This is a genomic window from Compostimonas suwonensis, from assembly GCF_002797855.1.
Taxonomy (GTDB): domain Bacteria; phylum Actinomycetota; class Actinomycetes; order Actinomycetales; family Microbacteriaceae; genus Compostimonas; species Compostimonas suwonensis.
The window spans coordinates 1-110,485 of sequence record NZ_PGFB01000004.1; the positions used below are offsets into that span (position 1 = coordinate 1).

The 110,485-nt window shown below is 69.2% G+C and carries 115 protein-coding genes (1 of these 115 cut by a window edge); 32 read left to right on the top strand and 83 right to left on the bottom strand.

The window, feature by feature from the left end:
• Window positions 1-426 precede the first annotated feature (426 nt).
• Entirely contained in the window at window positions 427-1,731 is a 1,305-nt protein-coding gene (tyrS, locus tag CLV54_RS11090) for a tyrosine--tRNA ligase (RefSeq protein WP_100345065.1), read from the bottom strand.
• 179 nt (window positions 1,732-1,910) lie between these two features.
• Between tyrS and CLV54_RS11095 the strand changes: the two genes are divergently transcribed.
• Window positions 1,911-2,597 (top strand): DNA-binding protein, encoded by a 687-nt coding sequence (locus tag CLV54_RS11095; protein WP_100345066.1) that lies wholly within the window; start codon window positions 1,911-1,913, stop codon window positions 2,595-2,597.
• On the top strand, window positions 2,594-3,181 hold the full coding sequence (locus tag CLV54_RS11100) for a hypothetical protein (protein WP_100345067.1): 588 nt from the start codon (window positions 2,594-2,596) through the stop codon (window positions 3,179-3,181). Before CLV54_RS11095 ends, CLV54_RS11100 begins: the two co-directional genes overlap by 4 nt.
• Window positions 3,182-3,228: 47 nt before the next feature.
• Here the strand turns inward: CLV54_RS11100 and CLV54_RS11105 are convergent, their stop codons facing one another.
• The 18 genes from CLV54_RS11105 to infC form a co-directional block, all read right to left on the bottom strand.
• The gene (locus tag CLV54_RS11105) at window positions 3,229-3,840 is read right to left on the bottom strand and encodes a DNA-3-methyladenine glycosylase (RefSeq protein ID WP_100345068.1); all 612 of its coding nucleotides are present in this window, start codon (window positions 3,838-3,840) and stop codon (window positions 3,229-3,231) included.
• A 3-nt stretch (window positions 3,841-3,843) separates the two neighbouring features.
• Window positions 3,844-3,990 carry a hypothetical protein gene (locus CLV54_RS17530; RefSeq protein WP_157802934.1) on the bottom strand — a complete coding sequence of 49 codons (147 nt, stop codon included), beginning with the start codon at window positions 3,988-3,990 and terminating at the stop codon, window positions 3,844-3,846.
• Window positions 3,990-5,435, bottom strand: coding sequence for an argininosuccinate lyase (gene argH / locus CLV54_RS11110; RefSeq protein ID WP_100345069.1), 1,446 nt, complete (start codon window positions 5,433-5,435; stop codon window positions 3,990-3,992). The genes CLV54_RS17530 and argH overlap by 1 nt, the downstream gene beginning before the upstream one ends.
• A gap of 178 nt (window positions 5,436-5,613) precedes the next feature.
• Complete coding sequence (gene argF, locus CLV54_RS11115; RefSeq protein ID WP_100345070.1) at window positions 5,614-6,543, bottom strand: ornithine carbamoyltransferase; 930 nt, start codon at window positions 6,541-6,543, stop codon at window positions 5,614-5,616.
• A gap of 31 nt (window positions 6,544-6,574) precedes the next feature.
• Window positions 6,575-7,774, bottom strand: a complete 1,200-nt coding sequence (locus CLV54_RS11120; RefSeq protein WP_100345071.1) for an acetylornithine transaminase — start codon at window positions 7,772-7,774, stop codon at window positions 6,575-6,577.
• Window positions 7,771-8,739: an acetylglutamate kinase gene (gene argB / locus CLV54_RS11125; RefSeq protein ID WP_100345072.1), complete on the bottom strand. Its 969-nt coding sequence runs from the start codon at window positions 8,737-8,739 to the stop codon at window positions 7,771-7,773. Before argB ends, CLV54_RS11120 begins: the two co-directional genes overlap by 4 nt.
• A gap of 2 nt (window positions 8,740-8,741) precedes the next feature.
• A complete protein-coding gene (gene argJ / locus CLV54_RS11130) occupies window positions 8,742-9,893 on the bottom strand; it encodes a bifunctional glutamate N-acetyltransferase/amino-acid acetyltransferase ArgJ (protein WP_100345073.1) in 1,152 nt (383 codons plus the stop codon).
• The gene (argC, locus tag CLV54_RS11135) at window positions 9,890-10,945 is read right to left on the bottom strand and encodes an N-acetyl-gamma-glutamyl-phosphate reductase (RefSeq protein ID WP_100345074.1); all 1,056 of its coding nucleotides are present in this window, start codon (window positions 10,943-10,945) and stop codon (window positions 9,890-9,892) included. The genes argJ and argC overlap by 4 nt, the downstream gene beginning before the upstream one ends.
• A gap of 64 nt (window positions 10,946-11,009) precedes the next feature.
• Window positions 11,010-13,541, bottom strand: a complete 2,532-nt coding sequence (pheT, locus tag CLV54_RS11140; protein WP_100345075.1) for a phenylalanine--tRNA ligase subunit beta — start codon at window positions 13,539-13,541, stop codon at window positions 11,010-11,012.
• 2 nt (window positions 13,542-13,543) lie between these two features.
• Window positions 13,544-14,584: a phenylalanine--tRNA ligase subunit alpha gene (gene pheS, locus CLV54_RS11145; RefSeq protein ID WP_100345076.1), complete on the bottom strand. Its 1,041-nt coding sequence runs from the start codon at window positions 14,582-14,584 to the stop codon at window positions 13,544-13,546.
• 90 nt (window positions 14,585-14,674) lie between these two features.
• Complete coding sequence (locus tag CLV54_RS11150) at window positions 14,675-15,520, bottom strand: amino acid ABC transporter permease (RefSeq protein WP_100345077.1); 846 nt, start codon at window positions 15,518-15,520, stop codon at window positions 14,675-14,677.
• Entirely contained in the window at window positions 15,517-16,164 is a 648-nt protein-coding gene (locus CLV54_RS11155) for an amino acid ABC transporter permease (RefSeq protein WP_100345078.1), read from the bottom strand. The genes CLV54_RS11150 and CLV54_RS11155 overlap by 4 nt, the downstream gene beginning before the upstream one ends.
• A 79-nt stretch (window positions 16,165-16,243) precedes the next feature.
• Complete coding sequence (locus tag CLV54_RS11160) at window positions 16,244-17,164, bottom strand: glutamate ABC transporter substrate-binding protein (protein ID WP_100345079.1); 921 nt, start codon at window positions 17,162-17,164, stop codon at window positions 16,244-16,246.
• Between the two features lie 65 nt (window positions 17,165-17,229).
• Window positions 17,230-18,012, bottom strand: coding sequence for an amino acid ABC transporter ATP-binding protein (locus CLV54_RS11165; protein WP_100345080.1), 783 nt, complete (start codon window positions 18,010-18,012; stop codon window positions 17,230-17,232).
• A gap of 105 nt (window positions 18,013-18,117) precedes the next feature.
• Window positions 18,118-18,918, bottom strand: coding sequence for a TrmH family RNA methyltransferase (locus tag CLV54_RS11170; protein ID WP_100345081.1), 801 nt, complete (start codon window positions 18,916-18,918; stop codon window positions 18,118-18,120).
• A gap of 124 nt (window positions 18,919-19,042) precedes the next feature.
• Complete coding sequence (gene rplT, locus CLV54_RS11175; RefSeq protein WP_100345082.1) at window positions 19,043-19,432, bottom strand: 50S ribosomal protein L20; 390 nt, start codon at window positions 19,430-19,432, stop codon at window positions 19,043-19,045.
• 40 nt (window positions 19,433-19,472) lie between these two features.
• On the bottom strand, window positions 19,473-19,667 hold the full coding sequence (rpmI, locus tag CLV54_RS11180; protein ID WP_100345083.1) for a 50S ribosomal protein L35: 195 nt from the start codon (window positions 19,665-19,667) through the stop codon (window positions 19,473-19,475).
• A gap of 58 nt (window positions 19,668-19,725) precedes the next feature.
• A complete protein-coding gene (infC, locus tag CLV54_RS11185) occupies window positions 19,726-20,805 on the bottom strand; it encodes a translation initiation factor IF-3 (protein WP_342745281.1) in 1,080 nt (359 codons plus the stop codon).
• A 245-nt stretch (window positions 20,806-21,050) separates the two neighbouring features.
• Here infC and CLV54_RS11190 point away from each other — a divergent pair, with 245 nt between their 5' ends.
• The gene (locus CLV54_RS11190; RefSeq protein ID WP_100345084.1) at window positions 21,051-21,389 is read left to right on the top strand and encodes a DUF1844 domain-containing protein; all 339 of its coding nucleotides are present in this window, start codon (window positions 21,051-21,053) and stop codon (window positions 21,387-21,389) included.
• A 47-nt stretch (window positions 21,390-21,436) separates the two neighbouring features.
• On the opposite strand, the gene CLV54_RS11195 is transcribed toward CLV54_RS11190, so the two are convergent.
• From CLV54_RS11195 to CLV54_RS11220, 6 genes are all read right to left on the bottom strand, one after another.
• Window positions 21,437-22,207: an SseB family protein gene (locus tag CLV54_RS11195; protein ID WP_100345085.1), complete on the bottom strand. Its 771-nt coding sequence runs from the start codon at window positions 22,205-22,207 to the stop codon at window positions 21,437-21,439.
• Window positions 22,191-22,937 carry a bifunctional 1-(5-phosphoribosyl)-5-((5-phosphoribosylamino)methylideneamino)imidazole-4-carboxamide isomerase/phosphoribosylanthranilate isomerase PriA gene (gene priA, locus CLV54_RS11200; protein ID WP_100345086.1) on the bottom strand — a complete coding sequence of 249 codons (747 nt, stop codon included), beginning with the start codon at window positions 22,935-22,937 and terminating at the stop codon, window positions 22,191-22,193. The genes CLV54_RS11195 and priA overlap by 17 nt, the downstream gene beginning before the upstream one ends.
• Before the next feature lie 51 nt (window positions 22,938-22,988).
• Window positions 22,989-23,624 carry an imidazole glycerol phosphate synthase subunit HisH gene (gene hisH, locus CLV54_RS11205; RefSeq protein WP_100345087.1) on the bottom strand — a complete coding sequence of 212 codons (636 nt, stop codon included), beginning with the start codon at window positions 23,622-23,624 and terminating at the stop codon, window positions 22,989-22,991.
• Window positions 23,621-24,229 (bottom strand): imidazoleglycerol-phosphate dehydratase HisB, encoded by a 609-nt coding sequence (hisB, locus tag CLV54_RS11210; RefSeq protein WP_100345088.1) that lies wholly within the window; start codon window positions 24,227-24,229, stop codon window positions 23,621-23,623. Before hisB ends, hisH begins: the two co-directional genes overlap by 4 nt.
• Complete coding sequence (locus CLV54_RS11215) at window positions 24,226-25,308, bottom strand: histidinol-phosphate transaminase (protein WP_100345089.1); 1,083 nt, start codon at window positions 25,306-25,308, stop codon at window positions 24,226-24,228. The genes hisB and CLV54_RS11215 overlap by 4 nt, the downstream gene beginning before the upstream one ends.
• 66 nt (window positions 25,309-25,374) lie before the next feature.
• Entirely contained in the window at window positions 25,375-25,755 is a 381-nt protein-coding gene (locus CLV54_RS11220) for a LysM peptidoglycan-binding domain-containing protein (RefSeq protein WP_100345090.1), read from the bottom strand.
• 403 nt (window positions 25,756-26,158) lie between these two features.
• Here CLV54_RS11220 and lexA point away from each other — a divergent pair, with 403 nt between their 5' ends.
• Window positions 26,159-26,875 (top strand): transcriptional repressor LexA, encoded by a 717-nt coding sequence (gene lexA / locus CLV54_RS11225; protein ID WP_100345486.1) that lies wholly within the window; start codon window positions 26,159-26,161, stop codon window positions 26,873-26,875.
• Between the two features lie 18 nt (window positions 26,876-26,893).
• On the opposite strand, the gene CLV54_RS11230 is transcribed toward lexA, so the two are convergent.
• The 3 genes from CLV54_RS11230 to hflX form a co-directional block, all read right to left on the bottom strand.
• Complete coding sequence (locus CLV54_RS11230) at window positions 26,894-27,304, bottom strand: VOC family protein (protein ID WP_100345091.1); 411 nt, start codon at window positions 27,302-27,304, stop codon at window positions 26,894-26,896.
• Window positions 27,305-27,314: 10 nt separating this feature from the next.
• Window positions 27,315-27,755 (bottom strand): helix-turn-helix transcriptional regulator, encoded by a 441-nt coding sequence (locus tag CLV54_RS11235; protein ID WP_100345092.1) that lies wholly within the window; start codon window positions 27,753-27,755, stop codon window positions 27,315-27,317.
• 82 nt (window positions 27,756-27,837) lie between these two features.
• Window positions 27,838-29,370, bottom strand: a complete 1,533-nt coding sequence (hflX, locus tag CLV54_RS11240) for a GTPase HflX (protein ID WP_100345093.1) — start codon at window positions 29,368-29,370, stop codon at window positions 27,838-27,840.
• A 41-nt stretch (window positions 29,371-29,411) separates the two neighbouring features.
• On the opposite strand from hflX, the gene CLV54_RS11245 reads away from it, so the two are divergent.
• Window positions 29,412-30,026 (top strand): class I SAM-dependent methyltransferase, encoded by a 615-nt coding sequence (locus CLV54_RS11245; RefSeq protein ID WP_100345094.1) that lies wholly within the window; start codon window positions 29,412-29,414, stop codon window positions 30,024-30,026.
• Window positions 30,027-30,039: 13 nt separating this feature from the next.
• On the opposite strand, the gene dapF is transcribed toward CLV54_RS11245, so the two are convergent.
• The 16 genes from dapF to dapA all read right to left on the bottom strand — a co-directional run bounded on the left by dapF (window position 30,040) and on the right by dapA (window position 46,831).
• Window positions 30,040-30,921 carry a diaminopimelate epimerase gene (gene dapF, locus CLV54_RS11250; protein ID WP_100345095.1) on the bottom strand — a complete coding sequence of 294 codons (882 nt, stop codon included), beginning with the start codon at window positions 30,919-30,921 and terminating at the stop codon, window positions 30,040-30,042.
• A gap of 5 nt (window positions 30,922-30,926) precedes the next feature.
• Window positions 30,927-31,856 (bottom strand): tRNA (adenosine(37)-N6)-dimethylallyltransferase MiaA, encoded by a 930-nt coding sequence (gene miaA / locus CLV54_RS11255; RefSeq protein ID WP_100345096.1) that lies wholly within the window; start codon window positions 31,854-31,856, stop codon window positions 30,927-30,929.
• An 8-nt stretch (window positions 31,857-31,864) separates the two neighbouring features.
• Window positions 31,865-33,451 carry a tRNA (N6-isopentenyl adenosine(37)-C2)-methylthiotransferase MiaB gene (gene miaB, locus CLV54_RS11260; protein WP_100345097.1) on the bottom strand — a complete coding sequence of 529 codons (1,587 nt, stop codon included), beginning with the start codon at window positions 33,449-33,451 and terminating at the stop codon, window positions 31,865-31,867.
• Window positions 33,452-33,469: 18 nt separating this feature from the next.
• On the bottom strand, window positions 33,470-34,198 hold the full coding sequence (locus tag CLV54_RS11265; protein WP_100345098.1) for a regulatory protein RecX: 729 nt from the start codon (window positions 34,196-34,198) through the stop codon (window positions 33,470-33,472).
• 3 nt (window positions 34,199-34,201) lie between these two features.
• On the bottom strand, window positions 34,202-35,263 hold the full coding sequence (gene recA / locus CLV54_RS11270; RefSeq protein WP_100345099.1) for a recombinase RecA: 1,062 nt from the start codon (window positions 35,261-35,263) through the stop codon (window positions 34,202-34,204).
• Between the two features lie 238 nt (window positions 35,264-35,501).
• Window positions 35,502-35,726, bottom strand: a complete 225-nt coding sequence (locus tag CLV54_RS11275; RefSeq protein ID WP_100345100.1) for a DUF3046 domain-containing protein — start codon at window positions 35,724-35,726, stop codon at window positions 35,502-35,504.
• A 152-nt stretch (window positions 35,727-35,878) separates the two neighbouring features.
• Window positions 35,879-36,187 (bottom strand): helix-turn-helix domain-containing protein, encoded by a 309-nt coding sequence (locus CLV54_RS11280; protein ID WP_100345101.1) that lies wholly within the window; start codon window positions 36,185-36,187, stop codon window positions 35,879-35,881.
• A 146-nt stretch (window positions 36,188-36,333) separates the two neighbouring features.
• Entirely contained in the window at window positions 36,334-36,882 is a 549-nt protein-coding gene (locus CLV54_RS11285; protein WP_100345102.1) for a CinA family protein, read from the bottom strand.
• Window positions 36,846-37,454 carry a CDP-diacylglycerol--glycerol-3-phosphate 3-phosphatidyltransferase gene (gene pgsA, locus CLV54_RS11290; RefSeq protein ID WP_100345487.1) on the bottom strand — a complete coding sequence of 203 codons (609 nt, stop codon included), beginning with the start codon at window positions 37,452-37,454 and terminating at the stop codon, window positions 36,846-36,848. The genes CLV54_RS11285 and pgsA overlap by 37 nt, the downstream gene beginning before the upstream one ends.
• A 5-nt stretch (window positions 37,455-37,459) precedes the next feature.
• Window positions 37,460-40,300, bottom strand: coding sequence for an FtsK/SpoIIIE family DNA translocase (locus CLV54_RS11295; protein WP_100345103.1), 2,841 nt, complete (start codon window positions 40,298-40,300; stop codon window positions 37,460-37,462).
• An 87-nt stretch (window positions 40,301-40,387) separates the two neighbouring features.
• Window positions 40,388-40,879, bottom strand: coding sequence for a GNAT family N-acetyltransferase (locus tag CLV54_RS11300; protein WP_100345104.1), 492 nt, complete (start codon window positions 40,877-40,879; stop codon window positions 40,388-40,390).
• Window positions 40,880-40,997: 118 nt separating this feature from the next.
• Window positions 40,998-42,221 carry an ABC transporter permease gene (locus CLV54_RS11305; RefSeq protein ID WP_100345105.1) on the bottom strand — a complete coding sequence of 408 codons (1,224 nt, stop codon included), beginning with the start codon at window positions 42,219-42,221 and terminating at the stop codon, window positions 40,998-41,000.
• Window positions 42,218-42,976, bottom strand: a complete 759-nt coding sequence (locus CLV54_RS11310) for an ABC transporter ATP-binding protein (RefSeq protein ID WP_100345106.1) — start codon at window positions 42,974-42,976, stop codon at window positions 42,218-42,220. The genes CLV54_RS11305 and CLV54_RS11310 overlap by 4 nt, the downstream gene beginning before the upstream one ends.
• Window positions 42,976-44,031: an efflux RND transporter periplasmic adaptor subunit gene (locus tag CLV54_RS11315; protein WP_100345107.1), complete on the bottom strand. Its 1,056-nt coding sequence runs from the start codon at window positions 44,029-44,031 to the stop codon at window positions 42,976-42,978. Before CLV54_RS11315 ends, CLV54_RS11310 begins: the two co-directional genes overlap by 1 nt.
• Before the next feature lie 137 nt (window positions 44,032-44,168).
• Window positions 44,169-45,845 carry a ribonuclease J gene (locus CLV54_RS11320; protein ID WP_100345108.1) on the bottom strand — a complete coding sequence of 559 codons (1,677 nt, stop codon included), beginning with the start codon at window positions 45,843-45,845 and terminating at the stop codon, window positions 44,169-44,171.
• Window positions 45,846-45,853: 8 nt separating this feature from the next.
• A complete protein-coding gene (gene dapA, locus CLV54_RS11325; RefSeq protein WP_100345109.1) occupies window positions 45,854-46,831 on the bottom strand; it encodes a 4-hydroxy-tetrahydrodipicolinate synthase in 978 nt (325 codons plus the stop codon).
• Window positions 46,832-47,128: 297 nt separating this feature from the next.
• Between dapA and CLV54_RS11330 the strand changes: the two genes are divergently transcribed.
• The 4 genes from CLV54_RS11330 (at window position 47,129) to CLV54_RS11345 (ending at window position 49,504) form a co-directional block, all read left to right on the top strand.
• A complete protein-coding gene (locus CLV54_RS11330; protein WP_100345110.1) occupies window positions 47,129-47,560 on the top strand; it encodes a TlpA family protein disulfide reductase in 432 nt (143 codons plus the stop codon).
• Window positions 47,561-48,043: a DUF4395 domain-containing protein gene (locus CLV54_RS11335; RefSeq protein WP_100345111.1), complete on the top strand. Its 483-nt coding sequence runs from the start codon at window positions 47,561-47,563 to the stop codon at window positions 48,041-48,043.
• A gap of 97 nt (window positions 48,044-48,140) precedes the next feature.
• The gene (locus tag CLV54_RS11340) at window positions 48,141-48,566 is read left to right on the top strand and encodes an OsmC family peroxiredoxin (protein ID WP_100345112.1); all 426 of its coding nucleotides are present in this window, start codon (window positions 48,141-48,143) and stop codon (window positions 48,564-48,566) included.
• 59 nt (window positions 48,567-48,625) lie between these two features.
• Entirely contained in the window at window positions 48,626-49,504 is an 879-nt protein-coding gene (locus tag CLV54_RS11345) for a TIGR01777 family oxidoreductase (RefSeq protein WP_100345113.1), read from the top strand.
• Here CLV54_RS11345 and CLV54_RS11350 read toward each other — a convergent pair.
• A complete protein-coding gene (locus CLV54_RS11350; RefSeq protein WP_100345114.1) occupies window positions 49,471-49,929 on the bottom strand; it encodes a hypothetical protein in 459 nt (152 codons plus the stop codon). The genes CLV54_RS11345 and CLV54_RS11350 overlap by 34 nt on opposite strands.
• Window positions 49,926-50,699 (bottom strand): 4-hydroxy-tetrahydrodipicolinate reductase, encoded by a 774-nt coding sequence (gene dapB / locus CLV54_RS11355; RefSeq protein WP_100345115.1) that lies wholly within the window; start codon window positions 50,697-50,699, stop codon window positions 49,926-49,928. The genes CLV54_RS11350 and dapB overlap by 4 nt, the downstream gene beginning before the upstream one ends.
• Before the next feature lie 81 nt (window positions 50,700-50,780).
• Between dapB and CLV54_RS11360 the strand changes: the two genes are divergently transcribed.
• Entirely contained in the window at window positions 50,781-51,305 is a 525-nt protein-coding gene (locus CLV54_RS11360) for a GNAT family N-acetyltransferase (protein ID WP_100345116.1), read from the top strand.
• Between the two features lie 83 nt (window positions 51,306-51,388).
• On the opposite strand, the gene CLV54_RS11365 is transcribed toward CLV54_RS11360, so the two are convergent.
• Both CLV54_RS11365 and CLV54_RS11370 read right to left on the bottom strand, forming a co-directional pair.
• Window positions 51,389-51,991: a histidine phosphatase family protein gene (locus CLV54_RS11365; protein ID WP_100345117.1), complete on the bottom strand. Its 603-nt coding sequence runs from the start codon at window positions 51,989-51,991 to the stop codon at window positions 51,389-51,391.
• A gap of 72 nt (window positions 51,992-52,063) precedes the next feature.
• Window positions 52,064-53,422, bottom strand: a complete 1,359-nt coding sequence (locus tag CLV54_RS11370; RefSeq protein WP_100345118.1) for a M16 family metallopeptidase — start codon at window positions 53,420-53,422, stop codon at window positions 52,064-52,066.
• Between the two features lie 324 nt (window positions 53,423-53,746).
• On the opposite strand from CLV54_RS11370, the gene CLV54_RS11375 reads away from it, so the two are divergent.
• Window positions 53,747-54,349: a TetR/AcrR family transcriptional regulator gene (locus CLV54_RS11375; protein ID WP_100345119.1), complete on the top strand. Its 603-nt coding sequence runs from the start codon at window positions 53,747-53,749 to the stop codon at window positions 54,347-54,349.
• A 75-nt stretch (window positions 54,350-54,424) separates the two neighbouring features.
• Here the strand turns inward: CLV54_RS11375 and CLV54_RS11380 are convergent, their stop codons facing one another.
• A complete protein-coding gene (locus tag CLV54_RS11380; RefSeq protein WP_100345120.1) occupies window positions 54,425-55,441 on the bottom strand; it encodes an aldo/keto reductase in 1,017 nt (338 codons plus the stop codon).
• A gap of 264 nt (window positions 55,442-55,705) precedes the next feature.
• Between CLV54_RS11380 and CLV54_RS11385 the strand changes: the two genes are divergently transcribed.
• On the top strand, window positions 55,706-56,299 hold the full coding sequence (locus tag CLV54_RS11385) for a TetR/AcrR family transcriptional regulator (protein ID WP_245861642.1): 594 nt from the start codon (window positions 55,706-55,708) through the stop codon (window positions 56,297-56,299).
• 15 nt (window positions 56,300-56,314) lie between these two features.
• On the opposite strand, the gene CLV54_RS11390 is transcribed toward CLV54_RS11385, so the two are convergent.
• From CLV54_RS11390 to CLV54_RS11430, 9 genes are all read right to left on the bottom strand, one after another.
• Complete coding sequence (locus tag CLV54_RS11390) at window positions 56,315-57,346, bottom strand: NAD(P)/FAD-dependent oxidoreductase (RefSeq protein ID WP_100345121.1); 1,032 nt, start codon at window positions 57,344-57,346, stop codon at window positions 56,315-56,317.
• A 1-nt stretch (window position 57,347) separates the two neighbouring features.
• Window positions 57,348-58,409, bottom strand: coding sequence for a LacI family DNA-binding transcriptional regulator (locus tag CLV54_RS11395; RefSeq protein ID WP_157802935.1), 1,062 nt, complete (start codon window positions 58,407-58,409; stop codon window positions 57,348-57,350).
• Between the two features lie 41 nt (window positions 58,410-58,450).
• The gene (locus tag CLV54_RS11400) at window positions 58,451-59,611 is read right to left on the bottom strand and encodes a mandelate racemase/muconate lactonizing enzyme family protein (protein ID WP_100345123.1); all 1,161 of its coding nucleotides are present in this window, start codon (window positions 59,609-59,611) and stop codon (window positions 58,451-58,453) included.
• 50 nt (window positions 59,612-59,661) lie between these two features.
• On the bottom strand, window positions 59,662-60,597 hold the full coding sequence (locus CLV54_RS11405; RefSeq protein WP_100345124.1) for a carbohydrate ABC transporter permease: 936 nt from the start codon (window positions 60,595-60,597) through the stop codon (window positions 59,662-59,664).
• Window positions 60,594-61,625, bottom strand: a complete 1,032-nt coding sequence (locus CLV54_RS11410) for a carbohydrate ABC transporter permease (RefSeq protein ID WP_245861645.1) — start codon at window positions 61,623-61,625, stop codon at window positions 60,594-60,596. Before CLV54_RS11410 ends, CLV54_RS11405 begins: the two co-directional genes overlap by 4 nt.
• Window positions 61,622-63,019, bottom strand: coding sequence for an ABC transporter substrate-binding protein (locus CLV54_RS11415; RefSeq protein WP_100345125.1), 1,398 nt, complete (start codon window positions 63,017-63,019; stop codon window positions 61,622-61,624). Before CLV54_RS11415 ends, CLV54_RS11410 begins: the two co-directional genes overlap by 4 nt.
• Before the next feature lie 252 nt (window positions 63,020-63,271).
• Window positions 63,272-63,826, bottom strand: coding sequence for an isoprenylcysteine carboxyl methyltransferase family protein (locus tag CLV54_RS11420; protein WP_100345126.1), 555 nt, complete (start codon window positions 63,824-63,826; stop codon window positions 63,272-63,274).
• Entirely contained in the window at window positions 63,823-64,893 is a 1,071-nt protein-coding gene (locus CLV54_RS11425) for a type III polyketide synthase (RefSeq protein WP_100345127.1), read from the bottom strand. The genes CLV54_RS11420 and CLV54_RS11425 overlap by 4 nt, the downstream gene beginning before the upstream one ends.
• Before the next feature lie 138 nt (window positions 64,894-65,031).
• Entirely contained in the window at window positions 65,032-65,913 is an 882-nt protein-coding gene (locus CLV54_RS11430) for an alpha/beta hydrolase (RefSeq protein WP_100345128.1), read from the bottom strand.
• A 227-nt stretch (window positions 65,914-66,140) separates the two neighbouring features.
• On the opposite strand from CLV54_RS11430, the gene CLV54_RS11435 reads away from it, so the two are divergent.
• On the top strand, window positions 66,141-67,052 hold the full coding sequence (locus CLV54_RS11435) for a hypothetical protein (RefSeq protein ID WP_157802936.1): 912 nt from the start codon (window positions 66,141-66,143) through the stop codon (window positions 67,050-67,052).
• A gap of 6 nt (window positions 67,053-67,058) precedes the next feature.
• On the top strand, window positions 67,059-67,361 hold the full coding sequence (locus CLV54_RS11440) for a transcriptional regulator (RefSeq protein WP_100345130.1): 303 nt from the start codon (window positions 67,059-67,061) through the stop codon (window positions 67,359-67,361).
• A gap of 13 nt (window positions 67,362-67,374) precedes the next feature.
• Here CLV54_RS11440 and CLV54_RS11445 read toward each other — a convergent pair whose 3' ends face one another.
• The 4 genes from CLV54_RS11445 to CLV54_RS11460 all read right to left on the bottom strand — a co-directional run bounded on the left by CLV54_RS11445 (window position 67,375) and on the right by CLV54_RS11460 (window position 71,829).
• Window positions 67,375-67,680, bottom strand: coding sequence for a GNAT family N-acetyltransferase (locus CLV54_RS11445; protein ID WP_100345131.1), 306 nt, complete (start codon window positions 67,678-67,680; stop codon window positions 67,375-67,377).
• Between the two features lie 54 nt (window positions 67,681-67,734).
• Window positions 67,735-68,493, bottom strand: coding sequence for a VIT1/CCC1 transporter family protein (locus CLV54_RS11450; RefSeq protein WP_100345132.1), 759 nt, complete (start codon window positions 68,491-68,493; stop codon window positions 67,735-67,737).
• An 84-nt stretch (window positions 68,494-68,577) separates the two neighbouring features.
• Window positions 68,578-70,872, bottom strand: a complete 2,295-nt coding sequence (locus tag CLV54_RS11455) for a polyribonucleotide nucleotidyltransferase (RefSeq protein WP_100345133.1) — start codon at window positions 70,870-70,872, stop codon at window positions 68,578-68,580.
• A gap of 327 nt (window positions 70,873-71,199) precedes the next feature.
• Complete coding sequence (locus tag CLV54_RS11460) at window positions 71,200-71,829, bottom strand: TetR/AcrR family transcriptional regulator (RefSeq protein ID WP_100345134.1); 630 nt, start codon at window positions 71,827-71,829, stop codon at window positions 71,200-71,202.
• Window positions 71,830-71,938: 109 nt separating this feature from the next.
• Here CLV54_RS11460 and CLV54_RS11465 point away from each other — a divergent pair, with 109 nt between their 5' ends.
• Window positions 71,939-72,694: an SDR family NAD(P)-dependent oxidoreductase gene (locus CLV54_RS11465; RefSeq protein ID WP_100345135.1), complete on the top strand. Its 756-nt coding sequence runs from the start codon at window positions 71,939-71,941 to the stop codon at window positions 72,692-72,694.
• A gap of 40 nt (window positions 72,695-72,734) precedes the next feature.
• Here the strand turns inward: CLV54_RS11465 and CLV54_RS11470 are convergent, their stop codons facing one another.
• Both CLV54_RS11470 and CLV54_RS11475 read right to left on the bottom strand, forming a co-directional pair.
• Complete coding sequence (locus tag CLV54_RS11470) at window positions 72,735-73,361, bottom strand: FMN reductase (protein ID WP_100345136.1); 627 nt, start codon at window positions 73,359-73,361, stop codon at window positions 72,735-72,737.
• Window positions 73,362-73,386: 25 nt separating this feature from the next.
• Window positions 73,387-74,538 carry an LLM class flavin-dependent oxidoreductase gene (locus CLV54_RS11475; protein ID WP_100345137.1) on the bottom strand — a complete coding sequence of 384 codons (1,152 nt, stop codon included), beginning with the start codon at window positions 74,536-74,538 and terminating at the stop codon, window positions 73,387-73,389.
• Between the two features lie 201 nt (window positions 74,539-74,739).
• Here CLV54_RS11475 and CLV54_RS11480 point away from each other — a divergent pair, with 201 nt between their 5' ends.
• Both CLV54_RS11480 and trxA read left to right on the top strand, forming a co-directional pair.
• Window positions 74,740-75,414 (top strand): DedA family protein, encoded by a 675-nt coding sequence (locus tag CLV54_RS11480; protein WP_100345138.1) that lies wholly within the window; start codon window positions 74,740-74,742, stop codon window positions 75,412-75,414.
• A gap of 77 nt (window positions 75,415-75,491) precedes the next feature.
• Window positions 75,492-75,890 (top strand): thioredoxin, encoded by a 399-nt coding sequence (gene trxA, locus CLV54_RS11485; protein WP_100345139.1) that lies wholly within the window; start codon window positions 75,492-75,494, stop codon window positions 75,888-75,890.
• Window positions 75,891-76,232: 342 nt separating this feature from the next.
• Here trxA and rpsO read toward each other — a convergent pair whose 3' ends face one another.
• Complete coding sequence (rpsO, locus tag CLV54_RS11490; RefSeq protein ID WP_100345140.1) at window positions 76,233-76,502, bottom strand: 30S ribosomal protein S15; 270 nt, start codon at window positions 76,500-76,502, stop codon at window positions 76,233-76,235.
• A 228-nt stretch (window positions 76,503-76,730) separates the two neighbouring features.
• Between rpsO and CLV54_RS11495 the strand changes: the two genes are divergently transcribed.
• Window positions 76,731-79,454, top strand: coding sequence for an MGH1-like glycoside hydrolase domain-containing protein (locus CLV54_RS11495; protein WP_245861647.1), 2,724 nt, complete (start codon window positions 76,731-76,733; stop codon window positions 79,452-79,454).
• Between the two features lie 45 nt (window positions 79,455-79,499).
• Here the strand turns inward: CLV54_RS11495 and CLV54_RS18210 are convergent, their stop codons facing one another.
• Genes CLV54_RS18210 through CLV54_RS11505 form a run of 3 tightly spaced genes read right to left on the bottom strand, consistent with a single transcriptional unit; the run spans window position 79,500 to window position 82,085 of the window.
• Complete coding sequence (locus CLV54_RS18210; RefSeq protein ID WP_425430284.1) at window positions 79,500-79,955, bottom strand: HEPN domain-containing protein; 456 nt, start codon at window positions 79,953-79,955, stop codon at window positions 79,500-79,502.
• A 50-nt stretch (window positions 79,956-80,005) separates the two neighbouring features.
• On the bottom strand, window positions 80,006-81,148 hold the full coding sequence (locus CLV54_RS11500) for a DUF262 domain-containing protein (RefSeq protein WP_100345142.1): 1,143 nt from the start codon (window positions 81,146-81,148) through the stop codon (window positions 80,006-80,008).
• A gap of 58 nt (window positions 81,149-81,206) precedes the next feature.
• Entirely contained in the window at window positions 81,207-82,085 is an 879-nt protein-coding gene (locus CLV54_RS11505; protein ID WP_100345143.1) for an LLM class flavin-dependent oxidoreductase, read from the bottom strand.
• Between the two features lie 94 nt (window positions 82,086-82,179).
• Between CLV54_RS11505 and CLV54_RS11510 the strand changes: the two genes are divergently transcribed.
• The 6 genes from CLV54_RS11510 (at window position 82,180) to CLV54_RS11535 (ending at window position 85,765) form a co-directional block, all read left to right on the top strand.
• Window positions 82,180-82,428, top strand: a complete 249-nt coding sequence (locus CLV54_RS11510) for a hypothetical protein (RefSeq protein ID WP_100345144.1) — start codon at window positions 82,180-82,182, stop codon at window positions 82,426-82,428.
• A 63-nt stretch (window positions 82,429-82,491) separates the two neighbouring features.
• Entirely contained in the window at window positions 82,492-83,601 is a 1,110-nt protein-coding gene (locus CLV54_RS11515; protein ID WP_245861649.1) for a M4 family metallopeptidase, read from the top strand.
• A gap of 64 nt (window positions 83,602-83,665) precedes the next feature.
• Complete coding sequence (locus CLV54_RS11520) at window positions 83,666-83,947, top strand: protealysin inhibitor emfourin (protein WP_100345146.1); 282 nt, start codon at window positions 83,666-83,668, stop codon at window positions 83,945-83,947.
• Window positions 83,948-83,996: 49 nt separating this feature from the next.
• On the top strand, window positions 83,997-84,257 hold the full coding sequence (locus CLV54_RS11525) for a DUF167 domain-containing protein (RefSeq protein ID WP_245861651.1): 261 nt from the start codon (window positions 83,997-83,999) through the stop codon (window positions 84,255-84,257).
• Window positions 84,258-84,377: 120 nt separating this feature from the next.
• Window positions 84,378-85,016, top strand: coding sequence for a TetR/AcrR family transcriptional regulator (locus CLV54_RS11530; RefSeq protein ID WP_100345148.1), 639 nt, complete (start codon window positions 84,378-84,380; stop codon window positions 85,014-85,016).
• A 146-nt stretch (window positions 85,017-85,162) separates the two neighbouring features.
• A complete protein-coding gene (locus tag CLV54_RS11535) occupies window positions 85,163-85,765 on the top strand; it encodes an NADPH-dependent FMN reductase (RefSeq protein WP_100345149.1) in 603 nt (200 codons plus the stop codon).
• A gap of 104 nt (window positions 85,766-85,869) precedes the next feature.
• Here the strand turns inward: CLV54_RS11535 and CLV54_RS11540 are convergent, their stop codons facing one another.
• The 3 genes from CLV54_RS11540 to CLV54_RS11550 all read right to left on the bottom strand — a co-directional run bounded on the left by CLV54_RS11540 (window position 85,870) and on the right by CLV54_RS11550 (window position 89,299).
• Window positions 85,870-86,352 carry a MarR family winged helix-turn-helix transcriptional regulator gene (locus CLV54_RS11540; RefSeq protein ID WP_100345150.1) on the bottom strand — a complete coding sequence of 161 codons (483 nt, stop codon included), beginning with the start codon at window positions 86,350-86,352 and terminating at the stop codon, window positions 85,870-85,872.
• Between the two features lie 67 nt (window positions 86,353-86,419).
• Window positions 86,420-88,714 (bottom strand): HelD family protein, encoded by a 2,295-nt coding sequence (locus CLV54_RS11545; RefSeq protein ID WP_100345151.1) that lies wholly within the window; start codon window positions 88,712-88,714, stop codon window positions 86,420-86,422.
• A 210-nt stretch (window positions 88,715-88,924) separates the two neighbouring features.
• Window positions 88,925-89,299 (bottom strand): FKBP-type peptidyl-prolyl cis-trans isomerase, encoded by a 375-nt coding sequence (locus CLV54_RS11550; protein ID WP_100345152.1) that lies wholly within the window; start codon window positions 89,297-89,299, stop codon window positions 88,925-88,927.
• Between the two features lie 329 nt (window positions 89,300-89,628).
• On the opposite strand from CLV54_RS11550, the gene CLV54_RS11555 reads away from it, so the two are divergent.
• Window positions 89,629-90,576, top strand: a complete 948-nt coding sequence (locus CLV54_RS11555; RefSeq protein ID WP_245861652.1) for an FKBP-type peptidyl-prolyl cis-trans isomerase — start codon at window positions 89,629-89,631, stop codon at window positions 90,574-90,576.
• A gap of 96 nt (window positions 90,577-90,672) precedes the next feature.
• Here the strand turns inward: CLV54_RS11555 and CLV54_RS11560 are convergent, their stop codons facing one another.
• Window positions 90,673-91,140: a winged helix-turn-helix transcriptional regulator gene (locus CLV54_RS11560; protein WP_100345153.1), complete on the bottom strand. Its 468-nt coding sequence runs from the start codon at window positions 91,138-91,140 to the stop codon at window positions 90,673-90,675.
• Between the two features lie 64 nt (window positions 91,141-91,204).
• Here CLV54_RS11560 and CLV54_RS11565 point away from each other — a divergent pair, with 64 nt between their 5' ends.
• Window positions 91,205-92,500 (top strand): MFS transporter, encoded by a 1,296-nt coding sequence (locus CLV54_RS11565; protein WP_100345154.1) that lies wholly within the window; start codon window positions 91,205-91,207, stop codon window positions 92,498-92,500.
• A gap of 107 nt (window positions 92,501-92,607) precedes the next feature.
• Here the strand turns inward: CLV54_RS11565 and CLV54_RS11570 are convergent, their stop codons facing one another.
• Window positions 92,608-94,017, bottom strand: a complete 1,410-nt coding sequence (locus tag CLV54_RS11570) for an FAD-binding oxidoreductase (RefSeq protein WP_100345155.1) — start codon at window positions 94,015-94,017, stop codon at window positions 92,608-92,610.
• 120 nt (window positions 94,018-94,137) lie between these two features.
• On the opposite strand from CLV54_RS11570, the gene CLV54_RS11575 reads away from it, so the two are divergent.
• Entirely contained in the window at window positions 94,138-95,697 is a 1,560-nt protein-coding gene (locus CLV54_RS11575; protein ID WP_100345156.1) for an Ada metal-binding domain-containing protein, read from the top strand.
• On the opposite strand, the gene CLV54_RS11580 is transcribed toward CLV54_RS11575, so the two are convergent.
• On the bottom strand, window positions 95,686-96,576 hold the full coding sequence (locus CLV54_RS11580) for a ribokinase (protein ID WP_100345157.1): 891 nt from the start codon (window positions 96,574-96,576) through the stop codon (window positions 95,686-95,688). The genes CLV54_RS11575 and CLV54_RS11580 overlap by 12 nt on opposite strands.
• 91 nt (window positions 96,577-96,667) lie before the next feature.
• On the opposite strand from CLV54_RS11580, the gene CLV54_RS11585 reads away from it, so the two are divergent.
• Entirely contained in the window at window positions 96,668-97,426 is a 759-nt protein-coding gene (locus CLV54_RS11585; protein WP_100345158.1) for a glycosyltransferase family A protein, read from the top strand.
• A gap of 4 nt (window positions 97,427-97,430) precedes the next feature.
• On the opposite strand, the gene CLV54_RS11590 is transcribed toward CLV54_RS11585, so the two are convergent.
• Window positions 97,431-98,360, bottom strand: coding sequence for an alpha/beta fold hydrolase (locus tag CLV54_RS11590; RefSeq protein ID WP_100345159.1), 930 nt, complete (start codon window positions 98,358-98,360; stop codon window positions 97,431-97,433).
• A 47-nt stretch (window positions 98,361-98,407) separates the two neighbouring features.
• Here CLV54_RS11590 and CLV54_RS11595 point away from each other — a divergent pair, with 47 nt between their 5' ends.
• Window positions 98,408-99,079, top strand: a complete 672-nt coding sequence (locus CLV54_RS11595) for a FadR/GntR family transcriptional regulator (protein WP_100345160.1) — start codon at window positions 98,408-98,410, stop codon at window positions 99,077-99,079.
• An 87-nt stretch (window positions 99,080-99,166) separates the two neighbouring features.
• On the opposite strand, the gene CLV54_RS11600 is transcribed toward CLV54_RS11595, so the two are convergent.
• From CLV54_RS11600 to CLV54_RS11615, 4 genes are all read right to left on the bottom strand, one after another.
• On the bottom strand, window positions 99,167-100,153 hold the full coding sequence (locus tag CLV54_RS11600) for an ABC transporter substrate-binding protein (RefSeq protein ID WP_100345161.1): 987 nt from the start codon (window positions 100,151-100,153) through the stop codon (window positions 99,167-99,169).
• 84 nt (window positions 100,154-100,237) lie between these two features.
• Window positions 100,238-101,239, bottom strand: coding sequence for an ABC transporter permease (locus tag CLV54_RS11605; RefSeq protein WP_100345162.1), 1,002 nt, complete (start codon window positions 101,237-101,239; stop codon window positions 100,238-100,240).
• On the bottom strand, window positions 101,236-102,807 hold the full coding sequence (locus CLV54_RS11610; RefSeq protein WP_245861654.1) for a sugar ABC transporter ATP-binding protein: 1,572 nt from the start codon (window positions 102,805-102,807) through the stop codon (window positions 101,236-101,238). The genes CLV54_RS11605 and CLV54_RS11610 overlap by 4 nt, the downstream gene beginning before the upstream one ends.
• Complete coding sequence (locus tag CLV54_RS11615) at window positions 102,804-104,108, bottom strand: enolase C-terminal domain-like protein (protein WP_100345163.1); 1,305 nt, start codon at window positions 104,106-104,108, stop codon at window positions 102,804-102,806. Before CLV54_RS11615 ends, CLV54_RS11610 begins: the two co-directional genes overlap by 4 nt.
• 195 nt (window positions 104,109-104,303) lie before the next feature.
• On the opposite strand from CLV54_RS11615, the gene CLV54_RS11620 reads away from it, so the two are divergent.
• Together CLV54_RS11620 and CLV54_RS11625 are read left to right on the top strand one after the other, a co-directional pair.
• A complete protein-coding gene (locus tag CLV54_RS11620) occupies window positions 104,304-105,179 on the top strand; it encodes a fumarylacetoacetate hydrolase family protein (protein ID WP_245861656.1) in 876 nt (291 codons plus the stop codon).
• Window positions 105,176-106,195, top strand: coding sequence for a YihY/virulence factor BrkB family protein (locus CLV54_RS11625; RefSeq protein WP_211294529.1), 1,020 nt, complete (start codon window positions 105,176-105,178; stop codon window positions 106,193-106,195). Before CLV54_RS11620 ends, CLV54_RS11625 begins: the two co-directional genes overlap by 4 nt.
• A gap of 16 nt (window positions 106,196-106,211) precedes the next feature.
• On the opposite strand, the gene CLV54_RS11630 is transcribed toward CLV54_RS11625, so the two are convergent.
• From CLV54_RS11630 to CLV54_RS11645, 4 genes are all read right to left on the bottom strand, one after another.
• Entirely contained in the window at window positions 106,212-106,397 is a 186-nt protein-coding gene (locus tag CLV54_RS11630) for a hypothetical protein (RefSeq protein ID WP_170061988.1), read from the bottom strand.
• 95 nt (window positions 106,398-106,492) lie between these two features.
• Window positions 106,493-107,959: an aspartate ammonia-lyase gene (locus CLV54_RS11635; protein ID WP_100345165.1), complete on the bottom strand. Its 1,467-nt coding sequence runs from the start codon at window positions 107,957-107,959 to the stop codon at window positions 106,493-106,495.
• Between the two features lie 228 nt (window positions 107,960-108,187).
• Window positions 108,188-108,523, bottom strand: coding sequence for a DUF4190 domain-containing protein (locus CLV54_RS11640; protein WP_245861657.1), 336 nt, complete (start codon window positions 108,521-108,523; stop codon window positions 108,188-108,190).
• Between the two features lie 111 nt (window positions 108,524-108,634).
• A complete protein-coding gene (locus CLV54_RS11645; protein WP_100345166.1) occupies window positions 108,635-110,197 on the bottom strand; it encodes a carboxylesterase/lipase family protein in 1,563 nt (520 codons plus the stop codon).
• Window positions 110,198-110,363: 166 nt separating this feature from the next.
• Here CLV54_RS11645 and CLV54_RS11650 point away from each other — a divergent pair, with 166 nt between their 5' ends.
• A protein-coding gene (locus CLV54_RS11650) for an MFS transporter (RefSeq protein ID WP_100345167.1) crosses the window boundary here: on the top strand, window positions 110,364-110,485 show its beginning. The gene runs 1,360 nt beyond the window's last position; 122 of the gene's 1,482 nt are visible here — the first part of the coding sequence; it begins with the start codon at window positions 110,364-110,366; its stop codon lies off the right edge, out of view.

Sequence of the window (110,485 nt, forward strand, 5' to 3'; positions counted from 1 at the left end):
CACCAACCAACAAAAAAACTGCCAGCCAGTGCCCGAGGTAAAAATTGGCATTTGACAATGTGCACGCTGTTGAGTTCTCAAGGAACGGACGCACCTAATTGAGGTCTTCCGACCGGCTTTAGGGCAACTTCTCTACCTTACCACCTTTCGAGACTCTCGTGAACAACTCGAGAACTTCGTGTTCAGAGAACACAACTGTCTCGATGTTCCGGAGAACTCGTGGAGTGGGTTTTCAATCTTAGGCCTGGCCAGCTCGACCTACAAGAGGAGGAGCTGAAGCTTTCTTGATTGGCCCCGCTTGAGGCCGGGAAGCTCTTCGGCTTTCCCGCACCTTTGGGGTGACGAGTTAGAACATTACGGGGCTCTCGCGATCGGCGCAAATCCTGCGTGTCGGCCGGGCGTGTCGCGCTGGGCGAGCCCCTGTTCTCACTCGATGAAGACGCCGGCGAGAGTCTTCTTCCCGCGCCGGAGGACGGCCATCGCGGCATCCGGAACCGTCTCGGCGAGAGTCTGCGTCTCGCTCTGCACCTTGACGTTGTCGAGGTAGACGCCACCCTCCGCGATCGACCGACGAGCAGCGCTCAGACTCGGACTCAGTCCGGTGTCGACGAGGAGCTGCGCGAGGGTCGTGGTCGGTGGAGTCGTCGTGTTGGGGAGCTCACGGAGAGCGGCCTCGAGCGTGCGCGGGTCGAGCGACTCGAGATCGCCCTGCCCGAAGAGCGCCTGCGCGGCTGCTATCGCGGCATCCGTCGCCGCTCGCCCGTGCACGAGGCTCGTCACCTCGTCGGCGAGCACTCTCTGGGCCTCGCGCTTGAACGGCTGCTCCGCCACGACGGACTCGAGCCTCTCGATCTCCTCCCTGCTCAGGAAGCTGAAGACCTTGAGCCGCGGGATGACGTCGCCGTCGTCGGTGTTGAGCCAGAACTGGTAGAAGGCGTACGGACTCGTCATCTCCGGGTCGAGCCAGATCGCGTTGCCCTCGCTCTTGCCGAACTTGGTGCCGTCGGAGTTCGTGATGAGCGGCGTGCCGATGGCGTGCGCACTCCCCCGTTCGACGCGATGGATGAGGTCGGTGCCGCTCGTGAGGTTTCCCCACTGATCGGAGCCGCCGGTCTGCAGGGTGCAGCCGTACGTCCGGTAGAGCTCGAGGAAGTCGTAGCCCTGCAGGATCTGGTAGCTGAACTCGGTGTAGCTGATACCCGCTTCGGAGTTGAGCCTCGCGCTCACGGCATCCTTTTTGAGCATCGTGCCGACCCGGTAGTGCTTGCCGACGTCTCGCAGGAAGTCGATCGCGCTGAGGGATGCCGTCCAGTCGAGGTTGTTGACCATCCGTGCGGCGTTGTCGCCCTCGAAGCTGAGGTAGTTCTCCACCTGCCCCCGCAGACGGTTCACCCAGTCGGCGACGACGTCTTTGGTGTTGAGGGTGCGTTCGGCGGAGGGCCGCGGATCGCCGATGAGGCCTGTCGAGCCGCCGACGAGGCCCAGGGGCTTGTGCCCCGCCAGCTGGAGCCGCCGCATGACGAGGAGCTGAACGAGATTGCCGAGATGCAGGCTCGGCGCCGTGGGGTCGAAGCCGCAGTAGAAGGTGATGGGCTCTCCGGACAGCACCCGCTGCAGCTCGACCTCGTCGGTCGAGACGTGGACGAGGCCCCGCCACTGGAGCTCTTCCCAGACGGAGGGGAAGCTCGGATCGTTGTGCTGGATGCTGAGGTTTTCGCTGGTGCCGGACACGTCGTCTACCGTACCAAGCCGAGGAAGCCTGCGACTGCCATCCACTCCTCACCCTGCCCTCACCCTGTTCTCCTTCCGCGCGGTAAAGCCTGAGGGGTTGATACTGTTATTATCAATGCTTTAGGCTTGATGTGTGAAGTAACAAGCTCAAAGGCTTGTCATGACGAAAGGAAAGCCCAGTGCTCGTGATCACCGCAGACCAGGTGCGCAGCAGGCACAACGCCGACGAGGCCGGAGCGGCCGTCGAGACGATCAACGGGCGGTACGGCTCGGCGCTCCCCCTTCCGGTCGACCGCACGGCAGGCGACGAGATCCAGCTCATCGCGCCGTCGGGCGAGATCGCGCTCGAGGTGATCCTCCTGCTCGCCCGATCGGGGCACTGGTCGATCGGCCTGGGCGCCGGCCAGGTGCTCACGCCCCTGCCGGAGGCGACACGGGAAGCCACCGGATCCGCTTTCATCTCCGCACGCGACGCCGTCGGCCGCGCGAAGAAGGCCACCCTGCGCTTCGCGGTCGACACGGACACCTCCGGCATCCTGCCCGGCACCGGCACCGGCACCGGCACCGGCACCGGGCAGGATGCCGCTCCAGCGGCCGGCTCCGCCGCCGACACCGTCGAGGCGCTCATGAACCTGCTCCTGTTCATCCGCTCACGCAGGACCCCGGAAGGGTGGGAGCTGTTCGATCTCGTCGCGGCGGGCGCGACGCAGCGGGCCGCGGCATCCGAGCTCGGAATCACCCCCCAGGCCGCGAGCGCACGGGCATCGGCGGCGGGGATCAGATTCGACCTCGCGGCGCAGCCATCGCTTGTTAGGCTGCTGGACGAACTCGATCGGCTGTCGACAAGCGAGGAAACCACTTCATGACGCATTCGTTCCTCCTCGCCCCGCTGCTGCTCGAGGGCGGCGTGCTCATGCTCGCCGCCGCGGCCCTGCTGCTCGCGGTGCTCGCCGTCTGGCTCGGCAAGCACACGCTCATCGCCTCCTCGGCCGCCTCACTGGCGCTCGCGATCGGCTTCGCCTGCCTGCCCAACCCGACCCCCGGCCCCGGCTACGCCATCGTGCTCGGCGCGATCACCCTCGCCCTCGCGGTCGTCGGCGGCGCCCCCGCCGCCACCTGGATCCTGAGCCTCGCGACCAAGGGCAGTGTCACAGCGGGTCTGCACGGCGGCATCGTCGTCGACGACGACTCGCGAACGGGCGTCACGACGGCACCCCACGAGGTCTTGCGCGGCGGGCTGATGATCGGTCTGCTGGAGCGGGCAGCAATCGCGGGCACGATCCTGGCCGGTTTCCCGGAGGGGATCGCCGTCGTCGTGGCCGTCAAAGGTGTCGGCCGGTTCACCGAGCTCGCGGCTGCGGAGGCCCGGGAGCGGTTCATCATCGGCACCCTCGCGAGCATCGGCTGGGCCTGCGCGAGCGCGATCCTCGTGCGCCTGATGACGGCATAACGCAGGAACAGCGCGACGACAGGCGTGCGCGCTCCCGCCCTCGCGGCCTACGAGACGGTCGGCCCGGGTTTCCGCCGACGCGGCACGCTCTTGCGGTAGGCCGACACGGTCGGGTCGTCGGCGATCCAGAACCGCCACGGGAAGGCGTCGCTGCCGCCGTCCCCGCTCACCCCGACCCGCGGGCCGGACAGGAACGGCGCCGGAACGGACGCCGGTGTGACGGAGAACGGCGGCTCGAACAGCGCCGCCCCGTTCTGGGAGAGACGGATGCCGAGGGCCACGGTCAGACGGGCGGGGCCCCGCGCGAGATCGCGAGCCGGCACCTGCTCACCACGACGACGGCGCGCGACATCCGCACCGCCGACGATCTCGCCCGCCCGCAGCAGCAGCGCCGAGGACTCGCCTTCGGGCGAGCAGACGATGTTCGCGCAGGTGTGCATGCCGTAGGTGAAGTAGGTGTAGAGATGCCCTGGTTCGCCGAACATCACGCTGTTGCGCGGCGTGCGGCCCCGGAAGGAGTGCGAACCGGGATCGATGCCGACCCCCAGATAGGCCTCGACCTCGGTGATGCGCACGGAGACCGGGCCCTCGTCGCTCTCGTGGGTCAGCACCGCACCGAGCAGGCGGGGTGCGACCACGACGGCGGGCTCATCGAACACGGGTCAGAAGAGCCGCACGCCCAGCGCGACCGAGATGATGATGCCGCCGACCACCACGACGATGGCGAGCGCCACGACGGCCGGGATGATCCACGGGTACTTCGGCGGCTTCTTCTCGGGCCGTTCCCTGGGCTGTCTGCCGAAGGTCATCAGGCGGTTCCTCCCCGTTCGATGGATGCCGCGACCGTCGCCACCCGCTTGGTGAGCTCGATCAGCTGTTCGGCCACCCGCACGGGGGCCGTGCCGCCGATGCCCGACCGGCTCTCCACCGATCCGCGGATCGTCAGCACGCTGCGCACCTCGGGGGTCAGGAGGGCCGACACCTCGGCGAGCTGGGAGTCGCTCAGCTCCTCGAGCTCGAGGCCGTTCTGCTCGGCGAAGCGCACGAGGGAGCCGGTGATCTCGTGGGCGTCGCGGAAGGGAACGTGCTGTTTGACGAGCCATTCGGCGACATCCGTGGCGAGGGAGAAGCCTTGCGGGGCGAGCTGCGCCATCCGCTCGGTGTTGAACCGCAGGGTCGCGACCATGCCCGTGAACGCCGGGAGGAGCACTTCGAGGGTGCGGATCGAGTCGAAGACCGGTTCTTTGTCTTCCTGCAGGTCGCGGTTGTAGGCGAGCGGCAGACCTTTGAGCGTCGCGAGCAGGCCGCTCAGGTTGCCGATGAGCCGGCCGGCCTTGCCCCGGGCGAGCTCGGCGATGTCGGGGTTCTTCTTCTGCGGCATGATCGACGAGCCGGTCGAATAGGAGTCGTCGAGGGTGACGAAGTCGAACTCCTTGGTGTTCCAGAGGATGATCTCCTCGGCGAAACGGGAGAGGTCGATGCCGATCTGCGCCGCGACGTAGGCGAACTCGGCGACGAGGTCGCGGCTCGCGGTTCCGTCGATCGAGTTCTCGACGACCCGTGCGAACCCGAGCTCGGAGGCGACGAGGCCGGCGTCGAGCCCGAGGGTGTTGCCCGCGAGGGCGCCCGACCCGTACGGCGACGCGTTGACGCGCCTGCCCCAGTCGTCGAAGCGTTCGAGATCGCGCACGAGCGGCCAGCAGTGCGCGAGGAGGTGGTGGGCCAGCAGCACGGGTTGCGCGTGCTGGAGGTGGGTGCGACCCGGCATGATCGCTTCGAGGTTGGCCTCGGCCTGAGCCACGATCGCGTCGATGAGGCCGACGAGCTGGTGCGAGAGGATGGCGGCGTGGTCGCGCAGCAGCAGACGCACGAGTGTCGCGATCTGGTCGTTGCGGCTGCGCCCGGCGCGCAGTTTGCCGCCCAGCTCGCCGCCGGCCAGATCGATGAGGCCGCGCTCGAGCGCCGAGTGCACGTCTTCGTCGCTCTCCTCGGGCCGGAACCGCCCGTCGACGACGGCCTGCTCGAGCCGGTCGAGGGCGTCGATCATGGCCGTGAGCTCGTCGGGACTCAAGTACCCCGCCGCCGCGAGTGCACGGGCGTGCGCCCGTGAGCCGGCGAGGTCGTACTCGGCGAGCTGCCAGTCGAAGTGCGTCGACTTGCTGAGAGCGGCGAGCTCGGGAGCCGGGCCGCCCGCGAAACGGCCGCCCCAGAGGGAGCCGGCCTCGCCCGCGCGGTTCGCGACCTCGCCCGTCATACGCCGGCCCCGCTCACCACGAGCTCGCTGCCCGACGCATACTGCGGCCGGCCGACACCGGCGGAGGTGTCGAGGCCGTCCGAATGGGCCAGCGCAACGCGGTCCGACATCGTTCTCCTTCAGAAAGTGGTTCTTCTCCAGTGTATGGGCAGGCACCGGCCGGCCTCGGCGGCCTCCGCTACGCCGCGGCGCGCTCCAGAAGCCAGACGAGCAGAGCCTTCTGCGCGTGCAGCCGGTTCTCGGCCTCGTCCCAGATGACGCTCTGCGGGCCGTCGATGACGTCGGCCGCGACCTCGTACCCGCGGTCTGCGGGCAGGCAGTGCATAAAAAGCGCGTCGGGGCGCGCGAGCGCCATGAGCTCGGTGTCGACGCGATAGCCGCCGAAGACGGTGAGCCGCGCGGCCTTCTCCTCTTCTTTGCCCATCGAGACCCAGGTGTCGGTCACGATGATGTCGGCGTTCGCCGCGGCCTCGAGGGGATCGGTGTAGAGCTCGATCGACCCGCCGGTCTGCGCGGCGATGGCATCGGCATCCCGCACGACCGAGTCGGACGGCGAGTACTCGGCCGGCGAGGCGACGCGCACGTGCATGCCCGCCGTCGCACCCGCGAGCAGATACGACTGCGCCATGTTGCTCGCCCCGTCGCCGAAGAAGGCGAGGGTGAGACCCGCGAGCTCACCGCGCTGCTCGCGGATCGTGAGCAGGTCGGCGAGCAGCTGGCAGGGGTGGAAGTCGTCGGAGAGCGCGTTGACGACGGGGACCGTCGTGCCCTGCGCCATCTGCTCGAGCCCGCTCTGGGCGTAGGTGCGCCAGACGATCGCGGCGACCTGGCGCTCGAGCACCCGAGCCGTGTCGGAGGCCGTCTCCTTGCCGCCGAGCTGGCTGTTGGCGGTGCTGATGATGAGCGGGCTGCCGCCGAGGTCGGCGATGCCCACCGCGAACGACACCCGGGTGCGCGTCGACGACTTGTCGAAGATCACGGCGACCGTCTGCGGCCCTTCGAGGGGCTTGCGCGCGAAACGGTCTCGCTTCAGCTCAAGGGCGAGATCGAGGATCTGCGCCTGCTCGGCCGGAGTGATGTCGTCGTCGCGCAAGAAGTGGCGGGTCATGGATCGCTTTCGTGTTCGTGGAGCAACCAGGTTACTGGGTCGGGAGCGACTCGAGCGCCGCTCCGAACCGTCGTGCGAAGTCGTCGATCTCGGCGTCGCCGACGATGAGCGGCGGAGCGATCCTGATGCTCGACTCGTTCGGGGCGTTCACGATGAGCCCCTCGCGGAAGGCGGCGGCATGGAGCTGAGCGGCCACCGGCTGCTCGAGCCCGATTCCGATGAGCAGACCCCTCCCGCGCACCTCGGAGACGAGGGGCGAGTCGAAGCCGAGGATGATCTCGCGCAGCTGAGCGCCGCGCCGGGCCGCGTTCTCGACGAGGCCGGCCGTCTCGATGTGCTCGAGCACGGCGTTGGCGGCGGAGGTCGCGAACGGGTTGCCGCCGAAGGTGCTTCCGTGCTGCCCCTTGGAGAAGAGGTCGGATGCCCATCCGAAGGTCACGAGGGCGCCGATGGGGATGCCGCCGGCCAGGCCCTTCGCGAGGGTGATCGCGTCGGGCACCACACCCTCGTGCTGGTAGGCGAACCACTCCCCCGTGCGGCCGACTCCGGTCTGGATCTCGTCGAGGACGAGCAGCGCGCCGCAGCGCTCGGTCAGCTCGCGGGCGTGACGCAGGAAGCCCTCCGGCAGTTCGAGCACACCGGCCTCGCCCTTGATGGGCTCGATGAAGACCGCGGCCACGCTGTCGTCGATCGCGGCATCCAGCGCTTCGATCGTGGAGTCGATGTGCTCGACCCCGCCCGGCAGCGGCACGAACGGATCGCTCATGGCCGGCTTGCCCGTGAGAGTCATGGCCCCCATCGTGCGGCCGTGGAACGAGTTCGTCATCGCGATGATGCGGGTGCGCGAGCCGTTGGGGTTGTTGAGGCGCGCGAGCTTGAATGCCGCCTCGTTCGCCTCGGTGCCCGAGTTGCAGAAGTACACCCGGCCACCGCCGTCGCGTGCCCCGGTCAGGCGCAGCAGGCGCTCGGCGAGGTCGAGCTGCGGCTGCGTCGAGAAGTAGTTGGAGACGTGCACGAGGGTCGAGACCTGCTCCGTGACCGCGGCGACGAGCGCCGGGTGGGCGTGGCCGAGCGAGTTCACGGCGATGCCCGCGAGGAAGTCGAGATACCTGATGCCCTCGGAATCCCAGACGTAGCAGCCCTCGCCACGGGTCAGGAGCGCCTGCGGGGTCGAGATCGTCTTCATGAGGGTCGCGTCGAACCGTTCGGTCCACTGCGCGTTCGTGGTCATGCCGCCTCCACGGGAACGACCTCGGTGCCGATCCCACTCTGTGTGAAAATTTCGAGGAGGATCGAGTGCTCGATCCTCCCATCGATGATCGCCGACTTCGCGACGCCGCCGTCGACCGCCTCGAGGCACGCCGCCATCTTCGGGATCATTCCCGACTCGAGCGACGGGAGCAGGCTGCGCAGCTCGTCGCTCGTGATGACGGAGACGAGCGAGTCGCGGTTCGGCCAGTCGCTGTAGAGCCCTGCGACGTCGGTGAGGATCACGAGCTTCGCGGCCCCCAGGGCGACCGCGAGCGCTGCGGCTGCCGAGTCGGCGTTGACGTTGAGGGACTGCCCCGGCACATCCATGTCGGGGGCGATCGAGGAGACGACGGGGATGCGGCCCGCGTCGAGCTGCGCGATCACGGCCTGCGGGTCGACGCCCACGACGTCGCCGACGAGGCCGAGGTCGACCTCCTCGCCGTCGATGACCGCGCCGCGCCGGCGCCCGCGGAAGAGGCCGGCGTCTTCACCGGAGAGGCCTGCCGCGAGCGGACCGTGCTCGTTGATGTGGCTCACGAGCTCGCGGTTGATGCCGCCGCTCAGAACCATCCGCACGACGTCCATCGCCTCGGGGCTCGTGACACGGTAGCCGCCGCGGAACTCGCTCTCGATGCCGAGCCTCTCGAGCATGCTCGAGATCTGCGGGCCGCCGCCGTGCACGACGACGGGGCGCAGGCCCGCGTATCGCAGGTAGACCATGTCTTCGGCGAAGCTGCGCTGCAGCTCCTCGCTCACCATCGCGTTGCCGCCGAACTTCACGACGACGATCTGGTCGTGGAAGCGCTTGAGCCACGGCAGCGACTCGATGAGCGTCGCCGCCTTCACGCGCGCCTCGGCCGTCTCCGTGGCCGTGGCACCCGAGGCCGTCGCACCCGGGGTGGCGCTCGTGCCCGTGCTCTCGGGAATCACCGTGTCGTCGCCCATTCTCAACTCGCGTACGCGCTGTTCTCGTGCACGTAGTCGTGCGTGAGGTCGTTCGTGAGGATCGTCGCGGCACTCTCGCCCGACTTCAGATCGATGAGCACGTGCACCGCTCGCGGGCTCAGATCGACCTCGTCACGAGGGCGGTCGGGGGCTCCCGCCGAGCACACCCGCACGCCGTTCATCGAGACGTCGACGTCGTAGGGGTCGAACTCCGCCGACGTCGTCCCGATCGCGGCGAGCACCCTGCCCCAGTTGGGGTCGTTGCCGAAGACCGCGGCCTTGAACAGGTTGTTGCGTGCGACCGAGCGGCCGACCTCGACCGCGTCGTCCTCGCTCGCGGCGCCGATCACCTCGATGCGGATGTCGTGGCTGGCGCCCTCGGCGTCGGACTGCAGCTGCTCGGCGAGATCGGCGCACACCGCCGTCAGCGCGACGGCGAACTCCGCGAACTCGGGCGAGACGCCGGACGCCCCGCTCGCGAGGAGCGTGACCTGGTCGTTGGTCGACATGCAGCCGTCGCTGTCGAGCCTGTCGAAGCTCACCCGGGTCGCTGCGCGCAGCGCGGCGTCGAGCTGCGCCGAGTCGAGCACGGCATCGGTCGTGACGACGACGAGCATCGTCGCGAGGCCCGGGGCGAGCATACCCGCGCCCTTGGCCATGCCGCCGATGCTCCAGCCGTCGGCGCGATGGCTCGCGACCTTCGGCACCGTGTCGGTGGTCATGATCGCCGCCGCCGCGTCGGGGCCGCCCCGCGCGTCGAGGGCCGCCGCCGCGGCATCCACTCCGGCGAGGAGTTTCGCGCGGTCGAGCTGGTCGCCGATGAGACCCGTCGAGCAGACCAGCACATCGCCCGCCGAGACGCCGAGGGCCGTGGCGACGGCCTCGGCGGTCGCGTGGGTCGTCTGGAAGCCCTCCGCTCCCGTGAAGCAGTTCGCACCGCCCGAGTTCAAGACGACGGCCGAGACGACGCCGTCGCCGATGACCTGTCGCGACCAGATGATGGGGTTCGCCTGAGCGCGGTTGCTCGTGAAGACAGCAGCGGCGGCCTGCAGCGGGCCGCGGTTGACGACGAGGGCGAGATCGGATCTGCCGGAGGCCTTGAGCCCGGCCGCGATGCCGCTGGCCTCGAAGCCTGCGGGAGTGGTGACGCTCACGGGGCGACTCCGTTCACGGTGAGCCCCAGGGTCTCGGGCAGGCCGAGGGCGATGTTGGCCGATTGCACGGCGGCGCCCGCCGTGCCCTTGACGAGGTTGTCGATCGCGGTGATCGTCACGACCCGCTCGGCCGCCTCGTCGACGGCGAGGCCGATGAGCGCGGTGTTGGCGCCGACGACATCCGCCGTCTTCGGGAACCGGCCCGCAGGCAGCACGTGCACGAACGGCTCGCCGTTGTAGGCGAGCTCCCACGCGGCGCGCACGTCGGCGGCCGACACTCCCGGCTCGAGTCGCGCCGTCGCGGTCGCGAGGATGCCGCGCGACATGGGCACGAGCACGGGGGTGAACGAGATGCTCACGGCTCCGGCTCCGGTGAGCTGGAGGTTCTGCCTGATCTCCGGAACGTGGCGATGGGTGCCGCCGACCGCATACGGCATCGCGGAACCGAGGATCTCGCTCGCGAGGAGGTGCGGCTTGAGGGACTTCCCCGCCCCGGAGGGACCGACCGCGAGCACGGCCACGAGGTCTTGCGGGCTGATCACGCCGGCACGCAGCCCGGGCGCGAGACCCAGGGTCACGGCGGTCACGTTGCACCCGGGAACCGCGATGCGCTTGACGCCGACGAGCTGCTCGCGCTGTTTGCCGTAGCCGCCCGTGCCACCGTGGAGCAGCTCGGGCAGTCCGTACGGCCAGGCGCCGTAGAAGTCGCCGCCGTAGAACGTCGCCCACTCGGCCTCGTCGGTCAGCCGGTGGTCGGCGCCGCAGTCGACGACGAGGGTCTGCGGGTCGAGGCCCTCGGTGATCGCGCCCGACATGCCGTGCGGGAGCGCGAGGAAGACGACGTCGTGGCCGGCCAGCACCTCGGGGGTCGTCTCGCGGAGGGTCAGGTGCGCGAGCGATCGGAGGTGCGGCGCGACCTCGCCGAGAGGAAGCCCGGCACTCTGGTTCGCGGTGACCGTGCGCACCTCGAACTCAGGGTGATCGGCGAGGACACGGAGCAGCTCGCCACCTGCGTAGCCGCTTGCGCCGACCACAGCCACCGAAAAAGTCATACGTCAAATCTAGCGACTCCCGAGCGTGCCTCCTTGCGGCACCGCTCGGGCACGGTCGCCGCTCCTACTCCCTGATCGTCGCGCCGAAGCGTTCACCGGCGAGAGCGGCGCCCGCGAGCTTGGCCTCGCTCGCCTCCGCCGCCGTGAGCGTGCGGTCGGGGGCGCGGAAGCGAAGGGCGAAGGTGAGGCTCTTGTGGTCGTCGTCGATCCCGGCCCCCCGGTAGTCGTCGACGAGCCGCGCGTTCTCGAGCAGCTCTCCGGCACCCGCGACGACGGCGGCGAGCACCTCGCCCGCCGGCACGGCGACCGGCACCACGAGGGAGAGGTCTTGCGTGGCGGCGGGGAAGCTCGAGATCGGCCGCGCGACGACGTCTGCAGCGGATGCCGCGAGCAGCACCTCCACGTCGACCTCGGCGACCGCCACCACCCGGGGCAGATCGAGCTCGTCGGCGAGCGACGGGAGCAGCTCGCCCGCGAAACCGACGGACCGGCGCTCGCCGTCGACGGTCGCGACGAGCTCTGCCGTGCGACCCGGGTGCAGGGCCTTGTGCGATCCCTGTCGCACCTCGATCTCGACCCCGAGGGCGAGACCGATCTGGGCGACGGCCGCGAGCGCGTCGGCGATGCCGACGGCCACGGCCGCCTGGCCGTTCTGCTTGGGGACGGCGCTGCCGAGGGCGAGGAAACCCGTGTGACGGGGCTGGGGCGGGATGCCCGCGCCGAGCGTCTCGAGCTCGGCCGAGCTCGGCAGGGCGGCACCGGGCGGCAGCTGCGCCTGCCCGTAGTCGCGCCCGGCCTCGGGCAGGAAGACGAGCCCGACCTCGTAGAGCGAGAGGTCGGTGAGCCCGCGGGAGAGGTTGCGGCGGGCGATCTCGATGAGCCCGGGCAGCAGTGAGGTGCGCATGTACGGCACCTCACCGTCGAGCGGGTTCGCGAGCCGGATCGCGGGCACGGCGCCCTCGTCGGGTCGCCCGAAGAGGTCGTTGGAGGCCTGCGAGACGAAGGGGTAGGCGAGCACCTCGGTCGAGCCCGCCGCCGCGAGCACCTGCGCGAGCTGGCGTCGCGCCTGCTGCTCGCGCGTCAGGCCCCGGCCGGGCGGCGCGACCGGCAGCACCGAGGGGATGCGGTCGTAGCCGATGATGCGCGCGACCTCCTCGGCGAGGTCGGCCTTGCCCGTGAGGTCGGGGCGCCAGCTCGGTGGAGTGACCGTCAGGCCGTTCGGCGTCGCGACGATCGTGCCGCCGATCACGGCGAGGGAGCTGCGGATCTCGTCGTCGTCGAACTCGACGCCGATGAGACCGGAGACGTAGCCCGAGGGCAGCTCGATCGGGGTCGGCGCAGGAGCGGCGTGGTGCGACGATCCGAGGTCGACGGCCTGGCCGCCGGCCAGCTGTTCGAGCAGTTGGACGACGCGCGCCGCGGCTGCGAGCGCCACCTGCGGGTCGACACCGCGCTCGAAACGACGCGACGCCTCGCTCGGCAGCTTGTGCCGGCGAGCCGTGCGTGCGACCGAGACGGGATCGAAGTTCGCCGCCTCCACGAGCACGTCGTGGGTCGACGCCGAGATCTCGGTCGCCGCGCCGCCCATGACGCCCGCGAGGCCGATGGCCCCGGAGTCGTCGGCGATCACGAGGTCTTCGGGGTGGAGCGTGCGCGTCTGACCGTCGAGGGTGACGAGCGTCTCCCCCGGCGTGGCACGGCGCACCGTGAGGCCGCCCGAGACACGATCCAGGTCGTAGCCGTGGATGGGCTGGCCGAGCTCGAGCATCACGTAGTTGGTGATGTCGACGGCGAGCGAGATCGAGCGGATGCCGGCGAGCCCGAGCCGCGCGATCATCCACGCGGGTGTGGGGCGGGTGGCATCCACCCCTCGCACGACGCGCGTGACGAACACGGTCGACCCGATGCGATCGCGAACGGGCGCCTGGTCGTCGATGACCACGGGGAACCCTGCGGCCTGCACGGGATCGACGGCGAGCGCGGGATCGCGGAAGGCCGCCCCCGTGGAGTGCGAGTACTCGCGGGCGATGCCGCGGATCGAGAGCGCGTAGCCGCGATCGGGCGTCACGTTGACCTCGATGGCGGAGTCGTCGAGCCCGAGGAGCGCGATCGCGTCGGTGCCCACCTCGGGATCGAGCCCGAGTGTGGTCAGACGCAGGATGCCCTCGTGCTCGTCGCCGAGCCCGAGCTCGCGCGCGGAGGCGATCATGCCGTCGGAGACGTGACCGTAGGTCTTGCGCGCCGAGATCGGGAACGGCCCGGGCAGGACGGAGCCGGGGAGGGAGACGACGACCTTATCGCCGACGACGAAGTTGTGCGCACCGCAGACGATGCCGTGCACGGCCGGTCCGCCGTCGGCGGCGGTCTCGGTGCCTGGCGCGACCCGCACCTGGCACCAGCGGATGGTCTTGCCGTTGCTCTGCGGCTCGTCGACGAACTCGAGCACCTCGCCGACGACGACGGGGCCGCTGATCTCGAAGCTGTGCAGGTCCTCCTCTTCGAGGCCGACCTTCACGAGTGCCGCGTGCACGTCTTCGGGGGTGGTTCCGGGGCGCAGGTCGACGAACTCGGCGAGCCAGCTCAGGGGTACACGCATGACTAGACCACCATTCCGAACTGCTGGCTGAACCGGATATCGCCCTCGACCATGTCGCGCATGTCGTTGAGCTCGTTGCGGAACTGGAGGGTGCGCTCGATGCCCATGCCGAAGGCGAAGCCCGAGTACTCATCGGGGTCGATGCCCGCCGAGCGCAGCACGTTGGGGTTGACCATGCCGCAGCCGCCCCACTCGACCCAGCGCGCACCGCCCTTGGCGTTCGGCTGCCAGACGTCCATCTCGGCACTCGGCTCGGTGAAGGGGAAGTAGTTGGGGCGCAGGCGGATCTGCGCGCCCTCGCCGAACATCGCCCGGGCGAAGTGCTCGAGCGTGCCGCGCAGGTGCGCCATGGTGAGGCCGCGGTCGATCGCGATGCCCTCGACCTGGCTGAAGACGGGCGTGTGGGTCGCGTCGAGCTCGTCGGTGCGGTACACCCGGCCCGGGGCGATGACGTAGACCGGCAGCTCGCGGTCGAGCAGCGAGCGCACCTGCACGGGCGAGGTGTGCGTGCGCAGCACGAGGTGCGCCTCCGCGGGCTCGACGAAGAAGGTGTCCTGCATGGCCCGTGCCGGGTGGTCGGCGTCGAAGTTGAGGGCGTCGAAGTTGAACCACTCGCTCTCGAGCTCGGGGCCCTCGGCGACCTCCCAGCCCATGCCCACGAAGATGTCGCCGATGCGCTCCTGCAGCAGGGAGAGCGGATGACGCGCACCCGGCGTCCAGCGCGAGGCCACGGCCGTCACGTCCAGACGCTCTTGCTCGAGCTGCTGGGCGAGCTCGGCCGCGACGATCTGCGCCTCTTTCGCGGCGAACGCCTGGTTCACCCGCCCCTTCGCCTGGCCGACGAGCTTGCCGAGGGCGGCGCGCTGATCGGCGGGCACGTCGCGCAGGCTCGCGTTGAATCGCGAGAGCGGCGAGGCCTCGCCGAGATGGGCGGCACGCACGGCCTTGAGCGCCGTGGAGTCGTGCGCTTCGTCGATGGCGCCGAGCGCGGCATCCACCGCGGCGGCGACCGCTTCTTCAGAGATGGGGGTGGGATCTGACACGAGTCCCAAGTTTACGGGAGGAGCCCGCCGCCGATGATCACACCGGTCTCGATGTGTGGAGGGCCACGGCGCCCGTGAGCTGTGGAGGGCTCACTCGACCTCGGCGTCGACGGGGTCCGCGACCGGCTTCCGGGATCCCCGCGCCGCACGGCCCCCGGTGCGCCGTCGAGCGAGTCGCCGCGCGATGAACGAGACCGTGAGGTTGACGGCGAGGTACATCGCGACGAGCACGATGAAGACCGAGAAGGCGTACTGCCCGGCGCCGAAGTACTCCGACATCAGCCGGCCTCGGCGGATCAGCTCCTGCATGCCCACGATGTAGCCGAGGGAGGTGTCCTTCAGCAGCACGACGAGCTGCGCGACGATGATCGGCGTCATGTTGCGGAAGGCCTGGGGGAACTCGATCGTGAGCCGGGTCTGCAGGCTGCCGAGGCCCATCGCGAGCCCCGCCTCCCGCTGGCCACGAGGCAGCGCGACGATCCCCGAGCGCAGCGCCTCCCCGATGATCGCGCCGTTGTACAGCGCGAGGCCGCCGACGACTCCGATGAACGGGTCGACGCGGAAGACGAGCACGATGAAGAGCATCATGAGCAGCACGGGCATGCCGCGCAGGAACTCGAGCACGATCGTCGTCGGAATCCTGATCCAGCGGTGCTCGGCCATCCTCAGGAGCGAGATGAGCATTCCGAGCAGGATCGCGAGCACGGCGGCGTACAGCGCCGCCGTGAGCGTGACCCCGAGCGCCTGGAGCAGGTCGAGCCAGACCAGCGGGTCGTTGAAGATGTCCCAGCGATCGGCGTCGAAGAGCCCTTGCCGGCTGAGCGTGAACGCCGCGTAACCGACCACCACGAGGATGCCGACGCCCACGACCCACGAGATCACCCGTGATCGGCGCCGGGTCCGCGGCCCGGGCACGTCGTAGAGGATGCTCGTCATCGGCTCACCGCCACTCTCTTCTCGAGCCGGTCAGCGAGCTGACCGAGCGGGACGGTGATGATGAGGTAGCCGACACCCACGAAGAGCAAGATGAGCGCGACATCCGCGGGATGCACGTTGGCGAGCCGCTGGCCCACGCTCACGAGGGTGAAGACGAAGAAGCCGCTCGCGACCGAGGTGTTCTTCGTGAGCGCGATGATGACGTTGATGAGCGGCGGCACGACGCTGCGCAGGGCCTGCGGCAGGATGACGAGGGTCACGCTCTGCGTGAAGGTGAGCCCGATCGCCCGGGCCGCCTCGGCCTGCCCGACCGGCACCGAGTTGATGCCCGAGCGGATCGCCTCGGCGAAGAAAGGGGTCGTGTAGAGGGTCAGGGCGACGATGGCCCCGACCTCGAAGTCGAGGGTCACGCCGAGACGGGGAAGCACAAAGGCCTCGAAGAAGAAGACGAGAGTGAGGGGGGTGTTGCGCAGCAGCTCGGTATAGGTCGCGGCGACCGCGCGCAGGCTGCCGATCGGGCTGATCCGCAGTGCGGCGACGAGGATGCCGAGCGGCAGCGCGAAGAGCACGGTGGCGCCCAGCAGGTACAGCGTCGCTCCGAGCCCCTGGAGGTACAGGGGAAGCTCGGCGAGGACGGAACTCACGGTTGGCCTCCTCTGCTCGGCTCGGCGGAACGCGGGTGGTGCCCGGCACCCTCAGACGCCGGACACCACGTGAAACGGATCAGTAGCGGTCGATGGTCGGAGGATCGGGCGTCGGGAGCACCTCGCCCGCCGTCTCATCGAACAGCCGCGCCCAGGTGCCGTCGTCGAACGCCTCCTGGAGCACGTCGTTGACGAAGCCGCGGAACTCGGTGTCGCCGAGCTCCAGGCCGATGCCGTACGGCTCCTCCGTGAAGGTCTCGCCGTCGCCGGCGAGCTTGAACTCGCCCTCGTTCTGGTCGACGAAGCCCGAGAGGATGACGTTGTCGGTCGTCACCGCGACGACCTGGCCGTTGCGCAGCGGGTCGAGGCAGTTGCTGTAGATGTCGGTCGCGATGAGCTCGGCACCGTAGGTGTCGACGATGTTCTTCGCGGGGGTCGACCCTTCGACCGAGCACACGGGCTGGCCGGCGAGGTCGTCGGGGCCGATGATCGTGTCGTCGTCGGCGAGCACCATGATCGCCTGACCGGCCTCGAAGTACGGCCCGGCGAAGTCGACGAGCTCCTTGCGGGCGTCGTTGATCGTATACGTCGCCACGACGGCGTCCACCGTGCCGTTCTGGATGCTCTGCTCTCGCTGCGGAGACGGGGTCTCCACCCATTCGATGCTGTCGAAGGGGATGCCGAGCTTCGAGGCGACGAGCGCGCCGATCGCGACGTCGAAGCCCTCCGGCTTGTCTCCCGTGCCGAGCAGTCCGAAGAGCGGCTGGTCGAACTTCGTGCCGATCGTCATGGCGCCCGCCGCGGCGAGCTCCGCCATCGTCGTGCCCTCGTCGAACTCCGGGCTCTCGGCGATCTCGAGGTTGTACGGACCGTCGCCCGTGGCCTCCTCGGCCGCACCGGTGTCGTCACCGCTGCCTGCGCTGCCGGGAGCGCCGCACGCCGTCAAGGTCAGCGCGACGGCTGCCGCCGCGATGCCGAGTACGAGTCTTCTGCTTCTCATCGTTCGTTCCCATCTTCTTGTGGTTGCTGGGTTCTCGGGTCTTCCTGCCGCCTCGTGTGCGCGCCTCAGTGGGTGAGGATCTTGGACAGGAAGTCTTTGGCCCTCTCGCTGGAGGGGTTGTCGAAGAAGTCGGCCGGGGTCGTGTCTTCGAGCACCCGGCCGTCGGCCATAAAGAGCACACGGTTCGCGGCCTTGCGGGCGAAGCCCATCTCGTGGGTGACGACGATCATGGTCATGCCGTCTTTCGCGAGCTGCACCATGACGTCGAGCACCTCGTTGATCATCTCGGGGTCGAGGGCACTCGTCGGCTCGTCGAGCAGGATGAGCTTGGGGTCCATGGCGAGCGCCCGGGCGATCGCGACGCGCTGCTGCTGACCACCGGAGAGCTGCGCGGGCATCTTGCGCGCCTGATCGGCGACCCCGACGCGTTCCAGGAGCTCCATGGCGCGTTTGTCGGCATCCGCCTTCGACGTCTTGCGCACCTTGATGGGGCCGAGGGTCACGTTCTCGAGCACGGTCTTGTGGGCGAAGAGGTTGAACGATTGGAAGACCATGCCCACGTCGGCTCGCAGATGCGCGAGCGGGGCGCCCTCTTCGGGAAGGCGGCGCCCGTCGATCGTGATGACACCGGAGTCGATCGTCTCCAGGCGGTTGATCGCGCGGCACAGCGTCGACTTGCCCGAGCCGCTCGGCCCGATCACGACGACGACCTCGCCGCGGGCGACCTGCGTGCTGATGTCTTTCAGAACGTGCACGTCGCCGAAATGCTTGTTGACGCCCTCCAGCACAACGAGCGGATCAGTGCTCTGCGCACCGCGATTCGGCTCCGGAAGAACGGACGGCGTCATCCCCCCACAATAGGTGACATCCGTTGCCGGGGCATAGGAATCGCACAGTCTCTTTACCGAGTTGTAACACCTCGGGAGCACGGGCGGCAGACACCGCAGCCGGGGTCAGGCGCGCTGCGCGAAGGCGCTCTCGTAGAGGCACACGGATGCCGCGGTCGCGAGATTCATCGACTCCGCCTGGCCGTAGATGGGCACCGCGATCGAGCGATCGGCGAGGGCGAGCTTCTCTTCGGTGAGCCCCCGCGCCTCGTTGCCGAACAGCCACGCCGTCGGCTGGGCGAGCAGGCCCTCGTTCCTGGCCTCGAGCAGATCCTTGCCCTTGATGTCGGCGGCGAGCAGCTGCATCCCGGCCGCGTGCGCGCGGGCGCGCACGTCTTCGGCCTCGACGCCCACGGCGACGGGAAGGTGGAAGAGCGAGCCGGTCGTCGCTCGGACGACCTTCGGGTTGTAGAGGTCGACGGTGCGCCCCGTGAGCACAACGGCGTCGGCGCCCGCGGCGTCGGCCGCGCGGATGATCGTTCCCGCGTTGCCCGGGTCGCGCACCTCTTCGAGAACCGCCACGAGCTTCGGCGAGCCGTTGAAGATGTCCTTCACCGAGGTCGGGAACTGGTGCGCGACGGCGACGAACCCCTGCGGAGTGACGGTGTCGGCCATGGTCTCGAGCACGTGCTCGCTCACGAATTCGACATCGACACCGGCATCCACCGCTGCCTGGGCGATGTCGGTGTAGCGGTCGAGGGCCGTGGGGGTCGCGTAGAGCTCGATGAGGAGGTCGGGGCGGAAGGTCAGAGCCTCCGCCACGGCCTGCGGGCCCTCCAGGAGGAAGAGCCCCGTCTCTGCCCGGGCGCTCCGCTTGGCCAGCTTGGCCACGGAGCGCACGCGGGGGGAACGCGGATTATCGAGCACGCCTTCAGTTTAGTGCGCGCGACCGCGCCCGACCGGTGCCGCGCTGTAACGCAAACGAGGGCGCGTCGCCCGGATTTCCGGGCGACGCGCCCTCGGCGCTGTGCAGCTGTGCGTGACCGCTGGACTAGGCGGCGTCGACCCGGGGGGCCGAGGTGTCTTCGGGGAGGGCCTTCTTGGCCGTCTCGACGAGGGCCGCGAACGTCGCCGGCTCGTTGACCGCGAGCTCGGCGAGGATACGACGGTCGACCTCGACACCCGCGAGCCCGAGGCCCTGGATGAGACGGTTGTAGGTGAGGCCGTTCTGACGCGAAGCGGCGTTGATGCGCTGGATCCAGAGACGACGGAAGTCGCCCTTGCGAGCGCGACGGTCGCGGTACGCGTAGACGAGGGAGTGGGTGACCTGCTCCTTGGCCTTGCGGTACAGACGCGACCGCTGGCCGCGGTAGCCCTCGGCGCGTTCGAGGATGACGCGACGCTTCTTGTGGGCGTTGACCGCCCTCTTTACTCTTGCCATGACGTTTTTTCCTTACGAGTCGTTCGGTGAAGCGAGGGGATTATTTGCCGAGGAGGGTCTTGATGACCTTGGCGTCGGCCGGAGCGAGCACCTGCTCCTGGTTCAGACGACGCTTGCGCTTGCTCGACTTGACCTCGAGGTTGTGGCGCATGCCTGCCTGCTGCTTCATGACCTTGCCGCTACCGGTGACCTTGAAACGCTTTTTGGCGCCCGAGTGGGTCTTCTGCTTGGGCATTCTTCTCTCCTTGTTCGTACTACAGGTTCGTGTCGCCGTGCGGCGGACGAGCTTAGATCTACTGGGACGGCGCCTTGGGGGCCGCAGTCTTGGGTGTCGCCGCAGTCCTGGGCGTCGCCGGAGCCTTCGGCACGGCGGGCGCCTTCGGCGTCGCGGGGGCTTTGGGTGTCGCCGGGGCCTTGGCAGCCACGGGAGCCTTCGGGGCAGCGGGAGCCTTCGGGGCAGCGGCGGCCTTCGCGGGAGACGGCGATGCCTTCTCCTCCGATGCCGGCTGCGCCTCGGGGGCGGCCTTCACCTCCGGGACGACGGGCGCGGCGACAGGTGCGGCCACGGGCGCCTCGGGAGCGACCTCGGCGGCTGCCTGCTGCTCGGTCGGTGCCGACTTCGCGGGTGCCGACTTCGCGGGTGCCGCCTTTGCCGGCGCCTCCCTCTCCACGGGTGCCGACTGCTCCGTCGACTCCGTCACGGGGGCGGAGCCCTCCGGAGCGGTGCGCTCGTCGTGCTCGGAGGCGTCGGCCCCGCGAGCCTTGGACGCTGCGCGCTGCGCGTTGGCCTCGGCCTTGGCCTCCGACTTGTTCTTCAGAGGGCCGATGACCATGACCATGTTGCGGCCGTCGATGGTGGGGGTCGACTCGACGGAGCCGAACTCCGCGACATCCTCGGCGAAGCGCTGCAGCAGACGCACACCCTGGTCGGGGCGCGACTGCTCGCGGCCTCGGAACAGGATCATGGCCTTGACCTTGTCGCCGGCCTTGAGGAAGCCCTCGGCGCGCTTGCGCTTGGTCTCGTAGTCGTGCTTGTCGATCTTGAGCCGGAATCGAACCTCTTTGAGGATCGTGTTCGCCTGGTTGCGCCGGGCCTCCTTGGCCTTCTGCGCAGCCTCGTACTTGAACTTGCCGTAATCCATGATCTTGGCGACGGGCGGCTTGGAGTTGGGAGCTACCTCAACCAGGTCCAGGTCAGCCTCCTGCGCAAGACGCAGGGCAACATCAATCGCCACGACACCCACCTGCTCGCCGGACGGGCCGACGAGACGAACTTCGGGGACGCGGATACGGTCATTTGTACGGGGATCGCTGATGCGTTTCTCCTCTAATCGTGCTGGATGAGCCACGCGGGACGACGGGCGTCGTGCCACGACGAAAAAGAAGAGTTCACCCGTGAGACACCCACAACGGTGCACCACGGCCAACACCCTGACTACTCAGAATCCGTTCCTCGCGGAACTTCAGACATCACTCCTTGCGGAGCGACGCACTCTGAGCGGAGTGTGAACAACCCGGTAACCTAGTGAAGCGGTCAAACGCGGGTGGGAGAAATCTCCTCTTTCGTACCGAGACGCAATCGTTCTCGGAGCCCGGACAATCATAGCAGAGGGAACCAGTGAGCAACAGTTACGAGCAGGATGCCGCCCGCGACATCGCGGAAGTGCCCGCCGTCGAGGTCATCACGACCACAGCAGTCCACCTCATGAGCGCCGCAGCCGTCAAGTGCGGCCTCGCCGACGACCCGGACACCCAGCTCGATCTCGACGAGGCGCGCAAGCTCATCACGGCCCTCGCCGGACTCGTCACGGCGAGCGCCGCCGACCTCGGCGACCAGCACGCCCGCAGCCTGCGCGACGGCCTGCGCTCCCTGCAGCTCGCCTTCCGCGAGGCCTCGCCGTTCCCCGACCCGATCGGTCAGGGCCCCGGCGAGAAGTACACCGGCCCGGTCAGCTGAGCCCGCGGCGGCGGCCCGAGAGCACAGCCGAAAGCTGCGCGCGTGTCCTACGCGTCGGCGACGAGCTGCACGCGCAGTGAGTCGACGCGTGTGGCGATCGCATCGAGCGCTGACCAGCGCTGTGCCAGACGGGATGTCACGACATCGAGTTCCGCCTTGGTGAGACCGGCGACGAGCTGGAGCCGCACGACGAGCTCCGGTCCCGTCAGGCGGGCATCCGGGTCTCCCGCGACGAGCCCGACCCCGCGGACGGCGAGCTCGCTCGCGATCGACGACTCGAAGGCCTCGCGCACGACGGGGTCGATGTGGCTGGGCTGCCAGCTCTCGCCCTGCGCGATCGCCCAGAGCGCCGGACGCCGCACCACGAACTCGGTGGGACTCGTGGCATCCACGACGACCAGATCGGTCTTCTCGCTCGCGGCGGCGAGGGCCACCCGCACGCCGTCGGCGGGAACCGGCCTCGCCGACGGGTTCCAGGCCCCCATCGCCTCGACCGAGGTGAAGACCGGCAGCACGCTGCGGCCGTCCGGGCCCGCGACCGTCACGATCGACAGCTCCTGGGTCCTGTCGACGGTTCGGCCGTGCTCGTCGACCCCCGTCTCCCCCGCGTGCGCGACGAGGGGGATGAGCAGCCGGGCGTCCCGCAGCGCGTCGACGACGTCGCCCTCCCCGACCTCACGGCTGCGGAATCGGCGCAGCGCCTCGATGAGGCGCTCCGGCGCGCTGCCGTCGTCGCCCGAGAAGACGTTCGCGTCGAAGTGCCGGCCGGCCCAGGGCTGCCCGGCGGAGTCCGCGGGCTGATCAGTCAGACGCGACATCCAATGCCTCGGCGAGCGTGAAAGCGCCCGCGTAGAGGGCCTTGCCCACGATGGCGCCCTCGAGGCCCTGGGGAACGAGCTCGCGCAGCGCCGAGATGTCGTCGAGGCTCGAGATGCCGCCCGAGGCGACGACCGGGCGGTGGGTGCGCTCCATGACCTGCTGCAGCAGCTCGATGTTCGGGCCCTGCAGAGTGCCGTCCTTGGTCACGTCGGTCACGACGTAACGGCAGCAGCCGGCGTCCTCCAGGCGGTCCATGACCGTCCACAGATCGCCGCCCTCCTTCGTCCAGCCCCGGGCCGCGAGAGTCGTTCCGCGCACGTCCAGGCCGACGGCGATCGACTCGCCGTACTGCGCGATGACGCTCGCCGCCCACTCGGGGTTCTCGAGCGCCGCCGTGCCGAGGTTGATGCGCTTGGCGCCGATGCCGAGAGCGGACTCGAGCGACTCGTCGTCGCGGATGCCGCCCGAGAGCTCGACGTTCATGCCCTTCACCTGGCGGATGACCTTCTTGAGCACCACGTGGTTGTTGCCCCGCCCGAAGGCGGCGTCGAGGTCGACGAGGTGCAGCCACTCGGCGCCCTGCGCGGCCCAGTCGGCCGCGGCATCCATCGGATCGCCGTAGTTGGTCTCCGTGCCCGCCTCGCCCTGGGTCAGACGAACGGCCTTGCCGCCCGCGACGTCCACGGCCGGAAGCAGCACGAGCTTCGGCGTCCTGTTGAACTCACTCATAATGTCCTTGACTCGATGCTTTCAGGTGCCGCGTGGCACAAGCACAAGATACTAGCGCAGGCTTCCGATCCAGTTGGACAGCAGGCGGATGCCGGCGTCGCCCGACTTCTCCGGGTGGAACTGGGTCGCCGACAGCGGCCCGTTCTCGACCGCGGCGATGAACGGCCCGCCGTGCTCCGACCAGGTCACGAGCGGCTCCGGGAAGGGCGGCATCGTCTCGAGCGTCCAGTCCTGGGCCGCGTAGGAGTGCACGAAGTAGAAGCGCTCGTCGTCGAGACCGGAGAACAGCACGGAGCCCTCGGGGGCCGATACCGTGTTCCAGCCCATGTGCGGGACGACGGGTGCGGGCAGCAGCGCGACGGTGCCGGGCCACTGGCCGAGCCCCTCCGTCTCGACGCCGAACTCGATGCCGTGCTCGAAGAGCACCTGCATGCCGACGCAGATCCCCAGAACGGGACGCCCGCCGGCCAGCCGGCGCTCGATGAGCTCGTTGCCGCGGGCGGCCGTCAGCTGGTCCATCACGGCCCGGAAGGCTCCCACCCCGGGCACGACGAGGCCGTCGGCGGCGAAGGCGCGCTCACGGTCGCTCGTGAGCTCGACGTCGGCGCCCGCGCGCTCGAGCGCCTTGACCGCCGAGTGCACGTTGCCGCTGCCGTAGTCGAAGACGACGACGGAGGGCGAGGTCACAGCGCGCCCTTCGTCGAGGGAACGCCCGAGACGAGCGGGTCGAGGGCCTTCGCCTGGCGGAACGCCCGTGCGAAGGCCTTGAACTCGGCCTCGGCGATGTGGTGCGGGTCGCGCCCGCCGAGCACGGTCACGTGCACGGTGAGACCCGCGTGAACCGTGATCGCCTCGAACACGTGTCGCACCATCGAGCCCGTGAAGTGACCGCCGATGAGGTGGTACTCGAAGCCGGCGGGCTCGCCCTGGTGCACGAGATAGGGGCGGCCGGAGATGTCGACGACGGCCTGCACGAGCGCCTCGTCGAGCGGCACGAGGGCGTCGCCGAAGCGCGAGATGCCGCTCTTGTCGCCGAGCGCCTGCCGGATGGCCTGGCCGAGCACGATGCCGATGTCTTCGACCGTGTGGTGCACGTCGATCTCGATGTCGCCCCGTGCGCGCACGGTCAGATCGGTCAGCGAGTGCTTCGCGAACGCCGTCAGCAGGTGGTCGTAGAAGGGCACCGTCGACTCGATGTCGGCGACACCGGTGCCGTCGAGGTTCAGCGAGAGCTCGATGCTCGACTCGCTGGTCTCCCTCTGCAGGCTCGCAATTCTGGGCGTTTCGCTCATGACTTCGAGCTTAGTGCGGCCATCGCCTCGAGGAAGGCGGTGGTCTCGGCCTCGGTGCCGGCGCTCACCCGCAGGTGCCCTGGGATCCCGACGTCGCGAATCAGGATGTCGCGTTCCAGCAGCTGATCGAACATCGCCGAGGTGTCCTCCACTCCCCCGAACAGCACGAAGTTGCTGCCGCTGCGGAGCGGGCTGTATCCCAGCTCGCCCAGCACCGTCACGATCCGATCGCGCTGCTCCTTGATCTCGTCGACCATGGCGAGCATCTCACCCGCGTGCGCGAGCGCTCCGATCGCGGCGGCCTGGGTGAGCGCGGACAGGTGGTAGGGCAGGCGCACGAGGCGCAGGGCGTCGGTCACGGCCGGGTCGGCCGCGAGGTAGCCGAGGCGCGCTCCCGCGAAGGCGAAGGCCTTGCTCATGGTGCGCGAGACGATGAGGCGCTCGCGCCCCGGGAGCAGGGTCAGCGCGCTCGGCGTGCCGTCGGGCGCGAACTCGGCGTAGGCCTCGTCGACGATGACGATGCCGCGGCTCGCCGCGTACACCGCCTCGATCGTCCCGAGCGAGAGCGGCGTGCCCGTGGGGTTGTTCGGCGAGCACAGGATCACGATGTCGGGCGAGGTGCGCTCCACCCAGGCCGCGGCCGTCTGCGGGGAGAGCTCGTAGTCGGCGTCGCGGTCGCCCGCGATCCACGTCGTGCCGGTGCCCGCCGCGAGGATCGGGTACATCGAATAGCTCGGCGCGAAGCCCAGGAGGGTCCGCCCCGGGCCGCCGAAGGCCTGCAGTGTCTGCTGGAGGATCTCGTTGGAGCCGTTCGCCGCCCACAGCTGCTCCGCCGTGAGGCCGTGGCCGAGGTAGCCGGCGAGGGCCTCGCGCAGCTCGGTGAACTCGCGGTCGGGGTAGCGGTTGATCGTGAGGAGGGCCTGGGCGACCCGCGCGATGATGTCGTGGGCGACATCCTCGGGGATCGGATGTGAGTTCTCGTTGACGTTGAGCGCTACACGCACACGCTTCTGAGGCGCGCCGTAAGGTGTTTGTCCGCGAAGATCGTCGCGGAGGGGGAGGTCTCCGAGTGTGGTCACACGAGCAATCTTAGAATGCACGCCGAGGCTCGGGACGCGGTGCGGACCGAGCGGCCCGGCGCGACGTTACGGAGCCGCGGTGTACTTCGCCGGCACGGCGAGGCGCTGGCCGGGCTCGACGTCAGAGGTGGCGAGCTGGTTGAGCGACATGATCTCGGCGATGACGTCGCGCGGGTCGGCGGCGGGGGCCAGGTCTTCGGAGAGCTCCCAGAGGGACTGACCCGCCGAGACCGTCACGTAGTCGAAGCTCGCGCTCGCGCCGGTGAGGCTCGCGGTCGCCCCTCCGCCGTTCAGGCCGATCACGAGGGCGAGGATGACGAGCGGGATCGCGACGATCGTCGCGAGGAGCGCACGGCCGCGGCGGGTGATGTGGAGGCGCGTGGCGACGACACGAGGGGAGGACGGGGCACCCAGTGCGAGGTTCATGGTGGGAACTGCTGCGCTCATGTCGAACTCCTTCTGTTCTGGAACTGCACCGGCTCTGGAACCGCGGTCTGTCTTCTGGTCGGCCAACCCGTATCCGACACTCGGCCGGAGTGCCGGATACGAAGTTGTGTTCCGAATATATCTTCGAATGTTCGAAGTTTCAAGTCGTGATTGATGGTTTTCTCGCGAAAACCGCTCGACACACTCGAACAAATGTTTGTTAAACACCCGAACCGCGGATACAGTTTCGATTGTCTGAACAGAACTCAACCAGGCACCACCGACATTCGTGCCGGACGCCTTCCCGAAAGCCGTCAGACGCCGGCGACCACGTCGATCCCGGTTGCACGCCGTGCGCGATGCAGCGCACGAGTGCGCGAGGACGCCGGCATACGAGAAGACACCGAACGAGGGGACGAGCACCATGACGGACGACAGCGGCGAGACCGCGGCACCGCCCGCGAAGGAGCGCTCGACCACCCGGCGGCGCAAGAACCTGAGCGGCAAGCAGCTCGCGATCCTCGAGGCCATCCAGCGGTCGATCAGCGTGCAGGGCTATCCGCCGAGCATGCGCGAGATCGGCGACGCCGTGGGGCTCTCCTCGCTCTCGAGCGTGACCCACCAGCTCAACCAGCTCGAGCTGAGCGGCTACCTGCGCCGCGACCCCAACCGCCCCCGCGCGCTCGAGGTGCTCATCGACCTCTCGTCGATCACCCCCGACCGCGCCGACCCCGACGTGCAGAACGAGTCGTCGGTCCCCGTCGGCGACGCGGCCATGGTGCCCCTCGTCGGCCGCATCGCCGCCGGCATCCCGATCACGGCCGATCAGCAGGTCGAAGAGGTCTTCCCCCTCCCCCGCCAGCTCGTCGGCAAGGGCGAGCTCTTCATCCTCAAGGTCGTCGGCGAGTCGATGATCGACGCGGCCATCTGCGACGGCGACTGGGTCGTCGTGCGTCAGCAGAAGACGGCTGAGAACGGCGACATCGTCGCGGCGATGCTCGACAACGAGGCGACCGTCAAGGTCTTCCGCCAGCGCGACGGCCACACCTGGCTGCTGCCGCGCAACTCCAACTTCGAACCGATCCTCGGCGACTACGCCGAGGTGCTCGGCAAGGTCGTCGCGGTCCTGCGCTCGGTCTGAGCGAGATCCGACGCGGGATCAGGCCGCGGGAGCCTGCGAGATCCGCACGGTGTTTCCGGAAGGATCGCGGAACGCGCAGTCGCGCGGACCCCAACCCTGGTCGATGGGCTCCTGGAGCACTTCGGCGCCGGATGCACGCACGGTCTCGAAGGTCGCGTCGACGTCATCCGAGCGGAACACGAGCATCGGCAGCACACCCTTGGTGAGCAGCTCCTGCATCGTGTCGCCGTCGGCCTGGGAGCGGCCGGCATGCGGCTCGGAGAGCACGATGCCGAGCCCCGGCTGCGCATCGCTGCCGAGCGTGACCCAGCGGAAGTCTCCTGACGACACGTCGTTCTGCACCTGGAGGCCGAGGGCGTCCCGGTAGAAGCCGAGCGCCTCGTCGACGTCGTTGACGGTGATGTTGGTGTATTGGAGTGCGATTGTCATGACCGAGACTTTACGCGGCGGCCTCTCGGCTCGCTTCTCCGATCCTGCTCGATGCGATGCGCACCGGACGCGTGTGCGATTTCGCGAGGCAGGCGGGCATCGCCTTGACCGCGCTGTGCTCCCGGCTCCGGTACGCCCGCGGGCTCTCGCCGACGATCTCGGCGAACCGCGAGCTGAAGGAGCCGAGGGAGGTACAGCCCACCGCCATGCAGGCGTCCGTGACGCTCGTACCCGATCTCAGCAATGCCATCGCACGCTCGATCCTGCGCGTCATGAGGTAGCTGTACGGCGTCTCGCCATAGGCCGCGCGGAACTGCCGCGAGAAATGCGCGGGAGACATCAGGGCCTTGGCGGCCATGGTCGGCACGTCGAGAGGCTTCGCGTACTCACGATCGATGAGGTCTCGGGCGCGACGCAGCTGAGCGAGGTTCTCGAGCTCGTGCGGGGACATGGATCCACGGTAGCAGCCGGTATGACCGACCGGCAGGCCCCGCCGGCGCACGCTCGCGCGACCGGGGATCGCGCGAGCGGACTCAGGCCCGCGTGACGGCGGGAACGACCCGATACGACTCGAGCTGGCTCGCCACGGCGGGGCTCACGAGCGCGTGCACGTGGGTTCCCGCCTCGTCGTAGCTCGTCGCCAGCACACGGTTGTTGTCGTGCAAGGCGGCGACGAGATCGCCCCTGTCGTAGGGGATGAGGACCTCGATGTCGACCGCGGGGCTCGGCAGCAGCTCGTCGATGCGGGCGAGGATCTCCTCCACGCCCTCCCCCGTGCGGGCAGAGGCGAAGATCGCGGTCGGCTCGAGGCCGCGAAGCACAAGACGGTCGTCGTCGCTCACCAGGTCGCTCTTGTTGAAGACGACGATCTCCGGGATGTCGCGGCCGTCGACCTCGCCGATCACGTCGCGCACCGTCGCCAGCTGGCTGGCCGGGTCGGGATGCGAGCCGTCGACGACGTGCACGATGATGTCGGCGTCGCCGACCTCCTCGAGCGTCGAGCGGAAGGCCTCGACGAGCTGGTGGGGAAGGTTGCGCACGAATCCGACGGTGTCGGTGAGCGTGTAGGTACGGCCGTCGGCCGTCTGGTTCTTGCGCACGGTCGCGTCGAGCGTCGCGAAGAGGGCGTTCTCGACGAGCACCCCCGCCTTCGTGATGCGGTTCAGGAGGCTCGACTTGCCGGCGTTCGTGTAGCCCGCGATCGCGACAGAGGGAACCTCGAAGCGATTGCGGTTCGCGCGCTTCGCCTCGCGGGCGGGCGCGAAGCCCTTGATCTGCTTGCGCAGGCGCGCCATCCGGGTGTGGATCCGGCGGCGGTCGAGCTCGATCTTCGTCTCACCGGGGCCACGGGAACCCATACCGGCACCCGCGCCACCCACCTGGCCACCGGCCTGGCGGGACATCGAGTCGCCCCAGCCGCGCAGTCGCGGCAGCAGGTACTCGAGCTGGGCGAGCTCCACCTGCGCCTTGCCCTCACGGCTCTTCGCGTGCTGGCTGAAGATGTCGAGGATGACGGCCGTGCGGTCGATGACCTTGACCTTGACGACGTCTTCGAGTGCACGCCTCTGGCTGGGCGCGAGCTCGGTGTCGGCGATGACGGTATCCGCTCCGAGAGCGCTCACGATGCCGTGCAGTTCGTCGGCCTTGCCGCGACCCAGATAGGTGCTGGGATCGGGGTGCGGGCGCCGCTGCAGGAGGCCGTCGAGCACGTTCGCGCCCGCCGTCTCGGCGAGCGCGGCGAGCTCGCGCATCGAGTTCTCGGCGTCGGCGAGGCTGCCCTGCGAGTAGACGCCGATGAGCACGACGTTCTCGAGCCGCAGCTGCCGGTATTCGACCTCGGTGACGTCCTCGAGCTCGGTCGAGAGCCCGGCGACGCGTCGCAGCGCCTGCCGTTCCTCACGGTCGAGCTGATCCCCGTCGCGGCCCGCGTCGAGATCCGTTCCCCGACCGCCCTCACCGAGTGCTTGCGCGCCGCCGGAGCCGAAGAGCGAGTAGCGGGAAGCACTCGTCTCGGCATTGGCTAGCACGCGGGCGACGGCGTCGTCGCGATCGGTCTGTTCTGTCATTGCGTTAACCCTAGTTCCTCTCTGTCCGGTACGTTTCCTCTATGGCTAGCGAGCACTACTTCACGTCATCGCCGGGAAGCGAACTCAAGCTCCGTACGATCACCGCCCGCCTTGCCGGCCGGGACTACGAACTCACCACCGCCAACGGGATGTTCAGCCCCGAACGAATCGACACCGGCACCCAGGTCCTGCTCGCGAACACCCCCGAGCCTCCGCCCGGCGGCGACTTCCTCGATCTCGGCTGCGGCTGGGGTCCGATCGCTCTCACGCTCGCCCTCCAGGCACCGCACGCCACCGTGTGGGCCGTCGACGTCAATCAGCGCGCTCTCGACATCGTCCGGAAGAATGCCGCCACTGTCGGCGCTACCAATGTCAACGCCGTACTGCCCGACGATGTTCCCGACGGCGTGGTCTTCCGCACGATCTGGTCGAACCCCCCGATCCGGGTCGGCAAGAACGAGCTGCACGGACTGCTGCAGAGATGGCTGCCCCGCCTCGACGACGGCTCGGACGCCTGGCTCGTCGTGCAGCGCAATCTCGGCTCTGACTCGCTCCACCGCTGGCTGCAGGACACCCTGCCCGACGACTTCAGCGTGGCCCGCGCAGCCACGAGCAAGGGCTTCCGCGTGCTGCACGCTCGCCGTCGCTCGCACTGACCGGGTCACGCACTCAGTCGAGCGTGAGCTCGCCTTCGAAGACGAGCTCGGCGGGGCCGGACAACGAGACGTGCTCGCCGTCCTCCGTGGCGAACATCCGCACCCCGAGTGTTCCGCCAGGAACCTCGACACGCCACTGGTTCGGCGCGCCCCGGCCCGCCCAGTGCCGAGTGGCGAGAGCCGCCGCCACCGCTCCCGTGCCGCAGGAGAGGGTCTCGCCGCTGCCGCGCTCGTGCACGCGCATCCGGATGTGGCCGACGCCGTCTTTCACGAGCGGTTCGAGCGGCAGCACGAACTCGACATTCGCGCCATCAACTGGCTCGGGCTCGAGGTGCGGGATGAAGCTCAGATCGGCGGCCCTGAGCTCGTCTTCGTCGGCGAGGGCCACGACGACATGCGGGTTGCCGACGTTGATGCCGAGCCCCGGCCGCGCGACCGGCAGGTTCTTCGCCCGCACGAGCGGCTCGCCGCCGTCGAGCGCCCAGCGGCCCAGGTCGACCTGGAAGCCCGTGAGGTTGCGCTGCAGGTCGCGCACTCCCCCGCGGGTCCCGATCGCCATCGTGTCGCCGTCGGCGAGCTCGGCGAGGCCGTTGTCGATGAGGTAGCGCGCATACACCCGGATGCCGTTGCCGCACATCTCCGAGGGCGTGCCGTCGGAGTTGTGGTAATCCATGAACCACTCGGCGGAGTCGTCCTCGGCGAGTGCCGCAGCGCCCTCCGGCAGATGGCTCGAACGGACGGCGCGGATGAGGCCGTCGGCGCCGACGCCGAAATGCCGGTCGCAGATCGCGGCGATCTGGCTCGCAGTGAGGTTCGTCTGCCCTTCGGGGTCGGTGAACAGCACGAAATCGTTGCCCGTGCCGTGCCCTTTGGTGAAGTGCAGATCGATCGCCATGACCTCTACTCTAGTTGCGGCTCGTTGCGGCCCATGAGCTCGAAAACTCTCTCGAACCGCCTCGGATCGTCGTACTCCAGCCAGTTCGTGTGCGCGTAGCGCTTGAACCAGCTGACCTGACGCCGGGCGTAGGTGCGGGTGAGCTGCGCGGTGGCGGCGATGGCCTCCTCACGGCTCGATCGGCCGGCGAGCTCGTCGATCGCCTGGGCGTAGCCGATCGCCCGGCTGGCGGTCACCCCGAGCTCGATCCCCTGCGGGATGAGGGTCTCGACCTCGCCGAGGAGACCGGCCTCCCACATGCCCTCGACGCGTCGGTCGAGGCGTGCGACGAGCTCCGCCCGGGGTGCGGTGAGCCCGAGCAGCGTCGTGGGCATCCAGGTCTCGGGCGTCTCGGGCAGGGAGGCGCTGTGCGGCTCGCCCGTGATCTCGATGACCTCGAGGGCGCGCACGAGCCGACGGCCGTTGCTCGGCCCGATCGACTGCGCCGCGCGGGGGTCGAGCTCGAGCAGCCGCGCGTGCAGAGGGGCGGTGCCGCGCTCGGACAGCTCGGTCTCGAGCCGCTCGCGGATCGCGGCATCCGTGCCGGGAAAACGGAAGTCGTAGATGACGGAGGAGACGTAGAGGCCGGAGCCGCCGACGAGCACGGGCACCGACCCGCGGCCGAGGATGTCGCCGATGGCCGCCCTCGCGTCGTGCTGATACGCAGCCACCGTCGACTCCTCGCGCACGTCCAGCACGTCGAGCATGTGGTGCGGGATGCCGCGGCGTTCGTCGACGGGGATCTTGGCCGTGCCGATGTCCATGCCCCGGTACAGCTGCATGGCGTCGGCGTTGACGATCTCGGCTGTCCGCCCCGATGCCGCGAGGTCTTCCGCAAGCCGCAACGAGAGCTCGGACTTGCCGGTGCCCGTCGCACCGACGATCACGACGAGCATCGTCGCGCTCAGCGCTGCCCGTCGCTGGAGTCGTAGATCGGCGTCGTCACGACTCGCAGCGTCGGAAGCCCGAGGGACACACGACCGGGTTCGCTCGACGCCGTCGCCCCGCCGGTCGCAGGAACCGCGCAGGAGTCGGCTTGCGCGCGATCCCAGGCGTCTCCCGCCCGGGTGCGCCGAACCCGCACGGGCTGCTCGTCGGTGGAGTCGGCGATGAGGTAGAAGGGCGCAGCCTGCGTGATCGTGGCTGTGACGACGTCGCCCGGCCGCGGGATGTCGGATCCGCTCGGCACCTCGAAGTGAACGAGGCGGCTGTCTTCGGCGCGGCCGCTCATACGGTGGGTGTCGGAGTCTTTGCGGCCTTCGCCGTTGGCAACGAGCACCTCGACGGTCGTGCCGACGAGCGCGCGGTTCTCCTCTTCGGAGATGCGGTCCTGCAGTGCGACGAGCCTCTCGTAGCGCTCCTGCACGACCTCCTTCGCGATCTGGTCGGGCAGGGTCGCCGCGGGGGTTCCGGGTCTGATCGAGTACTGGAAGGTGAAGGCGGAGGCGAAGCGCGCGGCCTCGACCACCCGGAGGGTCTCCTGGAAGTCCTCCTCGGTCTCGCCGGGGAAGCCGACGATGATGTCGGTGGAGATCGCGGCGCCGGGGATCTTCGCCCGCACGCGGTCGAGGATTCCGAGGAACTTCTCGGAGCGGTACGACCGGCGCATGGCCTTCAGGATGCGATCGGAACCCGATTGCAGCGGCATGTGCAGCTGTGGCATGACCGCGGGCGTCTCGGCCATGGCGTCGATGACGTCGTCGGTGAAGGCTGCCGGGTGCGGGCTCGTGAAGCGGATGCGTTCGAGCCCAGCGATGGTGCCCGCCGCACGCAGGAGCTTGCTGAAGGCCTGCCGGTCGCCGAACTCGACCCCGTAGGAGTTGACGTTCTGGCCGAGCAGGGTGACCTCGACGGCCCCGTCGTCGACGAGCGCCTGGATCTCGGCGAGGACGTCGCCGGGTCGTCGGTCTTTCTCCTTTCCGCGCAGCGAGGGCACGATGCAGAAGGTGCAGGTGTTGTTGCAGCCGACCGAGATCGAGACCCAGCCGCTGTAGCTCGAGTCGCGTTTCGTCGGCAGGGTGGACGGGAACATCTCGAGCGACTCGAGGATCTCGAGCTGGGCCTCGCCGTTGTGACGAGCGCGCTCGAGCAGGCTCGGCAGCGAGCCCATGTTGTGGGTTCCGAAGACGACGTCGACCCAAGGCGCCTTCTCGAGGATCGTGTTCTTGTCTTTCTGGGCCAGGCAGCCGCCGACCGCGATCTGCATTCCCTCGTGGCGCCTCTTCACCGAGGCGAGGTGGCCGAGGTTGCCGTAGAGCTTGTTGTCGGCGTTCTCGCGCACGGCGCAGGTGTTGATCACCACGACGTCGGCCTCGGCCCCGTCGGCGGGCACGTACCCGGCGGCCTCGAGGGAGCCGCTCAGACGCTCGGAGTCGTGCACGTTCATCTGGCAGCCGAAGGTTCTCACTTCGTAGGTGCGAATACGGCCCGATTCGTCGTGCGCCGCTTCCGACCGGCCGATGACCGTCGGGGCTTCCGTGATGCTCGTCATGATGGGACTAGTTTACGGTCACTCGAAACGCACTCCCGAGCGCGGGCGCCGCCGGGAAGCGAGGGCCGCGGTGATGGCCTGACGCGATACCGCCGAGGAGTATCCGCGCCGAGCGAGGAAGCCGTTCAGCCGCCGCTCCGCCGCGGTGTCGTCGAGCGAGCCGAGCCGCGACATCCGTTCGACGGCGAGCTCGCTCGCCCTCTCGAGCTCGTCGTCGGGCAGCTCGTCGACGACCTCGACAACGACCTCGGCCTCGATCTTGCGCCGGCGCAGCTCGGTCTCGACCGCCTTGCGGCCGAGACCCTTGCGATCGTGGTGGGTGTACACGATGTGGTCGGCGAGTTTTCGGTCGTCGAGATAGCCGAGCTCGACCATCCGCTCGACGACCCCGTCGACGATCGACGGGTCGTCGGTCACGCCTCGCAGGATCTCTGCCGCCTCGCTCTTCGAGAACGACTTGCCCCGGAGCCGCCGCAGAAGGGTCTCCTCCGCCTCCGAGCGGAGCTCATCCACGGTCAGCTCGACGTCGCCGGCATCGCCATCCGCGTCGTCATTCGCATAAGCACCGGCACCGGCGTTGCCGCTCGCACCGGCGACGCTCCTGAACTCGACGACGACACCGACATCACCCTCATCGTCATCCGCGCTCTCGTCGGCGGCGAATGCGTGCGAACCCGGCACCCGATCGGCACCCGGCAGGAAGGTGACCCGCGCGAGGCCGTCGCGTGAACGCTCCGACCCCGACACGGCTCAGGCGCCCTTCCGGGCTGCGATCTTCGGCTGGATGGACTCCACGGGAGCCGGAGCGACGGCCGCGGCGCCCACTCCGAGCTTGGCCTTGATCTTCGCCTCGATCTCGGCGGCGACGTCGGGGTTCGCGATGAGGAACTTCCGCGAGTTCTCCTTGCCCTGGCCGAGCTGATCGCCGTCGTAGGTGTACCAGGCGCCCGACTTCTTGACGATCTCGTGCTCGACACCGAAGTCGATGAGGCTGCCCTCGCGGGAGATGCCGATGCCGTAGAGGATGTCGAACTCGGCCTGCTTGAACGGCGGAGCCATCTTGTTCTTGACGACCTTGACGCGCGTGCGGTTTCCGACGGCGTCCGTGCCGTCTTTGAGCGTTTCGATACGGCGGATGTCGAGACGCACCGAGGCGTAGAACTTGAGCGCCTTGCCGCCCGCGGTGGTCTCGGGGCTGCCGAAGAAGACGCCGATCTTCTCGCGGAGCTGGTTGATGAAGATCATGGTGGTGTTGGTCTGGCTGAGGCCGCCGGTGAGCTTGCGGAGGGCCTGCGACATCAGGCGCGCCTGGAGTCCGACGTGCGAGTCGCCCATCTCGCCCTCGATCTCTGCACGGGGCACGAGGGCTGCCACCGAGTCGATGACGATGAGGTCGATCGATCCGCTCCGCACGAGCATGTCGGCGATCTCGAGTGCCTGCTCACCCGTGTCGGGCTGCGACACGAGCAGCTGGTCGATGTCGACGCCGAGCTTCGAGGCGTAGTCGGGGTCGAGCGCGTGCTCGGCGTCGATGAACGCCGCGATACCGCCGCCGCGCTGGGCGTTGGCGATGGCGTGGAGGGTGAGCGTGGTCTTACCCGAGGACTCCGGGCCGTAGATCTCGACGATGCGGCCACGCGGGAGCCCCCCGATGCCGAGGGCCACGTCGAGGGCGATCGAGCCCGTCGAGATGACGGCGACGGGCGCGCGTTCGTCGCTGCCCAGGCGCATGACGGAGCCCTTGCCGAACTGACGGTCGATTTGGGCGAGAGCGGTCTCCAGTGATTTCTCACGATCGGCTGCTGATGGCATTTGAGTCTCCTTCGTGTCGCATTCTGTTTCGCCTACAGGCTGTCGTCGTACTCCGCGCGAGGAAGAGCTGCGACAAGGCGGGGCGGTGTCGATGACGAGACCGACAGTACGCGCGGCCACCGACAGAACGAGCTGTCGGAGGACCACGTGTGAACAATTCGTCTTCGAGGTCCGCTGTGAAGGAGTCTATCGATTCTCGAACACATCTTCGATGGTCGTGCGGCGTGTTGCGAGCGCGTCAGTCTTTGGGCGCCGGCAGACCCACGCCGTAACGGCGGGTCGGCGGAACACCCGTGACCTGGCAGAGCGCGAGCCAGACGTCTTTCGGGCTCACACCCGCCGAGAGCGCCTGCTCGGCCGTACGGTCGCCGAGAGACGCCACGACGAGATCGTTCGTGACCACGCGCCCGTAGTCGTCGCCGAACTCGTCGGCGATCGCCCGCCGGAACTCACTCAATCGCATCCGTCAACGCTAGCGCGCCGCCGGCACCCTGTGCGTACGCACCCACCCGCACAGCGCTCTATGAACGACGGACGCCTTAAACGATGAACGCCCCGGGGAGTCGGGGGAACTCCGAACCGGGGCGCCCAGCACGAGGCTGGCGTCGGTGATCGCTAGCGCGCGACCAGGTCGACGTCGTAGTCTGCGACGAACTCGTCGGGAACGGTGTCGGGGATGGGATCGATGCCCTCGATCACGGCGAGGCGGTCGCCCACTTCACGCATGATGACGGAGATCGGGGTGTCGAGAGCATCCGCGACTGACGCGAGGATCTCTGACGAAGCCTCTTTCTGGCCACGTTCGACTTCGCTCAGGTAGCCGAGGGCGACACTCGCCTTGCTGGCGACCTGTCGGAGCGTACGGCCTTTCTGCAGGCGGAAGTCCCTGAGAACGTCGCCGATTTCCTGACGAACAAGAACCACTGGACCCTCCTTACATTGCCTGTCAACCCTGAGAAATAATGGTTAGAACCGGTAAGTGTACTACACCGATTCCTTTCGAAAACTCTAACCAGGATGACTGTAGTTTTGTTGTGAATCTGGCATCTGTAACCAGATGGAAATGCAATCTATTCCGCGAAAGTACGGGCCAGGCCCGCTCTCAGGTAGTCCACAGCGAACGCTACGGTCTCTCCCCGGATCGCCGCCCGATCGCCCGTCAGGAGCAGGGGCGCGACGGTCACCTCCGAGCCGATCGACAGGCCGACGAAGACCGTTCCCGGCGGCTGGCCGCCCTGCGGGTCCGGCCCCGCCACGCCCGTCGTGGCGATCCCGACGTCGGCACGCGCCCCATCGACCGCGAGAGCGCTGCGCACGCCGACGGCCAGCTGCATCGCGACATCCGGATGCACCGGCCCGTGCACGGCCAGCAGCCCGCTCTCGACCCCGAGCACCGAGTGCTTGAGCTCCGTCGCATAGGCGACGACCCCTCCGAGCACAACCGCCGACGCGCCCGCCGGCCGGGTCAGCTCGGCCGTCAGCAGGCCGCCCGTGAGCGACTCGGCGACGGCGACCGTGAGCCCCCGCCGGGTGAGCTCGGCGAGCAGCTCCGCCGTGACATCCTCGACGGGCTCGGGCTCGGTCACGATGCCGAGCGTGCCGTGCGGTTGTGGCGCCATGCCTGCCAGAGGTAGTCGATGCCCGTGACGACCGTGAGCACGAAGGCGATCGACATGAGGATGACGTTGACGACGTCGAACCACGAGCCGAGCAGGCTCGGGAAGGGCAGGAGCGCCACGGAGATCGCGACCGACTGCGCGATCGTCTTGAGCTTGCCGCCGCGGGAGGCCGGGATGACCCGGTCGCTCAGCACCGCGAAACGGAACGCCGTGATGCCGACCTCGCGCACGAGGATGATGATCGTGACCCACCACGGCAGCTCGCCCAGAATGGAGAGCCCCACGAGAGCCCCGCCCGTGAGCACCTTGTCGGCGATCGGGTCGAGGATCTTGCCCAGATCGGTGACCTGCCCGTTGCGCCGGGCGAGCGCTCCGTCGACCCCGTCGGTGGCGATCGCGAGGATGAAGAGCACGGCGGCCGCGTACCGCATCCAGCCGTCGTGGCCGTCGTCGGCGAGCAGCAGGTAGATGAAGAGCGGAGCGAGCAGGATGCGAACGACCGTGATGATATTCGGGGCGTTCCAGTTGCTCGGCTTCGGCGTCACCGCATCCGCGCCGTCGGGGAGACTCATCGACATCACTCCCTGTCGGTCAGCTGCCAGGCGTCCTCGTCTGAAGAACCTTCGACCTCATCGTAGCCCGCCGTCATGGCCGCGACGGGATCGCCGCTGTACCGATCGGCACCGTTTCGATCGGCACCGCGATCACCGGTCGGCTGCGACGTGGTCTGCCCGCCTGCCGCCGGCGAACCCGCGGCGGGCCCATCGCCGCGCAGCTGCGCGAGCACTCCGGGCAGCTGCTCGGGGGTGACGAGCACGTCACGCGCCTTCGAGCCCTCCGACGGCCCGACGATCTCGCGGGACTCGAGCAGGTCCATAAGGCGGCCGGCCTTCGCGAAGCCGACGCGCAGCTTGCGCTGGAGCATCGACGTCGAGCCGAACTGGGTCGAGACGACGAGCTCGGCGGCAGCGAGCAGCAGCTCGAGGTCGTCGCCGATGTCGGCATCGACCTCTTTGCGCGCGGCGGCCGCCGCGACATCCTGCCGGTACTCGGGGCGGGCCTGGCGCGTCACGTGCTCGACGACCTTGGCGACTTCGGACTCGTTGACCCAGGCGCCCTGCACGCGGATGGCCTTCGACTGCCCCATCGGCAGGAAGAGCGCGTCGCCCTGGCCGATGAGCTTGTCGGCGCCGGGCTGGTCGAGGATGACCCGCGAGTCGGTCATGCTGCTCACCGCGAAGGCGAGACGGCTCGGCACATTGGCCTTGATGAGCCCCGTGACGACGTCGACGCTCGGACGCTGGGTGGCGAGCACGAGGTGGATGCCGGATGCCCGGGCCAGCTGCGTGATGCGCACGATCGAGTCCTCGACGTCGCGAGGCGCGACCATCATGAGGTCGGCGAGCTCGTCGACGACGACGAGCAGGTACGGGTACGGCTTGAGCGTGCGCTCGCTGCCGACGGGGAGCACGATCTCGTTGTTGACGACGGCCTTGTTGAAGTCGTCGATGTGACGGAAACCGAAGCTCGCGAGGTCGTCGTAGCGCATGTCCATCTCCTTCACGACCCACTGCAAGGCCTCCGCGGCCTTCTTGGGGTTCGTGATGATGGGCGTGATGAGGTGCGGCACTCCGGCGTAGATCGTGAGCTCGACGCGCTTCGGATCGATGAGCACCATACGCACGTCGGCGGGCTTGGCCCGCATGAGCAGGCTCGTGATCATCGAGTTGACGAAGCTCGACTTGCCCGAACCCGTCGAGCCGGCGACGAGGAGGTGGGGCATCTTGGCGAGGTTGGCGACGACGAAGCCGCCCTCGACGTCTTTGCCGACGCCGATCGTCATGGGGTGGGTGCTGTTGGTCGCCGCGCTCGAGCGCAGCACGTCGCCGAGCGACACGATCTCGCGGTCGGGGTTCGGGATCTCGATGCCGATCGCGCTCTTGCCGGGGATCGGAGAGAGGATGCGCACCTCGTTGCTCGCGACCGCGTAGGAGAGGTTCTTGCCGAGCGCCGTCACCCGCTCGACCTTGACGCCCGGGCCGAGCTCGATCTCGTAGCGGGTGACGGTCGGCCCGCGCGAGAAGCCCGTGACCTTGGCATCGACCTGGAACTGGGTGAGCACCTCGGTGATGGCGCGCACGGCGTCGTCGTTCGCGGCCGAGCGCGCCTTCGCCGGGGAGCCGGCCGAGAGCGTCGACGCCGAGGGCAGCCGGTAGGGGGCGGCCGGGTGCTCGGGAGGGAGCGGGGTCGCGTCTTCATCGAGGGTTCCGTCGTCGAACGCGCCGGCGCCGGCCTCGCCGAGACCGGGCAGGATGTCGGTGACCCCCGTCGCTCCGGATGCGCCGTCGGAGCGCAACCCGATCGGGGCGTCGACCTCCCCCGTGAACTGCTTGACCGCGTCTTCGGCCCTGAGCAGGTCTTCGAGCAGCTCGGTGCCGTAGTGGCCGTCGTCGGGCGCGGCGTCCGGTTCGAGGGCCGTCGTGAAGCCTCCGGCCGGGGCCGCGCCGCCCAGAACCTCGGTCAGCGGCGTGACCGGCGAGTCGAACTCGGGGTCTTCTTCGCGCTTGCTCGAGTTTCTGCGCCACCACGGCAGGGCGTTGCCCTCGTCGCCATCGCCGTCGACGCCCTCGAGCTCGACCGGGGTCGTCTTCGCCGTCTTCGCGGCCGCGCGCTCCTCGTCGCTCTGGACTGTTGCGCCGAAGAGGTACGCATAGAGCTCGCGCAATCGCGAGCCGACCCTGTTCGGCGGCGTCTTCGTGATGATGAAGACGCTCAACAGGATGAACACCCCCATGACGATGCCGGCGCCGATCGGGGTCATGAGCGCGGAGAGCGGGGCCGAGACGATCCAGCCGAGCACTCCCCCGGCGAGCGCGAGCGAGGGCATGCCCTCGCTCGGCGAGGGCTGCCCCGCGAAGATCGCACACAGGCCCGAGATCGAGATGAGCAGGATCGCGAGGCCGATGCCGATGCGGCCGTTGTCGCTCACCGAGGCCGGATGCCGGAACAGCCAGATCGAGAACAGGAGCATCACGACGGGCAGGGCGTAGGCGACACGGCCGAAGAGCCCGCCGAAGGTCCAGGCGTCGAGGCTCACGGCGACGGCCTCGTTGACGAGGAACCACTCGACGATCGCGCCCGCGATCGCGAGGAGGAAGAGGAAGAAGGGGATGCCGTCGCGGCGCTCTTCTTTGGCGAGCTTCTCGGGGCCGAGCGCACGGGCCGCGCCCCCGACGACATGGGCCATGCCGAGCCAGGCGCGGGTGAGGACGCCGGGGCCCGACTCGCTCGGGTAGGCGACGGTCTTCTGCGCCGCCGTGCGGGAGGTCGCCGTGCGCGAGGTCGAGCGTTTCGTCGTCGTGCCGCCGCGCGACGACGATGCGCGCGCGCTACCTGAGGACTTGGTGCTCGTAGCCATGGCTTCCACGGTACCCGCGACCCCCGGCATTGCCCGGTAGCCGGCCGGGTGTGTGGTGGGAGGCGGGCGCCGGGGCGAGGTGCAGGGCTAGTGCAGCGCTTTGACCATCGTGTCGGAGTCGTCGCCGGAGGAGACGACGACGAAGCCCTCGCTGCGGTAGAGGCCCTGGGCGTGGTTGCCGCGATCGACACTCAGGCTCAGACGGGCATGCCCGGCGGCGGCCGCATCGCGCACGAGCGCCTGCAGAAGCTCGCGGCCGGCCCCGCGAGCGCGCCACATGGGGTTGACGCCGAGCGTGAGCTCGGGCACTCCGGGGCTCACGAAGCCGTAACCGGGGTCGTTGCCCGGGAACAGCCGGTACCAGCACGCACCTATGGGGATGCCCTCGGGATCGAGCGCGACGACGCCGTGGTCGCCGGGGCGTTTCCATCCGGAGATGTAGCGCAGCACTCCCCGGTCGGCGAGCACCTCGACGCGAGGCCTCGCCGCGAGCCGGTTCCAGTTCGCGGCCTCGACGAGCATGTCGGTGAGCAGCCGCGCGTCACTCGATGTCGCTTCGCGGATCCCGAACGCTGCCATGCAGAGATGCTACGGCACACCTCGCCCCGGGCGGATGCCGCGGGATAACGGCTGTGCATCGATACGGCCGAGCATCGATACGGCCGAGCGTCGATGGCCGTGCGTCGAAGCCCGTGCGTCAATATCGGATCGCGTCGATGACCTTCACCCGCACGGCGATGAGCGCGGGCATAAGACCCGCGAGCGCGCCCACGAGCGTCGCCGCGCCGAGACCGAGGAGCGCGGCATCCGCGGGGAAAGGAGGGAACTCGGTGACGAGCCCCTGCCCGATCAGCCCTTCGACCCACGGGTTCTTCACGATGAGCACCGCGGCCATCACGCCGATGGCGCCGGCCGCGATCGTCGCGACGACGCTCTCCATCATGACCGCGAAGAACACCCGCCCCGCCGTCGCGCCGAAACTGCGGCGGATGCCGATCTCGCGGATGCGCTGCTTGACCGTCACGAGAGCGATGTTGAGCAGCCCCAGAGCGCCGAGGAGCAGCACGAGCACGGCGATCCCGCCGACCCCGAGAGTGAGCGGCAGATACGGATCGCCTCCATAGGCGGCGTAGTCCTGCCGGTTGGCGTACACCTGCGCGCCCTCGCCGAGGGCGGCCGTGAAGTCGCGCTCGAGCGCCCCCGTGAGCTCTCCGGCGACGGCCTCGGGAACCCACATCTCGTACTGCGGGCTCTGCTGCGAGGCCGCCTCCGGGCCGACGAAGGCGAAGTATGCGTCGGCGAGCATGTACATCTCGGGCTGCTGCTGCCACGACGGGGAGGTGTAGACGCCCGTCACGACGGCGGTGGTCGGATACTCGCCGAGCAGGGAGACGGTGGGATGGGTCGAGAGCTCGGGCGAGCCGAGCCGCTGCCAGAAGAGCTGGTTGACGATGATCGCGGGTGCGAGCCGCTCGGCGTCGCCCGGGGCGAACCACTCGCCCTGGTCGAGCACAAAACGATGCATGGCGCCGTAGGGCTCGTCGACGGCCTGCGTCGCGACCGGCACGGCGCCGTCGACGAACTGCACGAGACCCGTGCCGCCCATGAGCACCCGGCTGGCGTAGCCGACCCCGTAGCGCTCGACAGACTCGCTCCAGGTCTTCTGCATGACCTCGGGGTCGACGGCCGAGCCATCGGGCATGCTCGCCGACAGGTAGATCGACGCGGGGCGGCCGCTCGACCTCTCCTGCACCTCGACGGTCGCCTGCTTCGCGACGGTGCCGAGGCCCACGACCGTCGTGAGCGCGCAGACCGCCACGGCCACCCCGATGAGCGAGAGCAGCACGCGGGTCTTGTGGATGCGGAGCTCCTGCCACGCCTCCAGCAGGGCGCCCACGAAGCTCGTGCCGGCGTCTCTCACGAGGCCTCCCCCGCATCGGTGGCGGGGCCGGCGGCGGGGCCGGACACCGCGATGAGGCCCTCGGCCGCATGCACGGAGACGGGGGTCAGCACACCGTGGTCGAGCCGGAAGTGCCGCGACGCGAGCTCGGCGATCGCCAGATCGTGGGTGATCGTCACGAGGGCCGCGCCCGAGGAGCGCGCCACCTCGTCGAGCAGCTGCATGACCGTGCCGCCGGTCTCGACGTCGAGGGCACCCGTGGGCTCGTCGGCCAGGATGACGCGGGGCTCGCGCACGAGCGAGCGTGCGATGGCCACGCGCTGCTGCTCGCCCCCCGAGAGCTTGTGGGGCATCGCCGTGAGCCGGTGCGAGAGGCCCACCCGGTCGAGCATGGCCGAGGCGATCTCGCGCCGCCGCCAGAACTGCCGCCCGCTCGCGTAGAGGAGCGGGGTCATGACGTTCTCGAGCGCCGTGCGGCCCTCCAGCAGGTTGAACTGCTGGAAGATGAAGCCCACGTCGCGACCGCGCAGGCGGTCGCGCTGCCCGGAGGAGAGCGACGCGACATCCTGCCCGTCGAAGACGAGACGGCCGCTCGACGGGCTGTCGAGCAGACCGAGCAGGTTGAGCAGGGTGGACTTGCCGGAGCCGGAGCGCCCGACGATCGAGATGCGGTCGCCCGCGTCGACGGCGAGGTCGACGCCGCTCAGGATCGTGAGGGGCGGGGCGTCGGGCAGCTCGATCGTGCGGGTCACGCCCTCGAGGAGGAGGAGCTCCACTAGAACGCCACGGGTGCGCACATCATGCCGCCGTCGCCGACGGGCGTGCAGTTCTGGCCGTCGGGGCCGCCGGGGGCCACGGCCCCGGGCACGAACTGGAGCACGGTGTCGCCCTCGGCGACCCCTCCCGTGATCTCGACGTTCTGCCCGTCGTTGAGCCCGAGGGTCACGGGGCGCTCCTCGGTGGCGCCGTCGGCCCCCACGAACCAGACGACCCCCGTGTCGGCCGAGCCCTTGACCGCTGTCGTCGGCACCACGAGCACGTTCTCGGCCGTGCCGCCCGCGATCGTGACCTCGGCCGCGAGGCCCGAGAACACCTTCACCTCGGGAGGCACGGCGCACCGCACGGTCGCCCCCGCGGAGCCGCCCCCGCCCGAGGCACCGCCCGCGCCTCCGGACCCGCCCGCGTCCGCCCCGGCGAGCGGGGTGGAGATCGTGAGCCCCGTGCAGGTGAACGGCGCAGGCCCGCCGGTGATCGCGACGCTCGCCTCCGTCGGCTGGTCGACGAGACGGTACTGCTGCTCGGGGCTCAGCGAGCCGCTGACCGAGAACGTGGGCGGGGCCACCTGCGCGGTGTCCTCGCCCACGGCGACCGCCTGGCCGTGGATGACCGACAGCGCGCTCAGCACGCCGTTCGTCGGTGCGAGCACCTTCTCATAGCTCACCGAGGGCTTGGGCTGGCTGACCGTGACGCTGCCGTCGGGGCCCGTCGACTCCACGGGGTCTCTCGGCGTCTCGACCTTGATGTCGAAGAGCTCGTCGCCGGCCGCCACCGGCTGGCCCGCCGAGACGAAGATCTCGTCGACCGTGCCCGCGGCGACCGCCTTGACGGGCACCGCGGGGTCGGCCGACACGGTGCCGTCGAGAGTCACGTCGTTCGTGATCGTGCCGAGCGCCACCGAGTACTGCGGCTGCGTGACCTGGCCGGTCGGCACGGCCGGATCGCTCTCATCACTCGAATCGGGGAAGAACGCCAGCTTGCCGAGAGCGATGGCGATCGCCGCGACGAGCAGGATTCGGATGATGGGGAAGACCCACTTGCGCGCGATGCCCACACGGCTCCTCAGGTTCGGCTGGTGGTTGAACTCTCACCGTAACCGAACGGGGCGTACGAGAAAATCCCTCGTGGGGATGATCCTGCTACACCCTTGTGACGACGCGTCTGTGGAGGGCCCGTGGAGGGCTCCGCCGTTCAGGCCTCGATGACCATGGGGACGATCATCGGGCGACGGCGGTACGAGGTGTTGACCCAGCGGCCGACCGTGCGGCGCACGACCTGCTGCAGTGCGTGCTGCTCCCTGATGCCGTCTCGCGCGGCATCCGCGAGAGCTGCGATGATCTTCGGCTTGACGTCGTCGAACACCGACTCGTCCTCGGCGAAGCCCTTCGCGTGGATCTCCGGACCCACGACGACCCGGCCGGTCGCCGACTCGACCACGATGATGATCGAGATGAAGCCCTCCTCGGCGAGGATGCGGCGATCCTTGAGATCGGCCTCGGTGATCTCGCCCACGGTCGATCCGTCGACGTAGACGTAGCCGAGGTCGAGCTGGCCGACGACCGTCGCGACGCCGTCGCGCAGGTCGATCACGGTGCCGTCCTCGGCGAGGATCGTGTTCGCCTCGGGCACGCCCGTGTCGCGCGCGAGCTTCGCGTTCGCCACGAGGTGGCGGTACTCGCCGTGCACCGGCAGCACGTTCTTGGGCTTGAGGATGTTGTAGCAGTAGAGCAGCTCGCCCGCGGACGCGTGACCGGAGACGTGCACCTTCGCGTTGCCCTTGTGCACGACGTTGGCCCCGAGCTTCGTGAGCCCGTCGATCACGCGGTAGACCGCGTTCTCGTTGCCCGGGATGAGGCTCGAGGCGAGGATGACCGTGTCGCCCGGCCCGACCTCGATCTGGTGGTCGAGATTGGCCATGCGGCTGAGCACCGCCATCGGCTCCCCCTGCGAGCCCGTGCTCATGTAGACGATCTTGTCGTCGGGGATGTCCTTGGCCTTCTTGTAGTCGATGAGCACGTTCTCGGGCACCTTGAGGTAGCCGAGCTCGGCCGCGATCGTCATGTTGCGCACCATCGAGCGCCCCAGCAGGGCGACGCGGCGGCCGTTCGCATGCGCGGCATCCAGAACCTGCTGCACACGGTGCACGTGGCTCGAGAAGCTCGCGACGATGACCCGGCGCGGCGCCCGCGCGATGACGGAGTCGAGCACGGGGCCGATGGAGCGCTCGAGAGCCGTGAATCCCGGCACGTCGGCGTTCGTCGAGTCGACGAGGAAGAGGTCGACGCCGCGTTCGCCGAGACGCGCGAAGGCGCGCAGGTCGGTGATGCGGTTGTCGAGCGGGAGCTGGTCCATCTTGAAGTCGCCCGTGTGCAGCACGGTGCCGCCCGGGGTCGCGATGAACACGGCGAGCGCGTCGGGGATCGAGTGGTTGACCGCGACGAACTCGAGCTCGAAGGGGCCGAGCTTCTCGGTCTGGCCTTCGGAGACGGTCAGGCTGTACGGCTGGATGCGGTGCTCCTTGAGCTTCGCCTCCACGAGGGCGAGCGTGAGGCTCGAGCCGATGAGCGGGATGTCCTGGCGCAGGCGCAGCAGATAGGGAACCGCGCCGATGTGGTCTTCGTGCCCGTGGGTGAGCACCACGCCCACGACGTCGTCGAGGCGGTCGCGGATCGGGCTGAAGTCGGGCAGGATCAGGTCGACCCCGGGCTGGTCGACCTCGGGGAAGAGCACCCCGCAGTCGACGATGAGGATCTTTCCGGCGTACTCGAAGATCGTCATGTTGCGGCCGATCTCGCCGAGACCGCCGATCGGGGTGACGCGGAGTGTCCCTTCTCGGAGTTCGGCGGGAGCGAAAACGGTGCTGGGCATAGGCCCTCCTAGCGGGTTGTGCCGGCGACCTTGGGCAGAGCGCCGCCAGCGGCGGCATTGCGGTCGGGCCGGAAATTGCTGAAGTCGAGACCCGGGATGTCGCGCACGAGATCGATTTCGTCTTCGATCTGCGCGGCCTCCCATTCCTCGGGGCCCACGAGCGGCAGGCGAACGCGCGGGCTGCCGATGCGGCCCAAACCGTGCAGGATGTACTTGGCCGCGACCGTGCCGGGCACGTGGGTCATCACCGCGCGCACGAGAGGCTCGAGCTTCTGGTGCGCGGCCGTCGCTGTCGGCAGATCGCCGGTGTTGACGGCATCCACGATCTGGCGGTACGGGGTCGCGGCGATGTTCGCGGTCACGCCGATGAGGCCCGTGCCGCCGATCGCGAGGGTGGGCAGCGCGTTGGCGTCGTCGCCCGCGAAGTACATGAGGTCTGTCTGGTTGAGCACACGGCTCACCTCGCTGAGATCGCCCTTGGCGTCTTTCACGGCGAGGATGTTGGGGTGCTTCGCGGCGCGCAGGATCGTCTCGTATGTGATCGGGATACCCGTGCGCCCGGGGATGTCGTAGAGGATGACCGGCAGATCGGTCGCGTCGGCGATCATGCGGAAGTGGGTGAGCACACCGGCCTGGGTGGGCTTGTTGTAGTAGGGCGTGACGATCATGTTGCCGTCGGCCCCCGCCTTCTCGCTCTTCTTCGCGAGCTCGATGGCGTGGGCGGTCTCGTTGGAGCCGCCGCCGGTGATGATCTTCGCCCGGCCCGCCGCGACCTCTTTGCCGACCTCGACGAGGCGGATCTTCTCGGGGTCGGTGAGCGTGCTCGTCTCGCCCGTGGTGCCCGTGACGACGATCCCGTCGGCGCCTGCCGTGATGACATCGTCGATGTGCTTCTCGACGTCGGCCCAGTCGACCTCGCCGTCGGCGGTGAAGGGCGTGACCAGGGCGACGAGCACCTGGCCGAAGGGATTAGTAGTCGTAGACACGACTCTCAGCGTATCGCCTGCGCGGATGCCGCGGCATCCAGACGGGGTGTCGTGCACAACTGGCGCACGGTGGTCTCCCTCGCGCAGCGCAGCGAGGACCGCCGCCGCCACGAGCGGGCCAACTGGACATGACCATTCGATAGCGGAAGCGGAGCACCCGATGACCCAGGGCGATCGATCTGAGACCTCGAAATCCAGCCTGACCGGAAAGACTCCTGCATCCGGGTTCGACGGAGGGCTGTCACGGAGCGTCATAGAGCACCACGAGAGGATGACGCGGCGTAGCCTCTGTGCACGATGAACTGGATCGGCGCGGCTGCAGCGGTGCTCGGGCTCGTCGCCGTCGCGACGGCGGCCGGCCTGATCTGGCGCGCCCGCACGGGCAGGGCTCGCGCGCAGAGCGGGCTCGAGATCGTGACGGCGCAGGATGTCGCGAGCGAGACCCCCTTCGGAACGAGCGCGACTCTCCTGCAGTTCTCCACGGAGTTCTGCGCCCGCTGCCCCGCGACCCGCACGATGCTCGGAGCGACGGCCGCGCGGCATCCGGGGATCGCCCACGTCGACGTCGACCTCACCCACCGTGCCGACCTCGCCGACCGCTTTCACGTCATGCAGACGCCGACGACGCTCATCCTCGACCGTCACGGCGCCGTGCGGGCCCGCATCGGCGGAGCACCCCGCCCGCAGGCCGTGCGGGAGCACCTCGACCGGATACTCCAGGAGGCCTAGATGACCACGAACACAGGCATGGGCACGAACACGGGAATCGACCCGCGCGGCCCCCGATTCGGTGCGGCGATCACCGCCGTACTGCTGCTCGCCGTCGTCTTCCTCGGCATCGCCGGGGCGGACGCCGCGGCGACGATCGTGCTCGCGGTCGTCGTGCTCGGCTTCGCCTGGGGCGCCTTCGCCGGGATCGCGCGCCACCCCTACGGCCTGCTCTTCAAACGGCTCGTGCGCCCGCGACTCGCGCCGCCGAGCGAGCTCGAAGACCCGGTGCCGCCGACCTTCGCTCAAGGAGTCGGCCTCGTCATCACGGGCGTCGGGCTCGTGCTGGGCCTCGTCGGAGTGCCCGGTGCGATCGTGGTCGCGGCGATCCTGGGCTTCATAGCCGCGTTCCTCAACTCGGTCTTCGGATACTGCCTCGGATGCCAGCTCTACCTGTTGCTCGTACGGGCCCGGATCCTGGGGCGGGGCGCCGCCGGAGTCTGACCCGTTCTCCGCCTCGAGACCATAGGCTTGAGGTGCGGTGCGATGCCCCGCCGCTCCCGCGCACAGCGGGCCGCGACCTTCGTGCAAGGAGAAGACCATGGCTGTTACCAGTGAAGCTACGACCGTGTGGACCGGCGACCTCGCTCACGGCGCGGGAACCACCTCGCTCGACTCGTCGAAGGCCGCCTCGCTCGCCGTGAACTGGCGCGCCCGCTCGGAGGGCGACAACAGCACGACGACGCCCGAGGAGCTCCTCGGCGCGGCGCACGCCTCCTGCTTCTCGATGGCGTTCGCCAGCGCTCTCACCAAGTTCGGCACGGCGCCCGAGAGCATCCAGACGACGGCCGCCGTCACCTTCCAGCCGGGCACCGGCATCACGGGCAGCCACCTGCTCGTGAACGCCAAGGTCCCCGGCATCAGCGAGGAGGACTTCGACCGCATCGCGGCCGAGGCGAAGGCCAACTGCCCGGTCTCGCAGGCGCTCTCCGGCATCCCGATCACCCTCGAGGCCTCGCTCGCGTAGTGGCTCCCCTCTCCTCCCCCCATCGCAGACGCTCCACGGGCGGCCCGCTCCGGATCCTCATGGGCGGCGCGTCCGGCATGATCGGCACGACCCTCGCGCGGGCGCTCGAGGAGGACGGCCACGAGGTCACGCGCCTCGTGCGCCGGGCCCCGCAGAACGATCACGAGGTGAACTGGGCTCCGTCGGCGCGGATGCTCGACTTCACGCTCATCGACCGCGCCGACGTCGTCGTCAACCTCTCCGGCGCCTCGCTCAGCCATCTGCCGTGGACCTCCTCGTACAGGAAGCAGATCCTCGAATCCCGGGTGCAGGCCACGCACGCCCTCACCGACGCCATGCGGATGGCCTCATCGCCTCCCGCGACGTTCCTGAGCGCCTCGGCGGTGGGGTTCTACGGCGACCGCCCGGGCTCCCGGCTCACCGAGGAGTCCGCAGCGGGAACCGGCTTCCTCGCCGATCTCTGCCAGGAGTGGGAGACGGTGGCCGACCTCGCACCCGAGAAGACCCGGGTCGTCACGCTGCGCACGGGCCTCGTGCTCGGGCCGGAGGGCGCGCTCAAACCCTTGCGCACTCTCACGAAGCTCGGGGTCTCCGGGCACCTGGGCACGGGCGGCCAGCACTGGCCGTGGATCAGCCTCCTCGACGAGGTGGCCGCCATCCGGCATCTCGTCACCTCGTCACTCGACGGCCCCGTGAACCTGGCCGGGCCGACGCCCGCGACAGCGGACCGCCTGATGAAGCGGCTCGCCTCGGACCTGCACCGCCCGTACGCCTTCCGCATCCCCGAGAGGGCGATGACGCTCGCGCTCGGCGAGGCCGCGCACGAGCTGCTGCTGTCGAGCCAGAAGGTCATCCCGCAGAAGCTGCTCGACGACGGCTTCGCCTTCGAGCACACGACGGTCGATCAGGCGGTCGACTGGGCGGTGTCGGCCCGGTAGAGGGCGATCGCCCGGCGGATCGCCTGGCGCGCGCGGCGGCGGTCGCCCGAGGCGTCGTACACGATGCCGAGACGGAACCAGGCCCGCCAGCTCTGGGGGGACGCCTCGGTCTCGGCCCGATACGCGGGGAACACGGCATCCGCCTCGTCGCGTAGCGGTCGACCGCTCGGGCGCACCTCGACCTCCTCCTCGGGCAGACCGCCCTCGGCCTCGAGGATGCGCGCGAGCCGTTCGGACCGCACTCCGAAGAGCAGCTCGCGCACGAGGGCCCAGGCGCCGATGACCGGCAGCACGAGCAGGGCGACGCCCATGATCCGCGCGATCGTGTTGTCGGTGAGCAGCAGCAGGACGGCCTTCTGCGCCACGAGCACGAGGTACAGCACCAGGAGCACGGCCATCACGATGACCGCGATGCGCCCCCTCACTCGACGAAGGTCTCGGCCGGCGCCGGCGCCGCGCTCGGCATGCCGAGGTCGATGAGCTTGTCGAGGCCCACCGTGAGGCCCCGGGCGTCGCGCAGGGCACGCAGCGCGAGCATGATGCCCATCGCGTAGGAGCTCGGCGAGTACGTCGTGTGCGAGATCGTGAGGGTCTCCCCCGTGCCGCCGAGCACGACGTCCTGCTTGGCGATGAGCCCGTCCATCCGCAGGCTGTGGATGGGGATCGACGCGACCTGCTGGCCGCGAGCCCGCTGGTCGGCGTGCGGCGCCGCGACGGGGCCGAGCTCCGCACGCGCCTCGCCCATGAGCTCGGCGGTGCGCACGGCCGTTCCCGAGGGCGAGTCGACCTTGCCCGACTGGTGGGCCTCGATGATCTCGATGGACCCGTAGAAGCGCGACGCCATGGCCGCGAACGCGGTGCCGAGCACCGAGCCGACCGAGAAGTTGGGCACGACGATCACGCCCACCTCGGGCAGCGCGGCGAGACGGCGGCCGAGGCCGGCGAGGCGGTCGCCCGACCAGCCCGAGGTTCCGACGAGCACGTTGAGGCCGTGCGAGACGGCGAAGTCGACGATCTCGGGGCTGACCGCGGGAACCGTGAAGTCGACGACGACGTCGGCCGTGAGCATCTCCGCGAGATCGCTCGACGAGCCGAGCCGGGCGACGACCTCGAAGTCGTCCGACGCCGTGATCAGGTCGATCGCCTGGCGCCCCATCTTGCCTGCTGCGCCGACGACGGCCACACGAGTTGTCATGCCGCCAATCTATCAATCGGATGCTGGGTGCCGGCTCGGGCGCGACGCCCCGGCCCTCTCCGGGCGCTCTACCCTTGAGCTATGACGCCTCGTTTCGAGCCCGCCGCGGTCACGGATGCCGCGGCACACGCCCTGCTCACCGAGTACTTCGAGCACCGCGCGCAGGGCTTCCCGGCCGCGCAGGGCAGCTACAGCACCACCTATCCGGATCCTCGGGACTTCGTGCCGCCGAACGGGGTGTTCCTGCTCGTGCTCGACGAGGGCGGGGAAGGCGGCGGAGGCGGCGCGGACGGCGGGCGCGGCGCGGCGGTCGGCTGCGGCGGCATCCGGCGTCTGGACGCGCCGGCGGGGATCGTGCGCTTCGAGGTCAAGCACCTGTGGATGCAGCCGCGCACCCAGGGCCGTGGGTTCGGCCGCGCGCTGCTCGGCGAGCTCGAACGGCGGGCGCGGGAGTGGGGAGCCACCGAGCTCGTGCTCGACACGAACTCGAGTCTGCGGGCGGCCGACGGCCTCTACCGCTCGAGCGGGTTCGCCGAGGTGGAGCCGTACAACGACAACCCGAACGCGACGACCTGGTTCGCCAAGCCGCTCGGCCGCGTTCCCTGAGCACACGTCGAGCGCGGGTTTGTTCGCGAGCGACGAGTGGCGGCGCTCGTCGCGCGCGAACAAACCCGCGCTCGGCGCTCCTGCTAGACCGTCTGCGGGTCGGGCATGCCCGTGCGCATCTCGACCGGCAGATGGCCGAGGTCGTTGTGCGTCAGCAGGCTCCACGGCCGGCCGGTCTTCTGGTGCAGGATCGTGAGACCGCAATTGGCCTGGTTGATGCCCACCCAGCGCCACTCCGGGGCGCCGAGGGCCTCGCGCACGAGCCAGGCGATCACGAAGTTGTGGGTGACGAGCAGATCGTGGTGCTCACCGCGCCGCGGGGTGAGGAACTCGACCGCCGCGTCGGCCATCTGAGCGCGGCCGGCGTCGATCTCGGCCTCGGTGACCGAGCCGAAGAAGGGGTCGAAGGCGGCCGGCGTCTCGGGGCTCTTGCCCGAGGGCACGCAGTCGAAGAGCAGCGAGGAGGGCTCCGGATCGAGGGCGGGCAGGCGCTCCGCCATGATCTTCATCGTCTCGACGGCGCGCTGCAGCGGCGAGTGCCAGGCGCCCGTGAAGGGAACCCCGCCCAGCCGCTCGGCGATGAGCCGCGCCTGGCGCTTGCCCCTGCTCGAGAGCGGGCCGTCTTGCATGCCGTACTCGGCATCCTGCTGCTCGCCGTGGCGGACCAGGTAGATGTAGTGAGACACACGCACCCCTTTCGTTTCGTCTCCAGCCTGCGGCCGGCAAGACCCGAGCGACTCTGCTCGGCGTCGTGGAACTCAGTGTGTTGCTGTGGTCGTTCCCGCGAGCGCGTCGAAGCTCGACTCGTCGAGCGGGCCGACCGCGGCGATCGACAGGGGGCGGGAGCCGAGGTCGCGAGCGAGCTCGCGCACGTCGTCTACCGTCACGAGCGCGAGGCGCCGGAGGTTCTCGTCGAGGTCGACGTACTCGCCGACGCTGATCTCCGCGCGGCCGAGCCTCGACATGCGGGTGTCGGAGTCCTCGAGCGCGAGAGCGGATGCCCCGGCCAGCTGCCCCCTCGCCCTGCGGAGCTCATCGGCCGTGACGCCGTCGCGCCCCACGGCGGCGAGCTCGTCGAGCATGAGCTCGGTCACGACCCGTGCCCGCGCGGGCGAGCAGCCGGCGTACATGCCGAAGACCCCCGCGTCGGAGTAGCTCGCCCCGAAGGAGTACACCGAGTAGGCGAGCCCCCTCTTCTCGCGGATCTCCTGGAAGAGCCGCGACGACATCCCTCCGCCGACGACCGAGTTGAGCACGCTCATCGCGAAGCGGCGGTCGTCGTTCGCGGCGAGCCCCGTCGTGCCGACGAAGACGTTCGCCTGCTCGGTAGGACGGTTGACGATGTGCACGGCCTCACCGCGCACGATCTGCGCGAGTTCGGCGGAACGGCGGGGCACCGGCGCGCCGGCCGCCCCGAGATCCCAGCCCGCGCTCTCGAGCGCGCTGCGCACGCCCGCGACGAGCTGGTCGTGGTCGACGGATCCGGCAGCGGTGATGACGAGGTCGCGTGCCTGGTAGTTGGCGCGGTAGTGGCTCCAGACGGCGTCACGGGTGGCCGCCCGGATAGCCTCGGGGTTGCCTCCCACGGGACGGCCCAGGGGATGCTCGCCGAGCACGGCCTCGAAGAAGCGCTCGCTCGCGACATCCGAGGGATCGTCGTCGGCCATGGCGAGCTCTTCGAGGATGACCTGGCGCTCGCTGTCGAACTCGACGGGATCGATGAGCGAGGAGGTGAGCATGTCGGCGATGACCTCGACGGCCATGGGGAGGTCGCCGTCGCGCACCTTCGCGTAGTAGCAGGTGTACTCCTTCGAGGTGACGGCGTTGTGCTCGCCGCCGACCGAGTCGAAGGAGATCGCGATGTCGAGGGCGTTGCGCGACGCCGTTCCCTTGAAGAGGAGGTGCTCGAGGAAGTGCGTGGAGCCACGGGCGACCGTGCTCTCGTCGCGGGAGCCGACGGCGACCCAGAAGCCGATCGTCGCGCTGCTGCTGCCGGGCACCCGCTCGCTGAGGATGCGGACGCCGTCGGGCAGCACCGTGCGCCTCACGAGAGCGTCGCCCGACGCGACGAGAGAGAGTTCGGCTTGGCCGAGCGGGAGGTCGACTGCACCGTTCATCGCACCCAGCCTACGACACCTTCCCCGGCCGTTCTGCGGCTCGTCACAGACTCGAAAAAACCGGGGGTAAAAATTGCACAGACAAGTCTGTCTACCCCGTGCTATGTTGTTGATGGCGTCAGCGGTGCCCACCCCAAAACACTGCGACGCCACGGGCGTCATCGCGGATCTGTCCGTGGAGAAACCCGTTATTTCCCGCCGACCCGAACGCGGAGAAGCTTCTGAGAGCCCCTAACTCTCCGGGAAACACGAAAAAGCGATTGTCCCTAGCAATCGCCATGGCATTCCGGAGGTCCGTACCGTAATGCTGAGGAGTCGCGCCGGATGGTCGAATTCCCCAATTCGTCCATCCGGCCGATGTCCGCGGCCGCGCTGAAGATCCGGGCCACCGCTGCCGTCCTCTTCTACGACGAGGGCATCCACACCGTCGGAGTCGACCGCATCATCGCCGATGCGGGTGTGACGAAGGCCACCTTCTACAAGCACTTCCCCTCGAAGGACTCCCTCGTGGTCGCGTACGTCTACGACCGCGACGCCGCGATCCGCGAGCACCTGGGCGAGCTGGCACGCACGCTCGCGACACCCGAGCTCGTCGTGCGCGCTCTCGCCGCGACCATCTCCGACTACATCCAGGCCGCGAACTTCCGCGGCTGCCCCTTCATCAACGCCGCCGCCCAGGTGCGCGACGAGACGCACCCCGCACGGCTCGCGGTGACCGAGCACCGCGAGTGGTACAGCGCCTTCGTCGAAGGGCTCTTCCGCGATCTCGGGCATCCCCGGCCGGGCGACGCCGCCGACGACTTCTTCGTGGTGCGCGACGGCGCGATGTCGGGGGTGCACGTCGGCGACACGGTCGCCTCGAACGCCGCACTGCGACGCGGTGTGGACAGGCTCATCAGGGAGTCGCACGCCACGCAGGCGGCCTGAGCGAGCCCCGCCCTGAAGCGAGCCCCGCCCTGATCTGAGCGCGGCCAGCCGGAGCCACGGTGAACCCCGACGGGGCTAGGCGGAGACCCGGTCGAGCTCGATGACCTGGCTGCGGGTCAGCCGGATGCCGGCCGCCGCCATGAGCGCGTCGACCTGCTCCGGCCTGCTCGCGCTCGCGACCGGGGCGACCATGGCCGGCTTCGCGAGGATCCAGGCGAGCGCGATCGTCGCGACGCTCGTGTTGTGCACGGCGGCGATGTCGTCGAGCGCCGAGAGCACCCGGCTTCCGCGGCGACCGAGGTACTCGCCCGCGCGAACCCCGCGGGTGCTCGCCGTCAGGTCGGCCTTGGAGCGGTACTTGCCGGTCAGGAAGCCGTTGGCGAGGGCGAAGTACGGGAGGATGCCCATACCCTGCGCCGACGCGACGAGCGAGAGGCCCGACTCGACCTCGCGACGGTGCATGAGGCTGTAGTTCGTCTGCAGGGCGATGAAGGTGGGCAGCCCCGTCGCGGCGAGCACGCGGGCCTCGATGAGCCGCTCCGCCGAGAAGTTCGACGCGGCCAGGTGGCGCACCTTGCCCGATTCGATGAGCCGGCCGGCGGCGCCCAGGCTGTCCTCGAGCGGCACCTCCTGGTCGTCGTAGTGAAAGTACAGCACGTCGATGTGATCGGTGCGCAGGCGTTCGAGCGAGGCATCCACCGCCCGGCGGATCGCCTTCGGGCGGAGTCCGGGGTTGTCGAGGTTGCGACCGACCTTGGTGGCGACGACCATCGCGTCGCGGTTGCCGCGGGCCTCCATCCAGGCGCCGATGAGGGCTTCGCTGCGCCCCGACGCGTAGTTGTCGGCGGTGTCGATGAAGTTGCCGCCGTGCGAGCGGTAGCGGTCGAGGATGCGGGTGGTCGCCGCGGCGTCCGCCGTCCAGCCGAAGACGCTTCCGCCGAGCGCGAGCGGATAGACCGTGAGATCGGTGCCGAGACGGCGCGGGGCGACGATCGCGAGCGGCTGGGTGGTGCCGGGCCGTGAGTCCTCCGAGTCCACGAGCTGCGGAGCGTTGACGTGGTGCTGTGCCAGCACCGGTGCGAGCTGTGACACGTTCCCTCCTACGACCTACGCAGTCCCCCGGGGCGGTATCCCCTCGCGAAGCATCCGCCTCTTGTGAGAATACGGCCGTCTCTGTGGACTTCGTGGTATTGAAAGCCCAACCGTTATAGAAATGTTCGACACGGAGGCCCGATCGGATGGGATTTCCGACAAAACCGGAATGAATGACGCAGAACGCTCGTTCTACTCATTGAACTCATCATCGACGGAGATCCATCATCAGCGTGATTCATCATCGGAGCGAAAGGGAACGACGTGACGATCACGGCCATCGAGACGAAGAGCTCGGCATCCCGCGCAGCGATCCTGGCGACGTCCTCGCGCCTCTTCTACGAAGAGGGCATCCGCAGCGTCGGCGTCGATCGCATCGTCGACGAGGCGCGCTCGACGCGAGCGACGTTCTACCGGCATTTCCCCTCGAAAGACGACCTCGTCGTCGCCTATCTGCGTGAGCGCTCGGCGGCCTACCGCGCGGCTCTCTCGGAGGGCCGAGGGCTCTATCCCGACACCGGCCCCGACGCCGCCCGGCGGATCCTGCACGCGACCCTCGCGGCCATCGACGCGGAGGGCAGCTCGGCTGCCTTCCGCGGCTGCCCGTTCATCAACGCGGCGGCCGAGTTCTCCGATCCCGCGCATCCGGCACGGCTCGTCGTCGACGAGCACCGCCGCTGGTTCCACGACAGCCTCGAGGAGCTTCTGACGGATGCCGGCAACGCCGACCCCGCGGCAGCGGCCGAGCAGCTCGTGCTGCTGCGCGACGGAGCGATGGTGAGCGGCTACCTGGACGACCCGCGCGCGGCCGGCCGCGCCCTGCTCGCCGCCGGCGCCGCGATCATCGACGGCCGTTGAGGCGAGTCCTCTCGGCTACCGGGCCAGACGCTCGACCGCGAAGCCGAACACCCCGGGCAGGGCCCGGGCCGCCGGGACGATCGCGCGCCGGGCGGGCGACTGCGCCGCGGCGAGGAGCCCCTGGGTGATGAGCCGGGCATCCCGGGTGACCCTCCGCCACTCCCGTTCGTAGCCCTGCGGCTCGCCGCCCGCGATCGCGGCGACCGCGGCACGGGCCTGGGCGAATCCCACCCGCAGGCCTTCGCCCGTGAGGGCGTCGACGTAGCCGGAGGCGTCGCCGACGAGCAGTGCCCGGCCCCGCACCCGGCCGCGGGTGCGCTGACGCAGAGGGCCGGCGCCACGGAGCGACGAGGCCGCGACCGCGCCGGAGAGCCGCGCCGCGAGCTCCGGGAACCCCACGAGCGCGGCGTCGAAGCCCAGCCCGGGAGGGGCGAGCACGGCGACCCCGACCGTGCCCTCGCCCACGGGGGTGACATACGCCTCCGCAGCCTCAGACCAATGCACTTCGACGAGATCGGTCCACGGCTCGACAGCGAAATGCCGTCGCAGGCCGAACCGCCGCCGACGGCCGGGCTCCCGCTCGAGGCCCAGCTGACGGCGCACCGTCGAGTGCAGTCCGTCGCAGGCGAGCAGCCAGCGTGCCGAGACTCCCCCGGCCGCGATGGTCGTCGCCGACTGCACGACCCCGTCGACGCGGCCCGCCACACGCTCGACCCCGAGCTCCGCGGCTCGCGCCGAGAGGGCGCCGTGCAGCTCGAGACGCCGCACTCCGAGGCCGCCGCCTCCTGCGAAACGGTACTCGGCCCGCCGAACGCCCTGCAGGTACGCGAAACCGGCGATGCGGCATCCGCTCGGGTGCACGCCCCAGCGGGCCAGCTCGGCCACGGTGCCGGGCATGAGCCCCTCGCCGCAGGCCTTGTCGATGACGCCGGAGCGCGGCTCGACGATCGCGACGCTCAGCCCCGCCAGCCGCGCCTCGATCGCGCTCGCGAGCCCGACGGGTCCCCCGCCCGCGACGAGCACATCGACGTCGGGCACGGGTGGCATGTCAGCCGTTCCCGCGCTCCGCGCCAGAAGCGGACACGGCAGAGGCGGGCCTGCCGGAGACGGACGCTGATGGCGCGGCCGTCGACTTGCGCACGATGAGCTGGGGCTCGGTGTGCACGAACTCCGGCACATCCGTGTCGTCGATGAGGCCCAGCAGCGTCGACATGATCTGGAAGCCGAGCTGCACGAAGTCCTGACGCACGGTCGTCAGCGGCGGTATGAAGTGCGCGGCCTCGGGGATGTCGTCGAAGCCGACGACGCTCATGCCGCCGGGCACACCGACCCCGCCGTCCGACAGGCCGTGCAGCAGGCCGAGGGCCATCTGGTCGTTGGCCGCGAAGACGGCCGTGACGTCACCGGATGCCGCGAGCTCGAGCCCTCTCTCGTAACCGCTCTCCGGCGTCCAGTTGCCCTCCAGCGGCTCGATCACCGGCAGGCCGGCGCTCTCCAGCTCGGTGCGCCAGCCGCGCAGGCGCTCGCTCGCGTCGAGCGACCAGTCCGGCCCGGACAGGTGGGCGATGCGGCTGTGACCCAGCTCGATGAGATGCGCCGTCGCCATCCGCGCGCCCAGGAACTGGTCGATCGCCACGTTGTGCCTGTCGCTCGAGCCGCCGCTGTCGGCGACGACGAGCGGCACATCGAGGTCGAGCGCGTCGATGATGTCGAGGGCCCGTTTGTCGGCCACGATGAGCACGATCCCCTCGACGCCCTGCCCCATGAGCACGTCGAGGGCCGCCTGCATGGGCTCGCGCTCCGCAGTCGGCAGGCTCGCCATGCTCACCTGGTAGCCGGAGGCGCGGGCCGCCTCGTTGAAGGCGATCATCCGCTTGGAGTGGCTGTGCAGCGCGAGCCCGGTGCTGATGAGCCCGACGCTTCTCGTGCGGTTCGTCGCGAGCGCCCGGGCGACCGTGCTGCGGTGGTAGCGAAGGCTCTTGATGGCGTCCTGCACGCGATCGCGGGTCTCGGCGTTGACCCGGTGCGGTTCGTTGAGAACCCGTGAGACGGTCTGGTGGGACACCCCGGCGAGGCGGCCGACATCGGCCATGGTCACACGAGGACTCACCGCTCTCCTTCCGCCACGTCGCGCCCCTGCCGTTCCGGCGCCTACTGGTCCACCACCGAACCGTCGACATGCAGCCGGGTGAGGATCTCACGCTTCCGATAAGGGTATCGTTCCGCCGCACCGGGCTGGAGAGCGACACCGATGCCGGGGAGGTCGTTGATCGTGACGAAGCCCTCGCCGTCGTGCTCGGCCGCGCCGCTCACGAGCGCCGAGGGCTCGGGACGCATGTCGCCCTTCTCGCCCCACGAGTCGTTCGGGAACTCCTGGATCACGAAGTTGGGCGCCGTCGCCGCGATCTGCAGGCAGGCCGCCGTCGACACGGGGCTGAGCGGGTTGTGCGGCACGACCCCGATGTGCAGGGCCTCGGCGAGCGCCGCGACCTTGCGCGCACCCGTGATGCCCCCGACGATGCACACGTCGGGGCGCACGAGCTGGGCTCCCCCGCGGGCCAGGAGCATCTGGAACTCCCACAGCGAGGTGTACCGCTCCCCCGTCGCGATGGGCACGGTGGTCTTCGAGGCGACGTAGCCCATCTCGTCGATGTTGTCGGGCAGCACCGGATCCTCCATGAACAGGGGCGTGTACTGCTCGATCGCGTTGCCGAGTTGCACCGCCTCGAAGGGCGAGAGCCTGCGGTGGATCTCGATGCACAGATCGACCTCGGTGCCGGCGGCTTCGCGATAGCGGGCGACGGCGTCCACTGCTCCCCGGATCTTCTGCACGTGCGTCTCGAAGTACGGCTCGGTGCGCAGCGCGTCGGTGAACGGCGTGAGGTGTCCGACCGCGGTGTAGCCCTGCCGACGGGCGTCTGCGATGCCGTCGACGAGCTCATCCGTCGTCTCGCCGAACACGTGGTAGTACACCCGGGCCCGGTCGCGCACCTTGCCGCCGAGCAGCGCGTGCACCGGGGCATCCAGATGCTTGCCCGTGATGTCCCAGAGCGCGATGTCGACGGCGCTCAGGGCCCCCATGACCACGGCTCCGCCGAAGTGGGTCCAGCGGTAGAGGTACTGCCAGTGGTGCTCGATGAGCAGGGGATCCTTGCCGATCAGGTACTCGGCGAAGCGGGTGATCGTCGCAGCCGTGCCCTCCTGGAAGCCCCATGCCCCGGATTCACCGAGCCCGACGATGCCGGTGTCGGTGGTGATCTCCACGAAGAGGTAACGGTCGATGAAGATCGGGGTGACGCTTTCGATGCGCATGCTGCATGCCTTTCAGATGTTGATGGAGAAGAATCGCGGACGCCGGGGGCTCAGCCCTTTTCGGCGCCACCGGTCAAGCCGTCGGTCAGGAGGCGTTCGCTCCCGAAGAAGATGAGGATGATCGGGATGGTCGTGATGACGGATGCCGCCATGAGCACGGTCGTCGGAACCTCGATGCTGTTCCCGCTCAACTGCGACAGGCCGAGCGAGACCGTCCACCTGTTCCTGTCGTCGACGAGGAAGAGCAGGGCGAAGAGGAACTCGTTCCAGGCCACCATAAAGACGAACAGGCCATTGGCGACGATCGCCGGCATCGCGAGCGGCAGGCTGATGCGCCACATGGTGCCGAGCCGAGAGCATCCGTCGAGCGCCGCGGCCTCCTCGAGGCTCACCGGGATCGTCGTGAAGTAGTTCCTCAGCATGTAGATGCTGACCGCGACGGTCTGCGAGACGTAGACGAGCAGCACGGCGATGAGCGAGCCGCGCAGTCCCACCCGTGTGAAGAACACGAAGAGCGGAACGGCCAGCAGGATGCTCGGGAACAGGTAGACCGCGAGGAAGAGCGCGCTGATGTGCCTGCGACCGAAGAAGCGCAGCCTGCTCACGGCATAGGAGCCGGGGATCGAGACGGCGAGGGTCAGCAGCACCGTTCCGATCGCGAGCACGGCGCTGTTGCCCATGAACCCGAGGAAGCCCTCGCCGCCGCCCACGACGGGCAGCAGCGCGCGGGAGTAGGCCTCGAAGCTCAGATCGCCGAGCGCGACCCACAGCGCCCCCGGATTGCCCAGCACGTCGCCCAGGCCGCGGATCGAGAGCAGTCCCATGTAGTAGAAGGGGAAGATCGTGGCGATGAGCAGCGCGACGATGACCACCCAGCGCGAGATGCCGAAGAAGCGGTTCTCGAAACCGTCGCGGGTGAACCGCCGTGCGGTTCTGGGCGCGGGCCGGGGCGAGGCGTCCGCCGCCTTGTGTTCGAGCGTCGTCATGAGAAGTCGTCCTCTCGTTTGCCGAAGAATTTGAGGTAGACGCCGACGAGCACCGCGAGCACGATCGCGATCACGAGCGCCTGGGCCGAGGCGAGGCCGATGTCGCCGCGTCCGGTGAGGAACTGGTAGACGCGCACGCTGATGACCTCGGTTCCGGCACCGCCGCCCGTGAGCAGGTAGATGTCGTCGAAGCTCGTGAAGGTCCAGATGAACCGCAGCACGGCGAGCACCGCGATCGTCGGCAGCAGCTGCGGCCAGACGATGTAGCGGAATCGCTGCGACACCGTCGCGCCGTCGACTCTCGCGGCCTCCTCGAGCGAGCCGGGGATGGCCTGGAGCCGCGCCGTCAGGAAGAGGAACGCGAAGGGGAACTGGCGCCAGGCCTCGAATGCGATGACGGTGATGAGCGCCGTCGGCACCGGGATGACGAGGCCGAAGAGCGAGACCTCGTTGGTCTTCTCGCTGAGGAAGGCGATGGGATCCGACCAGCCCAGCAGCCGCTCGCCCCAGTAGTTGACGAAGCCGAACTGCGGGCTGAGCATCGTCTGCCAGACGAAGGCGACGGCGACGACCGGTGCGACATAGGGCAGCAGCATGGCCGAGCGCACGAAGCCGCGACCGCGGAACTTCTTGCGCAGCGCGAGCGCCGCGACGAGGCCGAGGGCGATGGATGACGCAGTGCCGAGTATCGAGTAGACGAGCGTTGTGACGATCGTGTCGACGAAGCCCGGCGCCGTGACCACGTTGACGAAGTTGTCGAGCACGTAGTCGCCGAAGACGCTCGCGGAGCGCAGGTTGATCAGGCGCACCTTCTGGAAGGCGAGCGAGATGCTCCAGAGGATCGGCAGCACGACGACGGCGATGACGATGATCACGGTCGGAGCGATGAGCCCCATGCCCGTCCTCGCCTCGGCCCGCCGCATCGCGCCCGGCTTGGGACTGCGCGGAGACCGCGCCCGGGGTGTCTGGGGTGGGCCCGGCGGCACCGGAGTCGATCCGATGCCGCCGGGGGTCAGCGTGCTGGTCACTCGATCGAGTCCTGGATGCCCTGGATCGCCTGCTGCGCCTGCTCGGCCGCGCCCGCGCCATCGATCTCGCCGCTCGCGAGGGCGCCGATGGCCTTCGGGATCGGCAGCTCGGTGAGGATCGCGCCGAGCAGGTTGCCCTGGCCCTGATCGAAACCCCAGCGGCTGAAGTTGTCGACGCCGCTCTGCAGGGCGTCGATGACCTCGGGCGAATAGATGTCGGTGAGCTTCGCGCGGGTGTCGACGCCGCTCTCGAGCTCCTTCCATCCGTCGGTGAACTTCTGCGGCTCATCCGCCGTTCCGCTGCGGGTCGGGAACTTGCCCTCGGGGGCCTGGCTGAGCCACTGGAGGTAGGCGTCATCCATGAAGTACTCGACGAACTGAGTGGCGGCCTCGGTGTTCGCATCGGCCGTGATGACCCAGGAGGTCACGTCTCCGCCGGAGACGGGCCCGCCGTCGGGCCCCGAGAGGCTCGTGACGAAGCCGCTGTTCTCGGCGATGAAGCGCGGGTTGTCGGCGCACTCGGGGCAGGTCGGCATCGCGTCGTCGACGAGCCCGGCCATCTCGTCGAGGATGAAGGACGCCCACATGGTGATGGCCGCCTTGCCCGCCATGTAGGTGGTCTTGGTGCCCGTGGAGTCCATCGCGCCGCTCACGGAGAGGTCGCCCGTGAGCGTGCCGTACTGGGTGAAGGCCTCGACGCACTCGGGGCTGTCGATCGTGACCGCACCGCTGTCGTCGACGAGCTCGCAGCCGTTGGCGAGGGCGAAGAACTCGAAGATCTGCTGCGTGTAGGAGGTGCTCGGGCTGTTGCCGGCCACGAAGCCCGCGATCTCGGGGCTGTTGAGGGTCTCGGCGGCCTTCATCACGTCGTCGTAGGTCTCCGGCGCCGGCAGTCCGGCCTTCTCGAAGAGGTCTTTGCGGTAGATGACCGAGAGCGGGAAGCCGTCGCTCGGGATGGCCAGCTGGGCTCCGTCCTCCTGGGTGAGGGTGAGTGCGGCGGGCGAGAACGTTGCGGGGTCGAGGTCGCTGAGCACGGTGGCCGTCGCCTCGGTGTTGACGAGCTCGTTGCTCGACATCGTGCGCACGGCGGAGAGGGGAAGGGCTCCGACGACGTCGGGCAGGGTTCCCGCCGCAGCGGCCGCCGTGATGAGCTGCGGGAACTGGTCTTCGTTGACGCCCACGAGCTCGACCGCGATGCCCGTCGACTCGGTGAACTGGTCGGCGGCCGCCTGAGCGATCGCCAGGCGGTCGGCCTGCTCCTCGAGGGTCCAGACGACGAGCTCGTTGTCGTCTCCTCCGCCGGAGCCCGAGGAGTCCGAGGCTCCGCAGCCGGTGAACGTCGTCAGTACCGCGATCGCGGCGAGCACGACCAGGGGTGCTTTTCTTCTCTTCATCGAGAAACTCCTTGATGTGGGGTGGTTGCACAGAACGATGCTGTTTGTGTGTTGTGCGGTCCTGCGTCCTGAGCGACGCAGTGTTAGCGCTCGCATCCGGACAATCACCAATGTTAGCGCTCGCATAAGATGTGTCAAGACACCGTCGGGAATCGATGGGGATTCGGTGGCTGGCGATCGGAGGGTCGCGCGGGTATGTGCCGAGGCTGCGAGGCGGCGAGGACTGTGCGCCGGGGTGCGGCTACGACCGGATCAGGCCTGCCCGTCGCCCTCGAGAGGGCTTCGACGGTGGTCGAGGGTCGCGAGCGCCGTGTTCTCGATCGGGATGCGGAAGCGGAAGAGCAGGATCGCATTGAGGACCGTGAAGCACAGTGCCGTGATCCACGCGCTGTGCACGAGCGGCAGCGCGAAGCCCTCCACGATCACCGCGATGTAGTTCGGGTGGTGCAGCCACGACCAGCGGTACGGGCCACGGGTGACCCTCGGCAGGCCCGGGACCACGATGACCCGGGTGTTCCACCGGCGTCCGAGCGCCCCGATGCACCACCAGCGCAGCGCCTGCGACGCCAGCACGAGAGCGAGCATGGGCCAGCCGAGCCACGGGATGAACGGGCGGCCGAGACCCCACACCTCCACGAGACACGCGATGAGCAGCCCCGTGTGCAGGAGGACCATGGCCGGGAAGTGCCGCTGGCCGTACTCCACTCCCCCGCGTGCGAACGACCAGCGGGCGTTCCGATCCGACACGATCAGCTCGGCGAGCCGTTCGAGGCCCGTCGCGACGACGAGCAGCGTGTAGAGCATCATGCGTCGGGCCATTCGAGCAGCACGAGCTCGGCGCTCACACCCGGGCCGAAGGCGAAGAGCAGGCCGTGGGCGCCGGGCGCCGGGCGGGTCTCGATCGTGTCGGCGAGCACGTGCAGCACCGACGACGACGACAGGTTGCCCACCCTCTCGAGGGAGCCCCAGCTGATCGCGAGAGCATGCTCCGGAAGGTCGAGCACCTCCTCGAAGACCTCGAGCACACGCGGGCCGCCGGGATGCGCCATCCACTCCGTCACCGAGTCGCGCTCGAGGCCGTTCGCCGCGAGGAAGCCGTCGACCTCCGGGCGAAGATGGTCGCGGATGACGTCGGGCATGCCCGCGGAGAGCACGATGCGAAAACCCGTGCCCCCGACATCCCACCCCAGATCGCCCTCGGTGTCGGGATAGACCCTGCTGCTCGTGTCGACGATCCGCGGCCCCCGGGCGCCGAGAGCCTCGGCGCGCCGCTCGCCGAGCACCACGACGGCGGTCGCCCCGTCGCCGAAGAGGCCGCTCGCGACGAGGTTCGCCATCGAGTCGTCGTCGCGCTGCAGGGTGAGCGAGCAGAGCTCCACGGACAGCAGGATCGCGACGTCGTCGGGATGCCCCGCGAGGTAGTCGTGCACGCGGGCGAGCCCGGACGCCCCCGCCACGCAGCCGAGGCCGAACGACGGCATGCGCTTGACGTCGGGGCGCAGGCCGAGCCGGGAGATCAGGAGGGCGTCGAGCGAGGGGGCCGAGACGCCCGTGACCGTCGTGAACAGGAGGAAGTCGACATCCTGTGCTTCGACGCCGGCGATCTCGAGCGCGTCGCGGATGGCCCGCTCCGCGAGCAGGAGGCCCTCTGAGATGAACACGTCGTTGGAGACGGTGAACGAGTCGAGCGCCGCGTAGCTCTCGAGCGGCCGCACGAGGTGGCGGGTCGCGACCTTGCTCGAGGTGTGCAGCCTCGACATCACCGCCCGCTTACCCGGATCGCGCGCGATGAGCGGCGCGAGGTGGTGCGTGATCTCGGCCTGCGTGTAGACCTCGACCGGGAGCACCGGTGCGACGGCGGCGATTCGCGACATTTCCGCACGGTATCACGCGGAGCCGTCGTCGGCATGACGAAGGGCCCGGCCGGTGGATGCCGGCGGGCCCGTCGTCGTGCTGTGTTCGTCGTGCGGCCTGTTCTCGGCGGGGTCGCCGTGCCTCCCGGCACCGCGGGGTCAGACCTCGGCGGACTCGCCGATCCGTGCGGTCTGACCGAGCCGTGCGGCCTGCGCGGGCTGCGCCTCCCGCGTCTGGCCCACCACGCCGTTGCGGGCGAGGAAGTCGAGCGCCGCATCGGCGACCTCACGCCAGCCGTGATCGATGACGAGCGAGTGGCCGCGGTCGTCGAAGACGCGGTACTCGTTGACCGTCGGGGCCTTCGCATAGAGCGCGAAGGCGGCACGGGACGTGACCTCGGGCACGGTGTGATCCTGCCCGCCGCCGATGATGAGCAACGGCCCGCGAACGGCGTGCACGTTCACGGCCGCCGGCGACTTCGACGAGAAGTTCGCTGTCGCCGCCTCGAAGAGCGGACGCCCCGGAGCCGGGATCGCGTAGCGGGCGAAGAGCTCGTTCGACTCCTTCTCGGAGACGGCGTTCGCGAAGCCGCCGTGGAACCGCTTCGGGGTCTGCGACACCGCGCGCTTGCGGTTCGCCGGGTTGCCGAGCACCGGCAGGGCGTTCTTCAGCTGCACGAAGGGAAGCGGCAGAACACCCTTGATCTGCGCGGGATCGATCGCGACGGCGGCGACGGCCAGCCCCATGCCGAGGAGCTTCTGGGCGATGAGGCCGCCGAAGGAGTGGCCGATCAGCACGGGCTTCGAGCCGAGCGAGCGGATGACGCCGGCGTAGTGCTCGACGACCTGGTCGATGCCGACACCCGCGATCGCCTCCGGGTTGGCGTTCGACTCGGCGACCGTCGCGGAATCGCCCGGCCATCCGGGGGCCTGCGCGTCGAAGCCGTTCGCGCGGAAGAGCTCGACCCAGTTGTCCCAGGAGCTGGAGTGCATCCAGAGCCCGTGGATGAAGATGACCGGAGTCGCCTGCGTGGTGTTCATTTCTTCGTACCCTTCGTCGTGGTGGTCATGGCTGATGAGTGGTCTGCAACATAGGTAGAACGTTCGTTCTTGTTATGATGTAACGGTACCGCGGAGAGAACATTCCCGCAAGAACGAATGTTCTTTATTTTGATTGCCGACCTGTCCTGCACGGAGGTCTCGCACAGTTGGTGGAGGCATCCCGCTCGGCGCACGGGTACGGTTTCCTTGCGGCATATACTTTCCACATGGAAAACGATTCGGAGCACGCCTCTGCACCCGTGAGCCCGGCGCACCGTGCCGCCGAACAGCTCGCCGCACGACGGAGGATGCGGGAACTCTCCGAGACGACGACCTCGCCACGTGCATACGCGTTGCTGACCCTTTCGGCCGCGCTTATGACCGCCGTCTTCGTCACCGTGTATCTGATCGCCTTCACAGGGCACGCGAGCGGACGGAACGGCAACGTCTACGCCGGATACTCGCTGTTCATCCTGCCGATCGTCCCCGAGCTGATGTTCACCGGGCTCCTCGCCGGGGCACGGGAGCGGTTCAGCGTTCGTCGCAGGAGAGGTGTCGCCGGGGTCGGCACAGCACTCGTCTTCGCGGGATTCCTCGTGCTGCTCCTGCTGGGCATCTCGCAGATCGCCTATCCATGGTGGATCAACCCGGTCTTCGGTGTCGTCGCGTTCCTGCTGCTCGGAGGTCCTCCGCTGCGCCGGCTTGTGCTCGAGCGCACGCAGGCGGGATATGCCTCCGAACGGCGCAGCAGCGAACGGTGGAGCAGCGAACCGCTGAGCCCCGGCATCCGAACCATGACCGCCCTCATCGGCGTGTACCTGGGAGCACTCGCGGCCATGAGCTCACAACCCTGGTTCCCCTACGTCGGCATGGCCGCTGTGCTCGTACTGGTGATCTGGGGTCTGCCGTTCGGCCTGCCACGCGCGGGATACGAATGGGGGCCGCTGTGCTGGGGCGCGTTCGGCCTCAGCACGGCGATACTATTCGGCCTGACCCTGGCGCTCATGCGCACCGACTGGGTGACCCCGACGGTTGCGGTGATCACGGGGATCGCCATCGCGCTCGTTATGATCGCGGCATCCATGGCCGCGTCCCTCATCGACGCGCCCATAGCGCCCGCCCGGCCAGGGAAAGGCTGAGCCCGCATGGCCCACCCCCGGCACCGATTGGATGACGCCTTCCAGACGCCCATCCGCTTCTCGCTCATGGCGGCGCTCGGAGACGACCTCGAGATGGACTTCGGGGCGTTGCGGGAGCTCCTGGAGTCGGAGAACTCGGTGCTCAGCAAGGCCGTCTCCTACCTGGAGAAGGACGGCTACGTGAGAGTGACCAAGGGATACCTCGGCACACGTCCCCGTACCTGGATCGCGCCCACGGCGAAAGGGCGCCGCGCCTATCGCGAGCACCTCCGAGCGCTCCGCGAGATCGCCGGCGACGTCCTCGGCTGAGGACGTCGCTCACTCACTCGGCCGGGCCCGCCGGCATCGGCATAACGACGTCCTCGAACTCGGGATGCTTCGACACGTAGGAGCGGAAGAACGGGCACTGCAGAACGGCCCCGGAACCCGTCTCGCGCAGGCTCGTGAGAGCGGTCTTCGCGAGCGCGCTGCCGACGCCCGTGCCCTCCGCGGCGGGGTCGACCTCGGTGTGGGTGAAGATCAGGCCGCCCTTCACCGGGCGATAGTAGGCGCGCCCGACGATCTCGCCGTCGAGCGTGGCCTCGAAGCGGTGCAGCGTGCTGTTGTCGCGGATCTCGACGTCACTCATGTCGTCAGACTACCGGCATCCCGGAGCGGCTGGCATGCTGCCGGCATCCCGCGCTCAGACGCCCGTCGCGCCCAGCCAGGAGCCGATGCCGTACGTCACCGCGAGGGCGAGCGCGCCGCCCACCACGATGCGCACCGTGGCGCGCAGCACGGGGCTGCCGCCGATCCTCGCGCTCGTGACGCCGGTGATGACGAGGGCGAGCAGCACGGCGGCGAAGGTCACCGGGATCCGCCAGGCGTCGGGTGGCAGAAGGATGGCGAGCATCGGCAGGACGCCCCCGATCGTGAACGCGGTCGCCGAGGCGACGGCCGCGCGCCACGGGCTCGCGACATCGCTCTCGACGATGTTCAGCTCCGCCTGCAGATGCGCGGCGAGGGCGTTCTGCCCGGTCAGCTCGGTCGCGACCGCACGAGCCGTCTGCTCCGAGAGCCCCTTCGCGCGGTAGAGGCCCACCAGCTCCTCGAGCTCCGCCTCCGGCTGGGTGCGCAGCTCCTCCTTCTCGCGGAGGATGAGGGCCTTCTGGGTGTCGCTCTGGCTGCTCACCGAGACGTACTCCCCCAGCGCCATCGAGATCGCGCCGCCGATGAGGCCGGCGAGCCCCGCCGTGAGGATCGGTGCGACGGAGGACGTCGCACCGGCGACGCCCACCACGATCGCGGCGACCGAGACGATGCCGTCGTTCGCGCCGAGCACACCGGCCCGAAGCCAGTTGAGCCGGTTGGCGAGGCCCTCGCGATGCGGCTCGTGCGGGTGGGCGCCGGTCGCGGCATCCGCAGATGCATTCGGCGTGCTCGATGCGCTCGGCGTGCTCATGTGCAGTCACGCTACCCGATATGCAGAACGGCCGGCCGGGAGGAACCCGGCCGGCCGTTCTGACAGACGCTAGACGCTGGACGCTCAGCCTTCGGCCGGAGCCTCGGGGCCTTCGCTGTGCGCCGCGGAGCCCTCGGTGTCGGCGTCGTCGGCCAGCACGGGAGCGAGCGACAGCTTTCCGCGGTCGTCGATCTTGGTGATCTCGACGAGCACCTTCTGGCCGACGCCGAGCACGTCTTCGACGTTCTCGACGCGCTTGCCACCGGCGAGCTTGCGCACCTCGGAGATGTGCAGCAGGCCGTCCTTGCCCGGGAGCAGGGAGACGAAGGCGCCGAACGCGGCGAGCTTGACGACGGTTCCGAGGAACTGCTCGCCGACCTCGGGGTTCGTCGGGTTCGCGATCGCGTTGACCTGAGCGCGGGCGGCCTCGGCCGAGGGGCCGTCGACGGCGCCGATGTACACGGTGCCGTCCTCCTCGATCGAGATGTCCGCGCCGGTCTCGTCCTGGATCGCGTTGATCGTCTTGCCCTTCGGGCCGATGAGCTCGCCGATCTTGTCGACCGGGATCTGCACCGAGATCACGCGCGGTGCGGTCGGAGCCATCTCGTCGGGGGCGTCGATCGCAGCGTTCAGAACCGAGAGGATCGTCGTGCGGGCGTCCTTCGCCTGCGTGAGCGCGGCGTCGAGAACCGAGGAGGGGATGCCGTCGAGCTTCGTGTCCAGCTGGATGGCCGTCACGAACTCGGCGGTTCCGGCGACCTTGAAGTCCATGTCGCCCAGGGCGTCCTCGGCACCGAGGATGTCGGTGAGAGCCGCGTAACGGGTCACACCGTCGACGGTGTCGGAGACGAGGCCCATCGCGATGCCCGCGACCGGCGCGCGCAGCGGCACACCGGCGTTGAGCAGCGAGAGGGTCGAGGCGCAGACGGAGCCCATCGACGTCGAGCCGTTGGAGCCGAGAGCCTCGGACACCTGGCGGATCGCGTAGGGGAACTCGTCGCGGCTCGGCAGCACCGGCACGAGGGCGCGCTCGGCGAGGAAGCCGTGCCCGATCTCGCGACGCTTCGGGGTGCCCACGCGGCCGGTCTCACCGGTCGAGTAGGGCGGGAAGTTGTAGTGGTGCATGTAGCGCTTTTTGGTGACGGGCGACAGCGAGTCGATCTGCTGCTCCATCTTGAGCATGTTGAGCGTCGTGACGCCGAGGATCTGCGTCTCTCCGCGCTGGAAGATCGCGGAGCCGTGGACGCGCGGGATGACCTGCACCTCGGCGTCGAGCGGGCGGATGTCGGCGAGCCCGCGTCCGTCGATGCGGATCCCGTCGCGCAGGATGCGTCCGCGCACGACCACCTTCGTGACCGACTTGTACGCGGCCGACGCCTGGGCGTTCGCGGCCTCGGGGAGCTCCCCGGCCTCGACCTTGGCGGCGACGAACTCCTTGACGCGCGCCTTGAGAGCGTCGTCGGCATCCTGTCGCTCGATCTTGTCGGCGATCTGGTAGACCTTCGTGAGCTCGTCGTAGGCGAAGCCCGCGACGACGTCGTAGGTGGCCTGGTCGTAGGCGGTGAAGATCGGGTACTCGACGACGGGCTTGGCGGCCTGGCGTGCGAGCTCGGCCTGCGCCTCGACGAGCTGGCGGATGAACGGCTTCGACGCCTCGAGGCCCTGTGCGACGACGGCCTCGTTCGGCTTCGTCGCACCGCCCTTGATGAGGTTCCAGCTGTTCTCGGTGGCCTCGGCCTCGACCATCATGATCGCGACGTCGGTGTTGCCCGCGGCATCCGTGACGACCCGGCCGGCGACCGTGAGGTCGAAGACGGCGTCGACGAGCTGCGAGGCCTTCGGGAAGACGATCCACTGGTCTTCGCCGCCGGAGACCGAGCCCGGCATGAGCGCGAGGCGCACACCGGCGATCGGACCCGAGAACGGCACACCCGAGATCTGGCTCGACGCGCTCGCGGCGTTGATCGCGAGGGCGTCGTAGAACTCGTCCGGAGCGATGCTCAGAACGGTGATGACGATCTGGACCTCGTTGCGGAGGCCGTTGATGAACGACGGGCGCAGGGGCCGGTCGATGAGACGGCAGACGAGGATCGCCTCGGTCGAGGGGCGGCCCTCACGACGGAAAAACGAGCCGGGGATCTTGCCGGCGGCGTAGCTGCGCTCCTCGACGTCGACCGTGAGGGGGAAGAAGTCGAAGTTGTCCTTCGGCGTCTTGCCGATGCTCGTCGCCGAGAGCAGCATGGTCTCTTCGTCGAGGTAGGCGGCGACAGCGCCCTGAGCCTGCTGAGCGAGGCGTCCTGCCTCGAAGCGCACGGTGCGCGTTCCGAACCGTCCGTTGTCGAGAACGGCTTCGGCGAATTTGATTTCTGGACCTTCCAAGAGGTCTTTCTCCTTTGTTTAGTGTCGAGATCCCGTGTGGATCTCGACGCGTACATCGGAGCAGGAGCGGGCAGGAAGGGACGACGTCCTGCTGTGCGTGCGCTGCGTTGTCGACATCTACGTTGTTGACGTCTACACGCTGCGTTTGCACGTCGTCGGTGCGCGGTGGCGCGCCGGTCGTCTGGCTCTGGCCAACAGTAGAAGTGCACCGTACGAGACGGGAGACCACCACCGGTGACCAGCTTCGAGCCGGCCTGCTCCGTTCGGTTGCAGCGGGAAGAACCCACCCCAACCGGGTAAGAGCCTACCAGTCGCGTGCGTTCGCGCCTAGGGAGCGACCCGCAGCGCATCCAGCGAATGGTCGATGGCGCTCTCGAGGTGCTCGACGCTGCCGGTGGCGAGCATGATGACGACCCCGCCCTGGATGCCGGCGAGCAGGGCACGGGCGGCGGATGCGGCATCCACGCTCGCAGGCATCGATCCGGCGGCCTGCATCGAGAGGATGCCGCGCTCGATCGCGCCCTGCCAGCGCTCGAAGAGGTGGACGATGATCGACTGCACCTCGGGAACCTCACGGCCGAGCTGGGTCACGAGAACGCTCAAGGGGCAGGTGCGGCCCTGCTGCCGGTAGCGCTCGATCACGATGTCGCGCCAGACAATCCACGTGGGCCAGTCGTCGAGGGCGTCGAGCGCCGGGCGCTGATCGTCGAGCACACGGTCGGCCTCGTGCGCGGCGACCGCGAGCAGCAGCTGGTCCTTGCCCTCGGGGAAGTAGTGGAACAGCTGGCTCTTGCTCGTCGCGGTCGCCTCACGCACGTCGTCGAGGGAGGTGTGCGCGACGCCGCGCGACCGGATGACCCGGGCTGCCCCGTCGACGATGCGCCGCCGGGTCGCCTCGCCCTTGGGGGTCAGCGCCTTCGCCGACCCTCTCTCCGCCGACGTTCGCTCTGCGCGCATCCCATCGAATGGACTATCCGGTCCATTTAATGCGAGTCTTTTATGAACCATTGAGTCCATTTTAGCTCGGCTCATCTCACCGCCACACCTCCCGACAAGGAACCATCCCATGACACAACGACTCGCCCACCGCACCGCCCTCGTGACCGGCTCGACGAGTGGGATCGGCCGAGGCGTCGCCGAGGCCATGGCCGCGGAGGGCGCGCACGTGCTGCTCACCGGGCGCTCCGTCGAACGCGGCGAGGCAGCGGTCGCGGCGATCGTCGAGGCGGGCGGCAGCGCCGAGTTCATCGCCGCCGACATGACCTCGGATGCCGCGATCGCGAACCTCATCGCCCGGGTCCGCGAGCGCACCGGCGGCCGGCTCGACATCCTCGTGAACAACGCGGCCTACCTGACCGCGACTCCCCCGGCCTTCGCCGAGGTGACGGGGCATCAGCTCGACGAGGTGCTCGCCGTGAGCGTCAAGGCCCCGCTGCTGCTCTCGGCGGCGTTCGTGCCCGAGATGGCGGCGAACGGCCACGGCGTCGTCATCAACATGGGGTCGGTCAACGGGCTCACCGGGGTGACCGGCTCGGCCGTCTACAGCACCTCGAAGGCTGCCGTCCACGGCCTGACCCGAGCGCTCGCGACCGAGTTCGCGGCGTCCGGCGTGCGCGTCACCACGATCGCCCCGGGACCGACCGAGACGGAGTTCGTGGCGACGCTCGGCGACCGGCTGAACGCCATCCGGAGCGTCATCCCCTCCGGGCGACTCAACACCCCGGCCCAGATCGGGGCCGCGGCCGTCTTCCTCGCAAGCGACGACGCGATCAACATCACGGGGGTCACGCTCGCGATCGACGGAGGCCTGACCGGACACTGAGCAGGTTCGGAGCCCTTGCCGCGCGTAGGTTCACCACCCGCTACTGCGCCCCGAAACCACCGACCATCTGGGCGAAGGAGCTCTCGAGAGCGAAGGGGTCCTTTCCCTCGGAGCGGGTCGAGCGCTCGACGAGCTCGGCGAACTCGCCCGCGGCGCGCTCGATCCGGCTCGGCAGGGTCGCGGCCGGGTCGTCGGCCGTTCCCCAGTCGGACGAGGCCGCGTACACCGCCGTCGGCACGACGACAGCGTGCAGGTAGCTGAACAGCGGCCGCATCGCGTAATCGAGGGCGAGCGAGTGCCGCTCGGTGCCGCCGGTCGCGCCGATGAGAACGGGCGAGCCCTGCAGCGCGGTCGTGTCGAGCACGTCGATGAACGACTTGAACAGCCCGCTGTAGCTCGTGGTGAAGATCGGCGTGACGGCGATGACGCCGTCGGCCGTCGTCACCGTCTCGATCGCCGCGGCGAGCGCTGGGCTAGGGAAGCCCGTGAGCAGGTTGTTGGTGACGTCTTTCGCGATGTCGCGCAGCTCGATCACGTCGACCTGTGTGTCGACGTCGTGCAGCCCGAGCCGGGTGACGGTCGCCGCAGCGAGTCGGTCGGCGAGCAGACGGGTGGACGACGGCTGGCTGAGGCCCGCGGAGACGACCGCGATCCTGCGAGTGGTCATGATGTTCTCCTTGCTACCGGTTGGATCAGTTGGCGGATGCCGCGACCGAGACCGCGTCGGACGACGTCGTGCCCGCGGCATCCTGCGACGCCACGCTCGGAGCGCTGTCACGGGCCGCGACGAGACCGGCGTGGGTCGGGCCGTCCGGAACGTGCGCAGGCCGCAGGGCGTCGAACTCCTTGCGGAGCACGGGCACGACCTCCTCGCCGAGGATGTCGAGCTGCTCGAGAACGGTCTTCAGGGGCAGGCCGGCGTGGTCCATGAGGAAGAGCTGGCGCTGGTAGTCGCCGAAGGTGTCGCGGAAGGCGAGCGTCTTGTCGACGACCTCCTGCGGGCTGCCGACGGTGAGCGGGGTCTGCTCCGTGAACTCCTCGAGGCTCGGGCCGTGCCCGTAGACGGGCGCGTTGTCGAAGTACGGGCGGAACTCCTTCACGGCGTCCTGCGAGTTCTTGCGCATGAAGACCTGCCCGCCGAGACCGACGTAGGCCTGGTCGGCCGCGCCGTGCCCGTAGTGCTCGAAGCGCTGACGGTAGAGGCGCACGAGACGCTGGAAGTGCTCCTTCGGCCAGAAGATGTTGTTCGCGAAGAAGCCGTCGCCGTAGTAGGCGGCCTGCTCGGCGATCTCGGGACTGCGGATGGAGCCGTGCCAGACGAAGGGCGGAACGCCGTCGAGCGGGCGCGGCGTCGACTGGAACCCTTGCAGCGGCGTGCGGAACTCCCCCTGCCAGTCGACGTAGTCCTCGCGCCACAGACGGTGCACGAGGTTGTAGTTCTCGACCGCGAGCTCGATGCCCTGGCGGATGTCCTTGCCGAACCACGGGTAGACGGGGCCGGTGTTGCCGCGGCCCATCATGACGTCGACGCGGCCGTCGGCGACGTGCTGCAGCATCGCGAAGTCCTCCGCGATCTTCACGGGGTCGTTGGTGGTGATGAGGGTCGTCGAGGTCGAGAGGATGATCCGCTCGGTCTTCGCGGCGATGTAGCCGAGCATCGTCGTGGGGCTCGACGGCACGAACGGCGGGTTGTGGTGCTCACCGGTCGCGAAGACGTCGAGGCCCACCTCTTCCGCCTTCTGGGCGATCGTGAGCATGGCCTTGATGCGCTCGTGCTCGGTGGGGGTGCTGCCGTCGGTGGGGTCCGTGGTGACGTCGCCGACCGTGAAAATCCCGAACTGCATTTCCTCATCTCCATTTCGATGCGTTTGCATACAGTCGTGTAGAACTGCACCACGGCCCACGGTATTCCATGCGGTTGCATACGGTTGCCCGCGCGTGCGTGCGACCCGCAACCTCTCGTTCACCTCTTCGCGCTAGAACGGGCTCATGAGGCTTCGCGCGCTGAGCACGAACCGGCGGATCCGGCAGGCCCGGCAGGTCGTATGGACGCGATAGCCGACGCCCTCACGACCATCGCCGACTCGCCGTGGGTGTTCCCGCTGCTGTTCGCCCTCACGATCGGCGACGCGTTCCTGGTCGTGCTCCCGAGCGAGACCGCGGTCGTCGCGCTCGGCGCCCTCTCGCTGTCGACGGGGCATCCGCCGCTCGCGGGCCTGCTCGTCACGGCGGCCCTCGGCGCGATCGCCGGCGACAACCTCTGCTACCTGATCGGTCGCTCCATCGGCACGGAGCGCTTCGCCTGGATGCGCCGGCCTCGTGTGCACGCGGCCCTCGAACGCGCCCGCACGACGCTCCAGCAGCGGGCGGCGGTCGCGATCTTCACCGCGCGCTACATCCCCTTCGCGCGCATCGCGGTCAATCTCACGGCCGGCGCCACCCGGCTGCACTACGCGCGCTACCTGCTGCTCACGGTGCTCGCCGGCTGCGCCTGGGCCCTCTACAACACCGTCGTCGGCGCGCTCTTCGGCCAGGTCTTCGCGGGCAACCCGGTGCTCGCCGTGGTCGCCTCGGTCGTGGTCGCGATCGTCGGCGGCGTGAGCCTCGACTGGGTTCTCGGCAGGATGTCGCGCCGCCGCCAGGCTCGCAAGGCAGCGGGGTCCGGCGGTGCGGGCCCTCACCCCGGCACTGCGCCCGGCGCCGCTCCCGCGCCCGAGTGAACCCGGCTCTCGCGAGCACCGTTCGGCTGGGAGCGAACAGCTCCGCATCCCCGCCGCACCGTGTTTAGGCTTGAACCATGGCTACTGTCGATCTGACTACAGAGACCTTCGAGAAGACCATCGTCGACGGGGGCATCGTCCTCGTCGACTACTGGGCGGAATGGTGCGGCCCGTGCCGTCAGTTCGGCCCCACCTACGCGGCATCCTCCGAGGAGAACCCCGACATCACCTTCGCCAAGGTCGACACCGAGGCGCAGCAGCAGATCGCGGGGGCGATGGGCATCCAGGCGATCCCGACGCTCATGGCCTTCCGTGACGGCATCGGCGTCTTCTCCCAGGCCGGCGCACTGCCCAAGGCGGCCCTCGACGACCTCATCGAGCAGGTGCGTGCGCTCGACATGGACGCCGTCCGCGCATCCATCGCCGAGCAGCAGGCGGAGCAGACGCAGCAGGCAGAGCCCGCTCCCGCCGAGTAACCCGCCGCGCGCCCCTCACCGCACGCTTCTCACCGCGCCCGACAGGTCCGACCCGTCGGGCGCGGTGTTGTTCGCGAGCACGGTGGTTCGCGGGCGCGATGAGGCTCGCGAGCGCGATGTGGTTCGCGAGCGCGATGTGGTTCGCGAGCGCGATGTGGTTCGCGAGCGCGGGTTTGTTCGCGGGCGACGAGCGCCGAGGCACCGCGGTCGCGAACAGAGCCGCGGTCGCGGCATCCGCTCGCCTGCGCACGAAAAACGGGCCGCCACCCGAGGGTGACGGCCCGTCCAAGAAGATCGCGGTGTCAGCGAGAAGCTGCCCTCGATGGGTTCTGACAGAACCGACTAGCGACGCAGTCCGAGGCGCTCGATGAGCGCACGGTAGCGGTCGATGTCGATGTCTGACAGGTAGCCCAGCAGACGGCGACGCTGGCCGACCAGCAGAAGCAGGCCACGACGTGAGTGGTGGTCGTGCTTGTGCTCTTTGAGGTGCTCGGTGAGATCTTTGATCCGCTGGGTCAGGATTGCAACCTGAACCTCGGGGGATCCGGTATCACCGGGGTGGGTCGCGTACTCTTCGATGATCGCCTTCTTGACATCTGCTTCAAGTGCCATAGATGGAATCCCCTTATCTCTCGTTGCGCGGTGCCCCTCACCGAGTGTGTGGGCTCTCTTTATCCGCGGCCGTTAGACGGCAACCGTGGAAGTTTAGCAGAGCGCGGCCCGACTCGCTCGGCCGCTCGCGACCGATCACCGGTGGGGATGCCGGCGACCCGGCTACCCGGGCGCGTCCCGTTCCACGCTCACGGGCCAGTCGTCATCCGGGTAGGCCACAATGTAGCCATGCGAAGCGGGGGCGGAACGGGCATGGGCGGGAACGCGAGCGGGAACCAGGGCGAGAGCCACATCACAGCCGAGCAGGCGCGGCTCGACCGCGCGGACGACGGCTCCGAGGCCTGGCGCGACTGGGGCCCCTATGTCGCCGAACGGGCCTGGGGCTCGGTGCGCGAGGACTACAGCGCCGACGGCGACGCCTGGGCCTCGTTCCCGCACGACCACGCCCGCAGCCGCGCCTACCGCTGGAACGAGGACGGCATGGCCGGCTTCAGCGACCTCGACCAGAACTGGTGCCTCGCCCTGAGTCTCTGGAACGGCGTCGACCCCATCCTCAAAGAGCGGATGTTCGGGCTCACCGGTCCCGAGGGCAACCACGGCGAAGACGTCAAGGACTACTGGTGGTACCTCGACGGCACCCCCACCCATTCCTGGAACACCTGGCGCTACCACTACCCGCAGTCGCCGTTCCCCTACGACGACCTCGTCGAGACCAATGCCGCCCGCGGCAAGCTCGAGGCCGAGTACGAGCTCGTCGACACGGGCGTCTTCGACGACTCCCGCTACTGGGTCGTCACGGTCGACTACGCGAAAGACGGCCCGCACGACCTGCTCATGCAGATCACGGTCGAGAACGCGGGGCCGGATGCCGCGACCCTCCACATCCTGCCGACACTCTGGTTCCGCAACACCTGGTCGTGGGGCTACGACGCCGTCGCCCCCCGGATCGGCATGGAGGACGGCCGCGTCGTCGCGCGCTCCGATCGCGCCGGCACCCTCGTGCTCACGGGCGAGGGGCTCGCGGGCGAACTCACGGGCGAGGACGAGCCGACCCCGCTGTTCTGCGACAACGAGACCAACATCGCCCGGCTCTACGGGCAGCCGAACGGCCCGGCCCACCCGAAGGACGGCATCAACGACCACGTCGTCGACGGCGCCGACACGGTCAACCCCGCGCTCGAGGGCACCAAGGCCGCGCTGCACTACACCGTGACGCTCGGCGCGCAGGAGAGCCGCGTCATCCGGGTGCGGCTCACCCGCGCCGGAGAGGGTGCCGACGCGGACACCGAGGCCGAAACCCAAGCGCCCGTGCAGGATGTCGCCGGCGGCTTCGACGCGGTCGTGGCGGCACGGCGGGCCGAGGCGGACGAGTTCTACGCGGCGCTCGAGCCCGCCGGCATCCACCCGGACGAGGCCCGCGTGCTGCGGCAGGCGATCGCCGGGCTGCTGTGGTCGAAGCAGTTCTTCCACTTCAACGTCAAGCAGTGGCTCGACGGCGACCCCGGCTCCCCTCCCCCGCCGCCCGAGCGGGCCTCCGTGCGCAACGCGCAGTGGCGGCACCTCAACGCGCACGACGTCATCCTCATGCCCGACCCCTGGGAGTACCCGTGGTTCGCGGCCTGGGACCTCGCCTTCCACTGCGTGACGATCGCGCACGTCGACCCCGCCTTCGCCAAGTCCCAGCTCGTCCTCATGCTGCGCGAGTGGTACATGCACCCGAGCGGCCAGCTGCCCGCCTACGAGTGGAACTTCTCCGACGTCAACCCGCCCACCCACGCCTGGGCGGCCGTACAGGTCTTCCTGCTCGACGGCGGCACCGACATGACCTTCCTCGCGCGCGTCTTCCACAAGCTGCTCATGAACTTCACCTGGTGGACCAACAACAAGGACCACGGCGACAACAACCTCTACGAGGGCGGCTTCATGGGGCTCGACAACATCGCCCCGCTCGACCGCTCCAAGCTGCCGCCCGAGATCGGCGTGCTCGAACAGGCGGACTCGACGGCCTGGATGGCCATGTACGCCCTCGACCTGCTCGAGATCGCCCTGCGGCTCGCGACGAACGACAAGGCGTACGAGGATGTCGCGACCAAGTTCATCGAGCATTTCCTCCGGATCGCGGCATCCGCCAACGGCTCGGGCCTCTGGGACGAGGAGGACGCCTACTTCTACGACGTGCTGCACCTGGCCGACGGCCGGGACGTGCCGCTCAAGGTGCGCTCGCTCGTGGGACTCGTGCCCGTGGTCGCCTCGCTCGCGTATCGGGGGCCGGAGGTGCCGGTGCTGACCGAGTTCCAGGCCCGCACGGTGTGGTTCCTGGAGAACAACCCGGAGCTGCGCGAGGCCCTGCACCGCCGCGACGACGAGGACGGCCACAGGAACTTCCTGCTCGCGCTCGTCTCGCCCGAACGCCTCGAACGAGTGCTCGCGAAGGTCTTCGACGAGCACGGCCTGCTCTCGGCGCACGGCATCCGCGGGGTGTCGGCGTACCACCGCGACCACCCCTTCAGCGTCGAGGTGGGCGGCGAGACGGCCACGGTCGACTACGAGCCCGCCGAGTCGACGACCGGGCTCTTCGGCGGCAACTCGAACTGGCGCGGGCCCGTGTGGTTTCCGCTCAACGTGCTGCTCATCGAGGCCCTGCGCGATTACGCCGCGCACGACGTGACGGAGAGCCGGGTCGAGTTCCCGCTCGGCTCCGGCGAGCTCGTGACCCTCGGCGAGGCGGCCGACGCCGTCTCGGAGCGGCTCATCTCGCTCTTCCTGCCCGGGCCAGACGGCCGGCGCCCGGCCGACGCGCGCTACGAACTGCTCTCGACCGACCCGCGCTGGAAGGACAACATCTTCTTCTACGAGTACTTCGACGGCGACACGGGCGCCGGCCTCGGCGCCTCGCACCAGACCGGCTGGACGGCCCTCGTCGCGCACCTCATCCTGACGCGCGGGCGCTAGGCAGCTTGGCTTGATCTGGCCAGGTCCAAGGCCTCAAGGGGCAAACTAAAATCGCTGGAGTGGATTGAACGACGTAATCCACCAGTCAGCTATAGCTAGTGTCGAATACGCCAGTTTGAGAGCACGCTCTCGTTTGAGACCTTCATTTTCCCCATGAGCAATTCGGTTCCGCATGTTAACAAGCGCCGAAAGGTCGTCGTGAAGGAGGGAATCATTCTCGGCCAGAAAAGCTATCCAGTCATCGCTTAAGGACATATCAAAACGGCCGAGCACTCCGGATAAAGCGTCGGGAGTCGGATTTCTTGATTTCTCTAGCCAAGTAAGGCTGAAAGATCTGACATAGCCTCCAGATTTCTCCTGCACATAACCTCGGAGACAATGCTTTACGGTCTGCTCAAGATGTCCGCAACTCCGCACTACGAGCAAACGGCATAGCCAGCCCAAGGCCTCCGCAGAGACCCCCTCCGGTTCTTCAATCAGCAAAATTAGTGGTCGGAGCACATTTTCAGAGCTTGTGACCTCCCAAGGCGGCCACTGAGTAGTCAAAATCTCTATCCAAGGAAGGCTTCGGTAACAATTGCGAGGCGACGCCGAACACTTTCTTCATCCGCCGTCGCGCGCTGAGTCGCGTTGGACAAATCAGGTGAAAGGGCTAGACGCGACGATGCGTCGGCAATCTCCTTCGGGCTGAAGTCACGAATTTCCAAAGCACGCATTAATCCGACAAAAAGGGCTTCCGTCAGCGCAGCGTTAACAGCATTCCCTCCCGGACGAAGCACGCCGGCGCCCGGGCCGCTTAGCAGCAGATCAGCAGCCTTTGTAAATCTCTCCTCTAAATCATCAGGAGAAATATCAGTCATTGTGCGGTGAGCCGACAGAAAATCATTGAGAAATTTTTTGAGCGGCCGTTTATAAGTCCCCGGGCTAACTACTAGTGCGACTATTCGAAGGATCAGTTCTTGGTCACGCAGATGACGAGCAGGGGGACCATAAAGGCCACGCCAACTCGTCACGTTGTTGAGTAATGTGAGCCAATCCATCATTGGTCCCGCGTACAAGGCGATGCGGATTTCGTGCGGGGTAAGTTGAGTTCCGCCAGTATTCAATCTTTCAAAGACCTGATACACAGCGTCCAGCGAGGTTTGGGAGGCATCAGTTTGCACGATTGTTGCCTGAATAAATGTGCTATCCAAGCTGCGTCTCTGCTCACCCGACAGTTTCTTGTACGTCAGGCCCTTGAACTCACTGCCCACATGTTGCAGCGAAAACTCCTTCTTGTGAGCGATTCCCTCGTAGAACGCAGCCAAGGTCCTGAGCCGCTGCTGCCCGTCTAGGACCAAATATCGTTTGTCGCGTTGCTGGACAAGAAAGATTCCCGGGATCGGGTATCCCAATAGAAGCGATTCGATAAATCGATCCATTTGAACTTTGGTCCAGACTGAGGGCCTCTGGAATCGCGCTGTCTCAATCTGAACGTCGTCAGGTGATTCCTCACCAAAAGTGGGAATCACGATGTCATTTCGTCCAAGACGCCGCACGAGCCCCTCGACGTCAAAGTCAGTACTCGTGTAGGCGACACGGCCTGGAGTTGGATCTACCTCTTGCTGCTCATCGATTTCATCCTGAGTAAAGTCAAGCTCTTCAATCAGTGTCGAGGAGATACCAGTTTCCGCCTCAGGCTCGTTTTCAATCATCTGGCGATCTTACCGATCGTCAGAACTCAACAGAATTGACGCAAGAAAAAGTGGAAAACTACACGAAGCGCGCCGCGACCTCCTCGAGCACGGACTGCTGCCCGGCGTAGATGCCGTCGCGGCGCGGCCAGTGCGAGATCACGTCGGTGAAGCCGAGCTCCTCGGCGCGGCCGACGAGCTCGTCGAAGAGGCCCACGCTCGAGAGCGAGTAGAAGCCGCCCGAGTCGAGGGAGAGGTAGCGGTCGATCGAGCCGGGATCCCGCCCGGCGGCGCGGGCCGCGGCATCCATCCGCCTGCTGAGCTCGGTGACGGCGGCCCACCACTCCTCGCCGACGGCGCCCTCGGGGCCCGTCGTCACCCAGCCCTGGCCGTAGGAGGCGGCGAGCGCCATGCCCTTCGGCCCGTTCGCCGCGATCACGAACGGCACACGGGGCTCGGATGCCGGTGAGCCCACCATCCGCGCCTGCCGTGCCGTGAACCACGAGCCCTCGACCGAGACGCCCCCGCTGCCCGGCGCCTCGAAGCGCAGCAGCTGGTCGAGCTCGGTCACGAACTCCGCGAACCGGTCGTGCCGCTCGCGGGCCGTGTAGACGGGCTGGCCGAGCACTGTGGAGTCGAAGCCGGTTCCGCCGGAGCCGATGCCCAGCAGGAACCGCCCGCCCGCGATGTCGTCGACCGTCGCGACGTCCTTCGCGAAGGGGACGGGGTGCCGGAAGTTCGGCGAGGCGACGAAGGTGCCCAGCCGGATCGTACTCGTGACCGTCGCCGCGGCGGTGAGGGTGGGGATCGTGGCGTACCAGGGCTCGTCGGCGAGCGAGCGCCACGACAGGTGGTCGTAGGTCCACGCGTGGTCGAAACCGAGCTCGTCGGCGAGCGCCCACGTGTGGCGGGCCTCGCTCCATCGATCTTGGGGCAGAATGACGATGCCGAAACGCATTCTGCGAGTCTACGGATGAGTGGACGGATGTCGGCACCCCGCGCTCATCTCACGCATCCCGAACCGCGTGCTCAGAACCGAAAGGCCCACTTCAGTGTCCGAATACGTCTACGCCGGCCCCGCCGACATCGATCGCGCGATCGCGATGCTCATCAGCCTCGACGAGGCGCAGCACAGCGCGCTCGCGGTTCTCCAGATCGACGACGCGATCGCCCGGCTCGGTCACGAGCTCCAGCTCAGCCAGGCCGACCCGGGCTACCGGCCCGACAACGACTTCATCGCGCAGCTGAGCAGCTACATCGCCTACGCCGACGAGCACGGCTTCCCCCAGCACCCGGCGTAGGCGGCGCGGCCGGTTCGTCCGGCGCGACATCCGCACGTCAGGGGCGCGTGTAAGAATCGCCGCATGACGACGAACCGCCGGATGACACCCGCTCGCTGCACGATCGTTCCGCCGTACCTGCTCGAGCGCCTGGCCGCGCTCTCGGATGAGAGCCTCGCGCACGCCGCGGAGTCGGCCCGGCGCTCCCTGCTCGTTGACGCCCCGTTCCGCGAGGTGCGCGCGGGCGAGCAGCCGCCGATGGCGCCCCGCACGGCGCTGCCCCCGACGGCGGGCGAGTCGGGCGGGGCCGGCACGGTGAGCGCGGTGACCGGGGTCGTGCGTCGCACCATCTGGTCGGCGGGCAATCGCGAGACGCTGCCCGGCGACATCGTGCGCCGCGAGGCCGACGCGCCCACGGCCGATCCCGCGGTGACCGAGGCCTTCGACGGGCTCGGCGACACCCACGCGCTGCTGTGGCAGGTCTTCGACCGCGCGTCGATCGACGGGCACGACCTGCCGCTCGACGCGAGCGTGCACTACGGCCGCGACTACGACAACGCCTTCTGGGACGGCACGCGGATGGTCTTCGGCGATGGCGACGGGCAGATCTTCACGCGCTTCACGGCATCGCTGAGCGTCATCGGCCACGAGCTCGCGCACGGCGTCACCCAGTACACGGCGAACCTCGACTACGTCGGCCAGTCGGGGGCGCTCAACGAGTCGATCTCGGACGTCTTCGGCGCCCTCGTCGAGCAGTACACCCTGCGCCAGAGCGTCGAGGAGGCGAGCTGGCTCATCGGGCTGGGCCTCTTCACCGATCAGGTCGAGGGCAGTGCCCTGCGCTCGATGAGCCATCCGGGCACGGCGTACGACGACGACATCCTGGGCACCGACCCGCAGCCGGCGCACATGCGCGACTACATCGAGACGGATGACGACAACGGCGGTGTGCACCTGAACAGCGGCATCCCCAACCGGGCCTTCTACCTCGCGGCACAGGCCCTCGGCGGCAACGCCTGGGAGGCCGCGGGCCAGATCTGGTTCGACACGCTCACGGGCGGCGGGCTCGCGCACGACGTGGAGTTCGCGGCCTTCGCCGAGGCGACCGCCCGGGCCGCGATCACGCGCTACGGCGACGACTCGGCCGAGCACCGCGCCGTCGTGGAGGGCTGGGCGGGCGTGGGCCTGGGGTGACGCAGGCCCCGCCCGCGCCGGCCGGCCCTGGCAACGCACATCTGCGCGGCGTAGCATCACGAGGATGAAGGTCTTCGTGCACCGTTCGGGCGGCTTCGCCGGCCTCGGGCGCACGTGGGAGGTGCGCGTCGACGAGCAGCCCGACGCCTCCGACTGGATCGACCTGCTCGACGGCCTGCCCTGGGACGACGTCGCTCCCCCGCCCCGCGACGCCGACCGCTACACCTATCGCATCCGCTGCGCGCCGCACGAGGCGACGCTCGCCGAGACCCAGCTCACGGGAGCCTGGCGCGAGCTCGTCGACCGGGTGCAGGATGCGGCAGGCCAAGCCCGCCAGTCGCGCTGAGCCCCACGTCGACGGTCGTGTCGGGCCCGACCCCGCTAAGGTCGGAAGCGTGTCCACCCCGCCTCGGCAGCCCCTCCTGTTCACGGTGCGGGTCAAACCGGGCAGCCGGAGAGGCCCGCTTGTGGAGAGCGACGCCGCCGATGCCATGAGCCTCACGGTGTATCTGCGCGAGAGGCCGGTCGAGGGGCAGGCGAACGAGGCGCTCCTGCGGGTGCTCGCGCAGCATTTCGGCGTGCGTCCCCGTGACGTCGACATCGTGCGCGGCACGAGTTCGCGTGTCAAGCACGTGCGGATCACCGCCGATCGATGACATGCCAACCCGCGGATTGATGACATGCCAACGTCGTAGACCCTCGAGAGGCCCGCGAAGTGTACGGTGTTCACAATACGAGTTGGCGCAATCGGCCTGCGGAAGGGTACCGTGCTCAGAATGACCACCCCGAACACTCGGACTCGCACGACCTACCGGCACGGCGACCTGCGCGGCGCCCTGCTCGCGGCGGGAGTCGACATGGCCGCAGAGGGCGGCCCGGATGCCGTCGTGCTCCGCGAGGCGACCCGGCGCGCGGGGGTCGCGCCCAACGCCGCCTATCGCCACTTCGCCGACCGCCGGGAGCTGCTCCACGCCGTCTCCGCGGCCGCCCAGGGCCACGCCGCCGACCGGATCGAGCGCGAGCTGAACACGATCCCCCCGCACGACGACCCCGCCGAGGCCGCGCGCCTGCGCCTGCGCGCCGTCGGCTCGGGCTACATCGCCTTCGCGCGCGAGGAGCCCGGCCTCTTCCGCACCGCGTTCTCCGTGCCCGACGACCTCAGCAACGCCGGGGACCCGTCCAAGGCCGGTGCGGGCGGGCGCTCCCCCTTCCAGCTCGTCGGGATGGTGCTCGACGAGCTCGTCGAGGTCGGCTCGCTCCCGGTGTCCCGCCGGGGGAACGCCGAGTTCCTGGCCTGGTCGGCCGTGCACGGGCTCGGGATGCTCGTGATCGACGGGCCGCTGCGAGGCCTCACCGACGAGATGGTCGACGGCGCGACATCCCGCCTTCTCGACATGGTCGAGCGCGGGCTCTGAGGCTGTCCGGGCCGAGCTCGGGGCCTGGAGATCAACTCGGAAAAAAAATCCGTCCCTCGGGAATTGTCGACGCGCCCATCCGGTTCAGCCTTGATGACACGTCACCACGTCAGGGTGGCGTCTTGCCACGTGAAAAGGACTAACGAATGCCCAAGATCGCCATCATCATCGGCAGCACGCGCCCCGGGCGCAACGGAGAGGCCGTCGCCCGCTGGGTGCACGAGATCGCCTCGCAGCGCACCGAGGTCGACTACGAGCTGGTCGACCTGCTCGACTACGACCTCCCGCACCTCGACGAGGCGCTTCCGCCCGCGTACGGACAGTACTCGCAGGAGCACACCAAGAAGTGGGCGGCCAAGATCGCCGAGTTCGACGGCTACATCTTCGTGACCCCCGAGTACAACCACTCCACCTCCGGCGCGCTCAAGAACGCGATCGACTTCCTCTCCGCCGAGTGGAACAACAAGGCCGCCGGCTTCGTGAGCTACGGCGTCTTCGGCGGATCGCGCGCCGTCGAGCACCTGCGCCTCGTGCTCTCGCAGCTCCAGGTCGCCACCGTCAGCGCGCACGTCGGGCTCGGCCTCGCGACCGACTTCGTCGACTACTCGAACTTCCAGCCCGCCCCCTACCAGGAGGCCGGCCTCACCGCCGTCTTCGACCAGGTCGAGTCCTGGTCGAGCGCCCTCGCGCACCTTCGTGGTGCGGATGTCGCCGCCGAGGCGGACGTCGAAGAAGAGACCGCAGCCTAGGTCTCAGCGGCGCTCAGCGGCGTCTCAAGCCCGAGCCGGTCGTCTCCCCAGGAGGCGGCCGGCTCGTTCCATGCGTGCGGAGCTGCTCGGCCCCGGAGGTGCGCTCAGTCCTCGGAGTCGTCGCCGGGGTCGCAGGCGTCGAGGGTTCCGAGCACGCTGCGCGAGGCCGCGCCGAGCGACTCGAGCTGCTCGGGCGTCAGCTGGTCGAAGAAGAGCGCGCGGATCGTGTCGACGTGCCGCGGTGAGGCCTTGACGACGGCGCGACGGCCCTCGGTCGTCAGGTGGATGAAGCTCGCGCGCGCATCGGTGTCGCAGGGGCGCCGCTCGACGAGGCCGCGCTTCTCCATGCGGGTCACGTGGTGCGAGACCCTGCTCTTCTCCCAGCGGATCGTCGCAACGAGGTCGCGCACCCGGGCGCGCCTCTCGGGCGCGCGCAAGAGCGCGATGAGCACCTCGTAGTCGGAGTACGAGAGGTTCGCGTCTTTCGAGAGCTGCTCGTCGAGGGCGCGATCGAGGTGCCTTCGCATACGGAAGAAGGAGTCCCACACCTCTTGTTCATCGGCGCTCAGACGCCCCGGCTTCTCCATTCCCCAATCCTATGTTCGGGGTATGACAACGCCGGGGACCGAGGCCCGCGATATGCGTATTCCCTGTTCAGCCCACCGCGAACGACGGATCGAGGCTCGGCTCGAACGACACGAGCGAGAGCCGCTGGGTCGGCCTCGTCATGGCCACGTAGAGGCCGGCCGCGCCGCGCTCCGCCTGCCGCACGATCCCCTGCGGCTCCACGACGATGACCGAGTCGAACTCGAGCCCCTTCGACTGACGGGCCGTGAGCACGGAGACCGGCCGCGACAGACCGCGGTCGCCTCGCCCCACGTCGCCGCCGAGCCGCGCGACGAGGCGCTCGGCGACCTCCGGCTCGAGAGCGTCGGGAACGATGACGGCGACGGTGCCCTCGTCGATGGCGCGATCCCGGGCGATCGTGGCCTCGATCGCATCCACGAGACCGTCGACGGTCGCGGACGCCGAGCCCCCGGCCGGTGCGGCCGCCACGTGCTCGACGGGCCACTGCGTCTCGCGCACCGCCCGCGACCGCGTCACGACGAGCCCGTTCCGCTCCGCGACATCCTCGGCCGCCCGGGTGATCTGCGCGGGGGTGCGGTAGTTGACGGTCAGCTCCTCGAGCCGGAACCGCTCCCCGACGAAGGGCTCGAGCGCCTGCTGCCACGACGAGGGCGCCGCCGGCGAGCTCGCCTGCGCCATGTCGCCGACGATCGTGAACGACTTCATGGGGCCTCGGCGCATGAGCAGCCGCCACTGCATGGGCGAGAGCTCCTGGGCCTCGTCGACGACGACGTGGCCGTAGGCCCACTCCCGATCGGATGCCGCGCGCTCGGCGGTCGTGCCCCGCGCGGCCGTCTCGGCGAAACCGCTCGCCAGGGCCTCGGGCGTGATGAAGCCCTCGACCTCCATGTTGCGGATCGCGTTCTCGGCGTTCTCGACATCCCGCTTGTGCTGGGCCTTCGCCGCCCGCTTCGCGACGGAGGCCTGCTCGTCGTACTCGCCGAGGTATTCGGCCGCCTCGTCGAGCAGGGGGACATCGGAGACGGTGAGCGGCGCGTCGCGGTCGCGCAGCAGCAGGGCGCGCTGCTCGGGAGTCCACCGCGGGGTGAGGCTCGCGAGCCAGCCGGGCCGCGCGTAGAGGTCGCGCACGAGCTTCTCGGGGGTGAGCGGCAACCAGGCCGAGTTGAGCAGCACGCGCACGTCGTAGCTCGTGCGCAGGTCTTCGCGCAGGTAGCCGAAGTCGGACTCCTCCACGGTCGAGCCGTTCGCCGTGAGCTGCGCCACGAGCTGCGCGAGCAGGGCGGAGAGCGCGCTCTTGACGAAGGTCACGCGCGCCGTGTTGTGCGGCTTGCGCGACTCCTGGGCCTTGCGCATCGCCGTGCGGATGAGCTCGGGAGAGACCTCGAGCCGTTCGCCGTTGACGTCGATGACCTGGGTCTCGGTGGGCACGATCTGACGCGAGGCGACGGCTTTGCGCACGAGGGCGGCCATCTCGAGCCGGCCCTTGAGAGCCGCGGTCTCGGGGGCGTCCTCCTCCGAGGTCTCGACGCCGGGGAAGAGCTGGCCGACGCTCGCGAGAACGACGCCCGACTCGCCGAGGCTCGGCAGCACGGCCTCGATGTACCGCAGGAACGACGCGGACGGGCCCACGACGAGCACACCCGCCGAGGCGAGACGGTCGCGGTGGGTGTAGAGCAGGTACGCCGCGCGGTGCAGGGCCACCGCGGTCTTGCCGGTTCCCGGGCCGCCCTGCACCACGAGCACACCCTGCAGCTCCGAGCGGATGATGCGATCCTGCTCCGCCTGGATGGTCGCGACGATGTCGTGCATGCGCCCGGTGCGCTGGGCGGTCAGGGCGGCCATGAGCGCACCCTCGCCCTGCAGCCGGGCGGCGGCCTCCTCGTCGTCGAGCAGCTCGCTGTCGAAGATCTCGTCGTCGATGCGCAGCAGCTCTCGGCCGCGCGTCGTCAGGTGGCGGCGGGAGCGCACCCCGAGCGGGGTCGCGGCGGTCGCCTGGTAGAAGGCGCTCGCCTGCGGCACGCGCCAGTCGAGCAGCAGAGGCTGCTGCTCGGGGTCGCGCAGGCCGATGCGGCCGATGTACAGGCGTTCACCGGCATCCTGCGCCTGATCGGATGCCGTGTGGCTCGCGTCGAGCTGCAGGCTGCCGAAGACCAGCCGCTCGTCGACCTCGTTGAGCTGGGCGATGCGGTCTTCGTAGATGCGCGCGAAGGCGTCGCGCTCGCTGCGGCTCTGGTGGGTGCCGCCGGGGTTCTCGAGCCTCACGCGCCCGAGCTGGGTCGCGGCTTCGTCCCGCAGCTCGTCGAGTCGACCGTACAGACTGCTCAGGTATACGCGCTCTCGCGCCAATTCCGCATCAACCACTCGTCACAAACCCCTCGGATTCCGGCGAGCCAGTTTACTCCTCCCGGTTGAACGTCTCGGGCCGGCCGGCTGTACGGGCCGCGCGCCGATGCGCGCGAGCGCGGGTCTGCTCGCGAGCGCTGCCCGTCGACGGTCGTCGCTCGCGAACAGAGCCGCGCCCGGCAGATCGGATCTGTCGGGCGCGGCGGGTGGAACGAGGGGCGGCGGCGCTCAGCTCACGCCGAGGAGGTCGATGACGAAGACGAGGGTCTGGCCCGAGAGACGGTGGCCGGCGCCGGCGGGCCCGTAGGCGAGCTGCGGCGGCACGGTGAGCTTGCGGCGTCCGCCGACCTTCATGCCGGGGATGCCCTCCTGCCACCCCCGGATGAGGTTGCCGAGCGGGAAGTTGATGGACTGGTTGCGGCTCCAGGACGAGTCGAACTCCTCGCCCGTCTCGTACTCGACGCCGAGGTAGTGCACCTGCACGGTCGAGGTGGCGGACGCCTCGTCGCCGTCGCCGACGGTGATGTCTTCGATGACGAGGAGCTCCGGGGCGGGGCCCTCGGGGAAGTCGATCTCTGGCTTGGTGTTGGGGTCGTGTGTCATCCCACCATCCAAGCCGCCCGCGGCCCGAACGTCAAAGCCCGCGTCGGGGCGGGATACCGGGGGCGGGATACGAGGTGAGATGCCGGGGCGAGGTCACGGGAACCCACGGAGAGCCTGGGAGAGCGCCGCCAGTCCGGAAAAACATAGCCGGACTCTGTAAGGTGGCATATAGCACACCGCTCGTCCACACGCATGGCGTATGTTGTCGAGAGAACTTGCCAGCGCGAGCACAGGCTGAGCGCAGGTGCGTGCAGCAGACTACCGATCTCCCTCCCTCCGACGAAAGATTCTTGAGCGTGCGAAAACTTCCCCTCCTGACAGTGGCTGCCGTGGCCTCCTTGGCCGTTCTCGGCCTGGCCGGTTGCAGCGCCAGCAGCTCCGATCCGTCCGCCTCACCGTCGGCGAGCAGCGCCGCGGCCGCCGACTGCACCGACTCCGGTTCGATCTCCGACGGCGTGAAGGTCTCAGAAGACACCACGACCAAGCCCACGATCACGATCGACGGACCGCTCAAGGCCGACGCCACCGAGCGCACGGTCGTCGTGAAGGGTGACGGCGACGCCGTCGAGGCCGGTCAGCAGCTCGAGGTCGCCATCGCCGCCTTCAACGGAACGACCGGCGCCGAGATCACCGCCAACGGCTACGACGACGCCGCCATCCCGATCACGGTCGGCGACGCCAACTTCCTCCCCGGCATCGTCAAGGCCGTCAACTGCTCGAACGTCGGCGACCGAGTCGTCGCCGTCGTGCCCCCCGCAGACGCCTTCCAGGATCAGGGCTCGCCCGACCTCGGTGTGGGCGCCGACGACAACATCGTCTTCGTCGTCGACGTGCGCTCGGTGCTCCCCTCGAAGGCCTGGGGCGAAGACCAGCCGCCCGTCGACGGCATGCCGACGGTCGAGCTCGCGGATGACGGAACCCCGACCGTGACGATCCCCGACGCCCCGGCGCCGACCGACCTCAAGATCGCCGTGCTCAAGAAGGGCGACGGAGACACCGTCGCCGACGGCGCGACCGTGACCGTGCAGTACCAGGGCCTGCTCTGGGATTCGGGAACGATCTTCGACCAGAGCTGGGGCAAGAGCGGCCCCGTGCAGTTCCAGACCTCCGGTGTGGTGCAGGGCTTCGGCCAGGCGCTCGTCGGGCAGACGGTCGGATCGCAGATCCTCGTCTCCATCCCCCCGGCGCTCGGCTACGGCGACGCCGGCCAGCCCGACGCCGGCATCAGCGGCACGGACACCCTCGTCTTCGTGATCGACATCCTCGCGACCGCGTAGGCGCCGCACTCTCGACGAGACACGCCGCCCCGCACACCGTCACGGTGTGCGGGGCGGCGTCGTTCTCGGCGCTGTCGTTCTCAGCGCTGTCAGGCCTTACCAGCTGGTCGTCGCGCCCGGCCCCGGCACGATGTCGACCTCGTCGAGTCCGAGCCGGGCGCCCTCCGGGTCGACGAGAGCGAGCGTGACCGGGGTGTCGGTTCCCGCCTTGCGGGTGAGCGAGGCCGGTCCGGCCGCACCCTGCCGGTTCGCGTCTCCCCAGGTCTGCAGCGCGACGAGCACGAGTTTGAGCTCGCGCCCCGACTCGGTCAGGTGGTAGCTGAACCGCTCGCGCGAGCCCTCGTCGCGGTAGGCGCGACGTTCGAGCACCCCCGCCTCGGTGAGGGTCGCGAGCCGTGCGCTCAGGATGTCGGAGGGCACGCCGAGCGCGTCGCGGAACTCGGAGAAGCGGGTCTGGCCGCGGAAGGCGTTGCGCACGATGAGCAGCGTCCAGCGCTCGCCCAGCAGATCGATGCTGCGGTGGATCGAACACCGTGGTTCCGGTCTCGGTTTCCGTGTGGCCATACCCACAGGATAGACATCCCGAGTCTCAATTGGAAATTCCAACTCAGAATGCTAGCGTTGCGGCATGACACCAGCACCCGGCACGACGGCACCCGGCACGACATCCGCGCGGCGCCTCGGGCGGCGCGGGAGCTTCTGGACCGCGGCGGCCGTCCTGGCCCTCTGCCTGTGGGCGAGCGCAGCCCCCTCGGTGCTCTACCCCGACTACTCGGCGGCCTGGGGGCTGAGCCCCGTCGTCATCACCACGATCTTCGGCACCTACCCGGTCGCCCTCCTGCTCGTGCTGCTCTTCTTCGGCGGCGTCTCCGACACGATCGGCCGGCGGCGCGCCATGCTCCTGGGCGTCGCGCTCATCGTCGCGAGCGCGATCGTCTTCGCCCTCGCCCCCGGCGTCGTCTGGCTCTACCTCGGCCGCATCCTGCAGGGAGCGGGAGTCGGATTCGCGCTCGGCGCGGGCAGCGCGGCCCTCGTCGAGAACAACACGAGCTCCAATCCGCGCATCGCGAGCTCGTTCACCACGGCGTCGACGGCGGCGGGCCTCACGCTGGCCCTGCTCGTCACGGGAGCGCTCGCCCAGCACGCTCCGCTGCCGCTGAGCCTCAGCTACGTCGTGCTGCTCGGCCTGAGCGTCGTCGTCGCCGTCTCGCTGTTCCTGATGCCGAACGACGCCCCGGGCGCGGGGAGCGACGGCGCGGGCGCGGCAGGCGGCGCGCGGCCCCGGTGGAGACCGCAGGCGATCCGGGTGCCCCGCGGCATCCGCCGGTCCTTCGTCGCCGCGACCCTCTCGGTGTCGGCGGCCTACGCGGTCGGCGCGATCGTGCTCTCGCTCGGCGCCCAGATGGCCCGGGAGTTCACGGGCACGACCGATCTGCTGCTCGTCGGCATCCTGCTCGCGGTGTCGTCGTTCATGATCGGCGTCACGGCGCTCCTCTTCCAACGTATGCACGCGCACGTGGCGGTCATCTCGGGGGCGGTGGTCGGCATCCTCGGGCTCGTGGTCATGGAGGCCAGCGCCGCCTTCGGCCTGCTCTGGCTGTATCTGCTGTGGTGCGTCGTCGGAGGCGTCGGCTACTCGCTGTCGTTCATGGGCGGCGTCGGGCTCATCAACCGCGCCGCGCCCGCGGAGCACCGCGGCGCCATCCTCTCGGCGCTCTACCTCTTCTCGTACCTCGTGCAGGCGATCGCGGCCATCGCGGCCGGGGCCTTCGCGACGGCCCTCGGGCTCCAGGCCTCCATCGACATCGTCGCCCCCGCGCTGGCCGTGCTGTGCCTCGGCGCCGGGGCCGTCGCGGCGATCGACCTCGTCTCGAGCCGTCGCGCAGAGCTCGCGCGGGTGGCCCTCGGCGTGGGCAGCTCCTAGCGTCGTCCCTTGCGCCTCGGCCCCGAACGGGGCACTCTGTAAGCAGAGCTCATCGCCCAGGCGAGTCGCCGGCACTGCCGCGCCACTGGGCGATGAGCCACATCGTCTCAGCGGAAGACCGCTCCGGGGTTCATGATTCCGAGCGGATCGAACACGGCTTTGAGGCGACGCTGCAGCTCGAGGCTCGTCGTGCCGAGCTCCTCGCCGAGCCAGCGGTTCTTGAGCACGCCGACGCCGTGCTCCCCGGTGAGGGTGCCGCCGAGGGCGAGCGCCGCGTGGAAGAGCTCGTCGGCCGCGGACCAGATGGCATCGGGCACGGCGAAACCCGGCTCGAGCGCGGCGCCCACGGGCACGCCCGGGATGACGAAGTTGGGATGCAGGTTGCCGTCGCCCGCGTGGGCGACGGTCGGGATCTCGACGCCGTAGCGGCGCGCGATGCCGTCGATCGCCTCGAACATCTCGCGCATCCGCGAACGCGGCACGCACACGTCCTCGATGAGCACCTCGCCGCGTGCCGCGAGGGCGGCGTGGAAGGCCCGGCGCACGGCGAGCAGCCGCTCCCCCGTGCGCTCGTCGAGCGAGATCTGGGGCTCGACCCCCTCGGCGCGCACGACCTCCGCGATCGCCTCGGCGGCGAGCCGGGCATCCCGTCCGTCGCTCTGCACGAGCAGGAAGGCCTGGCCGGGCGACGGCAGGGGAAGGCCCTCGAAGGCCGCGGGGCCCAGGTAGGCGCGGATGGCGGCGAGCGCCGAGGCGTCGATGATCTCCATGACGGCGGGCCGCAGCCGTGACGCGGTGATCGCGGCGGCGGCGCGGGCGGCGGCCGCGACATCCTCGAAGAAGGCGGCGACGGTCGCCGTGCCGCCGGGGGCGATCGGCAGAAGCCGCACGGTCGCCTCGACGACCACGCCGAGGGTGCCCTCCGAGCCCACGAGCAGGGCGGTGAGGTCGTACCCCGTGACACCCTTGACCGTGCGGTGACCCGTGCGCAGCAGCTCGCCGTCGGGCAGCACGACCGTGAGCCCGAGAACGGCCTCGCGGGTGACGCCGTACTTGGCGCACAGCAGACCGCCGGCGTTCGTGGCGATGTTGCCGCCGATCGACGAGATCGCCTTGCTCGCCGGGTCCGGGGCGAAGAAGAGGCCGTGCTCGCGCGCCGCCGTCGAGAGCTCGTCGTTGAGCACGCCCGGTTCGACGACCGCGAGCTCGTCGTCGGGCGAGAGCTCGAGGATGCGGTTCATGGATGCGACGCTCAGCACGATCGCGCCGTCCCGCCCCGCGGCGCCCCCGGCGAGTCCCGTTCCCGCGCCGCGCGGGATCACGCCCACCCGATGACGCGTGGCGATGCGCATAACGGCCTGCACCTCGGCGACGCCGCGCGCCTCCACGAGCACGAGCGGCGCGGACGACGACCACCAGCCCGAGCGATCGGTGCGAATCGCCTGCAGGCGGGCAGGGTCGACGATGACGGCGTCGCCGAGCGCAGCGCGCAGCTCGGCCACGATGTTCGGATCCATGCCCCCATGCTAGGCGGGCGTGCCTGCCGGCGGGCGTGCATTCCCGGCGCACCGGGAACCCGGCGCCTCGTGTCCGATTTCCGCTAGAAATTGTCAGGGGCTCGTGACAGGCTCGGTGACATGGCCTCCGCTGTCACCATCCTCCCGACCGACTCCGACCCCGTGTTCGCCGAGCGCTACCGCGCCATGTCGTCGCGAGACGCACGTTTCGACGGGCAGTTCATCACGGGCGTGCACTCGACGGGCATCTACTGCCGGCCCAGCTGCCCGGCGACGACCCCGAAGCCGCAGAACGTCACCTTCTACCTCACGGCCGCAGCCGCCCACGAGGCCGGGCTGCGCGCCTGCAAGCGCTGCCTGCCCGACGCGGTGCCCGGCTCCCCCGAGTGGAACGTGCGCGACGACCTCGCCGCCCGCGCCATGCGGCTCATCACCGACGGCGTCGTCGAGCGCGAGGGCGTCCCGGGACTCGCAGGCCGGCTCGGCTACACACCCCGGCACCTCGGCCGCATCCTCGTCTCCGAGCTCGGCGCCGGGCCCCTCGCCCTCTCGCGGGCCCACCGCGCGCAGACCGCGCGCATCCTGCTCACGGCCACCGACCTGCCCGTCGCCGACGTCGCCTTCGCCGCCGGTTTCGCGAGCGTGCGCCAGTTCAACGACACGATCCGCGAGGTCTACGAGCGCACCCCCACCGCTCTGCGGGCGACGGCGAAGACCCCGGGCTCGAGCGCGGAGGAGCACGGCGACGGAACCGTCGCACTCAGCCTGCGCCTGCCCGCCCGCGCCCCCTTCGACGGGGCCGGGCTGTTCCGCTTCTTCGCCGCCCGGGCCGTCGACGGCACCGAGCGCATCGGTGGCACCGAGCGTATCGACGGCACCGAGCGCATCGGGGAAAACGGCTACTCGCGGATCGTGAGGCTGCCCGGTGGTCCGGCGGTCATCTCCCTGAGCCTCGGCGGCACCTCATCCGCGCCTCTCGTGCTGTGCGACGCCACACTCGGCAGCATCGCGGATGTCGCGCCCTTCGTCGCGCGCGTGCGCCGCCTGCTCGACCTCGACGCCGACGCCGTCGCGATCGACGGGGTGCTCGCCCGCGACGAGGCGCTCGCTGCGAGCGTCGCGGCGGTGCCCGGCATCCGCGTGCCCGGAAGCCTCGACCCCCACGAGACGCTGTTCCGCGCCCTCATCGGCCAGCAGGTCTCGGTCGCGTCGGCCCGTACAGCCCTCACCCGGCTCACGCTCGCGCTCGGCGATGTCGTCGAGCGCGGAGGCAGCACCTGGCGGCTCTTCCCCACCCCGGCGCAGATCGCCGAGGGCGGCACGGAGGTGCTGCGCGGCCCCGCGCGACGCACGCAGACGATCGTCGCCGTCGCCGCCGCGCTCGCGAACGGCGAGCTGGAGGTCGGCGTGGGCGACTCGCGCGAGCACCTCACCGAGCGCCTGCTCGCCGTGCCCGGCATCGGCCCGTGGACCGCCGGCTACATAGCCCTGCGGGTGCTCGGCGCGCCCGACATCCTGCTCACGAGCGATCTGGCCCTGCGCCAGGGCGCGGAGAGGCTCGGTCTTCCGTCGGCACCGCGGGAGCTCGAGGGCCGCGGGCTCGACTGGGCACCCTGGCGCAGCTACGCCGGCATGCACCTGTGGCGCGCTGCGGCACCCTCAGCGCCCTCAGCCCAGTAGCGGGGCGACCTCGGCCAGCCGGGGCATCGACGAGGTCGCACCCTCGCGCGTGACCGTGACGGATGCCGCGGCGGTGCCCCAGCGCACGGCCTCGACCACGTCGTCGCCGGCCCCGAGCCGGGCGATGAGGCCGCCGACGAAGGTGTCCCCCGCCGCCGTCGTGTCGACGGCGCGAACCGGCCGCGCGGGCGCGTGACCGAGCACCTCGCCACGATGCGCGATGATCGACCCCTCGGCTCCCAGGGTCACGATGGCCCACTCCGCGAGGCCGCTCAGCAGCTCCGCCGCCCGTTCGGGCCCGGAGGCCCCCGTGAGCGCCATGGCCTCGATCTCGTTGGGCACGACGATGCCCACCCGTTCGAGCAGCCCCTGCGGCGGGGCGAGCACGGGTGCGGGCGTGAGAACCGTGAGCACACCGGCATCCTGCGCGATCCGCGCGGCCTCGTCGACGAGCCCGAGGGGCAGCTCGAACTGCATCACGAGCACCGTCGCGGAACGGATAGCCGCCTCCTGCGCCGCGTCGAGCGTCGTGATCGTCGCATTGGCGCCCCGCACGACGACGATCGAGTTCTCGCCCGACGCGGTCACCTGCACGTGCGCGGTTCCGGTCGGCGCCTGCGCCGTCGCGAGCCCCGCGGTGTCGATGCCCTCCGCCTCGAGCAGCGAGCGGATGCGCCGGCCGTAGTCGTCGTCGCCGACCGCGCCGAGGAACACCACCTCGGCCCCCAGCCGAGCCGCGGCCACCGCCTGGTTGAGCCCCTTGCCGCCGGGAACGGTCGTGAAGGCGTCGCCGAAGATGGTCTCCCCCGGGCGCGGAAGCCTCTGCTGCCGCACGACGAGATCCATGTTGGCGCTGCCCAGAACCGCGATTGTCGTCATGCCGCCAGTCTCGCACGCGCGATCGGCCCCATTCGCCCCGCGGCGCGCCCGGGAAACCCCGTCGAAAGCGTAGGATCGCGGTGAGGGAGCTATGACGACGATTTCGGTGGTCATTCCCGCGTACAACGACGCGGAAATGCTGAGACGGTGCCTTCGCGCCTTGAGCGAGCAGATCCGTGAGGCCGATGAGGTCATCGTCGTCGACAACGCCAGCACGGATGACACGGCTGCGGTCGCGCGCGCAGCCGGCGCCACCCTGCTGAGCGAGCCCGTCCAGGGCATCTGGCCGGCGGCATCCCGCGGTTACGACGCGGCGCGCGGCGACATCATCGCGCGACTCGACGCCGACTCCATCCCCCCGGCCGATTGGACGATGCATCTGGAGGCCGAGTTTACCGCCGATCCCGGCACCGCGGTCATCACGGGCCCCGGCGACTTCTACGACGGCAGCGCGATCGCGGTGTTCCTCGGCAAGTACCTCTACATCGGCGGCTACTTCTGGTCGATGAGCATCTGGCTCGACCACAGCCCCATCTTCGGCTCCAACTTCGCCATGCGCCGCGAGGTCTGGGAGCAGGCGCGGGGCACGGTGCACCGCGACATGCGCGCCGTGCACGACGACCTCGACCTGAGCTTCGCTCTGCAGCCCGGCGACGTCGTGCTCTACGACCCGACCCTGCGGGTGGGCATCTCGGGCCGGCCCTTCAGCTCGTGGCGCGGCTTCGGCCGGCGCCTGCACTGGGCCTACCTGACCCTGCGCATGCACTGGCCCCAGGATTCGCCGTGGCGCCGACGTCAGGCGCGCAAGGCGCTCGTCGAGAACGGCGACGACGCGACGGCCTGGTCGTGACCTCTCAGGCCTCGGGCTCGCCCGCGCTCGCCTCGGCTCGCCGGTAGAGGGCGAGCAGGTCGCGCGCGAGCTGGTGCGGGGTCGTCTCGCAGGGGCTGTGCCCCGTGCGGTAGACGGCGAGCTCCGCACCGATGTCGCGGGCGAAGCGCGAGTGCAGGGTGACCGGCCACAGGTCGTGATCGCCCGTCGCGACGAGCTTGGGGATCTCGACGGCGGCGACGGCCGCGCGCAGCTCGGGCGCGTTGTTCATCATGCCGATGATGTCGTCGACGCTCGTGCGGCGGGTGAATCCGAAGCGCATCCGCACGAAGTCGAGACGGCGCTGCGACACCCTGTTCTTGTTGGTCACGACCCCCCAGATCATGAGGCCGGCCCCGGTGCGCCCGTCGACGACGTAGGCGAGGGAGCCGATCGTGCGCACGCCGCGGAAGGCCTTGCCCGAGAGCGGCGGGGTGCCGAGCAGGGCGAGCGACGCGAACAGCTCCGGCCTGCGCAGCATGGCGAGCTGCGCGACCGTTCCCGCGAAGGAGTAGCCGAGCACGTGCGCGGGCGTCGAACCCGACTCGAGGAAGGCCAGGAGGTCGTCGACGAAGAGCTCGTAGTCGTAGTGGCGACCGGAGCGCGGCGCCGGGCCGGCATCCGCCGACTCGTACTGGCCGGCCATGTCGAAGGACTGCACGTAGTAGCCGGCCTCCACGAGCAGAGGCGACAGCAGGCTGAAGTCCTCCTTCGAGCCGGTCACCCCGGGCGCGAGCACCACCCGGGGCGCGTTCGGATCGCCGAGCGAGACGACGGCGAGCGAGCCGCTCGGCGCCTCGAACCGGGAGCTGAGGGAGCCTTCGGGAAGCACCGTCCAGTCGATGTCGGGGATCGCGCGATCGCGCAGCACGGCCTCATCGACCTCGTCGACCCCCACGGGCCGTTTCTCGCGCATGGACACGCCTCCCAATGTATAACGACCTCCGCCACTAGACTTCCTGAATGGCCGTCACAGACGAGGCGATCGTCAAGATCAAGGGGATGATCCTCTCCGGGGAGCTCAAGCCGGGAGACCGTCTGCCGCCCGAGAAAGAGCTGAGCGAGTATCTCGGCCTCTCCCGCAGCTCGATGCGCGAGGCCGTCAAGGCGCTCGAGGTCATCCGCGTGCTCGACGTGCGCCGCGGCGACGGCACCTACGTCACGAGCCTCGAGCCGCAGCTGCTGCTCGAGGCCATGTCGTTCGTCGTCGATCTGCACGACGACGACTCCGTGCTCGAGATCCTCGCGGTCCGGCGCATCCTCGAGCCCACCGCCGTCGGCATCGCCGCCGGCCGCTCCACCCCCGAGCACATCGCCCGCCTGCGGGAGATGATGCTCACGGTCGACGAGTCGAGCACGGTCGAGGGCCTCGTCGAGCACGACCTCGAGTTCCACCGCGCGATGGTGGATGCCGCGGGCAACTCGTATCTCACGAGCCTCATCGACAGCCTCTCGAGCCACACCGTGCGTGCGCGGATCTGGCGCGGGCTCACCGAGGAGAACTCGGTGGCGCGCACCCTCTCGGAGCATCACGCGATCGTCGACGCCCTCGAGCGCGGTGATGCCACGCTCGCCGAGGCGCTCACGACCGTGCACATCAGCGGCGTCGAGCAGTGGCTGCGCGCCGCACTTTAACCCACTTGCGCCTTAGCTTCCGGACGCGGGCCCTACCGCATGCGGTGGGGCCGTTGTCCGGAAGCTAAGGCGCAAGGTGAGAAGAGACTACTCGTAGATGACGGCCTGGATCTCGTCGGAGTCGATGTTCGACTTGTCGTACCAGAAGAAGCCCGTGTCGATGACCTTCGGCAGCTTCTCGCCGTTGATCGCGGCGACGGCGGCCTTGACCGTCTCGTAGCCGATGCCGACCGGGTTCTGGGTGATGGCGCCGGCCATCACGCCGTTCGTGATCGCGTCGATCTGCGCCTGGCCGGAGTCGAAGCCGACGACCGTGAGCTTGCCCTCGAGGCCGAGCTCCTGCACCGCGTTGACGACACCGATCGCCGATCCCTCGTTCGAGCCGTAGATGCCCTTGAGGTCGGGGTTGGCGGCGATGATCGCCTTCGCGAGGTCGGTCGACTCGAGCTGGTCGCCGCCACCGTACTGGATGTCGACGATCTCGATGTTCGGCGCGTTCTCGTCCATCCAGTCGACGAAGCCGTCACGACGCTCGATGCCCGTGATGCTCGTCTGGTCGTGGACGACCATCGCGATCTTGCCCTCGTTGCCGATGAGCTCGGCCATCTGCTTGGCCGCTTCGCCCGCGGCTGCGAGGTTGTCGGTCGTCGCGGTGGTCACGGGGATGTCGCTGTCGACACCGGAGTCGAAGGCGATGACGGGGATGCCGGCATCCTGCGCCTGCTGCAGCAGCGGGTCGACGGCCTGGCTGTCGAGGGCCGCGAGGCCGATCGCGTCGGGCTCCTTGTCGAGGGCCGTCTGCAGCTGCTGGATCTGCTGGTCGACGTCGGCCTCGGTGTCGGGGCCTTCGAAGGTGATGTCGACGTCGAACTCTTCGGCGGCCTGCTCGGCGCCGGCCTTGACGGCCTGCCAGAACTGGTGCTGGAAGCCTTTGGACACGAGGGCGATGTACGGCTTGTCGCCGCTCGCCGCGTCGTCGCTGCCGCCGTCGGTCGAGCCGCTGCTCGAACATCCGGTGAGGGCCGCCGCGAGGACGGTGATGCCGACTGCGGCACCGATGAGACTCTTGCGCATTGTTCAAACTCCTTCGTTTGCTGGATCTGTCTGGTGTTCGGGGTGCTGTGGTGCGAGTGGAGAGCTCTTAGTGGGCGGCCGTCGTCAGGACTCCCTTCGACGGAGGATGTCGAGGTAGACCGCGAGAAGGATGACGCAGCCGACGGCCACGCTCTGCCACTCCTGCGGAATGGACATGATGCGCAGCCCGTTCGTGAGCACGGCCATGATGAGCGCGCCGATCACGGTGCCGATGATGGAGCCCTTGCCGCCCTGCAGCGAGGTTCCACCGATGACCACCGCGGCGATCGCCTCGAGCTCGTAGCCCATGCCGAGCGCCGGCTGGGCCGAGCTCAGGCGCGAGGCGAGCACGACGCCCGCGAGGCCCGTGAAGACCCCCGCGACCGTGTAGATGATGATCTTCCACTTCTTGACGTTGACGCCCGAGAGCGCCGTCGCCTCCTCGTTGCTGCCGATCGAGAAGGTGTAGCGGCCGAGGATGGTCTTGCCGAGTAGCACGGCCGCGACGATGGCCATGACGATGAGTATCAGCACGCCGTTGGGGAACCGTATGCCCGGGATGATCGAGCCCGTCGCGATCTCGCCGAACCCCGGAGTGCCCTTGAAGTAGATGGGCGCGGTGCCCGAGATCACGAGCGAGAGCCCGGCGGCGACGAGCATCATGGCGAGTGTCGCGATGAACGGCGGGATGCCGAGTATCGCCACGTTGAAGCCGTTGATCGCCCCGATGAGCGCGCCGACGAGGATGCCGCCGATCACGCCGACCCAGAGCGGCAGCCCCCAGTAGGTGAGGAACACGCCCGTCATCACGGCCGACAGGGTCATGCCCGTGCCGATCGAGAGGTCGATGCCTCCCGTGATGATGACGAAGGTCGTGCCCAGGGCGAGCAGTCCCGTCACGGTCGCCGCCAGCAGGATGCCGGTGAAGTTCGACCAGGTCAGGAACCGGTCGTTCGCGAAGCAGAAGAACAGGAAGATGATGATGAGGCTCGCGAAGGCGAGGAACTGCTGCAGTCGCCCGCGCATCCGCCCCGCTATCGAGGGCTTCTCCGGAGCCGCCGTCGGCCTGGTCTGGGTGGTGGTCATTGGGCTACCGTTCCTTCCGCACTGAACTGTGTGGCGAATTCCATGATGTTTTCCTGCGTCGCCTCCTCGTTGGAGAGGATCGCGGTGAGCCGCCCTTCGCACATGACGGCGATGCGATGCGACATCCGCAGCACTTCGGGAAGCTCTGAGGAGATCATGATGATCGCCTTCCCCTGTGCCGCGAGTGCGTTGAGCAGCGCGTAGATCTCGTCTTTCGCCCCGACGTCGATGCCGCGGGTCGGCTCGTCGAAGATGAGCACCTCGCAGTCTTTCGCGAGCCACTTGGCGATGACGACCTTCTGCTGGTTGCCGCCCGAGAGGTTGCGCACGAGCTGCCGCACAGAGGGGGTCTTGATCGACAGCCGCGACACGTAGTCCTTCGCTGTGGCCTCGATCGCCTTCGACTTGACGAAGCCGCCGGTCACGTAGTCGGCGAGCGAGCTCAGCACGACGTTCTCCTGCACATCGCGCTCGAGCAGCACGCCGAGCTTCTTGCGGTCTTCGGAGAGGTAGCCGATGCGGTGCTTGGCGGCGTCGGCGGGGTTGCCGATCGACACCTCGCGGCCGTGCAGCGTGATGGTGCCGGCATCCTTGGGGTCTGCGCCCACGATCGCCCGGGCGACCTCGGTGCGCCCCGCTCCCATGAGCCCGGCGAAGCCGAGGATCTCGCCCTTGTGCACCTCGAAGCTCACGTCTTTCAGCAGCCGCTTGGTGCTGAGGCCCGACACTCCCAGCACGACCTCGGGGGCCGTCTCGACGGGCGCCGGGCGGGTCTCGCCGACGATCTCGCGCCCCACCATGAGGGCGATGACCTCGGAGACGGGCGTCGGGGCGGTCTCGACGGTGTCGATGTAGCGCCCGTCGCGCAGCACCGTGATGCGGTCGGAGATCTGCTTGAGCTCGTCCATGCGGTGCGAGATGTAGATGACGCCCGTCTCCGGCGTCGTGAAGCGCCGGATGAGGTCGAAGAGGGTCGCGACCTCGGCGTCGTTGAGGGCCGCCGTCGGCTCGTCCATGATGAGCACTTTGGCGTTGTAGGAGAGGGCCTTGGCGATCTCGACCATCTGCTGGCGGGCCACGGTGAGCTCGGCGACGGGCTCGCGCGGGTCGAGGGCGAGCCCCAGCCGATCGAAGAGCGCCGCGGTGCGCCGGTTCAGCTCGCGCTCGCTCAGGAAGAAGCCTCCGGTGCGCGGTTCGCGCCCGATGTAGATGTTCTGCGCGACCGTGAGGTCGGACATGAGGTTGAACTCCTGGTGGATGATGCTGATCCCGAGCTCCTGGGCGTGCTTGGGGCCCTGGATGTCGAGCTTCTGCCCGTTGACGAAGAACTCCCCCGCGTCGGGCGTGTAGATGCCCGAGAGGAGCTTCATGAGCGTCGACTTGCCCGCGCCGTTCTCGCCGACGAGGGCGAGCACCTCGCCGTGCCGCAGCTCGAGGTGCACCTCGGAGAGCGCCTTGACGCCCGGGAAGCTCTTGCTCGCGCCGTCGACCAGGAGGAGGGGCGGCCGACCGGCATCCCCCCTCAGGGCGTTCGCCGCGTTCGCGGCGTTCGTCGCAGTGTCGGTCACAGTGCCACACTCCTTCGCTCCTGGGCCGAGTAGGTGAACTCCGCGATCGACTCGTCGAGCATCTGGGTGCTCGCGCCCGGGGTGAGCGGCGGCCAGTAGCGTCCCGAGTGCACGTCGACCGGATCGACGAAGTGCTCGTGCAGGTGGTCGACGTACTCGATCATGCGTCCGTCCATCGTGCCCGAGACCGCCACGAAATCGAACATCGACAGGTGCTGCACGGCCTCGCACAGGCCCACGCCGCCCGCGTGCGGGCACACGGGAACGCCGAACTTGGCGGCGAGCAGCAGGATGGCGACGTTCTCGTTGACCCCGGCGACACGCGTCGCGTCGATCTGCAGGATGCTGAGCCCCCGCGCCTGCAGGAACTGCTTGAAGACCACGCGGTTGGCCACGTGCTCGCCGGTCGCGACGGGGATGGGCGCGATCCCGCGGGCGATCGCGGCGTGGGCGAGGATGTCGTCGGGGCTCGTGGGCTCCTCGATCCAGGCGACGTCGTAGGGGGCGAGCGCCGACATCCACTCGATCGCCACGTCGACGTCCCAGCGCTGGTTGGCGTCGACGGCGATGCGGAAGCCGGGGCCGCAGACCTCGCGGGCGATGCGCATCCGTCGGATGTCGTCGTCGAGGTCGGCGCCGACCTTGAGCTTGATCTGGTCGAAGCCGTCGGCGATGGCCTCCCGGCACAGTCGCGCGAGCTTCTCGTCGTCGTAGCCGAGCCAGCCGGGGCTCGTCGTGTAGCCGGGGTAGCCGACGGCGAGCAGCTCCTGCTCGCGCTCGGCACGGCCCCGCGCCGCGCGCTCGAGGATCTCGAGCGCCTCGGCCGGCGTCATGGCGTCGCTGAGGTAGCGGAAGTCGACGAGGTCGACGATCTGCTGCGGGCTCAGGCGGGCGAGCAGCTGCCAGAGCGGCAGGCCGGCGCGCTTGGCCTTGAGATCCCAGAGCGCGTTGACGGCCGCGCCGATGGCCATGTGCATAACGCCCTTCTCGGGGCCGAGCCAACGCAGCTGGGAGTCGTAGACGAGATCGCGCCAGGTCGCGCCCATGTCGGCGAGGGTCTCTTCGACGTCGCGGCCGACGAGGTGATCGGAGAGCGCTTCGATGGCCCCGACCTCGACGTCGTTGCCCCGGCCGATCGTGAACACGAAGCCGTGCCCTTCGAGGCCGTCGTCGCTGTCGGTGAGGATGCGCAGGTACGCGGCGGAATAGTCGGGGTCGGGGTTCATCGCGTCGGAGCCGTCGAGTTCGAGCGACGTGGGGAAGCGGACGTCGCTCGTTGCCAGGGCGATGATTCTGCTCACGGATGATCCTCCATTGGATTGCTGTTGACGAGCATAAACATCCGACGTATCGCCTGTCAATATGTCGAGGTCAACGACAATTGGATTTTCTCCCGGGGCGCTCGCGGACGTGTCGCGCAGCCTTGTCCCGCCTCCGTCGTTCCACGGGGCGGGACGCCGCATGGCGGGCGCTCGCGCTGCCTGTAGCCTGAGTAGGTGAGATTCGCGCATCTGCGGCTGCCCGGGCAGTCCACCGCCCGCCTCGCCGTGGTCGAGGGCGACGGCGCCCTCTTCGTCGACGAGATCATGGATGACGCTCCCAGGGACCTCCAAGACCTGCTGGAGCGCGACGACAGCGAAGCCGCACGGCTCAGAGGGCTCGTCGCCCAGGCTCTCAGCCACGGCGTGTCGATGACGCCCGTCGACGAGCTGCGCCACGCCTCGGCCGTGCTCCGGCCGCCGCAGATCATCGCGATCGGGGCCAACTACGCGGCGCACGCCTCCGAGTTGAAGCTGCGATCCGAGTCGGCCGCGACCGTTTTCTCGCTCTGGACGAGCTCGCTCAGCTCTCACGACGCGACCACGACGTGGACGAACGAGATCTCGACCCAGGTCGACTACGAGGCCGAGCTCGGCGTAATCATCGGACGTCCGGCGAGGGATGTCTCCGAGAGCGACGCCCTCGACTACGTGTTCGGCTACACCGTCGTCAACGACATCACGGCGCGCGATCTGCAGTTCTCCGAGGCCCAGTGGTCGAGGTGCAAGTCGTTCGACGGCTTCACCCCCACCGGCCCCGTCGTCGTGACCGCCGACGAGGTCGTCGACCCGCAGGATCTCTGGCTCACGACCAACCTCGACGGCCAGATCCTGCAGGACGCGAGCACGGGAGACATGGTGCGCTCGGTCGCCGAGCTCATCTCCTACCTCTCCCGGGGCGCGACCCTGCTGCCGGGAACGCTCATCTCGACGGGCAGCCCGGGCGGCGCCGGCTATTCGCGCAAACCGCCGATCTTCCTGCGCGACGGCTCGACGGTGACCGTCTCGATCGGCGGCATCGGGCACCTCACGACCCACTGCCGGGTGCTGTGACACGACCCGGTCCGGCGGTCTGGGGCTACGTCGTCCGACGTTCGTGGCACGGTTTCCTGCGGCACCGGGGCTTCGACGCGGCCGCCGCGCTCTCCTTCTTCGCGGCCCTCACGATCTTCCCCGTCGCGCTCGCCGTCGTCTCCGCCGTGGCGCTCACCGACGACCGCACCCGCACCGTCGACGACATCTTGAGCGTCCTCGGCTCGGTCGTGCAGGAGTCGACGGTCGACGCCCTGCGCGAGCCCCTGCGCGAGCTGCTGACGATCGGCAACCCCGGCTGGGCGCTGACCCTCGGGATCCTGCTGGCGCTCTGGTCGGTCTCCGGCTACGCCACGGCGTTCGGCCGCGCTATGAACGCCGTCTACGAGGTGCAGGAGGGGCGGCGGATCTGGAAGTTCCGCGGTCTGATGCTGATCGTCGCCGTCGTCGTGCTCGTGGCCTTCAGCGCCATGGCGATCATCGTGTTCGTCACCCCCGCCCTCGCGCAGGCCCTCGCCGAGCAGTGGGGTGCGGGAGGCCCGGGCTGGGTGACCGTCTGGGACATCGGCAAGTGGCCGCTGCTGCTGGTGCTCGCCGTGCTGCTCGTGACGATCCTGTACTGGGCGACGCCCAACGTCCGCCTGCCCCGCAAGCGCTGGGCCTCGTACGGGGCGTTCATCGCCATCGGCGTCTGGGCCGTCGCGACCACGGGCTTCGCGCTCTACGTGGTCACCGTGAGCGGCTACGAGCGGGTCTACGGCTGGCTGGGCGGCGGCATCGTGCTGCTGGTCTGGCTCTTCATCACCAATCTCGCCCTCGTGGCCGGGGCCGAGGTCGACGCCGAGACGGTGCGCGTGCTCCAGCTCGTGGGCGGTGCGGAGTCCGAGACCCGGGTGCAGATCGAGCTGCGCGACACGACGCGCAACCTCTGGCTCGCCCGGCAGCGTTCCGACGACGAGGCGGAGGGCAGGCGCATCCGCCTCGAGGCCGAGGCCCGGCGGCACGAGCGCGCCAAGCATCTCGACGAGCGCGGCTGAGCCGACGCGCGACGCGTCAGCGCGAGGTCGCGAACACCTGGATGGCGTCGAGCCGGCCGAGCGGCGCGCTCGGGTCCGCCGTGAGGCGGCGCAGGGCCTCCCGCTCCTCGGGTGTCGCGAGCCGCGTCTCCGACTCCGCCGTGGAGCGACGCGACCACCCGCGCGACAGCGCGTCGCCGCTCGCCGACTGCTCTGCATTCATCCCGAACATGCCTCTCCCAACCCCGTGACCGATGACTTCACTTGAAGAGACGGGGTTCGGCACCGGCTATGACGCGTGTTACCGGATCGTGACCTTCACCGCAGGCTCTCGTCGTCGATGACCGGGATCGCCATCGTGATCGTCTCGAGCCCCGAGAGCCGCGCGGGTGAGAGCTGCTTCGTGACCTCCTCGCGCGTCATGAGCTTCGCCTCGACGACGAGGTCGGCGACGTTCGCGCCCGTGAGGAGCGCCGTCTTGGCGAGCGCGGCGGCCGCCGAATAGCCGATGAACGGCGTGAGGGCGGTGATGACGCCGACCGACGAGCCGACCATCGTGTCGAGACGATCTTCGTTCGCCGTGATGCCGTCGATGCAGTTCACCCGCAGCGTCCAGCAGGCCTGCGTCATCCAGGAGATGCTCTGCAGGAGCGAGTGGGCGATGACCGGCTCGAAGGCGTTGAGCTGCAGCTGCCCGCCCTCCGCCGCCATCGTGACCGTGATGTCGGCGCCGGCGACCGCGAAGGCCACCTGGTTGACGACCTCGGGGATCACGGGATTGACCTTGCCCGGCATGATGCTCGAGCCGGCCTGGCGCGGCGGCAGGTTGATCTCGCCGAAGCCTGCCTGCGGGCCCGAGGAGAGCAGGCGCAGGTCGTTGCAGATCTTGGAGAGCTTGATGGCGCTGCGCTTGAGCGCGCCGCTGAACGACATGAACGCACCCGCGTCGCTCGTCGACTCGACGAGGTCGGGCGCCGTCTCGAGGGTGAGGCCGGTGAGCTCGCTCAGATGGCGGCAGACCGCCTCGGCGTAGCGCGGGTCGGCCGTGATTCCCGTTCCGATCGCCGTCGCCCCGAGGTTGATCTCGGAGAGCAGCCAGACCGTCTCCGAGAGGCGTGCGTGGTCTTCGCCGAGGGTGGTGGCGAAACCGTGGAACTCCTGGCCCAGGGTCATCGGCACGGCGTCCTGCAGCTGGGTGCGGCCCACCTTGAGAACCGCGCGGAACTCCTCGGCCTTCGCGGCGAAGGAGAGCCTCAGCAGGTCGAGCTCGGAGAGCAGGTGCTTGAGCGAGTACGCGAGCGCGATCTTGATCGAGGTCGGGTAGGTGTCGTTGGTGCTCTGCGAGCGGTTGACATCGTCGATGGGGCTCATGAAGGCGTAGTCGCCCTTGGCGTGCCCGGCCAGCTCGAGGGCGCGGTTCGCGATGATCTCGTTGGCGTTCATGTTGGTCGAGGTGCCCGCGCCTCCCTGGATGACGCCCACGCAGAACTGCTCGTGCAGCGCCCCGTCGACGATCTCCTGGCAGGCCCGGTCGATGAGCTGTGCTTTGGCCGTGCTGAGCACGCCGATCTCGGCGTTCGCCCGGGCGGCCGCCTGCTTGACGCGGGCGAGACCCGTGATGAGGTCAGGGTAGACCGAGATGGGCCTCTTCGAGATCGGGAAGTTCTCGAGGGCCCGCGCGGTATGGATGCCCCAATAGGCGTCTGCGGGGATCTCGAGGCTCCCGAGGGAGTCCGTCTCGGTGCGGGTCGCCGTCGTCTCATCCGAGACTCCCTGTCGGAGCATCTCTCCCCGGTCGTCCTCTCCTCGTATGGTGTTCCCTCTGGTGGTCTTCGCCGTTGTGACGGGCGCGGTCGTTGTGACGGGCGCGGTCATGGGTGTGCTCACGTATGGCTCCGTTGCCTCGAGCTTCTGGACAGCACCGTGCTCGTGGCGAACGGGCTGTCGCCCGGGCTTATGGCCCGGGCGACTTCGATTTTACTCCCGCCGTCTCCGAGAAGAGGCTGCCGCGTCTCAGAAGAGGAAGGCGAAGGGCAACAGCGCCACGCCGATCACGAGGGCGACGAGTCCGAAGACCAGGAAGCCCGCGAGCATCACGGCGTTGAGCACGATGCCCCAGGTCGCGAAGGTGCGCCCGCCCGGCTCGCGCTTGAGGGCGAGGATGCCGACCACGAGGCCCGCGATCGGCGCGATGAAGGTCCACCCCATGACGATCGAGACGAGGCCGAGCACGAAGCTCGAGACGCTCAGCGTCTTGTCGTCGGCCGAGCGGGCGCCGTAGGGGCTCGCGGGCTGCTGGGCCTGTCCCGGAGTCGGAGTGGTGTTCGCGGTGTCGGTCACTGTCGTCATGGCCGGGTCTCCCTAGAGGTGATCGTCGATTGTGTGCCTCCAGTCAAGCGAACGACGGACGCCGCGGCCATCGGGTTATCCCCCGGATCCGTGCGGGTGCTCCCCGACTGCTCAGATGTGCGGCACGAAGGCGTTCCACGCCCGGCGGCGGTTGCCGCGAGGATCGGACTCCACGCGGTCGGTCTTCGCGATGATGAGGGTGTCGCGCCGGGTCTCCTCGTAGGGCGCCCAGGCCGCCGCGCCGTCGCCCGCGCTCGGCTCCTCGCCCCAGGCGAAGGCGAGCCAGCGGGCGCGCATCCGCTTGCCGGCCTCGAGGAAGGCGCTGCGCCCGCCGAGCAGGCTGAGCGCACGGCCGAACCAGCCGTTCATCCGGTCGAAGAGGGCGAAGAGCTCGATGCCGTGGGTCGCGTCGTAGCCGAGGAACCGCAGCAGCCGCGGGGCCGAGTCGAAGCGGTAGAAGTACACGGGCGCGAAGCGCGAGTGCCGCTCCGCGACCTTGACGGTGGGGTACCAGAACGCGTAGTCGCCGCCGAAGTCGGCCGCCGGGCGGCGCTCGGGCAGCCCCGGGTACTCGGCCTTGATGGCCTTGCGCGCCTTCTTCTTGGTCTTCGCGAAGATCGCTCGGATGCGCGGAGGGGTCGTCGCGAGGATGTCGAGCCTGCCCGTGAAGAGCGAGCCCTCGCGGTCGTTGGTTCCGATGATGAGCGGGATCCGGTGGGCCTCGCCGCTCTTGAAGGCGTCGAGGGGCCGCTGCGGCAGGAAGTCGCCGTCGATCACGGGGCTCAGCGAGACGGTTCCGGGCTGCTCGTCGGGCGTGCGCACCTGCAGCACGGTGGTGGCGGCGACGAGCGCCGGAACGGAGGCCTCGGCGAGCAGTGCCCCCGCGGCATCCGTCGTCGTGTTCTCGACGCTGTGGGCGTCGACGTCGGCCGTGAGGATCTCGACGAAGTCGGCGGCCCACCGCGCGGTGAGGCTCGTGGGATAGATGGCGTTGGGCGGCGGCGACTGCGCGATGGCTCGGGAGAAGAGCCCCGCGGCGCTCGGCACCGTCATGAGCGTCGTCACGGCGTTGCCGCCGGCCGACTCGCCGAAGATCGTGACGCGCTCCGGGTCGCCGCCGAAGGCCGCGATGTTGTCGCGCACCCACTCGAGCGCCGCGACCTGGTCGCGCAGCCCCAGGTTGCTCTCGATGGGGCGCTCGGGGGTGGAGTAGCGGCTGAAGTCGAGGTAGCCGAGGGCGCCCAGGCGGTAGTTGAAGCTCACGTAGACGATGCCGCCGTCGCGCACGAACTCCTTGCCCTGCTCAGGGAACTCGCGCGACGAGCCCACGCTGTACGCTCCGCCGTGGATGAAGACCATGACGGGCACGGCCGTGGCGCTGCGGCCGGGCAGTGGGGCCAGCACGTTGAGGTTGAGGCAGTCCTCGCCGGTCGGTATGCGCGGGTGCGCGCCGATGAACTGGCCGCGGTGCGCCTGCGGTGCGACGGGCCCGAACCGGGAGCCGTCGCGCACGCCCTCCCAGGGCTCGACCGGCTGCGGCGCCCGGAACCGGGCCGCACCCGAGGTCGGGCCGCCGTACGGGATCCCCCGCCAGACCGCCACGTCGTCTTCGACGACGCCGCGGACCGCACCCCCGGTGACGTCGACCGTGAGGGAGGCGAGCGAGGTGATCACGCTACGATGCTACGGCCCCGAGGGTGAACTGAGCCTGAACGTCGCCTCGACGGTGTGCGGGGCGGGGCGGATCGGGAATGGAAGCCGTTCCCCTGCTCTTTACTTAGTCAGGCTATACACAGCACCGAGACTGTTCAGTCCAGAAGAAAGGCGCTCTGCTCCCCATATGCCACGACTCACCGGCCCTCAGGATGGATCCCTCAACGACCGCGAACGCCGCCGGCTCACCCGGATCCCCAGCGACAGGGCCATCATCGCGACCCTCGCCCTCACGGGCCTCATCGCCGC

Excerpts from the sequence above, each read along its gene's own strand:
- CLV54_RS11100 (WP_100345067.1), top strand. The coding sequence starts at position 2,594 with ATGACGCATTCGTTCCTCCTCGCCCCGCTGCTGCTCGAGGGCGGCGTG.
- CLV54_RS17530 (WP_157802934.1), bottom strand. The coding sequence starts at position 3,990 with ATGACCTTCGGCAGACAGCCCAGGGAACGGCCCGAGAAGAAGCCGCCG.
- argH (WP_100345069.1), bottom strand. The coding sequence starts at position 5,435 with ATGACGGGCGAGGTCGCGAACCGCGCGGGCGAGGCCGGCTCCCTCTGG.
- argF (WP_100345070.1), bottom strand. The coding sequence starts at position 6,543 with ATGACCCGCCACTTCTTGCGCGACGACGACATCACTCCGGCCGAGCAG.
- CLV54_RS11120 (WP_100345071.1), bottom strand. The coding sequence starts at position 7,774 with ATGACCACGAACGCGCAGTGGACCGAACGGTTCGACGCGACCCTCATG.
- argB (WP_100345072.1), bottom strand. The coding sequence starts at position 8,739 with ATGGGCGACGACACGGTGATTCCCGAGAGCACGGGCACGAGCGCCACC.
- argC (WP_100345074.1), bottom strand. The coding sequence starts at position 10,945 with ATGACTTTTTCGGTGGCTGTGGTCGGCGCAAGCGGCTACGCAGGTGGC.
- pheT (WP_100345075.1), bottom strand. The coding sequence starts at position 13,541 with ATGCGTGTACCCCTGAGCTGGCTCGCCGAGTTCGTCGACCTGCGCCCC.
- CLV54_RS11150 (WP_100345077.1), bottom strand. The coding sequence starts at position 15,520 with ATGACGAGCATCCTCTACGACGTGCCCGGGCCGCGGACCCGGCGCCGA.
- CLV54_RS11160 (WP_100345079.1), bottom strand. The coding sequence starts at position 17,164 with ATGAGAAGCAGAAGACTCGTACTCGGCATCGCGGCGGCAGCCGTCGCG.
- CLV54_RS11165 (WP_100345080.1), bottom strand. The coding sequence starts at position 18,012 with ATGACGCCGTCCGTTCTTCCGGAGCCGAATCGCGGTGCGCAGAGCACT.
- rplT (WP_100345082.1), bottom strand. The coding sequence starts at position 19,432 with ATGGCAAGAGTAAAGAGGGCGGTCAACGCCCACAAGAAGCGTCGCGTC.
- rpmI (WP_100345083.1), bottom strand. The coding sequence starts at position 19,667 with ATGCCCAAGCAGAAGACCCACTCGGGCGCCAAAAAGCGTTTCAAGGTC.
- CLV54_RS11195 (WP_100345085.1), bottom strand. The coding sequence starts at position 22,207 with ATGTCGCGTCTGACTGATCAGCCCGCGGACTCCGCCGGGCAGCCCTGG.
- priA (WP_100345086.1), bottom strand. The coding sequence starts at position 22,937 with ATGAGTGAGTTCAACAGGACGCCGAAGCTCGTGCTGCTTCCGGCCGTG.
- hisB (WP_100345088.1), bottom strand. The coding sequence starts at position 24,229 with ATGAGCGAAACGCCCAGAATTGCGAGCCTGCAGAGGGAGACCAGCGAG.
- CLV54_RS11220 (WP_100345090.1), bottom strand. The coding sequence starts at position 25,755 with ATGAGCGCAGCAGTTCCCACCATGAACCTCGCACTGGGTGCCCCGTCC.
- lexA (WP_100345486.1), top strand. The coding sequence starts at position 26,159 with ATGACGGACGACAGCGGCGAGACCGCGGCACCGCCCGCGAAGGAGCGC.
- CLV54_RS11230 (WP_100345091.1), bottom strand. The coding sequence starts at position 27,304 with ATGACAATCGCACTCCAATACACCAACATCACCGTCAACGACGTCGAC.
- CLV54_RS11235 (WP_100345092.1), bottom strand. The coding sequence starts at position 27,755 with ATGTCCCCGCACGAGCTCGAGAACCTCGCTCAGCTGCGTCGCGCCCGA.
- hflX (WP_100345093.1), bottom strand. The coding sequence starts at position 29,370 with ATGACAGAACAGACCGATCGCGACGACGCCGTCGCCCGCGTGCTAGCC.
- CLV54_RS11245 (WP_100345094.1), top strand. The coding sequence starts at position 29,412 with ATGGCTAGCGAGCACTACTTCACGTCATCGCCGGGAAGCGAACTCAAG.
- dapF (WP_100345095.1), bottom strand. The coding sequence starts at position 30,921 with ATGGCGATCGATCTGCACTTCACCAAAGGGCACGGCACGGGCAACGAT.
- miaA (WP_100345096.1), bottom strand. The coding sequence starts at position 31,856 with ATGCTCGTCGTGATCGTCGGTGCGACGGGCACCGGCAAGTCCGAGCTC.
- miaB (WP_100345097.1), bottom strand. The coding sequence starts at position 33,451 with ATGACGAGCATCACGGAAGCCCCGACGGTCATCGGCCGGTCGGAAGCG.
- recA (WP_100345099.1), bottom strand. The coding sequence starts at position 35,263 with ATGCCATCAGCAGCCGATCGTGAGAAATCACTGGAGACCGCTCTCGCC.
- CLV54_RS11275 (WP_100345100.1), bottom strand. The coding sequence starts at position 35,726 with ATGCGATTGAGTGAGTTCCGGCGGGCGATCGCCGACGAGTTCGGCGAC.
- CLV54_RS11285 (WP_100345102.1), bottom strand. The coding sequence starts at position 36,882 with ATGGCGCCACAACCGCACGGCACGCTCGGCATCGTGACCGAGCCCGAG.
- pgsA (WP_100345487.1), bottom strand. The coding sequence starts at position 37,454 with ATGAGTCTCCCCGACGGCGCGGATGCGGTGACGCCGAAGCCGAGCAAC.
- CLV54_RS11295 (WP_100345103.1), bottom strand. The coding sequence starts at position 40,300 with ATGGCTACGAGCACCAAGTCCTCAGGTAGCGCGCGCGCATCGTCGTCG.
- CLV54_RS11300 (WP_100345104.1), bottom strand. The coding sequence starts at position 40,879 with ATGGCAGCGTTCGGGATCCGCGAAGCGACATCGAGTGACGCGCGGCTG.
- CLV54_RS11320 (WP_100345108.1), bottom strand. The coding sequence starts at position 45,845 with ATGCCCAGCACCGTTTTCGCTCCCGCCGAACTCCGAGAAGGGACACTC.
- CLV54_RS11330 (WP_100345110.1), top strand. The coding sequence starts at position 47,129 with ATGAACTGGATCGGCGCGGCTGCAGCGGTGCTCGGGCTCGTCGCCGTC.
- CLV54_RS11335 (WP_100345111.1), top strand. The coding sequence starts at position 47,561 with ATGACCACGAACACAGGCATGGGCACGAACACGGGAATCGACCCGCGC.
- CLV54_RS11340 (WP_100345112.1), top strand. The coding sequence starts at position 48,141 with ATGGCTGTTACCAGTGAAGCTACGACCGTGTGGACCGGCGACCTCGCT.
- CLV54_RS11345 (WP_100345113.1), top strand. The coding sequence starts at position 48,626 with ATGGGCGGCGCGTCCGGCATGATCGGCACGACCCTCGCGCGGGCGCTC.
- dapB (WP_100345115.1), bottom strand. The coding sequence starts at position 50,699 with ATGACAACTCGTGTGGCCGTCGTCGGCGCAGCAGGCAAGATGGGGCGC.
- CLV54_RS11360 (WP_100345116.1), top strand. The coding sequence starts at position 50,781 with ATGACGCCTCGTTTCGAGCCCGCCGCGGTCACGGATGCCGCGGCACAC.
- CLV54_RS11370 (WP_100345118.1), bottom strand. The coding sequence starts at position 53,422 with ATGAACGGTGCAGTCGACCTCCCGCTCGGCCAAGCCGAACTCTCTCTC.
- CLV54_RS11375 (WP_100345119.1), top strand. The coding sequence starts at position 53,747 with ATGGTCGAATTCCCCAATTCGTCCATCCGGCCGATGTCCGCGGCCGCG.
- CLV54_RS11390 (WP_100345121.1), bottom strand. The coding sequence starts at position 57,346 with ATGCCACCCGTGCCCGACGTCGATGTGCTCGTCGCGGGCGGGGGACCC.
- CLV54_RS11400 (WP_100345123.1), bottom strand. The coding sequence starts at position 59,611 with ATGCGCATCGAAAGCGTCACCCCGATCTTCATCGACCGTTACCTCTTC.
- CLV54_RS11405 (WP_100345124.1), bottom strand. The coding sequence starts at position 60,597 with ATGACGACGCTCGAACACAAGGCGGCGGACGCCTCGCCCCGGCCCGCG.
- CLV54_RS11415 (WP_100345125.1), bottom strand. The coding sequence starts at position 63,019 with ATGAAGAGAAGAAAAGCACCCCTGGTCGTGCTCGCCGCGATCGCGGTA.
- CLV54_RS11420 (WP_100345126.1), bottom strand. The coding sequence starts at position 63,826 with ATGATGCTCTACACGCTGCTCGTCGTCGCGACGGGCCTCGAACGGCTC.
- CLV54_RS11425 (WP_100345127.1), bottom strand. The coding sequence starts at position 64,893 with ATGTCGCGAATCGCCGCCGTCGCACCGGTGCTCCCGGTCGAGGTCTAC.
- CLV54_RS11430 (WP_100345128.1), bottom strand. The coding sequence starts at position 65,913 with ATGAACACCACGCAGGCGACTCCGGTCATCTTCATCCACGGGCTCTGG.
- CLV54_RS11435 (WP_157802936.1), top strand. The coding sequence starts at position 66,141 with ATGGAAAACGATTCGGAGCACGCCTCTGCACCCGTGAGCCCGGCGCAC.
- CLV54_RS11440 (WP_100345130.1), top strand. The coding sequence starts at position 67,059 with ATGGCCCACCCCCGGCACCGATTGGATGACGCCTTCCAGACGCCCATC.
- CLV54_RS11445 (WP_100345131.1), bottom strand. The coding sequence starts at position 67,680 with ATGAGTGACGTCGAGATCCGCGACAACAGCACGCTGCACCGCTTCGAG.
- CLV54_RS11450 (WP_100345132.1), bottom strand. The coding sequence starts at position 68,493 with ATGAGCACGCCGAGCGCATCGAGCACGCCGAATGCATCTGCGGATGCC.
- CLV54_RS11460 (WP_100345134.1), bottom strand. The coding sequence starts at position 71,829 with ATGCGCGCAGAGCGAACGTCGGCGGAGAGAGGGTCGGCGAAGGCGCTG.
- CLV54_RS11465 (WP_100345135.1), top strand. The coding sequence starts at position 71,939 with ATGACACAACGACTCGCCCACCGCACCGCCCTCGTGACCGGCTCGACG.
- CLV54_RS11470 (WP_100345136.1), bottom strand. The coding sequence starts at position 73,361 with ATGACCACTCGCAGGATCGCGGTCGTCTCCGCGGGCCTCAGCCAGCCG.
- CLV54_RS11475 (WP_100345137.1), bottom strand. The coding sequence starts at position 74,538 with ATGCAGTTCGGGATTTTCACGGTCGGCGACGTCACCACGGACCCCACC.
- CLV54_RS11480 (WP_100345138.1), top strand. The coding sequence starts at position 74,740 with ATGGACGCGATAGCCGACGCCCTCACGACCATCGCCGACTCGCCGTGG.
- trxA (WP_100345139.1), top strand. The coding sequence starts at position 75,492 with ATGGCTACTGTCGATCTGACTACAGAGACCTTCGAGAAGACCATCGTC.
- rpsO (WP_100345140.1), bottom strand. The coding sequence starts at position 76,502 with ATGGCACTTGAAGCAGATGTCAAGAAGGCGATCATCGAAGAGTACGCG.
- CLV54_RS11495 (WP_245861647.1), top strand. The coding sequence starts at position 76,731 with ATGCGAAGCGGGGGCGGAACGGGCATGGGCGGGAACGCGAGCGGGAAC.
- CLV54_RS11500 (WP_100345142.1), bottom strand. The coding sequence starts at position 81,148 with ATGATTGAAAACGAGCCTGAGGCGGAAACTGGTATCTCCTCGACACTG.
- CLV54_RS11505 (WP_100345143.1), bottom strand. The coding sequence starts at position 82,085 with ATGCGTTTCGGCATCGTCATTCTGCCCCAAGATCGATGGAGCGAGGCC.
- CLV54_RS11515 (WP_245861649.1), top strand. The coding sequence starts at position 82,492 with ATGACGACGAACCGCCGGATGACACCCGCTCGCTGCACGATCGTTCCG.
- CLV54_RS11520 (WP_100345146.1), top strand. The coding sequence starts at position 83,666 with ATGAAGGTCTTCGTGCACCGTTCGGGCGGCTTCGCCGGCCTCGGGCGC.
- CLV54_RS11530 (WP_100345148.1), top strand. The coding sequence starts at position 84,378 with ATGACCACCCCGAACACTCGGACTCGCACGACCTACCGGCACGGCGAC.
- CLV54_RS11535 (WP_100345149.1), top strand. The coding sequence starts at position 85,163 with ATGCCCAAGATCGCCATCATCATCGGCAGCACGCGCCCCGGGCGCAAC.
- CLV54_RS11540 (WP_100345150.1), bottom strand. The coding sequence starts at position 86,352 with ATGGAGAAGCCGGGGCGTCTGAGCGCCGATGAACAAGAGGTGTGGGAC.
- CLV54_RS11550 (WP_100345152.1), bottom strand. The coding sequence starts at position 89,299 with ATGACACACGACCCCAACACCAAGCCAGAGATCGACTTCCCCGAGGGC.
- CLV54_RS11560 (WP_100345153.1), bottom strand. The coding sequence starts at position 91,140 with ATGGCCACACGGAAACCGAGACCGGAACCACGGTGTTCGATCCACCGC.
- CLV54_RS11565 (WP_100345154.1), top strand. The coding sequence starts at position 91,205 with ATGACACCAGCACCCGGCACGACGGCACCCGGCACGACATCCGCGCGG.
- CLV54_RS11570 (WP_100345155.1), bottom strand. The coding sequence starts at position 94,017 with ATGGATCCGAACATCGTGGCCGAGCTGCGCGCTGCGCTCGGCGACGCC.
- CLV54_RS11575 (WP_100345156.1), top strand. The coding sequence starts at position 94,138 with ATGGCCTCCGCTGTCACCATCCTCCCGACCGACTCCGACCCCGTGTTC.
- CLV54_RS11580 (WP_100345157.1), bottom strand. The coding sequence starts at position 96,576 with ATGACGACAATCGCGGTTCTGGGCAGCGCCAACATGGATCTCGTCGTG.
- CLV54_RS11585 (WP_100345158.1), top strand. The coding sequence starts at position 96,668 with ATGACGACGATTTCGGTGGTCATTCCCGCGTACAACGACGCGGAAATG.
- CLV54_RS11590 (WP_100345159.1), bottom strand. The coding sequence starts at position 98,360 with ATGCGCGAGAAACGGCCCGTGGGGGTCGACGAGGTCGATGAGGCCGTG.
- CLV54_RS11595 (WP_100345160.1), top strand. The coding sequence starts at position 98,408 with ATGGCCGTCACAGACGAGGCGATCGTCAAGATCAAGGGGATGATCCTC.
- CLV54_RS11600 (WP_100345161.1), bottom strand. The coding sequence starts at position 100,153 with ATGCGCAAGAGTCTCATCGGTGCCGCAGTCGGCATCACCGTCCTCGCG.
- CLV54_RS11605 (WP_100345162.1), bottom strand. The coding sequence starts at position 101,239 with ATGACCACCACCCAGACCAGGCCGACGGCGGCTCCGGAGAAGCCCTCG.
- CLV54_RS11630 (WP_170061988.1), bottom strand. The coding sequence starts at position 106,397 with ATGAATGCAGAGCAGTCGGCGAGCGGCGACGCGCTGTCGCGCGGGTGG.
- CLV54_RS11635 (WP_100345165.1), bottom strand. The coding sequence starts at position 107,959 with ATGCTCCGACAGGGAGTCTCGGATGAGACGACGGCGACCCGCACCGAG.
- CLV54_RS11640 (WP_245861657.1), bottom strand. The coding sequence starts at position 108,523 with ATGACGACAGTGACCGACACCGCGAACACCACTCCGACTCCGGGACAG.